82 protein-coding genes, 1 tRNA gene, 4 pseudogenes and 1 riboswitch are annotated in these 99,044 nt (G+C 43.5%); of the genes and pseudogenes, 23 read left to right on the forward strand and 64 right to left on the reverse strand.

Translation table 11 applies throughout. From position 1 onward, the window contains the following. Window positions 1-283: 283 nt before the first annotated feature. Together GM612_RS08325 and GM612_RS12675 are read left to right on the forward strand one after the other, a co-directional pair. Window positions 284-1,311: pseudogene (locus GM612_RS08325) on the forward strand (IS30 family transposase). Between the two features lie 241 nt (window positions 1,312-1,552). Next, window positions 1,553-1,714 carry a hypothetical protein gene (locus GM612_RS12675; protein WP_425500345.1) on the forward strand — a complete coding sequence of 54 codons (162 nt, stop codon included), beginning with the start codon at window positions 1,553-1,555 and terminating at the stop codon, window positions 1,712-1,714. Window positions 1,715-2,642: 928 nt separating this feature from the next. Here GM612_RS12675 and GM612_RS08335 read toward each other — a convergent pair. The 7 genes and pseudogenes from GM612_RS08335 to GM612_RS08365 form a co-directional block, all read right to left on the reverse strand. Then, window positions 2,643-3,737: a glycosyltransferase gene (locus GM612_RS08335; protein ID WP_155431924.1), complete on the reverse strand. Its 1,095-nt coding sequence runs from the start codon at window positions 3,735-3,737 to the stop codon at window positions 2,643-2,645. Between the two features lie 904 nt (window positions 3,738-4,641). Continuing rightward, a pseudogene (locus GM612_RS12680) lies at window positions 4,642-4,758 on the reverse strand (IS3 family transposase); the annotation flags it as partial. A 519-nt stretch (window positions 4,759-5,277) separates the two neighbouring features. Continuing rightward, window positions 5,278-6,159, reverse strand: coding sequence for a glycosyltransferase family 2 protein (locus GM612_RS08345; protein ID WP_246147670.1), 882 nt, complete (start codon window positions 6,157-6,159; stop codon window positions 5,278-5,280). 2,036 nt (window positions 6,160-8,195) lie between these two features. Beyond that, window positions 8,196-8,600 (reverse strand): GIY-YIG nuclease family protein, encoded by a 405-nt coding sequence (locus GM612_RS08350; RefSeq protein WP_155431926.1) that lies wholly within the window; start codon window positions 8,598-8,600, stop codon window positions 8,196-8,198. 54 nt (window positions 8,601-8,654) lie between these two features. Then, entirely contained in the window at window positions 8,655-9,104 is a 450-nt protein-coding gene (locus GM612_RS08355) for a hypothetical protein (protein ID WP_155431927.1), read from the reverse strand. Between the two features lie 36 nt (window positions 9,105-9,140). Continuing rightward, on the reverse strand, window positions 9,141-10,427 hold the full coding sequence (locus tag GM612_RS08360) for a hypothetical protein (RefSeq protein WP_155431928.1): 1,287 nt from the start codon (window positions 10,425-10,427) through the stop codon (window positions 9,141-9,143). Between the two features lie 48 nt (window positions 10,428-10,475). Then, window positions 10,476-10,769, reverse strand: coding sequence for a hypothetical protein (locus GM612_RS08365; protein ID WP_155431929.1), 294 nt, complete (start codon window positions 10,767-10,769; stop codon window positions 10,476-10,478). A 361-nt stretch (window positions 10,770-11,130) separates the two neighbouring features. Between GM612_RS08365 and GM612_RS08370 the strand changes: the two genes are divergently transcribed. Continuing rightward, window positions 11,131-11,619, forward strand: a complete 489-nt coding sequence (locus GM612_RS08370) for a hypothetical protein (protein WP_155431930.1) — start codon at window positions 11,131-11,133, stop codon at window positions 11,617-11,619. Between the two features lie 230 nt (window positions 11,620-11,849). Here GM612_RS08370 and GM612_RS08375 read toward each other — a convergent pair whose 3' ends face one another. The 3 genes from GM612_RS08375 to yeiL all read right to left on the reverse strand — a co-directional run bounded on the left by GM612_RS08375 (window position 11,850) and on the right by yeiL (window position 14,454). Beyond that, window positions 11,850-12,956, reverse strand: a complete 1,107-nt coding sequence (locus GM612_RS08375; protein WP_155431931.1) for an NAD(P)-dependent alcohol dehydrogenase — start codon at window positions 12,954-12,956, stop codon at window positions 11,850-11,852. Between the two features lie 161 nt (window positions 12,957-13,117). After that, window positions 13,118-13,666, reverse strand: a complete 549-nt coding sequence (locus GM612_RS08380) for a TetR/AcrR family transcriptional regulator (protein ID WP_155431932.1) — start codon at window positions 13,664-13,666, stop codon at window positions 13,118-13,120. 113 nt (window positions 13,667-13,779) lie between these two features. Beyond that, a complete protein-coding gene (gene yeiL, locus GM612_RS08385) occupies window positions 13,780-14,454 on the reverse strand; it encodes a transcriptional regulator YeiL (protein WP_155431933.1) in 675 nt (224 codons plus the stop codon). Window positions 14,455-14,561: 107 nt separating this feature from the next. On the opposite strand from yeiL, the gene rihB reads away from it, so the two are divergent. Continuing rightward, window positions 14,562-15,491 (forward strand): ribosylpyrimidine nucleosidase, encoded by a 930-nt coding sequence (gene rihB, locus GM612_RS08390; protein ID WP_155431934.1) that lies wholly within the window; start codon window positions 14,562-14,564, stop codon window positions 15,489-15,491. 29 nt (window positions 15,492-15,520) lie between these two features. Continuing rightward, window positions 15,521-16,753 (forward strand): NupC/NupG family nucleoside CNT transporter, encoded by a 1,233-nt coding sequence (locus GM612_RS08395; RefSeq protein ID WP_155431935.1) that lies wholly within the window; start codon window positions 15,521-15,523, stop codon window positions 16,751-16,753. 104 nt (window positions 16,754-16,857) lie between these two features. Here the strand turns inward: GM612_RS08395 and GM612_RS08400 are convergent, their stop codons facing one another. Genes GM612_RS08400 through GM612_RS08410 form a run of 3 tightly spaced genes read right to left on the reverse strand, consistent with a single transcriptional unit; the run spans window position 16,858 to window position 21,126 of the window. Next, on the reverse strand, window positions 16,858-18,072 hold the full coding sequence (locus tag GM612_RS08400) for an L-lactate MFS transporter (RefSeq protein WP_155431936.1): 1,215 nt from the start codon (window positions 18,070-18,072) through the stop codon (window positions 16,858-16,860). 17 nt (window positions 18,073-18,089) lie between these two features. Further along, window positions 18,090-20,513, reverse strand: coding sequence for a flavocytochrome c (locus GM612_RS08405; protein WP_155431937.1), 2,424 nt, complete (start codon window positions 20,511-20,513; stop codon window positions 18,090-18,092). Window positions 20,514-20,526: 13 nt separating this feature from the next. Next, window positions 20,527-21,126: an NADPH-dependent FMN reductase gene (locus tag GM612_RS08410; protein WP_155431938.1), complete on the reverse strand. Its 600-nt coding sequence runs from the start codon at window positions 21,124-21,126 to the stop codon at window positions 20,527-20,529. 119 nt (window positions 21,127-21,245) lie between these two features. Here GM612_RS08410 and GM612_RS08415 point away from each other — a divergent pair, with 119 nt between their 5' ends. Next, complete coding sequence (locus GM612_RS08415) at window positions 21,246-22,166, forward strand: LysR family transcriptional regulator (protein ID WP_155431939.1); 921 nt, start codon at window positions 21,246-21,248, stop codon at window positions 22,164-22,166. 219 nt (window positions 22,167-22,385) lie between these two features. Further along, entirely contained in the window at window positions 22,386-22,799 is a 414-nt protein-coding gene (locus GM612_RS08420) for a hypothetical protein (protein ID WP_155431940.1), read from the forward strand. A 563-nt stretch (window positions 22,800-23,362) separates the two neighbouring features. Here GM612_RS08420 and GM612_RS08425 read toward each other — a convergent pair. The 11 genes from GM612_RS08425 to GM612_RS08475 all read right to left on the reverse strand — a co-directional run bounded on the left by GM612_RS08425 (window position 23,363) and on the right by GM612_RS08475 (window position 41,031). Further along, window positions 23,363-24,271 (reverse strand): LysR family transcriptional regulator, encoded by a 909-nt coding sequence (locus tag GM612_RS08425; RefSeq protein ID WP_173021254.1) that lies wholly within the window; start codon window positions 24,269-24,271, stop codon window positions 23,363-23,365. An 81-nt stretch (window positions 24,272-24,352) separates the two neighbouring features. Continuing rightward, window positions 24,353-25,579 carry an oxidoreductase gene (locus GM612_RS08430; protein ID WP_155431942.1) on the reverse strand — a complete coding sequence of 409 codons (1,227 nt, stop codon included), beginning with the start codon at window positions 25,577-25,579 and terminating at the stop codon, window positions 24,353-24,355. Window positions 25,580-26,069: 490 nt separating this feature from the next. After that, window positions 26,070-35,120 carry a mucin-binding protein gene (locus GM612_RS08435; RefSeq protein WP_155431999.1) on the reverse strand — a complete coding sequence of 3,017 codons (9,051 nt, stop codon included), beginning with the start codon at window positions 35,118-35,120 and terminating at the stop codon, window positions 26,070-26,072. A 663-nt stretch (window positions 35,121-35,783) separates the two neighbouring features. Continuing rightward, window positions 35,784-36,761: a serine hydrolase gene (locus tag GM612_RS08440; RefSeq protein ID WP_155431943.1), complete on the reverse strand. Its 978-nt coding sequence runs from the start codon at window positions 36,759-36,761 to the stop codon at window positions 35,784-35,786. Continuing rightward, complete coding sequence (locus GM612_RS08445; protein ID WP_155431944.1) at window positions 36,742-37,455, reverse strand: hypothetical protein; 714 nt, start codon at window positions 37,453-37,455, stop codon at window positions 36,742-36,744. The genes GM612_RS08440 and GM612_RS08445 overlap by 20 nt, the downstream gene beginning before the upstream one ends. A 156-nt stretch (window positions 37,456-37,611) precedes the next feature. Next, entirely contained in the window at window positions 37,612-38,034 is a 423-nt protein-coding gene (locus GM612_RS08450) for a transcriptional regulator (RefSeq protein WP_216644514.1), read from the reverse strand. Between the two features lie 72 nt (window positions 38,035-38,106). Further along, window positions 38,107-38,409 (reverse strand): hypothetical protein, encoded by a 303-nt coding sequence (locus GM612_RS12230; RefSeq protein WP_173021255.1) that lies wholly within the window; start codon window positions 38,407-38,409, stop codon window positions 38,107-38,109. 237 nt (window positions 38,410-38,646) lie between these two features. Next, a complete protein-coding gene (locus tag GM612_RS12685) occupies window positions 38,647-38,778 on the reverse strand; it encodes a zinc-ribbon domain-containing protein (RefSeq protein WP_155431946.1) in 132 nt (43 codons plus the stop codon). 623 nt (window positions 38,779-39,401) lie between these two features. Then, on the reverse strand, window positions 39,402-39,761 hold the full coding sequence (locus GM612_RS08465; RefSeq protein ID WP_155431947.1) for a hypothetical protein: 360 nt from the start codon (window positions 39,759-39,761) through the stop codon (window positions 39,402-39,404). Between the two features lie 266 nt (window positions 39,762-40,027). Continuing rightward, window positions 40,028-40,450 (reverse strand): hypothetical protein, encoded by a 423-nt coding sequence (locus tag GM612_RS08470; protein WP_155431948.1) that lies wholly within the window; start codon window positions 40,448-40,450, stop codon window positions 40,028-40,030. A gap of 185 nt (window positions 40,451-40,635) precedes the next feature. Then, complete coding sequence (locus GM612_RS08475) at window positions 40,636-41,031, reverse strand: hypothetical protein (protein WP_155431949.1); 396 nt, start codon at window positions 41,029-41,031, stop codon at window positions 40,636-40,638. A gap of 681 nt (window positions 41,032-41,712) precedes the next feature. On the opposite strand from GM612_RS08475, the gene GM612_RS08480 reads away from it, so the two are divergent. Continuing rightward, window positions 41,713-42,039, forward strand: coding sequence for a hypothetical protein (locus tag GM612_RS08480; protein ID WP_155431950.1), 327 nt, complete (start codon window positions 41,713-41,715; stop codon window positions 42,037-42,039). 63 nt (window positions 42,040-42,102) lie between these two features. Here the strand turns inward: GM612_RS08480 and GM612_RS08485 are convergent. Then, window positions 42,103-43,106 (reverse strand): annotated as a pseudogene (locus GM612_RS08485) (IS30 family transposase). A gap of 206 nt (window positions 43,107-43,312) precedes the next feature. Here GM612_RS08485 and GM612_RS08490 point away from each other — a divergent pair. Beyond that, on the forward strand, window positions 43,313-44,155 hold the full coding sequence (locus GM612_RS08490) for a hypothetical protein (RefSeq protein WP_155431951.1): 843 nt from the start codon (window positions 43,313-43,315) through the stop codon (window positions 44,153-44,155). A 296-nt stretch (window positions 44,156-44,451) separates the two neighbouring features. Further along, window positions 44,452-45,495: an IS30 family transposase gene (locus tag GM612_RS08495; RefSeq protein ID WP_155431952.1), complete on the forward strand. Its 1,044-nt coding sequence runs from the start codon at window positions 44,452-44,454 to the stop codon at window positions 45,493-45,495. Window positions 45,496-45,588: 93 nt separating this feature from the next. On the opposite strand, the gene tnpC is transcribed toward GM612_RS08495, so the two are convergent. From tnpC to GM612_RS08525, 6 genes are all read right to left on the reverse strand, one after another. Further along, entirely contained in the window at window positions 45,589-47,007 is a 1,419-nt protein-coding gene (gene tnpC / locus GM612_RS08500) for an IS66 family transposase (protein ID WP_155431953.1), read from the reverse strand. Window positions 47,008-47,146: 139 nt separating this feature from the next. After that, window positions 47,147-47,509, reverse strand: a complete 363-nt coding sequence (gene tnpB / locus GM612_RS08505) for an IS66 family insertion sequence element accessory protein TnpB (RefSeq protein WP_155431954.1) — start codon at window positions 47,507-47,509, stop codon at window positions 47,147-47,149. Beyond that, window positions 47,499-47,681, reverse strand: a complete 183-nt coding sequence (locus GM612_RS08510) for a hypothetical protein (RefSeq protein WP_155431955.1) — start codon at window positions 47,679-47,681, stop codon at window positions 47,499-47,501. Before GM612_RS08510 ends, tnpB begins: the two co-directional genes overlap by 11 nt. A gap of 391 nt (window positions 47,682-48,072) precedes the next feature. Then, complete coding sequence (locus GM612_RS08515) at window positions 48,073-49,485, reverse strand: hypothetical protein (protein WP_155431956.1); 1,413 nt, start codon at window positions 49,483-49,485, stop codon at window positions 48,073-48,075. A gap of 1,497 nt (window positions 49,486-50,982) precedes the next feature. Further along, a complete protein-coding gene (locus tag GM612_RS08520) occupies window positions 50,983-51,318 on the reverse strand; it encodes a hypothetical protein (protein WP_155431957.1) in 336 nt (111 codons plus the stop codon). 746 nt (window positions 51,319-52,064) lie between these two features. Then, entirely contained in the window at window positions 52,065-53,183 is a 1,119-nt protein-coding gene (locus GM612_RS08525) for a glycoside hydrolase family 3 N-terminal domain-containing protein (RefSeq protein ID WP_155431958.1), read from the reverse strand. Window positions 53,184-53,559: 376 nt separating this feature from the next. Here GM612_RS08525 and GM612_RS08530 point away from each other — a divergent pair, with 376 nt between their 5' ends. From GM612_RS08530 to GM612_RS08540, 3 genes are all read left to right on the forward strand, one after another. Further along, entirely contained in the window at window positions 53,560-54,459 is a 900-nt protein-coding gene (locus tag GM612_RS08530; protein WP_343031862.1) for a LysR family transcriptional regulator, read from the forward strand. A 147-nt stretch (window positions 54,460-54,606) separates the two neighbouring features. Continuing rightward, window positions 54,607-54,789: a hypothetical protein gene (locus GM612_RS08535; RefSeq protein ID WP_155431959.1), complete on the forward strand. Its 183-nt coding sequence runs from the start codon at window positions 54,607-54,609 to the stop codon at window positions 54,787-54,789. Window positions 54,790-54,796: 7 nt separating this feature from the next. Then, complete coding sequence (locus GM612_RS08540; protein ID WP_155431960.1) at window positions 54,797-55,387, forward strand: pentapeptide repeat-containing protein; 591 nt, start codon at window positions 54,797-54,799, stop codon at window positions 55,385-55,387. A 179-nt stretch (window positions 55,388-55,566) separates the two neighbouring features. Here GM612_RS08540 and GM612_RS08545 read toward each other — a convergent pair whose 3' ends face one another. From GM612_RS08545 to GM612_RS08565, 5 genes are all read right to left on the reverse strand, one after another. Beyond that, the gene (locus tag GM612_RS08545) at window positions 55,567-56,025 is read right to left on the reverse strand and encodes a helix-turn-helix domain-containing protein (RefSeq protein ID WP_155431961.1); all 459 of its coding nucleotides are present in this window, start codon (window positions 56,023-56,025) and stop codon (window positions 55,567-55,569) included. Between the two features lie 241 nt (window positions 56,026-56,266). Next, complete coding sequence (locus GM612_RS08550) at window positions 56,267-56,827, reverse strand: hypothetical protein (protein WP_155431962.1); 561 nt, start codon at window positions 56,825-56,827, stop codon at window positions 56,267-56,269. A gap of 186 nt (window positions 56,828-57,013) precedes the next feature. Beyond that, a complete protein-coding gene (locus tag GM612_RS08555) occupies window positions 57,014-57,541 on the reverse strand; it encodes a type II toxin-antitoxin system Phd/YefM family antitoxin (protein ID WP_155431963.1) in 528 nt (175 codons plus the stop codon). Window positions 57,542-58,538: 997 nt separating this feature from the next. Beyond that, entirely contained in the window at window positions 58,539-58,769 is a 231-nt protein-coding gene (locus GM612_RS08560; protein WP_155431964.1) for a DUF2922 domain-containing protein, read from the reverse strand. A 27-nt stretch (window positions 58,770-58,796) separates the two neighbouring features. Next, window positions 58,797-59,003, reverse strand: coding sequence for a DUF1659 domain-containing protein (locus tag GM612_RS08565; RefSeq protein WP_155431965.1), 207 nt, complete (start codon window positions 59,001-59,003; stop codon window positions 58,797-58,799). A 204-nt stretch (window positions 59,004-59,207) separates the two neighbouring features. Between GM612_RS08565 and GM612_RS08570 the strand changes: the two genes are divergently transcribed. Beyond that, window positions 59,208-59,474 (forward strand): hypothetical protein, encoded by a 267-nt coding sequence (locus GM612_RS08570; protein ID WP_155431966.1) that lies wholly within the window; start codon window positions 59,208-59,210, stop codon window positions 59,472-59,474. 1,319 nt (window positions 59,475-60,793) lie between these two features. Here GM612_RS08570 and GM612_RS08575 read toward each other — a convergent pair. Continuing rightward, window positions 60,794-60,970: a hypothetical protein gene (locus GM612_RS08575; RefSeq protein WP_155431967.1), complete on the reverse strand. Its 177-nt coding sequence runs from the start codon at window positions 60,968-60,970 to the stop codon at window positions 60,794-60,796. 234 nt (window positions 60,971-61,204) lie between these two features. Here GM612_RS08575 and GM612_RS08580 point away from each other — a divergent pair, with 234 nt between their 5' ends. Together GM612_RS08580 and GM612_RS08585 are read left to right on the forward strand one after the other, a co-directional pair. Then, complete coding sequence (locus tag GM612_RS08580; RefSeq protein ID WP_155431968.1) at window positions 61,205-61,474, forward strand: hypothetical protein; 270 nt, start codon at window positions 61,205-61,207, stop codon at window positions 61,472-61,474. A 57-nt stretch (window positions 61,475-61,531) separates the two neighbouring features. Continuing rightward, a tRNA-His gene (locus GM612_RS08585) sits at window positions 61,532-61,606 on the forward strand. Between the two features lie 413 nt (window positions 61,607-62,019). On the opposite strand, the gene GM612_RS12485 is transcribed toward GM612_RS08585, so the two are convergent. Beyond that, window positions 62,020-62,127 carry a putative holin-like toxin gene (locus tag GM612_RS12485; RefSeq protein ID WP_343031859.1) on the reverse strand — a complete coding sequence of 36 codons (108 nt, stop codon included), beginning with the start codon at window positions 62,125-62,127 and terminating at the stop codon, window positions 62,020-62,022. Window positions 62,128-62,603: 476 nt separating this feature from the next. Then, the gene (locus GM612_RS08595) at window positions 62,604-64,769 is read right to left on the reverse strand and encodes a YhgE/Pip domain-containing protein (RefSeq protein ID WP_155431969.1); all 2,166 of its coding nucleotides are present in this window, start codon (window positions 64,767-64,769) and stop codon (window positions 62,604-62,606) included. Window positions 64,770-65,323: 554 nt separating this feature from the next. On the opposite strand from GM612_RS08595, the gene GM612_RS08600 reads away from it, so the two are divergent. Together GM612_RS08600 and GM612_RS08605 are read left to right on the forward strand one after the other, a co-directional pair. Beyond that, window positions 65,324-65,998, forward strand: a complete 675-nt coding sequence (locus tag GM612_RS08600) for a D-alanyl-D-alanine carboxypeptidase (RefSeq protein ID WP_155431970.1) — start codon at window positions 65,324-65,326, stop codon at window positions 65,996-65,998. 112 nt (window positions 65,999-66,110) lie between these two features. Continuing rightward, the gene (locus GM612_RS08605) at window positions 66,111-68,249 is read left to right on the forward strand and encodes a YhgE/Pip domain-containing protein (protein WP_155431971.1); all 2,139 of its coding nucleotides are present in this window, start codon (window positions 66,111-66,113) and stop codon (window positions 68,247-68,249) included. 103 nt (window positions 68,250-68,352) lie between these two features. On the opposite strand, the gene GM612_RS08610 is transcribed toward GM612_RS08605, so the two are convergent. The 7 genes from GM612_RS08610 to GM612_RS08640 all read right to left on the reverse strand — a co-directional run bounded on the left by GM612_RS08610 (window position 68,353) and on the right by GM612_RS08640 (window position 76,567). Further along, window positions 68,353-69,129 carry an ABC transporter permease gene (locus GM612_RS08610; RefSeq protein WP_155431972.1) on the reverse strand — a complete coding sequence of 259 codons (777 nt, stop codon included), beginning with the start codon at window positions 69,127-69,129 and terminating at the stop codon, window positions 68,353-68,355. A 14-nt stretch (window positions 69,130-69,143) separates the two neighbouring features. Continuing rightward, a complete protein-coding gene (locus GM612_RS08615; protein WP_155431973.1) occupies window positions 69,144-70,076 on the reverse strand; it encodes an ABC transporter ATP-binding protein in 933 nt (310 codons plus the stop codon). Between the two features lie 1,491 nt (window positions 70,077-71,567). Continuing rightward, window positions 71,568-72,956, reverse strand: coding sequence for a PTS galactitol transporter subunit IIC (locus tag GM612_RS08620; RefSeq protein ID WP_155431974.1), 1,389 nt, complete (start codon window positions 72,954-72,956; stop codon window positions 71,568-71,570). Window positions 72,957-72,992: 36 nt separating this feature from the next. Beyond that, window positions 72,993-73,646 (reverse strand): bifunctional 2-keto-4-hydroxyglutarate aldolase/2-keto-3-deoxy-6-phosphogluconate aldolase, encoded by a 654-nt coding sequence (locus GM612_RS08625; protein WP_155431975.1) that lies wholly within the window; start codon window positions 73,644-73,646, stop codon window positions 72,993-72,995. A 7-nt stretch (window positions 73,647-73,653) separates the two neighbouring features. Beyond that, window positions 73,654-74,619 carry a sugar kinase gene (locus tag GM612_RS08630; RefSeq protein ID WP_155431976.1) on the reverse strand — a complete coding sequence of 322 codons (966 nt, stop codon included), beginning with the start codon at window positions 74,617-74,619 and terminating at the stop codon, window positions 73,654-73,656. Window positions 74,620-74,748: 129 nt separating this feature from the next. Next, entirely contained in the window at window positions 74,749-75,564 is an 816-nt protein-coding gene (kduD, locus tag GM612_RS08635) for a 2-dehydro-3-deoxy-D-gluconate 5-dehydrogenase KduD (protein ID WP_155431977.1), read from the reverse strand. 244 nt (window positions 75,565-75,808) lie between these two features. Next, window positions 75,809-76,567, reverse strand: coding sequence for an IclR family transcriptional regulator (locus GM612_RS08640; protein ID WP_155431978.1), 759 nt, complete (start codon window positions 76,565-76,567; stop codon window positions 75,809-75,811). A gap of 928 nt (window positions 76,568-77,495) precedes the next feature. Here GM612_RS08640 and GM612_RS08645 point away from each other — a divergent pair. Next, window positions 77,496-77,951 carry a GNAT family N-acetyltransferase gene (locus GM612_RS08645; RefSeq protein WP_425500344.1) on the forward strand — a complete coding sequence of 152 codons (456 nt, stop codon included), beginning with the start codon at window positions 77,496-77,498 and terminating at the stop codon, window positions 77,949-77,951. Here the strand turns inward: GM612_RS08645 and GM612_RS08650 are convergent. Beyond that, complete coding sequence (locus GM612_RS08650; protein ID WP_155431979.1) at window positions 77,919-78,800, reverse strand: LysR family transcriptional regulator; 882 nt, start codon at window positions 78,798-78,800, stop codon at window positions 77,919-77,921. The two genes, GM612_RS08645 and GM612_RS08650, sit on opposite strands and share 33 nt — an antisense overlap. 129 nt (window positions 78,801-78,929) lie before the next feature. On the opposite strand from GM612_RS08650, the gene GM612_RS08655 reads away from it, so the two are divergent. Then, window positions 78,930-80,552 (forward strand): malolactic enzyme, encoded by a 1,623-nt coding sequence (locus GM612_RS08655; protein WP_155431980.1) that lies wholly within the window; start codon window positions 78,930-78,932, stop codon window positions 80,550-80,552. 107 nt (window positions 80,553-80,659) lie between these two features. Here the strand turns inward: GM612_RS08655 and GM612_RS08660 are convergent, their stop codons facing one another. The 3 genes from GM612_RS08660 to GM612_RS08670 all read right to left on the reverse strand — a co-directional run bounded on the left by GM612_RS08660 (window position 80,660) and on the right by GM612_RS08670 (window position 84,447). Further along, window positions 80,660-81,469, reverse strand: coding sequence for an HAD family hydrolase (locus tag GM612_RS08660; RefSeq protein WP_155431981.1), 810 nt, complete (start codon window positions 81,467-81,469; stop codon window positions 80,660-80,662). 305 nt (window positions 81,470-81,774) lie between these two features. Next, the gene (locus GM612_RS08665; protein WP_155431982.1) at window positions 81,775-83,139 is read right to left on the reverse strand and encodes an amino acid permease; all 1,365 of its coding nucleotides are present in this window, start codon (window positions 83,137-83,139) and stop codon (window positions 81,775-81,777) included. A 345-nt stretch (window positions 83,140-83,484) separates the two neighbouring features. Beyond that, complete coding sequence (locus GM612_RS08670; protein WP_155431983.1) at window positions 83,485-84,447, reverse strand: 2-hydroxyacid dehydrogenase family protein; 963 nt, start codon at window positions 84,445-84,447, stop codon at window positions 83,485-83,487. 103 nt (window positions 84,448-84,550) lie between these two features. On the opposite strand from GM612_RS08670, the gene GM612_RS08675 reads away from it, so the two are divergent. Beyond that, entirely contained in the window at window positions 84,551-84,952 is a 402-nt protein-coding gene (locus GM612_RS08675; protein WP_155431984.1) for a winged helix-turn-helix transcriptional regulator, read from the forward strand. Window positions 84,953-85,296: 344 nt separating this feature from the next. On the opposite strand, the gene thiE is transcribed toward GM612_RS08675, so the two are convergent. The 7 genes and pseudogenes from thiE to GM612_RS12600 all read right to left on the reverse strand — a co-directional run bounded on the left by thiE (window position 85,297) and on the right by GM612_RS12600 (window position 90,024). Continuing rightward, window positions 85,297-85,935, reverse strand: a complete 639-nt coding sequence (gene thiE, locus GM612_RS08680; RefSeq protein ID WP_155431985.1) for a thiamine phosphate synthase — start codon at window positions 85,933-85,935, stop codon at window positions 85,297-85,299. Beyond that, window positions 85,925-86,752: a bifunctional hydroxymethylpyrimidine kinase/phosphomethylpyrimidine kinase gene (gene thiD, locus GM612_RS08685; RefSeq protein ID WP_155431986.1), complete on the reverse strand. Its 828-nt coding sequence runs from the start codon at window positions 86,750-86,752 to the stop codon at window positions 85,925-85,927. Before thiD ends, thiE begins: the two co-directional genes overlap by 11 nt. Before the next feature lie 18 nt (window positions 86,753-86,770). Further along, window positions 86,771-87,562 (reverse strand): hydroxyethylthiazole kinase, encoded by a 792-nt coding sequence (gene thiM / locus GM612_RS08690; protein WP_155431987.1) that lies wholly within the window; start codon window positions 87,560-87,562, stop codon window positions 86,771-86,773. 99 nt (window positions 87,563-87,661) lie between these two features. Next, window positions 87,662-87,769, reverse strand: a riboswitch (TPP riboswitch). A 250-nt stretch (window positions 87,770-88,019) separates the two neighbouring features. Further along, window positions 88,020-88,345: pseudogene (locus tag GM612_RS08695) on the reverse strand (alcohol dehydrogenase catalytic domain-containing protein); the annotation flags it as partial. Between the two features lie 202 nt (window positions 88,346-88,547). Next, window positions 88,548-89,000, reverse strand: coding sequence for a MarR family winged helix-turn-helix transcriptional regulator (locus GM612_RS08700; protein WP_155431988.1), 453 nt, complete (start codon window positions 88,998-89,000; stop codon window positions 88,548-88,550). A 19-nt stretch (window positions 89,001-89,019) separates the two neighbouring features. Beyond that, a complete protein-coding gene (locus GM612_RS08705) occupies window positions 89,020-89,859 on the reverse strand; it encodes an amidohydrolase family protein (protein ID WP_155431989.1) in 840 nt (279 codons plus the stop codon). A gap of 30 nt (window positions 89,860-89,889) precedes the next feature. After that, window positions 89,890-90,024, reverse strand: a complete 135-nt coding sequence (locus GM612_RS12600; RefSeq protein ID WP_281349250.1) for a hypothetical protein — start codon at window positions 90,022-90,024, stop codon at window positions 89,890-89,892. Between the two features lie 299 nt (window positions 90,025-90,323). Here GM612_RS12600 and GM612_RS08710 point away from each other — a divergent pair, with 299 nt between their 5' ends. Continuing rightward, the gene (locus GM612_RS08710; protein ID WP_155431990.1) at window positions 90,324-91,289 is read left to right on the forward strand and encodes an NADP-dependent oxidoreductase; all 966 of its coding nucleotides are present in this window, start codon (window positions 90,324-90,326) and stop codon (window positions 91,287-91,289) included. Window positions 91,290-91,433: 144 nt separating this feature from the next. Here GM612_RS08710 and GM612_RS08715 read toward each other — a convergent pair whose 3' ends face one another. From GM612_RS08715 to GM612_RS08745, 7 genes are all read right to left on the reverse strand, one after another. Then, window positions 91,434-91,754, reverse strand: a complete 321-nt coding sequence (locus tag GM612_RS08715) for a winged helix-turn-helix transcriptional regulator (RefSeq protein ID WP_155431991.1) — start codon at window positions 91,752-91,754, stop codon at window positions 91,434-91,436. 742 nt (window positions 91,755-92,496) lie between these two features. Beyond that, entirely contained in the window at window positions 92,497-93,345 is an 849-nt protein-coding gene (locus GM612_RS08720) for an aldo/keto reductase (protein WP_155431992.1), read from the reverse strand. 126 nt (window positions 93,346-93,471) lie between these two features. Then, the gene (locus tag GM612_RS08725; protein WP_155431993.1) at window positions 93,472-94,425 is read right to left on the reverse strand and encodes a zinc-binding dehydrogenase; all 954 of its coding nucleotides are present in this window, start codon (window positions 94,423-94,425) and stop codon (window positions 93,472-93,474) included. Between the two features lie 276 nt (window positions 94,426-94,701). Beyond that, a complete protein-coding gene (locus GM612_RS08730; RefSeq protein WP_155431994.1) occupies window positions 94,702-95,448 on the reverse strand; it encodes an SDR family NAD(P)-dependent oxidoreductase in 747 nt (248 codons plus the stop codon). 52 nt (window positions 95,449-95,500) lie between these two features. Beyond that, complete coding sequence (locus GM612_RS08735) at window positions 95,501-96,352, reverse strand: NmrA family NAD(P)-binding protein (RefSeq protein ID WP_155431995.1); 852 nt, start codon at window positions 96,350-96,352, stop codon at window positions 95,501-95,503. 56 nt (window positions 96,353-96,408) lie between these two features. Further along, complete coding sequence (locus GM612_RS08740; protein ID WP_155431996.1) at window positions 96,409-97,155, reverse strand: SDR family NAD(P)-dependent oxidoreductase; 747 nt, start codon at window positions 97,153-97,155, stop codon at window positions 96,409-96,411. Window positions 97,156-97,208: 53 nt separating this feature from the next. Further along, on the reverse strand, window positions 97,209-98,108 hold the full coding sequence (locus tag GM612_RS08745; RefSeq protein WP_155431997.1) for an SDR family oxidoreductase: 900 nt from the start codon (window positions 98,106-98,108) through the stop codon (window positions 97,209-97,211). Window positions 98,109-98,237: 129 nt separating this feature from the next. Between GM612_RS08745 and GM612_RS08750 the strand changes: the two genes are divergently transcribed. Then, the gene (locus GM612_RS08750; protein ID WP_155431998.1) at window positions 98,238-98,873 is read left to right on the forward strand and encodes a TetR/AcrR family transcriptional regulator; all 636 of its coding nucleotides are present in this window, start codon (window positions 98,238-98,240) and stop codon (window positions 98,871-98,873) included. Window positions 98,874-99,044: the final 171 nt, after the last annotated feature.

Consider the following 99,044-nt stretch of genomic DNA (forward strand, 5'->3'; position numbering starts at 1 on the left):
AGTTTAGGTATATAAGATACATGTGAGAAATCGAAGGAATACAAGAAAATAACCCCTACAGAGTACCACTTTTATAAAACATCTATATATTAAAGAACAGTAGCAATTATTTGACGTCGATAATCAGTTAACACATCACCTGGGAGTTCTTCATCAAAGACAGTTTTAGCTTCATCAACAAATTTACCCGGATTTAAAATCGAAGTGCAACACCCATAAGTTACACAAATAGGCCATGGAGACCCATACTTTAACTACCACAGAAAAAGAAAGAGGTAACTCCATGACCCAATCTAATAGTCGCACTGCTTACAATATTACCAACAGCTATCAGCGGAAGAACGCGGTGAAATTCAAGCCTTTAAAAAAAACCGTCATTCAATCCGCTGGATTGCTGCCAGCCTTCACAGAAGTCCTAGCACTATCAGTAGAAAAATTAAGTGCGGTACGGTTCGTCAGCTTAATTTTGATTACTTGCCATACTTTAGTTATGCTGGACAAGCAGTTCACGAAAAACGTCGTTCACGCTGTCATGCTAAGGGATTACTAGGAGTACGCTGGCTGTTCTTTTCGATGTTATGTAAGGCACTAAAACGATGTTTCCGTACCGATAGTGTTGATAGCTTCGTGCATCGTTTCCAACAGATCCATCCTGACAAACCATGTCCTTCAACACCAACTGTCTACCGTTATATTGATTTAGGCTTATTACCGCTGCGAAACTATGATCTACCAATAAAACTACGTCGACGAGTTAGAAGCGGTCGTCAAACCCACGAACGGTTGAATAAAACGATTCTTGGAACTTCCATCGATGAGCGACTAGACGTTGTTAACCAGCGGCTTAGCGTTGGTGATTGGGAAGATGATATAGTGAAGGGCAAACAGGTCGCAAACAAACCGGCCATCATTACGCTCATCGAACGAGTGACGCACTTTGAAATCATGGTCAAAATTCCTGATTACCATGCGGAAACTTGTAAGCAGACCCACCAAGGCATTCTTGACTCTTATGGGTCTGAACACTTCCGCTCGATTGCCTTCGACAACAGTAGTGAGTTTTCATTGCTCAACCAGGTTAAAGGCACGCAACTCGACTTTGCCCATCCTTATTCGCCTCGGGAAAGAGACACTAATGAAAATCAGAATGGTTTACTTCGGGAGTTCATTCCCAAAGGTAAGCCGCTACACGCTTACGATTAAGGTTACATTACTGCAGTTCAAGATGCCCTCAACTGCCGGCTTAGAAACTATTTGAGCGCTGCTGAAGCGCTACAACTCTGCTCACCAATTACGTTTCAATTGCACTAACTTGGTTTCTAATTCTCCATGGTCATATTGGTACTAGGTATTGCACTTGATTTGACAATTCGGGAAAACATCTTAATTCCAGTTAATCTTAAGTTCTTTTAAGGTATTAATTGCTGATCCCAAAATTAAAATTGAAGTGTAACACCCAACAAAATTTTTTAGTACGCAAATAGGCCGCGGAGAACTACACTTTAAATATCAACGAATAAAGAAAGAGGTATCTTCACGACGCAAGTAAATAATAACTGCTGCTCATAACTGCCAGCAACTATCAGAGACTGAAAGGGGTGCTATCCAAGTGGTCCATGAGAATCATTGCGCTATTCGTGAAATTGCCAGCCGACCTCATCAGGATTCTAGAAAGATTAGCCACCAACTTAAGCGGGGACTGTGCGCCATTTAAACCTCAAGTACTTGCTTTATTTTAAGTATCATCCTGATGCAGGACCGGAAAGTCATCTCGAGCACCGGTCACACTGACATTATAAGACCCACTAAAACGGCGTTAGCTATTGTTCATGTGCTGGCCACAGCCCTAAAAAACTTCCGGGTTGATAATGTGAGTAGTCTTGTCCAGCAATTCCGATGAAAACACTCTGATACACCTAGTCCTTCAACATCAACGGTTTATCGTTTCATTGATTCAGACCGGATGTCCTTACATATCACTAACCTCATCATGAACCTTTGCCGCCGGATCAAAGACACTCATAGAACCCATCAACGCCTATCCTCAGAACTTCTACTGATAAGAGTCCAACGATTATTTTGAAACGGACGACCGCCGGGAATTGGAAGGTGATCTCGTAAAAAATAAACGTACTGAGAATCAGCCATCACGACTTTGACGAATCATTTAAGTTGTTACGAGATCATTGTGAAGATTCCCAATTACCAAGCGACTACTTGTCGCGATGCCCCGCAGAACATTATCAAGATCCTTAGCTCAGAAAAATTTCATTCAGTCACGTTTAACATTAGTAATGAGTTCTCGCGGTTAAATCAGATTCAGGGGGCGAAGGACTATTTTGCCCCATCCTTACTTACACTGAGAAGATGTCAGCAACGAGAATCAAGATGATTTAATCTGCGAGCTCAAACCCAAAGGTAAGTCGATACGTACCTATGATGGTCACTATGTTGCCAAAGTGCAATATGCGCTTAATCACTGCCTACGGAGATCTTTGACCTATTTCAGCGCTAGTGAAACTTTTGAATCCTTTTCATCGTTTCAAGTCAGGTTACGTTAAATGTGGCTCCTACATGGTCGGAAATTTCTGGTAAGTGTTGTACTTGAATTGACAATCTGAGATTCAATTTTTCTCAACTGTTTACTTTAAATCTGCAAATTCATCGAAAGAATTGAATATTCTATTAGAATAAGTATTATATCCATAATTTTTGACAGAATCTTGTACACTTTTAGAATCAGGTAAAATATACTTTTTCGTAACTATATTCGTGATAATTTTTGACAATTCTCTGAAATTGCCTGGACGGTATAGCCACCCATTCCTGTTCGAAATAATTTCATTAGGTCCCATTGGACAGTTTGAAGAAATGAGGCTTATGCCACGTGCAGCGGCTTCACATAAGACCATACCAAATCCCTCAAATCTAGATGTCAGTAATAGTGTGTCAGCTTCATTTATATGCGCCCATACATCCGGATAAAACCCTTGAAAATTAATAGATATATTCTTAGGTATCCCTTTTTTTAGATCGTTTAAGCGTTTCTTTGTTTCCGTGCTTACATCACCATACAAATCCAGAATGACCTTATCCGAAACCCTGATCAAGGAAAGGGCTTTAAAAAGTTCAGAAACATTTTTTTGCCCTTCATAATCAATTCTACCAATGTAAATTAATCTGTTCTGAGATCCACTTCTCCGAATCTCTGTAGCCTTGTTCACATCAATAGGGTTAAATATTAGTTTGATTTTTTCTTCAGGAACGCCGTATTCTAAAATTTCATTCTTTATTCCTTGACTGATTGCCCAAAAATAATCCGTACTGTTTAAGTATATTTTTTTAACTTTTTTCTTTTTAAAGGAGTAGTGAAACCACGCTATAGTTATTGTATCGACATGAAATGCTTTTTTTACAAAAAAGGCAAATGACCATATGATAGGATTAGTAGCAACCAAAAAATCAGGTTTCTCTGTTAAAACAAGTTTCGTAAGTAAAAAGGGCAGAAGAAATATATATAACATACTCTGTACCATACGATTATTTGTAAAATAATAAATTTTTTTATTCCAGTGATCCATCCATAAATAATCTTTTGAACCACCAAAACTTACTAACTTCCAATCGAATTTCCGAAGCTTTCGATTCGAGGTTACTGCCTCATAAAAGTTCTGTATGACAGTTTCAGTCCCCCCCTTGCCGGATAAATACGGGACGGCTATGATCACTTTTGGCATATATTACTCCTCCTGCAATGTGGAACGTCTCTAAAAATGAGTCTGTGTTTTATTTTCCTTTTTTATTACGAAAAACTAAATTTTTTAAAAGTATGTTTTTAACCTATAATTTCTCACCTGACTTCTACGTATTTAGGTGTTTAATTGATAGCCGCATATCAAGCAACACTTCCTCTTAATATTCATAAACTCTTTTTGCTGCGTTGAATAGCCACTTAAATCAACGGCAATCATCTCTCTATACAGAATATAAAATAACCATTTACAATAATGGTCCAATAGCTATTTTTTCATAATAAAGATATTAATGGATTTGAGTCAAGGCTTTAGACACAATTTTGTAGAATTTCTACCTAACTAATTGCTCCTTGCCATCTGGGGTAAAATATCCATCTGCACTGATCATTCGCCAGGGATTACAAAAACTCTCAGTGTAACTAAACTAAACCAAATTGGCTTTCTTGTAGTCTTTGTAAGTTTGCTGATAAACTCCCTTCTCTTTGAAACTGGCATGAAATGACGCCACTACCGAATTGTCGTATGGACAGCCACGTTTACTGTAAAGAGTGCCTAACAGCGTGTTGCTTCAACGCCATTTCAAAGGTATCACTTCGGTATTGGCTGCCCAGGTCAGTGTACAGAATCAAGCCGGTCTTGACTGTCCGGGTCTCACAGCTTGATTAAGCACCTTGACAACCAACTCGGTTGTCATATGCCCGCTTAATTTATGTGCGATAATTTTAGTCCATGATGGTTGCAAGATAGTACCAACCATCAGTTTTGATTAGAATATAAGTAATCTCAGCGACTCATTTTTATTAAGTTTGGTAGCTTCAAAGTTTTGCTTTAACAGGTTAGGGTAAATCATTGGGTCAATGAAGTTGTTGTAATCATAGCGCCACTTCTAGACAACTATTGACCGGAGGTCCAAGTGCCGCATTAGCTTTTGAACCAGCTTCAAGCTGGCGTGATAGTCTTCACGCTGAAGTTCCTCATGAACTTTAGGAGCGCCATAAAAGCGCCGATAATCAAAGTAGAGGCGACTGAATTGTGCCTATAAAACTTGGCGTCGCCTAAACTGCTTTGACCTAGCTGGATGTTGTTGCTGATAGTAGATTCCTCCGCACAAATGGAGTATCTGACAGACTTCTTCAACACTACGCGCTGGTACCGTTGCTTTAATGACTGACTGCCAACCTTGATGCTTACTTTTTTGCGAATATGGTTAAAGTTTTATTAAGATATCGTTCTCACTTTCCAGCTTGGCAATCTTCGCCTGCGTTGCTAACAAGTTGGCTTTGGAGGCCTTGGTATTATCATCTTTCTTGTACAGATCATTCCACTTATAAATTGTGGCATTGGCGATCCCATATCCGCTTCTAAGATCAGTGACTAATGTCCGCCTTCATACAGCTGGACGATCATCTTCTTGAATTCGATAGAATATCGCTTTCTCTTGTTCATAAGACACTCACAGTCCTCTCTAGTAGAGATTCTACCAAATCGTGTCTACACTTTATAGTAATAGACTGTCTTAATTTTACAAATAATTTTTTACCATGCCGGACTTATATAATTTCTTTTTACTGATTGTAGAAAGTAATGGCAATTTTGCCAATGCCCAGCCAACCACAGCTACTCCTGGAATCTCGGTCCATAAGTGCTCAACCTTTTCCCTAGAACACTGATAATACTTCACTACAAGTTTTAAATCTTTCCAAAAATCAGATAGATTTTTTTTGTGGAATCTCTTCATAATTCGCAACCGCATATATAATTCTGAATAAGTTACTTTCTTCAAGTTTGCCATTGAATTCTTACCGGTTACATGAACAATACTTGAAATGATATCTATTGTTTTAAAATCACTTGGCTCAAAGTTTGTTACCCAAAACCACCAATCTTCACAATAATTGATTGACTCATCAAATGGAATCAAAGTACCTACCCGTTTAAATATTACAGACTCAATCATAAATGGATTGCGTACAAAAAGCCCATTCACACTCCTTTGATTTACTAAATGCATCGATGTTCGATGTAAATTATCGTTAACCACCTGACTCCTTGAACAAACGGCAGTCACCCCATGAGCTTCTTCCAAAATATCAATACCCGTTTTTATAAAGTCTAAACTACCCTCATCATCCGCATCTAGAAAATAGATATATTTTCCTTTTGCTTTATTTAACCCAACATTTCTTGCCACACTTCTCCCTGGGCTACAATGAAAAAGACTTATTTTTTTATCTTTCTGGGCTATCTTTTTCACTATGTCGGAAGTACCATCCTGGGAGTTATTGATTATCACAATAATTTCATGCTCACAAATTAAGTGCTTTACAGAATTAATTGCTCTAGCAATAGTTTCCTGATTGTTTGCAGCTGGAATTATTACAGATAGCAAAATTTGCTGATTCATTTTAACCAAAGTACTGCCTCCTTAAAACCACAATTAATCTACATTAAAATAAAGAATTATTTCAAATTTACTCGAAAAACATTAGAATCTATTAAAAATATATAATCCATATTCATCTTTTGCAACTACCATATTTGCAAAACACATATTACATATTCCAAAAATTTGTTTTCAAGGTATTTAGCATCACATTATCTCAAAATTAATATTATTCTAATTTTCCTGATATTCTGCGTATTGAGATAGATAATAAATAAACATTTATATGTCTAAAACTTTCGGAATTATTAAGTTTTTTTAGTTAGTCGAAGCTACATATTGAACATCTCTGCACAACGGTTTATAGAAATGAGCTCCTAATAAAAAATTATATTAAAAATATTTGTAATTTTTGCTTTATCAACAATCGTAATGAGAAAATCATCAATCAACGTGTTTGTAAGAAACTACTTTATCCAAAATCATTATTAGGGTAATATGGCATCCTTGATTCCATATTCACCTTAATAATTATAGTCGAGTATCTCGCAGACATCCACTGTTTTCTAACTGCTACACCTTCATAAATGAATTGAACTAAATTAGTAGGTACTACCGACTTTATTGATAACTTCTTCAGAAATATGACGAACTGTTAAATCAAGCGAAACACTTTATCAAAAGGGACCTCATAGGATGTCAAAAGGTTTAAAAGCTTTTTAGAACGGTAAGTTTAACTGATTTTGACACGTTTGAATATTGGTTGTAATGTGTTGATTTTGGGAAAGTATTCCCGAATCGACCCATTCATATTTTCATATTTTCACTTTTTCCTCTTTGCTCAAGCGGATACGAATCTGGTCAGTAGATGGTAATCCCTATCTACTCCCGAATGTTCTCCAACGCGAGAAACTCAACACCATGATTAGGCGTAAAAGAAAAGCAGAACTCTTTTGGGACATTACTGAACCTTCTTAATTAGGCCGCTCTTTCCAGAGTTGATAATTTTTACCGTCTCAGCCGATTAGCGTGTACCCACTAAATCGATCAACAGCTGTTTCAAGAACTGGCCCACCATTCTTTACCATCACAGTATCAATTTTCCAATCACCTATTCGTTTTCTATCATTGATAAAATTTGGCCTTTTGGCTATCAGATTGTAATCAACATTGGGTTGTTCATGGCATCGACTGTGCCTCGTTTGTCTTCTACGACCACGATGACGTATGATTCGACGAATTCCAGAATCATCCTCTGAAGTAAAGGGTTGACCTAAGTTATGGTTTTCAATGTGTCAGTAAATCGTGATGTATCTTTCGCAATCAGTGCCCTCCATATTCAATAGTTTGAAATTTATTCAGGGGACCAATGCTGTTCTGAAATTAGACGTATAATTAAAAGACGTAAGAGTTCATTATGATCTAGAAGTAACGGTCTGTGGCAGCTTTTTCTCTTAGTCTGATGAACCTTTTGGGCTGCACTTAGTGAATATTTATCTTCACCGTGGCTTAGTTCATGCTTGATAGTACTAACACTTCTAGGCAATCGAAAGGCAATTGCTCGTAGCAATAATTTTTAGCCATCAGTTCTAGGAACTTTCACGCTCAGATATAGTAAGATTATGATAGTTTACAATAATGTATTTCTCGTTTTTCTTGGTCGTTAAACATTGTTCCCGGGGCTATTTAATTTAATTAATGATCCACTTAGATTGTAACTGCGTCAAACATTTTAATTAATCAAATAATACACCTATTTTTTGAACTTCAGTCCTTGTAGATTATAAATGGCACACGAATAAAGACATTTTCAATATTATATTTGTTATAGTTCACTAACCCCCATCCACTTTTAATAATATAAATTAAACAGTATTGAATTTTATCTTACGCGGTGCTTCAATACTGTTTATATTTGGAAACTACAAAAGAAAAAAACATATATTTTCTATAATTTTAGTGTATAGTGCGAAATATCTGAACCGGTCTTTGCTTCACCCTTTTCCCCTTATACCCCACTTTCCGCCGATGCATAATCGTCTCCAATTCCTCATGACTCAAAACGGGAAATCCTTATCATCATCAAAAACCTCTGTGAGGAGGACTTCCTTCTTATATTTATCCTTCTTGAACGGCCACTTCTTCGGATCGCCGTTCTCCGATACCAGATAGTCCTTTAGGTCATTCTGAACATCCCATTCAAGCTGCTCGCAGTCATTGACCCAGTCGCTGACGATAAAGCAAGTGATATTGCCCGCATAATCCTGATCATCCTCAAAGTTGATCTCATCCGCCAGGGACGATAACCGTTGCATGAAATCATGCGTGTGGCCGACCTTGACGTACTCAGTATAGGTTTCCTTTCGTGAGCGCTTGAAGAACAGCGCGTACGCATAACTAGCCTTGAAGTTCACTGGTGGGCGCAAATTATTAATCGTTTCGGCATCAATTTTCACGATCATTTTGTTTAACTCCTTTCGTGTGGGTGACGCAATGATGTGACTTGCATTTAATGACTACTTGAGTTTTTTCAGTGTAAACTGCCCACCTTGATAGCCCAAGTAAAGCCGGCCGTGGCTCTTTGTCAGAATGTTATAGCTGCGAAACGGTCCTCGTCCGCCCAAATCCGCTTGGTGGCCTTTGCGGTCGTACTTGATCAGGTGCATGCGATACAATTTATGACTGTATTTCACACCTGGCGCCTTCGGTAAGTACCCCGTATACCGCCAGCTGACGTACTTACTGTGCACCGCGAGCTTAATTGCCGGTATCGCCATGTTCTTTCTGGTATGCCGTTCCTGCCAGGTATACTGCGGTTTTTCATACCAGTAGCCACGGTAAGATTTCGGAATCGTGGCGCTCGCATACGCCCGAGTCTCAGGTCTGTGCGTTGTGAGCTCGTTGAAGCCCACGCCAAGCGTGCCTAACAATAGTGCGGTGCCGAATAAGTGTTGAAATTTTTTCATTGTCCCATCTCCATTTTCATAATTAGTCATCACCGATTAGAACCAGTGGCCAAAGTCTTGATCGTAATGTGCCAACAGCTGGTTGGTTGAAACTGCTAGCCCTGAGAGGTAATCAGCCTGTTTCTGAGCCGTCTTTTCCATACTGCTGTGATAGCGCCGGTTCTCGCGCATAGCCTGCTGGCGATCCTGAGCCGCCTGGTGACTTTGCTGGCGCTCAATGGCGTCTTGAGTCTTCATTTCCTGAGTCTGCTCAGCTAACTTTTGGTTCTGAGTGTCGAGGATGGCATTCTGGTTAGTCAGCGTCGCATTCTGCTCGGCGACGAGCCCCAGCGCTTTTTGCATGGCGGCTTGCTGTTGCTTAGCAGCGGCCACTTCATCGCCGTGCATGGCATTTAACGTCTGAGCGGTTTTCTGCTGAGTCTGCAGCAGGGCTTCATTTTGATCCTTGTCACGCATGGTGTGCATCAGCTCCTGCCACGAATTCGGCCGCTCATAATGAACCGTGGCGATCAGCCGTTGCAGGTGCTCAGCATCACGGTAGTCCGGTGGCAGCTTACTGATGAGTAACTTGATCCCAGCAATCACGCCGCACCCCTGGTGGAAGTTAGCCACCAACTGCTGATAAATCGCGTTCTGGCCGGTCTTGATTTCGGTTTGAAATGCAGTTCGGTTGGCATCGTCTTCTCGTTGAACGTCTGTCAGCTGTGGTTTAAAACTGGCGTACAGCTGCTGATCCTTATCGAGCTTTTGTTGTGCCTGCTTGATCTCACGTTGGTACTTCTCCTTCAGCGGTGTCACGTCTAATGCTTGATAGTGGGCGATCTGTGTCCGTGCATTTGCCAGGTTCGCGGGTTCGGTGGTCTCTTTTGGTATCGACAGTTTGGGGACCTGTCGCTCGGCTCGCTGCCACAGTGCTTCAGTGTCCGGACCCTTTGTGAGCAGCCGGCGATCGCGACGCCAGAGGACGAACAGGTAAATGGTAATGCCAATCATTACCAAAGTTTGAACTGGACCAATTAATGCGGCGAATTCATCCCAGTGGGTGTTCGCCAGTGTTGCCGCCCTGCTGGTGCTATGATAAATGGTCTGGTTGCCCGCCCAAGCGGACAGACCGTTGGCAATCATCTGTAGAATCGTGAACGCGACCAATGCTATCCCGATATATATCCAATTGAGCGCAGTTAAATTATTGCCAAATCGTGGCGTGGCTAGTTTCTTGTAACGCGCTTCCACTTGAGTGTGGCGTTTATCCTGAAAGGTCTTTGTGCGTTGCTGTGCGTGGGCATCCTTCAAGTCCTGATACGTCTGCTCAGCTTGTTGCATGGCGTTTTGCCGATCCCCATCGACCGCGTCGAACTGTTGTTGGCTATGCTACAGCGTTTCCTCGTCCGACCGGATCATCTGCTGATAGTGCTGACCGGTCTGCGTCAATGTCTGCCGGCGCTTATGTATGGCCATCCGTTGAGGTTCGTCTTTGAAGTGGTTGCGTTCGAAATTTGTCAGTGCACTTTGAGCCTTTTCAACGTCATTTTGAACTTCCGGCAGCAGTCCAATGGTGTTGAAATAACTGTCCAACTGCTGACGATCAAACGCTCCCACGTCCAGGTTTTCGGGATCAAAGGTCGTTGAAGCTTCCTTCGCTAAACGATGACTAGAATCATCCATGTTACCCATCTCCGGTTTCTTATGTAATGATTTGAATCTTAGCCTAAATATAGCAGGGTTGCGGGGTAAATTAAATAGTAGGAACGAAATATTTTATTAAAACGTTTGTGATTGTAAGTGTATGTGCTGGCTTGGATATCGTGATGAGGTTGAAGCGCCGATTAATCGGACATTTACGTGGTGATTAAGGTGGCTGGCTAATGTGAGCGAGGATGTATTTTTAAAATACCGACTGACCGATAGTATCAAATGTGTAGACTAAGCTTCTGATATGATTAAGAAATTATCAATCTAAAGGTTCTTTTTACCCGGATTAGATGTATGATAAGGACGTTAAATCATCATTTGGGAGGATTATGCAGTGAATAATATCGTTAAGGGAATCGCTGTCGTGGGTTTATCAGTTGTTGCGTTAGGTACAACCTCGGTGACTGCTAGTGCCAGTTCGGAGTTTAAATCACACCAGCCAGTGCCAAGGTCATTTCGAGGAACTTGGTACAGTAAACGAAGCCTATCAAAGAACAGCGCCGTGAGATTTACGACCCACACGTTTACAACTTGGTCGGACGGCTACAAGTCGATTGGCACAAATAAGATGACTGGGGTGGGTCACCAACACGGGCATACTTATATTGCTGGCCTGTACACTGAACATTCTAAGGGCTCTGCCTGGTATGCGTTTGAAGTTGGGCGTTTCTTCGAAGTCCCCGGTTGGCGATACACCCATGCTCACTTGAGAAAGCATGGTAAAGTGCATCGGTATCCGGCGCTGGAACGGTCATACTCGCATTACTTCGGCAAGCATTCTGGGAAGAATGTTTACTTCTTTAAGGCTGGGGCGTGGAAGTAGTTCTGGGGTTTAGTTCAGCACAAAATAAAGAACCGGGAATGACGAGTTTCTCAAAGCTCTATAGCAACTTTGAGAGCACCCGTCACTCCCGGTTATTTTTTGCACCTCAGTTTAATTAATTGAGACGATAAATGTTCTTTCAATAAATGGTCAATTGCATTATATTTCTGAAGATTGTGCTTGACCAGTCTGGCCGTATTTTATAATCTACGACTTTGCAGTATCCTACACTATTCAGGCATCACCAGAATTGGCTTAACGACTTTCCCATTCTTGGAGTCCTCGAACGCTTGGTTGACCTGATCAAGATCATAGAACTTAACCAGCTTATCGAACGGGAACTGCCCCTGCTTGAACAGGTGAATTAGCTTTGGAATGAAGATCTTTGGTAGTGATGAACCTTGGAGGACGCCTTTAACCGTGTGTTCAAAGGCTAAGAAGTCAAACGCCATATTGAATTCACCTTTAAGAGCACCACCAATGATTGCTACAGTGCCAAAGATACCAACGGAACGTACCGCTTCCTCAGCCAGACCATTTACCCCAGCCGCAACAACGGCATAATCTACCCCACCAGCAGCAATTTTTTGAACCTCAGCGGGAACGTCAGACGTGGACTTACTATTAATCACATTTGTCGCACCAAGCTCCTGTGCCAACTCCAGACGATTATCGAAGACGTCAACGGCAATAATTGGATCACAATGAGCTATCTTAGCTGCCATTATTGCGGCTAAACCAACAGTTCCTGTCCCAAAAACGATGATACCATCACCTGGTTGAGGATCAAGTTCATTCAAGACCGTTCCCGCACCAGTTTGCAGACCGCAGCCCAAAGGTCCTAATAGTTTTAAGTCAACACTATCATCAACCTTGGCAACGTTTCGCGCTTGAACTTTCATGTATGAGCCAAAAGATGACTGCTGGAAAAACGAACTCAGCGGTTTACCATCCATACTGTAACGCATGCCACCGTCAATATCTTTACCGCCAAAAGTCAATTCATTCATCCGCTCACAGGCGTATGGATGACCAAGCACACATTGCTTGCAAGTCCCACAACTAGCATAGGAAACCGTCACGTGATCGCCTGGTTTAAATTCAGATACTGATGCACCCACCTTCTGAACGATACCGGCACCCTCGTGACCGAGAATCATTGGGATAGGAGATTGCCCAGTTGGTCCACCATTTGACTCCAAAATATCCATGCTGCAAATTCCACTCGCGACTGTTTTCACCAGAATCTCATCCGCTTTAAGATGGTCATCTAATTCCACGTCTCGAATAGATAGATTTGCGCCCTGTTTTTCTGCTACAGCTGCTGTGATCTGCATCATAAAACCTCCAGTCATATGTCTTGATTAAAACAAACTTTTTCAACATCAAGATATCATGCTTGGGGGGTTAAGTTTCGTGTCACTTATTGAGTTTGTGTCACATTTAACAAGTAGCCTATTTTTTGCTGAATCTAATTTGGCAAACTCATTTCCATCAGCTATTCAAATAGAAATTGACACCGATTATTAATTGACATGCATAGTTCCACAAGAGAATCAATGTCCTGATAATTCTGATTCTTAATCAAAAAAGCCCGAAGAAAAGAATAGGTCGCTCCTGCATATGAATCAGTGATAATTTCGTCATTTAAATGACTGACATTATTCATTGCCATTATTTTATGGTTCATATAAGAAATATTGCTAATGAAAATACGACCTAGATTGGCCCACTCAATCAATTCAAAGAAACTCCTGTGCTTGGACCAATATGTCAGTAGCATCTTCATCATAACTTCAGGTGTCAGTGTAGTTTGACGGAATTGGGAAATCATTTTTAGCTTAAAGTTATGAATCCTAAGCGAGATAATATCGTCCTTATCTTGATAGTGGCGGTAAAAAGTCTGTCGTGAGATACCAGCTTTCTCAGCCAGTTGTTTAATGGTCAGTGCTTGATAGTCTACTCCCTTGGATTTAAAAGAGAGTAGAGCTTGATAGAGTTTCTCTTCAGTTTGTTGTACACGCACGTTGGGCTTAGTCGTTATCATTATTGATGGTTCCTTTCGAGATTTTGGGTTATTTATATGTTTTATTGCCTCAGTATGCCATTTATTTCACTCATTTCGCAAGTTCAGACAAAGGAAACACAATATAGACAGAGTCACGATTGATTGCCCTCCGCAATTCTCTCCAACTCTTGACGATCCTGGATCAAGTAGCTCCGGTGACCCTGCTTTGAGAGCAGACCAGCATCCATAAATTCACGCAACACGTATAGCAAGTGCCGGTAGGACACCCCGAGAAATTCTGAGACCTCGGTGTGCTTTTCTTTGTACACGCCATTGTGTTCGGTCATTAAAATAAACGCGGCCAGCCGCTCTGATAGAGTCGACGTTTGGTTCTTGGAGGCAACGCGAATGTTGCGGGTATTTTTATGCGCCAAATAGAGGCAAATGTGCTTCAAAAAGATTGGGTCTACTAGTAATTGCTTTTGGATACGGTGAATTGGTAACGCTAGGCATAAACAATCGCCTATTGCCTGGACACTAAACGGATCCCCAGTTGGGTCAATCAGCTCCATCTCACCAATAAAACATGGCGGGGTAAAGAAATCAATCAGCATGGTTTTGCCATTGGCAGTCACATCGTATAATTTCGCCCGACCCTTTATCAAATAGAATAGGTACTGAGGTTGGGACGTACTTTTGATAATAAACGAGTTGGCAGGCATTCGAAAAAGTTTTGTGAGTGGCCTAATGTCAGTTGTAAATAGATCTTCAAAATGGTTTTGGTCGATCAGCCGTTGCTTTTCCGCTAAATTAAAAATTTCCTCCATATTTTCCTCCAACTGTGAGATTTCTCATACTTACTGTATCAAGCACGCCATTATAATTCAACCAGTAAGTAAGGGCTTACACTTTTGAAAATACAGGAGGATTTACAATGACTGCACGAAAAATTATTCTTGATTGCGACCCAGGGCATGATGATGCGATTGCAATGTTAATGGCAAATGCCCACCCGAATATTGATTTACTCGGGATCACCATTGTCGCTGGCAATCAAACATTAGCCAAAACGACTACTAATGCATTAAACGTTGCACAATTGCTTGATATTAACACCAAAATTTATCCCGGTATGCCACAGCCGCTTGTTCGCGAACAAGTGGTCGCAGGTAACGTCCACGGCAAGACCGGTCTTGATGGCCCAACCTTCCCTGCTCTTCACCGGACGGCAGAAAAGAAGAATGGGGTTCAATTTATTATCGACACCCTAATGGCTAGTGATGGTGACGTGACCTTAGTGCCTACTGGTCCACTCACTAACATTGCGACTGCCATGCGTACTGAACCCCTGATCATTCCTAAGATTCAAGAAATTGTCCTGATGGGTGGCGCCTATGGGACGGGCAACTTTACACCTTCTGCTGAATTTAACATTTTTGCCGATCCAGAAGCTGCCCATGTCGTCTTTAAATCGGGTGTACCAATTGTCATGATGGGACTTGATTTAACAAACCAGACCATTTGTACACCGGACATCATTGAGCGCATGGAGGCGATTGGTAATAAGGCTGGCAAGCTATTCGGCGATCTGATGCGCTTCACGCTTAAGACTCAGTTTGAAGAATTTGGCTTAAAGGCTGGACCCATTCACGACGCGACAACCATCGGTTACCTCATCGATCCATCGCTGTTTGAGACCCAGGACATGTTTGTAGAAGTCGATATCAATCGTGGACCATGTTACGGTCGGACGGTATGCGACGAGAATAGCGTTTTAAAACAACAACCTAACGCTAAAGTGGGCAAGGGCATCAATCATGACGGATTCTTTGATTTAGTGGCTGATTGCATTAAGACCTATTAAGCGGCTTTTTAGAAAGGATTTGAAGATCAATGTATGTGGCAATCAATATTTTAGGCCTGTTTGTATTTGTTTTGATCGGTTACCTTTTTTCTAAGAAAAGACGCGATATCAACTGGCGATCAGTCAGCATCATGATTGCAATCAACTTAATTTTAGCCTGGTTCTTCACGAGCTTCAGTGCTGGCCGGGCTGTCGTAAAAGCGGCGGCAGAGGGCTTCAACTGGTTAGTGCAAGTTGCTTATCAAGGAATTGTATTTGCCCTCCCAAACTGGGTAACACCGCAATTTGGCGGTACTGCAAAATCAATGAACTTTGTGACCAGCGCCCTGCTGCCAGTCTTGATGATTGTGCCACTCTTCGACATTCTCACTTATATTGGCGTTTTGCCGTGGATTATTAAGTGGATCGGTCGAGGGTTATCTTATATCACTGGTCAACCACGGTTTGAATCATTCTTCGCCGTTGAGATGATGTTTTTAGGCAATACAGAAGTGCTAGCCATCTCAGGCATTCAATTACGGCAAATGCGAGCTGAACGTAACGTGACTTTAGCCATGATGTCCATGAGTTGCGTCACCGCCTCCATTCTGGGTGCATACACGCAGATGGTTCCAGGCCAGTTCGTGCTCACTGCCGTCCCAATTAATGTGATCAATGCGATTATCGTGACTAACTTGCTCAATCCAGTCAAGGTCTCACCCGAAGAGGATACGATTGCAACGGTTGGTTCAGAAGATACTGACAACAACGGCAAGCGTGAACCCTTCTTCTCTTTTCTGGGAGATTCCATTCTGGGTGCTGGTCGACTGGTCTTGATCATTACGGCTAACGTCATCGCTTTCGTGGCCTTGGCAGCTTTGGCTGACAAGCTCCTAGCGCTCATTTGGAAGCCTTTGTCACTAGAGGGTATTCTAGGCGTGGTCATGTTCCCATTTGCTTGGTTGTTGGGAATGCCGGTTCATCAAGCCTGGATACTATCGCAGGATATGGGTCTTAAACTAGTGACCAACGAATTCGTTGTCATGGGTAAAGTCGCCGGTAGCGTGATCAACAGCTACACACCTCATTTAAGAGCCGTTTTGACCGTCTTTTTAACTTCCTTCGCTAACTTTGGCACCACCGGTATGATTATCGGTGCCTTCAAAGGCTTAGTAGATAAAGCAAAAAATGACTTAATTGCGAAAAACGTCGGATACATGTTGCTCTCTGGCATTTTAGTGTCATTGCTTTCAGCGGGGTTTGTTGGACTGTTTGTTTGGTAGGTTGAATCATTTCTATAATTAAAAAGAGCCTGTACTCTTTGATATCGATGGTAACCATCAATACCAGAAAGTTCAGACTCTCTTTTGTTTCAGTACATTAAACACTAGGCGCGTTTACGCATCATTCGTGGATATACGAAGTTCAATACTAACCCAACGATTGCGATCCCTATCGCCACATAGAACGCTTGAGCGTAACTGCCACCGCTTGAAGCGGCAATGCTGCCAGCCGTCTTAGGTCCAAAGAACGCAGCCAGTGAATAACCAATGAAAACAATACCATAATTGACACCCTGATTCACTGGACCAAAGTTTTCCATGACCATTGGCGGGAAGACGCCCATTACCCCACCGAAGCAGAGCCCTAAAGCAATAATTCCGACTGCGAAACCAGCGACGGAAGACAACGATACCAACGCAATAAAGGCTAAAATAATCACGATAAAGATCACGTATAAGGTATTGGTCCGGCCAATTTTATCCGACACACTGCCCCAGATAATACGACCTAAACAATTACAGAGTGAATAGATGCTGACGTACCCAGCTGCTGCAACGGCACTCAGTTTAAACATTTGCTGACCAATCACCGAAGCGTTTGAAGCAATCATTAAACCGGAGAACGCACCCGTAAAGAGCATCAAGAAGATCACATAAAAAATGGGCGTTTTTAACATTGCAGTCCAGTTCTTATTAGCAACAGTTTCAGTTGGATGACCATCCTCAGTATTCTGCCAGCCTTCTGGTACAAAGTTCTTTGGTGCCGACTTTATACAGAAGCTTGCGATAGCAACGATGATAATATAGGCAATTCCTAAGACCCGGAAAGCATACATAACGTCGTGACTTTCAATTAAGGCGTTGGCAATTGGTGCCGCAATGATGGCTGCACCACCCATACCAGCCGTAATAATTCCTGAAGCTAAGCCTTTCTTATCAGGGAACAATTTTATTGTATTACTCAAACAACCAGAATAAGCTAACCCTTGGCCTAATCCTGCCAGCAGTCCGTATGTGAGATACAGCATTCCTGTGCTGGTGGCTAAACCAGACAGGAAGAAGCCAAGGCCAAACATTAATCCACCAATGGTAATTGACCATTTTGCCCAACCTTTATCGGTGAAATAACCCCCTAAAATCATTGGAATAGGTGCCACCGCTGAGTTAATGGTAAACGCGATCATAATATCTGGCAGACTCCAGCCCTTTGCAGCACTCAATGGCCCTGCTAGAACACTAAATGCATAAATTGCACCCGTACACAGTAATACTAGCGTTGAGGCCGCTAATATGAGCCAACGATTGATTTTAACCGTCATCAGTAAAACCCCCTAAATTATTTAACAGCACTTAACGTGGCAACCTTGCCGGCAATTCGGCCAAAGGTGAAAATGTCAGCCAGTGAATTACCACCGAGCCGATTCCCAGCATGAATTCCCCCAGCAACTTCACCCGCAGCAAAAAGATTTGGAATGATGTTACCATTCTTATCGATCACGTGAGCATCCGTATCAATTTTCAATCCACCCATTGTGTGATGGACTGCTGGTTTCCTTGGTGTGGCATAGAACGGTGCCTTAACCACCTTCAAATCAAACACGTTTTTCCCAAATTCAGGATCAACGCCCTGGTCAACGTATGAATTATACTTAGTAATTGTGTCCTTTAAGACGGCCGGCTCCATTCCAATCTGTTCTGCCAGCCCTTCGATCGTGTCAGAGCGGAATAAAGTGCCTGCTTTGACTTGTGCATCAATTTTTTCTTGGCTCGTATTGTAGGCCGTTTCTTTGATGTTATCGTCGGCAATGAGATAAAAGAGCCCGCCATTCTTTAAAGCAGCTTTTGATAAGACATCGCGTCCTTCATACTCGTTCACGAACCGTTTACCTTGCTGATTGACCATCACAAAGTTAGCTGGTGGCACTTGAAGGCCAGAGAACAGTTCACCTGTCTCAGGGTCAGAAACGGGCATCATTTGAGTGAAGCCCATTCCAACTAAATCAGCATTAACACTCTGACCTAGGCGAATCCCATCTCCAGTGATTGCTGGCGAATTAGAAGTTTTAATATCATCATCGATATGTTCCCAATAGGTGTTGTATTCTTGCAACATCTTTGTATTTGCCCCAAAACCGCCAGAAGCTAAAATCACTGCGTCGGCATGCACGATCACTTTTTGGTTGTTCAGACCGAGACCAATTACGCCACGAATTTCGCCGTCTTCCACAATTAGTTTTTTAACCGGAGTATCAGTCATGATTTGACCATGATTGTCTTCAACAAATTGCTTAAGGGCCGAAATATAGCCGAAGCCTTGGCTCTTCATAGGCTTGTGCCCACGACGCCATTTTGCTCCAACGGGCATGGCAACTTGCGATTTATCAAAGTCGACCCCGATCTTCTCCAACCAATCAACGGATTCAAGCGCATGATCAGTCAACTCTTTGACTAGATCATAGTTGCCGTAGATTGTATTGCCTTTCAAGTCAGTTCGTTTGCCACCCAAGTAGGTTTGAATTCGGTGAAAAATGGTTGAATCAAATAAGTACTCGTTTTGGTCGTTAGTGTTTTCAAGATAGTCTTTAATTTGTTTCTTGAGCGTTCTAAAGTCTGACAGGTACTCTGAGTCGATTGTTGACTCATCGATCTTCAACATATCTTGCAGGGTCGTACGCTCGCCACCAATTGCCTTGAATTGACTCTGCCATTCAGGATCAGCAGCGTTCATTGGGCCACCAGCCCGAACGGTGTTACCCCCTAATGCAGGAAACTTTTCTAATAAGATGACTTTTTTACCTTGCTGAAGAACAGTTGCTGCAGCGCTTAGTCCAGCACCGCCACCACCGACAACAACCACATCGGTCGTATATTCGACGGGTTCTGCCTTAACAACTTGTGAGGCTTTAGGCCGGCGCTTAAGGATCTCTGGATCGCCGCCAGCTAACTTGACTGCCTTAGCAACACCATCAATCACGCCGTTACTAGTCACGGAAGCGCCTGAAACAACATCCACATTCAAGGTTTGTCCATCAACAATTTGTTCAGGGATGCGGGTAAATACAGCGTCGGCGATCCCCTCAGTTTCACCACTGGTGTCAATATCAATATTCTCGATTCGATCATCGCTGAATTCAACGGACATTGGCAGGTCGCCATTATGCCCAACTGCTTTGACTTTGTATGAGCCAGGCGTAACGGTCAGATCTTCAGGTTCGTTCAGCAGTGAAGCGACTTTGGTAAATCGAATGAAAGCTTTGAAACAGCTTTCCAAGAAATCAACAGTACCCTCATCTTTAATTTTGCCATGTTCGTCGAAAGCCTTTTTGACATTGCCCAATAGGAATTCATGTCCAGGCATCACTAGCGCATTCACACCAGGCGCATCAAGTATTTGACGCAGGTGTAATTGGGCTCGAGATGAACCTTGCACGTCATAGGAAGCACCGACGATCATGACTGGTTTTTCATCTAACGGGTGTAACTCATTAGATAACCACTCTATTAGGCTCTTCAATGCTGACGGCAAACTATGATTGTGTTCTGGTGTCGCTATGATGACGCCATCTGCATCAATTATTTTTTGGTTGATCGCTAAAATAGCATCATTATTTTGGTCAGCAGACTCGTTAAACATTGGTAGTCCAGCCGTTTCGACAATCTCGATATCGGCTAAGTCTGCGAACTGGGCTTGCATGTACTTAAGTAACATTCGGTTATAGGATTTAGCAGCAGCACTGCCAACAATTCCAATCAATTTCATTTTAGATTCCTCCCTAGGCACGTTTCCACAGCGGCACTGCTGGTCGAACAACTTCATGCGCTGTCAACAGTCGTTTAACTTCGCTCGTAAAATCAATAAACTCGTTGAAGTCCTGCTCTAGTTCTGCAATTTTTTGTGTATCAACTAGCTCGCCGTTTTCATCAAATGCAGATTGGGAATTCCCCAACAGAAATTCTGCGCTAGGCATCACTCTGGCGCTGATTTCTGGAGAATCTAAGATCTGACGTAGATGATTCTGTGCTCGTGAAGAACCAAGCGTACCGTGGGATGCTCCGGTAATCATAACTGGTTTATTATAAAGTACATGAGATGTATATGAAAGCCATTCTAGCAGGGATTTAAGAGCAGCCGGAACAGAATGATCATACTCTGGGGTGCTAATTAGCACGCCATCGGAGTGTTTGATTCGTTCACTGATCTCCTGTACAGGAGCTGGCGCTACCACGTTAGATGGTTCATCAAAGACTGGCACATCTTTTATTTCACAAAGTTCGATTTCAGCGTCTTGTTTAAAGTGCTTTTGCATATACTTTAACAACTGACGATTAGTAGAGATATCAGCATTTGAGCCGACAATAGCAACAAATTTCATAATAATCTCCTTTTTTATTGGATTTCAAAAATAATCATAAAACGCTTCCATCAATTTGTGAAATACTTGTTAAACTATTGTATAATAGCTAAAAGACTATTATGGAAGGATGACAGATTATGGCCACAACAGATTCGAAAACAATGCTCATCTACCTCGATAAGCTGATTGAATACAGTAACTTTACCAAGGCTGCTAATGCCTTATATATTTCTCAACCTTACCTGACGCAATTAATCCAAAAAGTTGAGGGCAGACTTGGGGTAACGATTATTAATCGGCACTCGGGTAGCTTTCAACTGACTGAAGCAGGACAGATCTACTATGACTACCTGGAGAAGTTAGAGGAAAATGAATTGGAACTGTCTCAAAATTTGAGCCGGTTCACTACCTCCGCAGAAGCGCAAACTATTAAAATCGGCGTTTTAAGTACCCTAGGAACCTCTTTGTTGCCACAATTTTTACCGTCATTTTTCGCTAAGCATCCCGAAACATCCGTACTGATAGATGAAACTGAACCGCACAAAAACGAGAAAAATGTAATCGAAGGCAAAACCGATTTTTATGTCGGCCAGAATCCAGAAAACGTGTCACCAAATCTGATAACTGAGACCGGATCAACTTGGCAGTACTGTGCCATCATTCCTAAGACTTCAAGCTTGTTTGTGCCCAATACTAAGCTGCTTAAATCAGGATCAATTTCGATGAAACGACTGTTACAGGAAAAACTGGTACTGACTGCAAACGGATCAGCCATCCGTCGACAAGTAAATTACCTATTCAAAAAATTCTTGATCACACCGAACATCGTGGTGGAAAGTACTAATATCTTTACAACTGCCCATCTCAGTATGCGCGGAGCGGGCGTTGCAATCGTGCCACAGAAAATTTTAAACGCCAGCACTGACTACAACATATACCCCATTTCCAAAGATCTTATCGACATTCAGTTCTTTATTGCCTTTTCAGAAAATAAGATCCTTACCCGGGCGGATAAGGATCTGTTAAGTACTTTTAAGCGGACTATGAAGACGTTTTGAAGTTTCTTCACCTTTAAAAACAAGTTCTTGAAGTGACTAAGCCCACTAATGCCTTTGGCGAATGGTCTTAGCAGGTAATATGACGTATTAGCCGATTACATGTTAGTTAGATAATAAAGACTTGGAATTGTACAAAAAGGGATAGAATTGATAATAAATCTATTGTAAAATAAGTTTGATAAACAATTTTAGGGTGTTAATCCGTGGGAGGAAAAAACTTTGAAAAAATGGTTGGTACTTGTTGTCAGTCTATTTATTGGGATTTCAACGGGGCTTTTTCTAGGTGGGACTAAGGCTGATGCGATTAGTAGTTATACAACCCCAGTAGCTATGAGGGGTACATGGTATGGCTATGATAAAGAGTATGGCTTCTGGTCCAAGATCCACGTTACAAAACATTCATTTAAGTATTATGGTTCGCCTATACTGAAGGGGCGTCATTTGTGCGTGGTACGAGGTCATTATCATGGTCATACTTTAGTTGCTTTTCAATATCGTGGTCATGCTGCAGCTACCGACAGCTATTACTTCGGTAAGGCCATAGTTAACGGGCACAAACGGACGGCATTAATTATGGACAGGTCTACGGCTATGTTTCACCATCGAGTCAAGAATTATCGCGTAGTGAAATAGCCGAAATGATATTCTTAATTAACATTTTATGAACCCTGATTCAAAATAAAATACCTGAGAAGATCAAACGATTTTCTTAGGTATTTTATGGCATATATAAGGAGAGAACCATGCCTATTAAACTTAAACATTCCACTGTTTTATTAATTCCAACTATCATATTATTTGCATTGCTCCTTATCCCATCAACTGCAAAGGCATACAGCGCATATAGAACCATCCCTACATCACTTAGGGGTTATTACATCTCGAAATCAGCAAGACGAGGTGTTGTAATGTCCAGTCATAAATTAATTATCGCAATTCCAAGGGCTGATAGTACAGCATTCACCGTAGACAGAGTTTATAGAAGTGGACATCATTACAGCATTCATTCACATGTCTATTTTCCAAATAGGATCAACCGAAAATGGCAAATCAGTCACTATGCCAGAAATAAAATTAGATTTGGAAATAAGCACTACACTAAAGTTAGAAAGTTAACTTATTACTACTTTATCAACCATTAGTCGGTGTTACAGTAACTGCAAGCTATAACTGCATTTGCACAAAATCAGTTTTGCTTAAATCCTGACCCCATTTATAAACGCTTCTTGTAAGTCGGTGAATTGCTTACCAGGTAACCAGACTAATCCATACTGAAACTGCTGATCATCCGTTAGACCTAAGCCCGATAAATCATGTTCAATCAGCGCATCCGTTTCAAGACCAGTTTGATATAGACGATTATTAATCTGGGAATCACGGATAATTGACACTGCCTGAAACTTTCGCATTGATTCATAGATCACTCGAAACGAGGTAGACTGAACAATGACATTTAACGCCCCATACTTGGCACTGATGTGATCAGCAAAGTCTTCGATGTAGTCATCGGTAAATAATGCAAAATCCTGTTCACAGATGAGTTCTACTGGAATTGGATCAGGGTGCTTAGCCAGATAATGGTTAGGCGTCATGTAGAGTTTGAATGTTCCCTTGCCAATTTGCTTGAACTGCACGTTTCTCAACCACTGAAAATTACTGCGGTTAATGGCAATCAGCCCAACGTCAAATTCCCCATTCTCAACGTTTTTAACGATCTGTCGATTATTCGCTTCACGTAACGAGGCTTTAAAGGTGGGATGCTGATCTTGAAATTCGAGTAGCCAGTCTAATAGCGACCCTGGCACCTCATTCATCACGCCCATCTGCAAAGGTGGCGTAACCTCATGTTTCTGTTGCTCAGCAACCTGACGGATGAGACCAAGTTGATTTTCGATTTCTTTTGCATGCAAAACCATCTGTTCGCCCGCCTGTGTAATCGTTGTCCCATGGCGCGTACGATTAAATAGTTTTACGTCCAACTCGTTCTCCAAGCTATCCAACGACTGGCTGAGCCCTGCTTGACTAATGTTTAAGTTTTTAGCAGCCTGTGAAATCGTGTTTGTCTTGGATAATTCCACTAAGTATAGCATCTGATCAAGATTCATCATCCCACCTCCTGCACTTTATTGAATAATCTCATTATATACGAAAAGCCACGCGACCATCAGTAGTCTCGTGGCTTTTTGCTATTTAAAAGCTGCTAAATTATACGCCGCAGTTGTCCCGTTCTTCAAAACGGACTTATCAAGTGAACCCTCTTCATGCAGGTAATAGATTGATTCACGTCCTGGTAGATGCGGTTCCATCTTAGGATCTGAGAAGAGATTAATTAGTCCAGGAGTCAAACAAGATTTCTTAACCTGCTCAGGAGAAATTTCGTGAATGATCTCATCTCCACGCCCTTCACGAATCTTCAGACCAAACTGCGGATCAATCAGCGTGGCACGTCCAACGGCAACGAGATCCGTGTATTTTAAAGCATCCTTCGCATCGTCTTCACTCATCACGTTACCCACGATCATCAGCTTAGTTTTTGCAGGCAGTACAGCATCGAACAACTCGGCATAAGTCTTATCGCTACCATCAGGCTTGGCATTGTACTGTGGTAATGACAGGTGAATATAATCAAAGTCAAAGGTCTCAGCAATCTTCTTGATCAACTGGCACGATTCGCGGTAGTCATAGCCAATGTTATCGCCATGAACCTCTTCGGGACTGAGTCGATAGCCGACAATAAAGTCTTTAGGGGCATACTTACGAACAACGCGGAAGACTTCACGGCAAACTTCGATGATAAAGTGCATCCGGCTGTCTAATGTCTGACCGCCCCATTCGTCATCACGACGATTCGACCAGGCAGAGAAGAATTGCTGCAGGAGATAATGATTCGCACCATGAATCTCAACACCATCAAATCCGCAGTCGATGGCACGCTTAGTAGCATCGCCAAAGTCACGAATGATCTCATGAATCTGAGCATCAGTCAGTTCTTCAACATCGTAGTCGAGAAAGCCAAAATCAAAGGATGATGGTGCGTAGACTTTTTCGCCCAGTTTAGCACGATAGTTAGCTTCACGGCCGGAATGTTCCAATTGTAAGATGGCCTTATTACCATCCTTCTTCAAAGCCTGAGCAATTTTAGCAAATCCAGGTTTCTGGTCGTCCTTATACAGACCCAGTTGAAGCCGATCATTTGCCCATGAACGTGAAGGCCCTCCGGCGTGACTAACATAAGTATACTCAACAATCACCATCCCAGCGGATTGTGAACGCGCTGCGTAGTATTTAATTGTGTCATCTGTCACATAGCCATCATCCACGCCACTGTTAGTGAGCATCGGTGATTGCACTAAACGACAATTAATAGTGGCACCATGTCGGAACTTAATGGTATCAGTTAGCTGTTTTTTCATAGTTGATTTCCTCCTTTTGATTATATGTTTAGTATATTGAAGGAATTGTGAATTGTATAACAAGTATGTGTTTGTTGGTTATAAGGTGGGGTTATGTTAGTGGCTTTGATGAGTTAGAAATCAAGTGAAACATTAATTAAAAGTGTCAAATTGGTCGTGCTGACTCATGGTGTCGCTAGACTTAATTTTGGCAGATGATAATTTGTTTCAACTGCGCCCATGAGTACCGATACATGGTCTGCCTATTCAATTTGACTGAATAAGTGTAAACAATCATTCTGTCACCATTAAGTTCAACGCATCAATTTTAAATGCTTTAATTAATCACCTACAAACTGTATTTTCCAACATACGCCACCGTACTAACCTTTAAACCCAAAAAACGGGTATCCCCATTCACTCAGGGATACTCGTTTTTGAATATCACGCTTCCATTAAAAGCGCTTCTGACTCAGTGCGTATCACCGCACTGTTTAACTTCTACAAACTATTAATCGTCATGGCGTTTGCGCCGAGTGCCTGCCAGACCAAACATTGACAGAACCCCAACTAACAGGCCAAGGACGGTACTGCTGTTGTGCGTAGCCTCGGAAGTCTGCGGTAACTGACTCTGGTTGGCCTTGTTAGCAGCCGCTCCAAGCGTTGCGGAGTGATTACCAGCTTGGCTGCCCTCAGCAGTTTCACCAGTGGTTTGAGAACCGCTTGCGTTGCCAAATGCACTTGAGGTGCCAGTAGAATTTGCGCCAGCACCAATTGCTGTGCCGGCACCAAAGCCACTTTGAGTGGTATCGCGCTTCGTCTTCCGACTGGCGTTCTTGGCATTGCTTGAACCATTCTCAATCTTAGCAGCATTGCGCCCAGAATGAGAATTGGTCTTAACTTTCGAACCAGAACCTCGGCCAGTCTTAGAAGTCTTGTTCTGGTTAGTCGCATTATTTGACCCAGAACCATTACCATTTTGGGTAGTACTGTTGCCAGAATTACCACTCGGCTGGTTGCCAGTACTGTTGCCTGAACCATTAGTTGTACCACCCGTCGAATTATCCGTGGTCGATGGGCCATAGTAATCGCTGGCGGTCACTGATACAGCATCTGGAAGCTGAATAAACGTCTTAGAACCGTCTGGATCAACTGTTTCCGTCGTTGCAGGACTAGTGGTTGGGTTAGTTGAACCCGTTGCCTTGGCTGGTTGATGAGTCAAAGTAACGCCATTTGGCTCGTTGTTAGTCACCGTAGTCTTGCCAGTTGTAACTGACTGCCCCTTCGGCACTGTCACAGTCGTTAATGCGCTTTGACCACTTGGCGTCTCAGTCACAGCAACGGTTGGGTTATCCGAATCGGCATCGTTTGGCGTAATGTCAACGTGGGTCACATCACCATCAGGCCAAGTCTTATCAATCGTGACGATCTGACCCTTGTCATTCGTCCCGGTCTTAGTCGTACCGCCATCAGGATCCGTAGTCGTGCTGCCCGCATAAACGTAGGTGACCTGAACGGGTGTCAAAGTGACATCACCCTTGGCGTTCGTCAAATCAGCATTAATGTCACTCGCAGCAACTGCATTGACAGACGATGGGGTGACAGCGTAGTCCGTTTCAGGCGTTGGCCTATAAGCGCTCAAAGCGTCTGGACCAGCAAGTGTCCAATCAGTAAAGCCAAGTAATTGACCGGTTTGGATGTCAAATACAGCGTTTCTGGTATAGGTATTACTCTGGTTGACCAGCGACTGTGTCTGCCCATTCTGACTACCGCCATCAAATACGGCGCTGATGTCACGAGTGACGGTCTTGGTTAAATCACTATTAGTAATCGTTGTATCTGAAGAAGGACTGTTTGGATTCTTAGGATCAATCGGACTACCCTTGGTGATTGGCGTTGTTACAGGCGTGATCTGATCTTTCGTGTAATTAATGGTCAAGTCATCGTTGCCAGCCTTAAAGTTTTGGACAGCCTCATTGTTCAATTTAACGGCAGGAGCATCTTCTGCTGCTGAGTAACCTAAAACTTTTGGCGATGTTACTGCTGTGAAACCATCATCGTTCGAATCATTATCGGTATTTGTGCCCAGTGTCCAGTCAGTGTACCTTTCAACTTCACCGGTCTTCGCATCAACGATAGCATTCCGGGTATACTTTCCTGTTTGTTGAACCGTTGCTGGTTCGGGATCAGCACCCGTGTAGGTGATTGTCCGCGTCAAAGTCTTGTTCAAATCGCTTTCACTGACGCCACTTGGATACTTCGGTCCGGTTGGATCATCGGCGTTGATTGGATCACCAGAATTCTTTGGATCATTTGAGGAAACGGTAACCGTATCATCCTTCGTGTAGGTGACTGTCACATCATCGCTCTTAGCGACGAAATTAGTAATGTCATCCTGCGTTGGTGTCAGTGCTTGGACATCCTTGTCAGCGGTGTAGCCCAGAATCTTCTTTGAATTTACTGCATCGAGGCTGCCACCAGTCAACGTCCAATCACTGAGGCCTTCCAATTCACCAGTCTTGGCGTCAAAGATTGCACTGCGCGTATAAGTTTCAGCCTGATTGACAGTCTTAGGTAACTGATCAGCACTCAAACTATTGTCAGCACTGGTATAGGTGATCGTCCGACTCACAGTTCGGTTCAGATCACTTTCGGTGACTGCGGTCTGGGCTTTAGTCCCAGTCGGATTCTTCGGATCAACTGGACTACCCTGATTAATCGGTGTCGTGACCGTTACTGTGGCATCCTTCGTGTAGGTGACTGTCACATCATCACTCTTAGCGACGAAATTAGTAATGTCATCTTGCGTTGGTGTCAGTGCTTGGACATCCTTGTCGGCGGTGTAGCCCAGAACCTTTGGTGAGCTAACTGCATCTAAGTTGCCACCAGTCAACGTCCAATCGCTGAAGCCTTCCAGTTCACCAGTCTTGGCGTCAAAGATTGCACTGCGGGTATAGGTTGCTGTCTGATTTACAGGCTTAGGTAACTGATCCGCACTCAAACTATTGTCAGCACTGGCATAGGTGATTGCCCGACTCACAGTTTGGTTCAAATCACTATCTGTGACCGCTTTATTGGCTTTAGCACCATCAGGATTCTTCGGGTCAACTGGACTGCCTTGGTTAATCGGTGTCGTGATTGTTACCGTGGCATCCTTCGTGTAGGTGACTGTCACATCATCACTTTTAGCGACGAAATTAGTAATGTCATCTTGCGTTGGTGTCAGTGCTTGGACATCCTTGTTAGCGGTGTAGCCCACAACCTTGGGTGAGCTGACTGCATCTAAGCTGCCACCAGTCAACGTCCAATCACTGAAGCCTTCTAATTCTCCAGTCTTGGTGTCAAAGGTCGCACTGCGGGTATATGTTTCTGTTTGCGTTACAGACTTTTGTTCAGGCTCAACACCTTTATAGGTGATTGTCCGGCTCAAAGTTCGGTTCAAATCACCATCTGTAACCGTGGTCTGGACTTTAGTCCCAGTTGGGTCCTTCGGATCAACTGGACTACCCTGGTTAATCGGTGTCGTGACCGTTATCGTAGCATCCTTCGTGTAGGTGACTGTCACATCATCGCTCTTAGCGACAAAATTAGTAATGTCATCCTGTGTTGGCGTCAGTGCTTCGACATCCGGAGCAGCGGTGTAGCCCAGAATCTTCTTCGAGCTGACTGCATCGAAACTGCCGTTAGTCAGCTTCCAATCACTGAAGCCTTCCAATTCACCAGTCTTGGCGTCAAAGATTGCACTGCGGGTATAGGTTGCTGTCTGATTGACACTCTCTGGTAACTGAGCCGCACTCAAACTATTGTCAGCACTGGTATAGGTGATCGCCCGACTCACAGTTCGGTTCAAATCACTATCGGTGACCGTTTTATTGGCTTTAGCACCATTAGGGTCCTTTGAATCAACTGGACTGCCTTGGTTAATCGGTGTTGTGACCGTGACTGTATCATCCTTTGTGTAGGTGATAGTCACATCTCGATCACCAGTCTTGAAGGCATCAACGTCCTTACTACTCAGAGTAACCGCTGGTGCATCACCACTAGCTGTGTAGCCAGTTACAGATGGTGATGTTTTCGCTGTGAAACCATCATCGTTCGAATCACTGTCGGTATTTGGAACTAGAGTCCAGTCAGTATAGTTTTCAAATTCACCAGTTTTGGCATCGAAAATCGCACTGCGAGTATAGGCTCCCGTCTGGGTTACATCTGCTTGTTCAGGCTCAACACCCGTATAGGTGATTGTCCGACTCAAAGTTCGGTTAAGATCACTATCGGTAACCGCGGTCTGAGCTTTAGTTCCAGTTGGATCCTTCGGGTCAATTGGACTACCAGCAGTAATCGGTGTCGTGATCGTAACTGTATCATCCTTCGTGTAGGTGATAGTCACATTTTGATCGCCCGTCTTGAAGGCATCAACGTCGTCACTACTCAGAGTTACCGCCGGTGCATCGCCACTAGCCGTGTAGCCAGTAACAGATGGTGATGTTTTCGCTGTGAAACCATCATCGTTCGAATCACCGTCAGTATTTGGAGCCAGTGTCCAGTCAGTATAGTTTTCAAATTCACCGGTTTTGGCATCGAAAATCGCACTGCGGGTATAAGTTCCCGTCTGGGTTACCGGTGATTGTTCCGGCTCAACACCGGTATAGGTGATTGTCCGGCTCAAAGTTCGGTTCAAATCACTATCTGTGATCGTTGTATCAGATTTAGCCCCAGTTGGATTCTTCGAATCCACCGGACTGCCTGCAGTGATCGGTGTCGTGACCGTTACCGTGGGATCCTTCGTGTAGTAGATTTCCACATTTACGCTGTTTTCCGTGAAGGCATTGACCTCGTCACTACTCAGCATATTCGCTGGTGCATCGCCGCTGGCCGTGTAGCCTTTAAGTTTTGGTGATTGTACCGCTGTGAAGCCATCATCGGTCGGATCATCGTCGGTATTCGGAAGCAGAGTCCAATCAGTATAGTTTTCCAATTCACCAGTCTTGGCATCAAAGATTGCATCGCGGACATAAGTTCCCGATTGTAGTACCGGTGGTTGTGGAGGCACAGCACCAACATAACCGACCGACCGGCTCAAAGTTCGTTCCATATCAGTAGAGAGCATTGATATGTTAGCTTTAGCACCAGTTGGATTCTTTGGATCAAGCGGGACACCTTTAGCAGTCGGTGTCGTGACCGTTATCGTGGGATCTTTCGTGTAGGTAACCTTCACGTCATCGCTCTTAGCGACAAAATTAGTAATCTCATCCTGTGTTGGCGCCAGTGCTTCGACATCCCGGTCAGCGGTGTAGAACGGAATCTTCTTTGAATTGACTGCATCCAAACTGCCGTCAGTCAGCTTCCAATCACTGAAGCCTTCCAATTCACCAGTCTTGGCATCAAAGATTGCACTGCGGGTATAGATTGCTGTCTGATTGACAGTCTCTGGTAACTGATCAGCACTTAAGCTATTGTCAGCACTGGTATAGGTGATCGTCCGACTTACAGTTCGGTTCAGATCACTATCTGTGACCGCAGTCTGAGCTTTAGCCCCAGTTGGATCCTTCGAATCCACCGGACTGCCAGCAGTGATCGGTGTCGTGACCGTTACCGTATCATCCTTTGTGTAGGTAATAGTCACATCTTGATCGCCCGCCTTAAAGGCATCAACATCGTCACTACTCAGAGTAACCGCTGGTGCATCGCCACTGGCCGTGTAGCCAAGAATAGATGGTGAGGTTACCGCTGTGAAACCATCATCGTTCGAATCATCGTCAGTATTTGGAGCCAGAGTCCAATCAGTATAGCTTTCAACCTCGCCAGTTTTCGCATCAACGGTCGCACTGCGATTGTATGTCGCTGTCTGGTTAATAACCGCAGGTAACTGAGCCGCGGTTAAACTACTATCAGCACTTTTATAAGTGATTGCCCGCGTCAAAACTTTATTCAAGTCATCAGCAGTCACACCACTCGGATATTTTGGCCCCGTAGGATCACTTGGATCAATTGGGTCAGTCGAATTTTTCGGATCAGTGGGGGTCACTGTGACCGTGGGATCAGCCGTATAAGTGACAGCCACGTTGCCATTTGTTGCACTTAACGTAAACGATGGCGTATCAACTGTTGAACTATAATACTGGATCGCATCAGGTGTAATTGTAATTTGATCACCAATATTTGCTGAAATTGCGGTACCGTACGTGCCTTTTTGAGCAGTAGTGGCACCATTTACCGTATAAGTAAATCCAGCACTGCTCGACTCAGGTGCACCCGTTTCTGATACCGTGAACGGCTGAACAGCACTGGCATAAGGAACCTTGACAACGCCGCCGTTTTTCGGAACGACCGGTGTGTCATTGGTTGTGTCAGTGTCGGTATCATTGAACGTTGGTGTGATGTAGCCAGTAACAGTCGGTAACTGGCTAACGTCAATTGGCGAATCGACAGTCCCTGAAATTGAATCCGTTGCGGTGCCAATATCCTCACCAGCTGCATTTACCGGCTGAATCGTATAATTAACTAACTGACCATAAGTTACCGTAATCGTGTTATCGCCATTCGTCGTGTCATCGAAACTGAGCGAAGACTTTGGTGAAATGGCTGTCGATTCGTTCGTCGCCGTCGGAACCGTGATCGTCACCGTTTCACCATCGCTTAAATCAACCTCAGTCCCATAGCTAACACCGTTACTGCCATCAACAGTGTCGCCTGCCGCATTAGTGACCGTATAATCAAAGGTTGCATCTGTAGGGGCATTCTTCGCCTGAACGCTCACCTTACCCGCGATAACTTCATCCGTGCCATAAGGAACGTCAATGACGCCACCGCTTTCAGGAATCGTAATGCTGCTTAGGTCAGTTGGTACTTGATGCCCATCAAGAGTCGCAGGTAAGTTCGAAACATCTGCTGGATCTCCAAACGAACCAGTGAGTGCCTCACCCGCACTATTAGTGGTAATCGGATCACCGATGGCCTTGTTAGTCGTTTTAATAATTGAGCCACTAGCATCTTTAACGATGGTTTGAATGACTGGTTGGAGACTATATGAAAGTGTATCTGCCGAAACTGCATCCGAATAGAAACTAGCTAAATAAGCCAAAGTCTGCGGACTAGCATAGTTCGCTTCATCATGCGGATTACTATCTGTCGTGTCGGTACCGCTATACGTCGTGGTGATCGCATTGCCATCTGAATCTTTAATGGGACTCTTCGACTGAACCTTAGCTAAAACATCGCTCACAAAGTTCGGATCAGAACTGGCAATCGTTGTTCCATCCGCCTTATCAGCCAGAGCTTGGTCGTAAAACGGCTTAATGTAGTGGTAAACATCCCAGATCCCTTGCTGATACGTCTGTTGAATTGTGGAATCTGTCGGAATGGCACTGTTAAATTTCGACACATCAATATCACTTGGTGCGGTACTGCTGTCAACGCCCAAAGCCTTCCAGACTGCTTCCGGATCACTCGGATCTTCAGAGTACATCAATTTGATGGCATCATATTTACCCACCATCGCATAACCATAGGCGGCACTAACGATTGCTTTTGAGTAAGCCAGATAAAGCTGGTTGAACATCGAGAAATTAGGAAATGCAGTTGCGTTACCAGTCAACGTTGTCGCGTTAAATTGCAAATTATCCTGTGCCTGAATTGCACCAACGTACACACCTAGTGCTGTATCACTAGTTTGACCAATTAAATTACCCAATGATCCCATTGTTGAATACATAGCCGCAATATGAGTAATGATCGTCGTTAAGGAATATGAACCATCAAGCGTCATTAAAGCGTGCGTTAACTCGTTTGAATTCGAATTAATGGCATTTAAAACGGTCTGTGTATCTGACGAAGACATTTCCTGCGTGTCAGAGATCGTATCAACGGCTGGCACCACTTTTTGAAGAATATAGTTTTCAGCACCAGGCACAATTTCGCTGATATAAGTCCCAACAATATTATTGATGAATGGTTCAAAAATATTGTCTTTAAAATCTGAATCCATTCCTGCTGGCTGAGTATATGCTGTCATTGCTGAAGCAGTCATACCGACATCGTTAGCTTCATCGCCTGATATAACCGGCACGATATACTTCGTTGAAAATACGTTGCCCTGCTTTTCTAGGACATCATCAATATTAGTATCCTTAGTATCCGCCGATGAACCATATTGAGTCATAGCCGCCTGATCCGCTGTGGTCATATTATCAAGATCCTTGACCAGCGTGTTGACATAGCTATCACTCGAGCCAACAAAATAGTAGTAAAGTTCTGACAAATAATTCATCAGGTCAGCAAAACTAGCTGCTGTGGAAGGCGATCCATTTGCCTCATTAGCATCAGACAAAGCCGAGTCCGATAAGACATTATTTAAACGCATTTCAGACGCGCCGTACTTTGAAACTAAGTCATTATAATAGGTCTGCAACTGGGCGGAAGTTGCATTCGTGACCGTTTTATTTGTCACGGGATCCGTGAAGACGCCTGTCCCAGCAGCCGTCATTAAGGCGAAGTCAGCCATAGTGATAGGTGTGCCGAGGTCCGTTTTCAGTGGTGTTATATTTACGCCAGTATAAGCACCATCATACGTTTGCCAGGCCTCTGCTGACCCGGCTTCAGTAGCGGTGACTTTGATCGATTTTAGTCCGCTATTCGCCAAAGCATTTTTGGCAGACTCCAGCTCGGTGCTAGTAACACCCGAAGGTAAGTCAAATTCCACAGTGCCATCAGCCAGAGTCTTAAACGTTGACCCACTAGGTAACTGCGTCAGTGCTGCAACTAGCTTGTTATTGACTGCCGGGGTGTCAGCGGACTTATCTGCCGTCCCTGATTGCGTATTTGTGACTGCGCTTTCACTTTCACTAGTGCCATTTTGGGTACTCTTACTCTGAGCACTGATCAGCAAATTAGCAGCATCGGATAGTGAACCGTCTTTGGCAAATACCGCTGAACTGGTGCTGTCCGTAGTCTCAGCGGTTTTCGGTGCAGTCGCCTTAGTAGTTGACGCACTGGCAGCCGCGTTCTTTGAAGTCGAAAGACCACTAGTATCTTTCGTTGCGCTTGAGTTAGCGTTAGCTGTAGTATGCTGATCAATATTCGGGGTAGTCGTGTTAGCTGCAGCACTCTGACCCTTGTTTGCAGTGCTAGTAGTGGCTGATGAGTCATTTTCACCAGTATTACTCTGTTTTATATTATCGCTTAAGGCACTGCTGCGATTTGCAGATGAGGTATCAGTATCGGCGGTCGATGTTCCCGTACTTGGTGCACTAGTCGTATCCGTTGAGGCCTCATTTGTATTTCCCGAATCAGCCGCCTTTGTGGTGCCAGACTGCAGTGTGACAGGCTTCTTTTGTAAAGCTTGCCCAGCATCACTAACAACATTGGTGCTATCTGAGTCATTGGCAGACGCCTCTTCAGCGTGTGCCGAGACGTCAGAAAGCATCACACTGGACCCAAAAATCAGCATAGAAATTCCTGCATAAACCCAACTTTTCTTGACCTTATACATTTTAAAATGTGTTTTTCGCTGTCCTTCATCACGTAACAAATGATTATGGGCATTGATAATATGTTTTCTTGCCATCGCAATTCTCCCACTAATGCAGGATAGTACCAGGAGCCACGTGAACCGCCGCTCTCCAAGCGACACTGTGACTGACTATGATTAGATAGTGTGCTTAACCTGCAACCTCATAAAACTGTAAACAGATTAATACCTAAGTCGTCAAAAAAGATGTGATTCCCCCTATTTGAAATTATGTAAAATCGACTGTTGCCAATACGCTTTAAAATACAACTTAATGAACAGAGCCCTACAAGGTGTATACTACACTTATTCAATAGCAAAAACAACACATTATGAGAAATGTCTTAGAAATTTCGTTATGAAATATTATTGGTAATTAAGTCAATGCTTACGTATTCAACTAACGTGAGAAATAGGAAAAGTGAGTTAACTACTTTTAAAGCTCATTGTGACGGTGGTCTGTCTAAAATGGAATTTCTCAGAACCTGTTAATACATGTTTTATACCAGCAGATGGCATTTATCCTACAGATTGTGGAATACTTTCCAAAGTTTGCCTAGATATATGTATGTACTTATGAAACTCTTTTAATTTATGAGTGAATGGCACAAAAAAGACACTTCCCAGAAGTGCCTCAACATCAATGAAATTTTACAAACTTAGAGCCCGATTGAGAAACAATTAGTGAAGTTATTTCGAGCTTAATACCCGTCCGTTCATTTACTCATGACTAAAAACCACCCCAAACAACCGTCTGCCAAGTTGCTGCATCGCTTTAATCTGCCGATTCTGCGCACCATTTTCAGACAAAACGACCGCTACAAAAGCCTGATGCCCCTTTTTAACAATTGCGGCATCGTTTTGAACGCCGTAGTCAGGAAATTCGCCAGTCTTGTTGTAGATAATGGCCTTCTGATTGATCAAAGTGGGAATCTTACTCTGATTCGCATTGTGTCGAAGAAGCTGCAGCATTTGAGCATCATACGGGTTACCCAGAATTTGATGCTGGTACAGTTTACCCAAAACGTGGCCAACGTCAGCCACGGAAGTTAAGTTATCCTTGCCATTCTTTAATGCCTGGTAGTCCAGCATTTTTCGCTGCAGCACTGTTTGGGTGCAGCCAAGCCGCTGGATCTCAGTATTAACGGGCCGCAAACCGCCTAACTGGTCAATCAACACGTTGGTCGCCGTATTATCGCTATTGCGAATCATTAACGTCAGCAACTGATTCACCGAAAGCTGCTTGGTACTTTGGCTTGCCAGCACACCCGTTCCACCGACCCGGTCCTGCTTAGGAATCGTCACCATCTGACTAGCAGATAAACGGCCGAGCTTGATTTGGCGAAATACAGCAATCATGATAAACAACTTGATCACACTCGCTGAACGTTGCTGGCGATTATGCATCACAACTGGTCGTTTGGTTTGTAAGTTCCTCACATAGACCGAAGTTCGGCCAGAAGCTGAGGTCACTGTGCGCTGTTCAATCGTGCGAATCTGCCGTTGTGCATTTGACATTCTCGACGACCTTTTTGGCTTCTTAACCGCCGACTTTGAAGACGACGAACTGGCTGACACTTGACTGGACTGCGTGCGGGCCTTTCTCGTCTGCTTAGCGTGCTTGGTTGCCGCACAGCCGCTCAGTAATATCGCCACAATGATGACAATCCCGGTTAATTTACTGAACCCAGACTTCATTAACCAGATCTCCTTTATAGGACTTGCCATCGGTCAAAACAGCCCCATTATCGTAAGAGGTATAGCCGTAGTAAGTCTCATTTTCGCCGTTGCTCCAGGTGACCACGATCTTGACGTTCGAATTGATCGACTTGGTGTCGTTGGTGCCAGACGTCACATCATATGACAGAATGCCGCTTTGACTGTAAGCAGAAATTGTGGCGACACCGTGAAAGCTCGTGCCATCCGTGTTTTGCTGAACCACCGTGCCATCTGAATCAATGGAGAGATCACTTTGCTGACGGTCCGGATCATAATTGTAAAACGAGTAGTCGCCAACGAACTTCGGGTAACTAGAAAAGCTGTCATTCGTGTTCAGATTGGTGGAGCCGTTATTAGCAGCGGCTTGATTCTGCTTCTTCCCTTGTTTCAGCAGAAAGGCATCGTTACTTTTTTGAATCTGGAAATACTCGGTTTTGAGCGAGCCATACCCTTTCTTACTTAGATCAGTAATCTGGATTCCATTTAAAGCCTTATTCGAAGCTTTGTACTGACCATTTTCATTCAAATCACGCGCCGTCTTGATAACGCCTTCATCTTCTGAAATCTTACTTTGATCCTTATTCGAACTCGAATTAGCGTGAGAACTGCCACAACCTGCTAATCCCAGTGTTGTCATTGCCAAAACACTAACCAATAGTGATACTTTCCTCATGACTATTCCTCCCAGAATATGTAAAGTATAATTCAGTATTATGATAGTCTAATTCTAGGGTTAATTCAATTTGGGGAGGAGGCATAATGGATGGAAAACCTCCTGAAAAATAAAAGACTCAGGAATAAATTATTCACCGAGTCTCGTCTAAAAGGATCATTGAGTGTGGTGTTCAAATGCCTCTCGGCCCTGCGCCGTCAAATTAATTTTTGAGTCTTCATACAGTGACACCGCCATACTAGGGTTGGATTCCAGTGATAATAGTAACTGGTTCTTTTCTGCATCCGGTAACGAACCAGTTTCGTATATAGCAATAGTAGTAGGATCCCATTTCAATAGCGCGGCAAAGTCCCCTTGAGATAATCCGAAAAACTGACGAAGTGCTCTAATTCTCTCTGGTGTAATCATATGATGCCATTCACGATAACTATCAAAAGCGCTGGTAAGCGCCTGATCATCAAGGCCTTCATCAAATATTTGTTCATTTGTCTCCAGATCAAACTTTGCTTTGGCAGAAATTTTAACTTCTTCACCGCGAATTTTGTAGGTTTCGTTAATTGTTTTGACCGTGGTTCCCATTGCTACCACCCTCTTAACCATCATTAATTGAAGTATGAAACGAGGTACCATTACGGGATACTAATTCGACATTTAATATTGATTTTCCACCTTCATATTAAAGTCCTTAACCTCGCTGATATCAAAATTACTCTCAATTGAATCAATATCGACAGGTTCCGAAGAGTTGTCAACAAAAATTATTGGACAATGCTGTGAGTCGGGATAAAAATACCTGTTATCATCCAGCATACTTTGCGGTCCAGTGACGTAGATTGCATACATGTAGTTATCATCCGCCAAGTGTATTTTCGCCAAATAAAACTCGATGAAGTCGTCATCCTGGCCTTCATGCCTCAAGGAGAACGTATACGAATCATCCGTGTCATTATGCATTAAGGTGCACGACGCAGTATTAGGATCTTCCAATTCAGCATTAAGATAATCAATCGAGTAATTCTGACACTTATTAATAATCTTCGTCGCCTGAGAAGGGCCACTTGGAGAGCTAGCTGTGCTCCTGGAATGCGAGCTTGAGAACGCCATCACACCAAGAAAGATCAACACGAGGACAGCAACGCCAATTAGCACATTCCCCTGAGGTTTTTGTTTGGAGCTTCCTGTTCGTTTAGTTCACGCACTCGTCGTTTTAGCTGGCTCGACATCATCTTCCGGCTGCTTTGCCCCACAATTCGTGCAGAATTTGGCGTCCTTGCTAAGGAGCGCACCACAGTTGGTACAAAATTTTCCCTTTTCCGTTTTCATGTCACCATTTCCCCTCACTTTCCATATTGCAAAATCGGATTTCAATATGAAATGCAGTTGGACAAAACGGCTTTTCCTTCATCCTCCAAGATTACCAGAGTGATCAGACCCCTTTATCACCACCTGGATGGATACATCCATTTAGCCTGGTAATGAACTTTGCTTCTAAATGCATAGGTGTCCCAAATATCCCAGCCGGCGCCACCTGAGCTGCATAGCTCCGTGCGCCATCTATGTTTGACGTAGGCTTTTCTGATTCGCCAATACCCAGATACCATTGACGCCCGACCGTGATGAGAAGTGGGTGACGTAAACGCCGTAAATCTGCGACCCTGTATTTCCACCGGCCTACGACCAACAAAATGCCCCTGAGAGTCATGTTCAGTGAGATAACTATACATTATTCCTGGTGCCTTGGTTTCCCTTATCTTTGTGGCTGAAAAGGTGATTTTGGCGTAGCCATCCCCAGGGTGATATTCATACCAACTGCCTCTGACCCAAGATGGAAATGTTGCTGAATTGACTGTTTTAGCCTTTGCTTGAAGACTAAACGCCCCCAAAAACAGCAGGCAAATGCCAATAATCACCACGACAGCACTTCTGATAGTTAACCTTTTCATCATCTAATACCGCGACGAAACATGCCCATTCAAGTAAACATAATAGTCATGTCCCCAGTAAGAACCGGCGCTTCGATGCTTCTGACCATAATAGTCCATCCCACGAACCCAATATACCCAGTGACCATGATGCCGCATGAGATACTTAATGTGACCATGGCTGTAAGTCCCCATCACTGTCCATATGTAATAGCGTCCATGGAAATAGTGCCCATGTTTTCGAGCCACTGCCCGTTCAGCCTGCTTATAACTGTGAATCCGAATCCGTGCCTGCGCAGTTGTTGGTTGTTGAACAGCGGAAATACCGGAAAATCCAAGACCAATCGCCAGCGCACCAACGCCAATATTCTTCCCTAAACTCATGATTCTAAAACCTCCCAAAAATAATTTATAGCTATATAGTTTCCTTTAATAACCATATACCTATATTTTAATGAATAATAAGTTCCACTACAATACTCTTTTGTACTAATTGTGAGTTTATTAACAGCTCGACAAAAAGGCTCTGAGATCAAAGCCCCAGAGTCGCTCAAAATAGCTTAAATTTCAAAATAAATAATTCTTAGCCAAACCGATTTTCACAAGTAAATTAGCCACTAATTCAATCAGGTAAGAACAGTAACAACCCCTTACTCACGATGAAAAATGGCGCTAACCCCTTTAGTACTATGGTGGTTGTGAATATACCGATTATATTCCACCATTTTTAACTTATTTCCCTTACGATAAACCAAGATATCGCCTTTGACTCTTGGATGGTAACTGTTAGCTTTATACACACCCTTGATTCGATAATAATGACGTCCATAGTGTGCGTATCGAAGCGAAGTCATGTTAGTATCGACCAATAAAGAAGCAAAATTAGTAATGTGGTACTTATAAAAGCGATATCCATCTAGTCCACCCTGTCGGTAATGATAAACCCATTGTCCGCGAACACTAGCTGGTGTCCCACGATGCCAAGTTGCAGCATGAGCTGTCCCATTACCAATCAAACCGCCACCGACAAGTCCCGCAGCAACCGCCATTACAGTTAACATTGATTTTTTCATATTGAATTCTCCCAAATTATCCAAATCGTACAATAAAGTGCAAGTCCTAAGAGACGGCATCGATAATCTCCCTAGATGATTACCAGTCAGCATCAATCAGTACTGTTAGACTCCCTTCTAACAAATACACCAAACTTGCACCCGATTATTTACCCTTTTAAGTTTAACGTACAGATAATGGTACATTACCGACGATAAGTTCCTCTCATGCCCCGGTCATCTTTCACATAGATTCTGTGTGCACCATGCCACTTAACTTTATAGTGCCAAGCAATCCCGCCTTGGGGTGCATTCTCATAAACACGACCGGCAATATAGTATTCATGGTGTCCCAGATACTTATACTTACTGTGATACGTAGTCTGTGGATCCGTACCATGTGAAGGTTCCACTGCGATCGTTGACTTTCCAAATTTCAGCCGTGTTGACACGCGGTACGATCGTCCACGCCAACTGGTGTGACGCAGCACCTTAGGCAGACCCTGGTGAACTTTAGATGCGTTTGCTGTCGGATTAGACATGGTCATTGCCCCAAATAGTCCGGCACTTAATCCAATTGTAACCAAGAGTGATTTTTTCATATGCTTTATCCTCCCATACGTTATCAATAATACACCTAATTTGATTCTGTACAAGGCTCAAATCGGTTGGTAATCCCGCATTTTCCTATGTATGATGATGCCCATTAAAATCACAGTTTTGAGAGATACAATATAACAAACATCATCGATTGTATATTTAACAGTAAAAATCTATCTCCATGCCAACATAACGATCTGTATCTAATTAAAAACAATCAACTGTACTTTGCTCATTCCTATTAATTTGGGAAAGAGGCTCTAATTAGAAACAGAATGATTTACCTCGGGAGGTCATTTCTAAAGATAAATCGCTACACACTTACGACCAATGTTACATTACAGCAGTCAAGATGCTGTCAATAACCTACTTGGAAAACCTTTAGATTACTCGATTTTTTTGGATTCCACAACTTTGCTTATCAATTAATTTTCATTGGCACTAGGTCGGTTCAAGCTCTCCGTAGCTCATATTGATAATAGCTATTGTGCATACTTTTTAATTAAATTGGTTAGAAATTATTATAAATATTGTGATGAGTATTAAAAACGAATATCACTTGTTTACTTTTATGTCAACATATATAGACAAACCAATTTCATTTACGTGAAAATATATATTGTAAATCAGCAATAAATGTGTAACAATGTACCTGATCGCAATAACCATGAGGAGGTAAAATTATGTTAAGTTTAATAGACACAGACAACCCAAATTATTCACTTGAAATTCTTTTCTATGAGGTCTTTGATCATCATAAACTTTATTCGCTCGAATCTGATGATGTAATCGGGTTAGATAGCTTCATTAATGCCATAACTACGGGCATAATTGCTTTTGCGGCTAAATATCATGCGTATGAATCAGCACAGAAGTTTCTAACGGGCTATGTAGATCCGTGTATAAGATTTGAATTCAAAAATGTCAATGAGAATGAAAAGAGCCAGATTAAGAAAAAATTACTTAATCAGACCCTAGAATATATCAATGAAGAAATGAAAATTATTTAGACCTCAATTGTCAAATCAAGTGCAACGATGATTCACTATTCTTATAATTTGGTACAGCTACATTTACAGTTCGTACATCAGGTCACTGGGCCGTTGATAATCCAGTAGGCGCCTTGGACGATTGTTGAGGGTGTCCTGAATCTGCTGAATATCAACTACATCATAATTGTCCAGTGATCGTCCCTCAAGATGAACTCACGGATAAGACCGTTGGCATGTTCATTGGTTCCACGTTCTTAAGGTGAGTAGGGATGATCATAGTAAATTTCCGTCCCGCTAATATTGGCTAACTGTGCAAACTCGCTACCGTTATCAAACGTAATCGACTTGAAGTGCTCTGCCCCGTAGTCGGCCAAGATTGTTTCTAAACCATGAAGACAGGTATCGGCGTGAAATTTAGGCAATTTGAGGATGATCTCAAAACGTGTTTTACGCTCAGTCAAAGTCATAAGGGCATGCTCATCTTCAACTTTCTTACCTTTTACCAAATTGCCTTCCCAATGTCCAATCTCAATGCGTTCCTCAATACTGGATGGGCGGTTTTCAATTGAAGGCCCCAGCACTTTCTTATTGAGGCGAGAATGAGCATTGCCTGATTGTTTCACGCGGCGACGAAGCTTCATTGGCAAATCTACATTATTTAGTGCTAATCGCCCGTTATCGATATCTCGATAAACTGTGAGGGTCGATGGACAGAGGCGGTCAGTAAAAGCAGACTTATACCAGTGAACAAAAGTATCGACACTATAAATTCGTGGACGTTGATGCAATGCAGCCACAAGCTGTTTGTAGAAATCTGGACACTGTTCAAGGCGTGCTCTGGGGTGACACAACGCACGATTACGCTCATAGATAGCAGCACCAGTATCAGCAAAATACTTGATTACCAGCCGTCGGTTGGTAATCATCTGATGCGTTGTCCCGCGTTGAAGCTCCCGACTAATAGTCGATTTATTGCGGTTTAAACGTCGAGCTATTTCGGATATCGACATGGCCGGTTGGAGAGACCTGAAAGCCTCAATCTGACCAAGTTCGCTGATCGATAATTGTTTGTAGTGTCTAGGCATGGTATTCTGAATTTAGGTCATGATGGATTCCTACTTTCTTACTTGCGTGGTTGCTTATAAGCAATGGGTCATCATGGCCTTTTGGTCTAGTTAATGAGTGTTGCACTTAGAGTTTAAACTCAGGAAAGTATCTGAGATAGTTCTAATTAAGAGATTCAAGATTGTTAATGTTTTCTCTGGTTTTAAAAAGTTAAGGAAGGTTAAATATGAAGTTTCAAGATGAAGAATACACTCAAAATATGTACTGTTATTTTGCTAGTCATAAATGGCTCCACAAAATAGAATATCGGAATATTTCAATACTAGACAAGCAAACTATAGTGACAAACGACACGTACATCGATGCTTCTGACAAGATTTTCACTTCAATGGATAATGTCATACAGACAATACTCACTTTTGATCTTTACGACCAATTTGTGACAAGTCTTTATGATGATTCGGATGACGAATACTTTAGGAAAAAAAGAAATAAAATGAAGGACTCAACAGATGAGGAAAAGATGCTCAAGTCTTTATATGCTTTAATACTAGATTTGCGAAATAATGTTGTACATAATCGCAAAAGCACATATAAAAACTCTGATAGCATGCAAGTACAATCTAATGAAGATAAAAAAGAATGTTCTTATTGCGTTGAGTATTCAGCATTAAATTGGTTAGATACGTTTATTATAACGATGTTACAATATCCCATTGGTGACCATATTTTGTCGGATATGCACAGACAAATCTATTTAAAAGCTATATATAATATCATCATGCAAAAAGTTTCTAAGGCTTTTAAATTTAAAACTAAGTACTCAATCCTAATTCCCAATAATTTTAGTGAGTCATCCTTTAAATTACGATATTATACTTCAAATTCCAAATGTTCAAAGAAAGGTAACAAATTCTATATAAGCCCGAATAAGAAAGCTGATTGGCCAGTTGACTATGAGATTAATTTACAAAATCAAACATATATAATTCCGAGTGAAATTCTTTCTGAGGATGGAACCATCAGTGCAAATAAAATAGATAGTTGGTCCTTGAAAAATAATTCCTGAATTTAAAATCGAAGTGCAGCACCTGTAAGGTACACAAATAGGCAATGGGGACCTATACTTTAACGGCTCTAAGATATCTGTTGTTGGTAGACAAGTTCTCTTGCCTATTAGCAATAGATATTTTTATTATATATTAGCAGACGCAAAAGGGGGCCTATAATATCTGTTGTTGGTAAGTTTTTCTTGCTCCCGGATTTAAAATTGAAGTGCAACATCTAGTAAAATATTTTAGGTACACAAATAGGCCATGGAGACCTACACTTTAAACATCGACGAATAAAGAAAGAAGCCTCTCCATGACCCAAGTAAATACTACCACCACTCGTACCTACCAACAACTGTCAGAAGCCGAAAGAGGCGCTAATCAAGCGTTTCATGAAGATCATTATTCTATTCGTGAGATTGCTAAACGACTTCATCGAAGCCCTAGTACTATCAGTCGCGAACTCAAGCGTGGCACCGTTCGTCAGCTTAATTCAGATTATTTGCCTTACTACCAATATTACGCTGTTGCTGGTCAAGCTAACTATCTCAAACACCGTGCTAACTCTCATTCTAAAGGACTTTTACAGCGGTGCTGGTTGTTCTTTTCAATGCTCTGTAAAACGCTCAAAACGTATGTCCGCGTTGATAGTGTCGATAGCTTCGTTCACCGGTTTCGGCGTAATCATCCAGACAAGCCATGCCCCTCAACGCCAACCGTTTATCGGTACATCGACATGGGTCTGCTTGATTTGGATAATACTGACTTGCCAGCCAAGCTTCGACGACGTGTTAAAAGCACTCGTAAAGTCCATGCACGCGTGAATAAGAAAAACTTGGGAACTTCCATTGATGAACGCCCGGATTCCATCGATAATCGTCTAACATCTGGTGACTGGGAAGTCGACCTAGTCAAAGGTAAGCGAATCACTAGTGAACCCGCTGTGATGACTTTGACTGAACGTTTGAGTCGCTTTGAAATTATCGTCAAAATTCCAGACTATCACGCTGAAACCTGTCGTGACACTCTTCAAGCGATTCTTAATGAATACGGTACTGAGAAGTTTCACTCGATTACCTTTGACAACGGTAGTGAATTCTCCTTAATGAACCAAGTTGATGGGACACAGATCTACTTCGCCCATCCTTACTCACCTTGGGAACGTGGCAGTAACGAGAATCAAAACGGCTTGATTCGAGAGTTTATACCCAAAGGTAAATCACTGCGTGCTTACAATGAACACTACATCGCTCAAGTTCAAGATGCTCTTAATCACCGTTTACGGAAATCCTTGAACTACCTGAGTGCTAGTGAAGCTTTTGAGTTCTTTTCACCGTTTCAATTAAAACTACGTTAAAAGCAACGTAAGCACACTACAACCGGACGTATTGAAACACAAAACGGACTTCCTCATAATTGAGGTAGTCCGTTTTGTGTTTTATTCGGCTACTCATAAGGGCTCAGGCTCATAATTCCATGGTAAACAAGCCTCCAGTTGTGCTTCTTTTGCGAAAGTTGGCAACTGTGACACAGTTTTTAGTAAATATTCCATGTAATCACGAGGCTTAACGCCGTTCGCTTTGGCACTTTGAATCAACGTCATCCAGATGGCATTGGCCTCAGCACCCTTGGGGTTGGTAGAAAATAACCAGTTCTTGCGCCCAATGACATAGCTTTTCACATTGCGTTCCGAGGCATTATTGGTGAAATCTAATTCACCGAAGTTCAGCACCTGATTCAAGGCCGTCCGCTGGCCAAGCGCGTACGCGATGGCCTTCCTTAAGCGACTGTTGGCGTATAGATCAGTTGATTCACACCAAGCCCAGAATGCTTCGATCAAAGGCTTCAACTTGGATCGGTGAAGTTGAAGCCGTTCGGTGCTAGGTAATCCCTGCCATTGCCGCTCCCAATTAAACATTTCCGTGATCAGCGTTAATCCTTTAGAAGTCTTGAAGTGATGTGGATCAACGTGAGCTTCATCGAAAAATTTACGCCGGACATGTGCCCAACACCCACTTCGAATGACTGAATCCGCTACTCGGTTATAGCCCTGATACCCATCACATTGGAGGACACCAGTAAAGTTACGATATAGTTTTTGGGCTACCGCTCCAGCTCGACTCGCTGAATAATAGTAGAACACCATTTGGTGTTCTACCTGACGAATCGTACGAGCTAACCAGATATATGATTTACTGGTGGCCGCCTTACCAGGCTCGCGTAGAACCTGATAGGGCGTTTCATCACCCTGTAAAAACTGCTGAGCCATCAAGCGTTCATGTAGTAATTGGTAGACCGGCTTGATTATTTCGACACCCTTAATCATCCAGTTAGCCATACATTGATCACTGATATCAATTCCCTGATGCTGCCAATAATTTCTTTGGCGATACAGTGGTACACCTAATTCATACTTGAAATAGGCGATCTCAGTGACCATCGATGGTGACGCTAAACTATGCGCCAGCAGTGATTGGGGTGCATGACCATGATAAAAATGGCTATCACCATCTAACTGTTCACAGTCAACGCATTTGTAGGTGGCCTCATAGATATCTTCTACGTAATGGTGGGCTGGAATACTGATAAGTTGCTGATGTTTAAACTGTTTACCGACTCGCACTAATTCATGCCCATACTCACAATGCTGGTCAGGCTTATCAATCACGACTTCTTTATGTGGTAAGTTGGCAGTATTAACTTCAACACGTTTTCGCCGTGGACGTCTTTCAATAGTACCGACTGACGTCGGGACTTCGCTTTGTTCACCAGTCTGCTCTGGTTTCATGAAAGGATCGTCTTTGAATAGCGAGGTTTGATTAGGATCACCTAGCTTCTCTGACTGATGACCATATAATTTACGGGTCAGGTAAGCTACCGTTCAGACAGCTCCTCAATCTGCTTAAGTAGTTGTTGATTTTGTTTGAGTGCTTGCGCCAAGAGTCCTTCCGTCGTTGCCAAACATACCACCACCGTTCGTTTATGTGTTGATATGATTTTACTACGAGTTAACCAGATTGCCTACTACTTTTTGGTGGCGTAATTTGCTGAATGGAAGATTCCAACGCCCAACCTGAAAGTAATCGGGTTAGTTGTTTGGTATGCAGCCTTTTAACTTCATTTTGATTAGTTGGCCATTGAATCCGACCATTATCAATTCGTTTATACAACAATAAAAAGCCATCACCATCCCAATACAACGCTTTGTAGCGATCCTTGCGGGTCCCACAAAACATGAACAGCGATTTATCGTATGGGTCTAGTTCGTATTGTTCAGTGACAACTCGGGCTAATCCGTCAATGCCACGACGGAGATCGGTTTTGCCACAAACTAGATAGATACCGTTCAGTTTGCGAACGTCAATTAACATCGTTAAACACCGCCTTTAGGAGGGCATCCAGAATATAGCCATTAACGTAGTTGTAAACGACTAACGATTTATTCTCACTCAATCGCATTTGAAAAGCCTTGGTAGGCGTAGTTGGTTTACTCGACTTAGGTTGATCCAGTTTAATTTGAACCACATCTTGAAGTTTAGTCATAAAAAATCACCTCATCATAATTGATAAGATGATCATACTGCTCTGTTAAGTGCATTTATAGACGTTCGGTTGTACTGTGCTTACATACGATCTTGTAGACCATTATCCTAATCAAACTCAGCAGTCTGTTGCTTAATGGGCCAATTTGACGCTCGAGCTAAAAGCTCATGAAAGTTGACGACCTCAACCTCAATTTGAGTATACAAAAAGAAGTATCAAAATTACCGTCGTAATTTTGATACTTCTACTTTAGGATATTTGACGAAGAGCCTTAAAAATTACTTTTCAACACCATTTGACAAAGAGCCAAAAAAAGATTGAATCAACTAAAGATTCAATCTTGAAAAAGTTCTTATTAAACGGAGAACTTTTATTCTATATATTTAACTCATTAAGCAAATGGATTACCTTGGTTAGTGGTACTACCAGTTGAAGTAGATGGTGTAGTTACTTCAACTCTAGTTGCATTGTATTGTGCTTCAAATGGCGTACCAAATGTACCAGCCTTTGCAGATGCTGGAGTCAATACATATTGGTAAGTCTTGGTTGCATCAGTACCATCAGTACCATCACCCTTAAATGTAGGCGACTTAAGTTCTTTATAGTATGAGCTACCGTTTAAGAATGCTAGAGCTTGATCAGCAGTAAATGACTCACCCTCAGTACCCGCAAATAAGGTTGTTTCACCATTAGTAGGTGCAATAACTTTAAATTGAGCAGCACTCTCACTAGGTTCAGTAGTATCAGATACAGCAGTAATAGTCTTGGTATTGGCAATTGAACCATCATAGCTTACATATGCTGTAACCTTTGAAGTCTTCTGTGTGTTCTTAGTAGCATACAGTGTCACAGTAGAACCAGCCTTAACATTACTTAAAGCATTAACGGAATCACCTGGATTAACTGTGTAACCCTTGCCTTTTAATGCAGTTGTTGTAGCATCTTGCAAGCCTTTACTTACACTACCATTTGCGTATACATCACCTGTTACATCGCTACCACTGCCCTTAGCAGAAGTTGTTGTGTAGTTAAAACTTGTAACTACAGAACCAGTTGCGACATCCTTAACATCAACCTTAACTTGAGTGTCGGCGTTCAAAGCACTGTCGTCTTTAACGTTTGAAGCCTTTACCCAAGTACCAACAGCTGGATCAGTAGTACTACCATTTACAGTAGCAACCTTGTACCAGGTGTCACCTTCACGTGAAGTTTGGGTAGTAGCACTGAATGTAAGCTTTTCGTTTGCATATGAACTAGTGCTTGTAACTGCCTTTGAACGACCAACTTTATATTGAGCATAAGCAGGACTAGTATAGAATAAATCGTTCTTAGTTGCTGAAGTTGTGCCAGTCAAAGTAAATGTTGAAGTGTTGTTAGTTTGATCCTTAGTGGTTGCGTATGATGCAACACCACCGTTAAATGCGGTCTTGCTGGTACCACCATAAACCCAGCCGCGGTATGCACCATCAAATGATACAACCTTGTAGTAAACTGAGCCACGGTTAGTAGTAGCAACACGGTATGCACGGAAGTTAGCTGAACCATTCTTAGAAGTGCTTAACTTCTTAGCAGTGGTAGTAGATGCAACAACCTTAGCACCCTTCAAAGTACCGGCCTTAGTATAAACGGCATTGGTACCAGTTAAAGTAACGTTACGGTCTGTAGCGGCCGTGGTCAAAGTAGCATTTGATGTTACTTTGGCATAAGTCTTAGCTGAAGCATTAGTTGTGGCTGCACCGGCAGCGGCAACGAATGAGACGGCAGCTAAGCCTAAATAAAGAGATTTCTTTAAACTTGCTTGCATGTGTAATTCCTCCAAACATATATTTATGTAACTCACCAAGCAATAACAGTATACACAATATTCAACCAGATGTTAAGTAATTTAATGACAAACACCATCAATTAAACATTGCATATCGAGTTCCTCGCTCTATGGTCGAGTATAGCCCACTCAATTTTTCGTTTCAAGAAAACGGCTCCATTTGTTGTTGACTTGCAATAATTTTATCAATTTGAAACAATTCCGTAATATAGTTAAAGCCCTGGTGGCAACATGTTTTAGGCTTCACTAATACCATATAATGCATTATATTCTGTAATATTAAGACGTCATCATATTCATTCGCTTGACGCAGTTAAGCCTGTCTTCTCGATTGTTAAAGACCCTTAATTTTTAGTAATCCCTATCTAAAATTTTTTGATCGAAAAATTGATAATTGAAGTGGAAAGGGGAAAAATAAAAAGCCCACAACCGGAGTCTTTTTAAAATAAAATCACCACAACAACACTTACAAAGAAAACTCGAATGAATCTATACAAACATCTGACCCTAAAAAATTTGAAGAGATTCTTAAAGAAGTAAGTTTTGATAATACTTTTAGTCGTTAATGCCGAAAATATTGGCGATTTTAAGAGTATTGTCAGTCCTGGAATTCCTCGCAATGCGGTTGGCATGCCTACTCTACGGTAGATAGAATAAGCTTGGTCTCAAATATTCCGCGAGCACTCTGTTCATCATCGGATTCTAGCGGACAATTCAATCACTAAAAACATCATCCGCTATATCGTTGACCTACACTGGGTTACTGAACAGATTTCAGGACGACTTAGACAGACAACAATTCAACGTACATTAGTTATTCAGCTATCTATAGTAGCGTGTTATCTACGGCCATAATCTCTGTGTGCCGCTTAAAAGTTGAGTTGCCCATGAGTTAACCCCTATTAGCTACATCACCGTAAAATGTACAAAGTTAAAGGAATTTCTAACGAGCATTGTGTTTACTTTAATGATGTACCAGGCATTTATGAACGACCAATTCGGCAAAAGATCGAAGCTATTACAACCCTTGGAAGGTGGCACGTTACGCGGTGAACATGAACGTCCAACATCATTCAAGCTCGGTGATTAAAGAGCACACTTCCTGTTATCTATAGGATTATCAAGATTGACTGATAACAGTGTTAAAACTCAATGGCCAGACTATTTGGTGTTCAACCAAGTACTCGTGTCGGAACAATTACCCCAAATCGTGGAACAGAATTCTCCTGTTATCATGCACAGGCGCGTGAGTTAGATAATAAGATCTTTTCCTGAGCCCGCATGTGTCTCAATCCCGCATATCAGCCGTCTGATTCACAAGTGTTTTTCGAAGAACACGGGCTTAAATCTACAGAGTGACGAAAAAGTTGCGTCTGTCGCTGAACAGCTTAATAACATACTCCGCAAGCCCTTATGTTGGCAAAAACTATCTGAGGTTTATTTAGATAAAAAAGTTGCACTCGAGTTGACAATTTGTCAGTTAAAAATCACATCTATATTCTTTCCAGAGTTGTCATTTCTTTCGCTCATAGGTGTAATTGTGATCAGCATTTTTTCATTGAATCTATCAGGATCTTCTTTCCCACTTTTTGTTTTTAAATACATCTTTTTTAATTTATTCTGAACATTATGATTGAATTCATCCACTGAAAAACTATATGCAGGATCCCCAGTCTTCTGATGTAGTTCTTGAACTAATTCTTGCATGTGGGTAGATTCTGATTCTACACTGACTCTATTAACCTCCTTTTCAATTTCACGCGGAAGGAAAAAGTCGTTATTAATTATTATTTCATCAACTATTGCTATCATATCATTCCTAGACTTCTGTTCATTAGGCAAAACTATTCACAGCTTTCTTTAAATATTTGTATTGAACCACAACCAATTATACACCATTTTATACTGATTGCCCTAAAAATTAAGAGTTTATGGGTCTAAGCTCTCGATCCAAGTACGACTCACGGGAGAAATCAAACAGATAACTAGCTTTTTAATATGGCTTCAAAAAGTTCAATGACGATTGCTTAGTCAAGAGTTAGATACAGTTCTTGATCCAAAACGTCTTGAAGAATAACTAGCGGGCTTTGGGAATGCTGTTATGAAGAATTTTACTATTCTTGACAAAATGATGCTAGACACGGAAAAGTCTTTATAGGGCTTTACAGTTTTAAATGAGCCTTAAATTTCATACTTTTCTTCTGTATTGGGTTGTTCATAATTCTTGGGGTGCTTATTCTTTGACTTGATTATAGAAATGTACTTTTTAGGCTTTAGCGAACTTAGTTTAAGCCAACATTTTTTTATTTTGAGCTGTTGCACTCAGATTTTAAATTCGGGGAATACTTAATTTTGTTTTTTTAACATAGCTGATAACTAGAATCTGCAATAAATTAAAAAGTGAAGTGCCTCATAATAGTTAGGTTATGTCTAACTAATTATGAGGCACTTCAAAAGGCCAGCTAAATTATCGTTTTGAATGAAGTAACAAGCCTCCCCAAGCAATATCTAAATTTATTGACTAAATAACGAAATACTCTCCAACCAGTTAAAGAACACTACACACGCATCCCCAATTTTTCCTTCATCACCAGAATCCGCCGCACACTAGCATCTACCTGTTTCATTGAGATCTGCTTCTTAGCGATAGCCCGCTTGATTTCTGGAATGCCCTTCTTGTAATCGCTAGTCAGTAGAACGTCATTGCCAGCTTTAAAAGCTAGCACATCTCGGTACACGTGGTGCTTAGTGACGTAGTTGCCTACTGCACCCATTTGCAGGCTATCCGTCACAATCACACCCTTGAACCCAAGTGTATTTCGCAACAAGGACACATCCTTTTTCGACAAAGATGCTGGCCTATATGGATCCACTTTCTTTAGGATAATGTGAGTCACCATGATTGAGTCCACACCAGCATTAATACCTGCTTTAAATGGCAAAAAGTCCTTGGACTTAAAGCTGCTGAGTGAGCGGTTCACCACTGCTGTTCCCGTATGCGTATCAGCGGCAGAACCGTAACCCGGGAAGTGCTTGAGGCTGGCGCCCACTTGGTATCGCTGAATCGCTGGCACCACCTGCTTAATGTAGTTAGCAGTGGCCTTGTAAGACTTGCTGAAGGTTCGCGGATAGATGAAATTACTGCTGTGGGTAGCAACATCCGCCACTGGCGCAAAGTCCCAATTGATTCCTAGATCCCGCATGTTTCTGGCCTGCAGCCGATAGATCTTGAGAACTTCCTTCATTCCGCCGTGTTGATAAGCTTGCCTTGGTGAATAGTAATAACTATGACCGGAAATCGCCTTGTTGGCACTTAAACGCGAAACGGTGCCGCCCTCTTGATCCGTGGAGATGAAAATTGGTACCTTAGCAACCTTTTGATAACCTCGCAGACGCGCTTTGAATGATGATCGGCTACCCACAAAGTTATTGCCCATCAAAATAATGCCACCTAAGTGATACTTTTTGATGTTAGCACGGGTAGCAGCGCTGTCGTTTGAAACCCCCGTCACAAACAACTGACCGATTTTCTCGTTTTCGGTCATGTGCTTAAGCCGGTAATCAATGCGTGACGTGGCGGTCGACTTCGCTTGCACCCGCTGTGTCATGAGGATCCCGGCAGTCAAGACAACCGCCCCTAATGATGCGCCCAGTGTGAATCGTCTCCATTTTCCCATGTAGTGAATCTCCCATCTATATTAAGATTAACTTTATTATATAATATGGGGATTCCATTTAATAATGATTTTATTAGTTTTATGTGTATCAATTTTCGGGTGGCTATATTACTTGAAGACAAAGTGTTTTTGGTGGGCGAAGTTGCTGTGTTAGTTTTTCTGTCACATAATCTGGCACTTTTTAACTATAGTATGAACTCAAAATTTATGACTATCTGTGCTATACTCATCATTAAAATTAATAGATGACAACTTATCCAAGATTAGATGAATTTAGTTCATCTAAAGTAGGGAATAATATATCGGACAGGCTACTTAGCCTGCATTTAACACCCAATCATTCGACACCGCACACTAGCTATAGGAGGTTCTCACCATCATACCCTTTGCATACCAAGTCTTCAGTACCGTCATTCAAGAAGGTACCTTTCAAAAGGCGGCGCTAAAGCTCAACGTGACACCCAGCGCCATCAGCCATTCGATCACTCAGCTTGAAAATGAACTTGGTTTTCCGGTTTTCATCCGCTCACGATCCGGCGCTGAACTAACATCCAATGGCAAAACAATTCTGCCTGTTATTCAAGAAATTTTAAACAGTCAGGCTCGCTTAGAACAAGAGGCAGCTGATATTAATGGCTTAAACGCCGGTTCCATCCGAATTGGGGCCTTTTCATCCGTCTGCATCAACTGGCTGCCACCAATCATTCAATCGTTTCGAAAGCAATATCCAGAAATTGACATTTCGGTCGTTCAGGCTGGCTTAAACGACATTGTTCAAGACGTTAAGACCGGTACACTGGATGTGGGCTTTGTCGTGCTGCCGGTGAACGAAAACCTGCAAGTGGACCAGCTGATCAAAGATGAGATCTACTGCGTGGCACCCAAGGGATTCGTACCCAAGAACAAGAAGTCGGTCACCGAAGACGATATGAAAGACCGCGACTTTATTTTGCAACCGGGCGATTACGACCGTGATACCAAGGCCACCTTGGACTACTACGGCATTCAGCCCAACCTGATCCACTTCTCCATTGATGACCAGTCGATCATCGCCATGGTGGAAGCCGAGCTGGGGCTGGGAATTCTGCCTGAACTCGCCCTCCAGAAATTAAATGGGAATGTGGCCGTCTACCCGTTCGAGCACCCGTTTTACCGGTCAATTGGCTTGGCCACGAATGCTGTCCAAGCCAAAGCCCCCTCGACGCAACGTATGCTGGAACAAATCAAGACGTTTGTGGGTGAGAAGTATCCCGAGGCTTTGTTGGTGCGAAAATAATTAGGAGCTTTGGTCTCGATTTAAAGCGGTGGTGTCTTACTCAGTTTTCTATGCCAGCCACTTTTGTATCCAATTCTTAATTGTTCCCCTATCCCTCACACGGTATAATGAAAACAATCATTCAATCGGTAAAAAGGAGTACTCATTTTGGACTGGACAATCTTTAGATTTCTAATCGTGGTTGGCATTGTTTTTCTGATTGCTACCATTGTGTTTTTCGTTAAAAAAGCTACTCGCTGGGAAATCGGTGTGCTCGGTTTGTGCACCTTTGCCGCGTTTGGCATCGCCGCCTTACAGATTGCCATGCGAATCCTGCAGAAAGTGATGTAGGTACGCTATGACAATTCAAGATCAGACGCTCGCTTTTGACGCTATCGTCGAGGGTGAACAATACGAAAACTGCACTTTTACGCCTTCCAATCAAAAAATTGCGGTCTCAGCGGTGCCGTTTACCAAGTGCCGCTTTGAACAGACCGACTTCACGGGTGGGGAATGGCTGGACTGCCATTTTCAAAATACTAACTTTGCGAATTGCACCTTCGCGCAAAGCATTATGTACCGGGATACCTTTCAGGATTGCAGTTTAATGGGCGCCAACTTCATTGACAACCGCTGGAAGGATAATGCAATTATCAACTGTCAGGCGGAGTACGCTAACTTTAGTAACTCACAAATGACTCACTGCCGAGCAGAAAATACCAGTTTTAAAGAGGCCTATTTTCGGGATATCACCTTCAAACAGGGGTTCGTGATGGCTGATTGCGTGCTCGATGAAACCAGCTTTTTAGGGACTAAACTAAAAGGTTTAAACGTCTCGGATAGTGAGGTGGACTCACTGGAATTATTGCCACAGGATTTGCCAGGACTCGTGATCAGTGCGTATCAGGCACCGGTGCTGGCGGAATTACTTGGGGTTAAAGTTAAATAAAGGCTGAGACAAAATCAATATTGGGAAGTATCGAACCGGTTCCGTTTTCGACTTAAAATGTGCCCCAAGACTTGAACCCTGGTCAAAATCCAAATAGCGTCGTAGATTCCAAACTGGGAATCCACGACGCTATTTACTGTTCTCTGGTGGCAAAACAAATTTTATTGCACTTTCGTTTCCTATTTCACCAACTTAAGTTGAATCAGCGGTGCCTCACCCAGTACATTAAACAATTCCGCCCAGCGTGTCATTGTGATCCGCAGTTTGCCTGATTCTACTTTTGCGATTTGACTTTGGGAGAAATTGGCGGTTTTGTTAGCAACTTGTTGCTGAGTCAGGCCACTTTTGCGACGCGCAATTTTGAACTTCAGCAGCGTTTTATCGTCTGGGCTAAGATTTAACACTTCGGTGATGTCAGTGCCATTGTATGATGCTGCAATTAATTCGGCAGTCTCTTCATCTGTAATCTGATGGCCGAGATGAAGTGCAATAAAGAAAAAATCCCTCGGAAAAATATGAGCGAACATGAAGGCATCGTTTGCAGCACTAATTTGGTGGAATTTATTGGTTCCCATTGGCGTGTTATTAAGCTCTTTTTCAAATTCTCTCAGCTTCATTAGCGCTTCTTTAGTCTGCATATCTTACACCCCTTAAGTTCATCAAGATTTGCCAATCAAACACATAGTCGTCGGGCATGATTGCCGAATCATACCTGTGTATCCATCTAATATTATTCGAATCAAGCATATTATAACATAATATTCTAATTTAGAATTTCTACCTTTCATTCCATTTAGAACTAACTACGCAGGAATTGGCAAAAAAAGCGAAAAAAAGAGACTGCCAAAATTCGGCAGCCTCCTAACGATATCTATTTAACTATGCTTTTGTGATCTTTCCTGTCGCAATTGGTAGTGTCACGTGATTATCATACTTGTCGGTCAAATTACCACCAGTCGTGTCTGGCAGCTTCAGGTCGGCTGGAACACCGTGGACGTAAATGACACGCTTGTCCAGCTCCAAGTCGTCCGTGCCAAAGGTTTCCTTGAACTGCTTCTTCAAGGCTGACAGTGGCACGTCTTTTTCATACTTAAAGTGCCCCTGATCATCTGACACTGGGTAAGAATCGTTAGGAATGTTCATCTCGTGCGGCTGAGCATCAAACGGCACCATGGTCGTCCCCGAAACGGGCTCCGTCTCCGGTAAGTCCACAACGCCATCATGATTGGCATCCTGAGCCATGGTTGCGGGCTCAGCATCCTTGCCTTCTGGAAAACCGTGGAAGTGCTCCCAATGCTGCATGTTCTTTGGCGTGTCAAACATCTCAATGGTGATATGAAGTGTGTCGCCATCTTCAATGAACTCTGCGGTTCCGTGTGCAGCGGTACCGATTGCCTTCTCATTCAATGGTTTGATCTCTGAAACATATTTCTGTGCCATTAATAATCCCTCCATTGCGCCTACTCGCAGTGCCAGACACCGTTTTGTCGGCAGTTAGATTTTACACAACTTACATCCTAAGAATAGGACACAACGGGTGTAATTTCAATGAAAAGTCCCTATTATAAGAAGAAATTTGATAGCAAATACCCTTGAGCTTAATCGACCAGTAAGTCTCCACCGGCATCACTCAAGGTTCAAGTCCGCCATGGTATCATCCATTTTACTTTTATCTAACACCATTCCAACGGCATTTTGATACATATCGAAATCCCGCATCGACACAATGACGTAGGCGCCACGGCCGTGTTCCGTGATGAACACCGGCTGCAGATCAAACACCTGAGACAGAAACGCTTCTGGCTGCCGCAGTGCCTGGACTGGGAAAATCCGCGTCTCCTTTGGTTTGATCAGGTGCTTGTAACGGCTGATCTCCACGTTGATAAAGGTTGGCATTTCGTCAATGGCAGCGATCGGCGTCATGGTGGCCTGGGCTGGCAGTTCATCGCCGTCCAGTACCTTTTCAATCAGCATGACCCCCAGTAATTCGCGCCCCTGTTCAATGACTTCATAGATCGATGTCCCGCGGACCGTGATGTCGAAAACTGGTAAGTACAGTTGGTATTGCGGTTCAGACTCGCCATTATGACGGATCAAACCAGCATACGTCAAAAATTCTGGAATTGGTTCTCTTTCGGGTTCTAATAGATGCATCGTGTTAACCTCACTTTATGATTTGTCTTACAAGGTTAACTACGCAAAGCATCGGGGATTGGTGTCAGTAAGATGTAAAAAAATCTGTGCTATTTTGGTCGCCACTTCAATTCAACTGAATTTGCCAGTAAATGCTTCCCTAATAAAGGCCACAAAAAAAGACCCTCTCCTTAACTTAATAAGAGCGAAGGTCAATTTGGGTAAAGCTGCAACGGGCCCTGAAAGCTGTTGCAGCTCGCCAGACCGAAGAATGTGTCACTTTTTGTGGTCACGCAATCGGTCGCATTCGATGCCGTTCACCTACCATCGCAGGTTCATCGTATGTATCACAAAGGATATACCCATAATACTTACGTGGTGTACAACTCAAATGACGATTGTTTTCTCCAATCGTGACGCCCTATGCTTGATGAATATACGGTTGGGGACTTACACATCATCTGAAATATCGTTATGGGGGAAATATTTCAGATAAAAACAATTGGCCACAACGACGCTATCGTTCTAACCTCCCTTAGTGTAACCCGAAAATTAAATTAACGCTATTAAAGGTTCTCCATTTTCCCAATTTTTTTAAATATGAGACTCAAAATGGAAAATATTGGGACACTTTTGGGGGAGTTGATTGTTGAAAGTGGAAAAAAATTGCGGTAATTCTACGGTATTTAGCTGTGGCAGTTCTTTCTGCTTTCAATCTTAAGGCTTTTATCTAGCTGAAACGTGCGAAAAAACTCAGATTCCGGCCGTATAGCGCCAAAAAGGGAGATTTCCCAAGTTCAGGAAATCCCCCCTTTTCGGCGCTATACTCTGGAATCTACCCGAGTTTTTTCGCACTCTATCGAATTGACCACATACTCAAAGCTATCATGATCAACTCTGGTTTCTTCAGTTGCAGTGCCGCGTAAAAGATCATTGCGGCGATGATTCGTTGTTGCTTCATTAATATCGCCCCCGGACCGTTCATAGTGATGGAAAATAAATTTGGGGGCGGTACGGATTAAGCGACGAAGAGTTCTTGCGTTGACGTGGTTACGTATGCGCCGCTGATCATCTGAGCGTAAAGGCTAACACCTTTGCGGTTGAAGAGGTTCAGGGTAGCAATCGTAGTCATGGCGTCGGCAATCGTCTCGGTGGTTAAACCGGGAACCGCCTTAGGAAAGTTGAAGGTGTGAGTCTTGTCATCTGAACCTTTGAAACGTAATTGCAGTACGGTCTTTTCGTTCTTCATAGTCTAGTTCTCCTTTAGTCGATTGAATTAAACGGTTTGGATCTTGTCGTCAACGGTTGCGATGCTTGCTGATACGAAGACGGTACCAGTCAGTTGTGCAATCACGGCGGCGAATTTGGCAATTTGGTCGTCGGAAGGCTTTTCGATCAAGTTGCTGTAAGTGAAGCGAACCTTCTTATTGTTAGGGTCGAGCATCATTAAAGTTAAGCTGGTCTTGTTCCAAGTGGTATTCATCAAAATCACTCCAGTTTTTAGTTTTGCAAGTGTTGGCCAACGCCTTACACTTATACAAACAATCTGGCGGCTCAAAGTGTAAACCATTTTGGGAATTTTTTTGAAATACAGGAGGAACTTCGGTAGAATAGAGAAGTTCGTGGAAATCAGACACGACTAAATCGAAATAAAAGAGAAAACAAGAAAGATACAGGAGGCAACAAAATGGCGCAACGGCTAGTATATCCAGCAATTTTCGATCCAACGGTGATGATAAATCACGTTGAGATCACGATTCCAGACATCCCGGGTGTCAAGGTAATGGGCAATAATGACGCGGATGCGGCGGATAAGGCGGCAAGAATGGCGGGAGAGACTCTAGCAAAGTTAAACGACGAGTTACCGGTGCCAAGTGCCCCGTGGGAGTTAAAACCAAAGCCAGGTCAGACGGTGAGTTTTATTGTGTTGGATTTGGATGAGTACAAAAAATAGAGTGTGGAGAAAGGCGGTTAAAGAGTGGAGTCTAAGGCAATTTGGGCAGAAAGCCAGGTGGGCTTCCTGGGTTTGTGACCGAATTGCCTTAGATGCAACTCTTTGCCTTTCGGAACACGTTTCGGCTATGTAAAATAGAGTGTGGAGAAAGGCGGTTAGAGAGTGGAGTGTAACGGAGTCTGGGCAGAAAGCCAGGTGGGCTTCCTGGGTTTATGACCAGAATTCGTTACATGCAGGTCTCTGCCTTTCGGAACACGTTTCGGCTGTGTAAAATAGAGTGTGGAGAAAGGCGGTTAAAGAGTGGAGTCTAAGGCAATTTGGGCAGAAAGCCTGGGCTTGGGCTTTGTGACCGAATTGACTTAGATGCAACTCTCTGCCTTTCGGAACACGTTTCGGCTATATAAGAGTAGAGTGTGGAGAAAGGCGGTTTGAGACCGGAGTGTAACGGAGTCTGGGCAGAAAGCCAGGTGGTTTCCCTGGGTTTATGACCAGAATCCGTTACATGCAGGTCTCTGCCTTTCGGAACACGTTTCGGCTATGTAAAATAGAGTGTGGAGAAAGGCGGTTAGAGAGTGGAGTCTAAGGCAATTTGGGCAGAAAGCCTGGGCTTGGGCTTTGTGACCGAATTGCCTTAGATGCAACTCTCTGCCTTTCGGAACACGTTTCGGCTATGTTGCAGTAGCGAGCCATCCCAAAACGACGCAAAAAAAGAGCAAAAAAAACCAACCGCACAGTTAACCCATGCAATTGAGCCTTCTCGCTCAAAGTAAGTCAGTCAGATAATGACATGTAAACTTAAAATCGAAACAGAATAGTTTTAGTCCCTAGGCCGCTAATCATCGCTCAAATTCGAGTGCTGATTGGCGGCCTAGTTTTGTTTAAACCCGTGTAATCCTTCTACTTAGCCCCACCAGCGTAAAAGTAAACAACACTGACTAGTACCAAAATTACAATGACGCCTAAAATAGTCCACAAGACTTTTTTCCATGTCTTCAACTTAATACTCCTCCAATTTATCCAGACATGCTAATCAACTAAATGACCTTTATAGTTGCCCCATACATGCCTAAGACCAAGATTATTACATTACTATAGTGTAAGATGCCTTCAACAAAAGTCTTAGAAAGTTCTTGGACTATCTGAGTTCTGCTGATGCGTGATCATTAATGATTGCTTTTGAGATGTTAACGATCAGGATTGATTGCCAATCTCTTTGTGGTTTAAGCCTACCACGCAAAGCCATTTTAGACACAGCAAACAGTTAACCAAACTCCCCGCCACAAAAAAATAACCGCAGCCTTTCGACCACGGTTATTCCTTTAACTTGCTGCTCGACTTTGATCCACTATCTTCCAGCCATCAAGCAACTTGTCACTATTGACGTACTGTTCCACGACCCATTTAGGACGCTTAGTAATCTGGGTAACCATCTGAAGGCTATCCGTCCGGTGTACAACATGCTCGTCAGGCTTAGTGATTACGTAGCGCTTCGCCACGACCATTGCCCCCTTTGCAAACTCAAGGAAGTTTCACAACTCGATATCGTACTCGTTCACTAACAGGCTTGTTGTAGTGTAACACTTTTTCTGTAATATTTCAGGTAAAAGCGATGCCAGCTATTTGATTTAAATCCAACTGGCTGGCAAACTATTTCTAACTACCAGTATCCAGACACTGCATTTTGCCGTATAATGTAGCTAATTATTATCAATCAGGAAGGGGTTGGCACTATGGACGCCCAAAAGAGTAAAATTGAACGCAACGAAAAGGGTGAACTTTATCTAAAGCTGCCTGCGGAACTGCTCAAATCACTGGAATTAGGCGAAGGTGACGAAGTTGATTTGATTCCGACCGCGCTTGGTGTCGAACTTCGTAAAATGGGTACGGTAACACCGCAGTTCTGGGATCCGTTCTCCGAATCAGTGAACGAATATCAGCGCGCTTTGAAAATGATCCAAGCAGCCGATAATGATAAAAATGATGACGTTAAGAGTAAATAATCAAATTTGGCTTTTCAAGGCCGCCTCATCTATGTTATTATATTAAATGTTGTGATGGCGGTATTGGTGAAGTTTGGTTAACACACCGGATTGTGGTTCCGGCACGCGTGGGTTCGAGTCCCACATACCGCCCTACTAAAAAATGGATCAAAGCATAAGTCAAGAGCGTCGTGGATTCCTGATTTGGAATCTACGACGCTCTTTATTTATGACGAATTTATTTAACTTTCAGTTCTAGAATACTTTCATGCTCAGATATAGTAAGATGATGGTAATTGATAATGGTGTACTCTCTCGTTTTTCTTGGTCGTTAAACGTTCTACCCATTTTGGGTCTATTTTATTCAATTAGTGTCGCACTTAGATTGTAAATTCACCGTTTTTAATAGAGTCACCGAGGGAACATATTCCTTGGCCTAAATCAGATGCTAGTGCTATAATAATAAAAGAAAAGAGGACGTGCGCGAACACGTCCCCATGCAGAACCGTTTAAGACGGTGGCGCTAACTTTACAAAATAACCGTCAGCTCTCCAAAGCTCAGACGATTATTTTTTTTGCCGAAAATTGATTATCAGCTCAACAACTAACCCCAGCAATGCGATAACGAACGTACCGAATGCCAACATTAATTGTATTGCGTCCGAAATGGACACAAGGCTTCTCCTTTCCTCAGAATAATAGGCACTACGGAAACCTCACCATAGTTACCACCTCCAAGAAACAAAGTCGCCACCGTTTTAACTTTTCTACAGCTACTATTAATACCATAAAGCAAAACATAGAGCAGCCATGAATGCCGATATATCGGCATTTATGGCTGTTTTTTGGTGCTACGATATTTAGCGTTGATAGGCTACTTGCCTGCCAACTCTTTTTTCTACACCATTTATATATTAGAAGACATGAACAGGACATCACACTGTCCCATGTTCGCTGTCCGACCAAAGAAAGAGAAACGGAATGAAAGCCAATCATAATTGGTCACTAGTTTTAATCATTGGCACTTGGGCACTTTCAAGTATCTGCTTTGCTGCAAAACAATCCATTGAAAACGGGATAGGTCGCATGGCAGATATAATAGCCTACATCATAATATTCGTCACATAGACAAGATCTGAATTTTAAAACCTTACTGCCCGATTCCTGATTTGCCGAAGTCGGACATGATGCGTCTGGTAAACTTTTGGGTCTTCGCCTTTAGGAAGTACCCCATACCAACCGTCAGCAAAATCATAAAGAACATGATGAACGCATCCGTGAAGACGGTGGTCATGTTGGGGCCACCGACCGCTTCACGAAACCCGCCAACGCTATATGCAAACGGGAAGAACCGGTAAGCAAACCGATAAAACGCTGGGTTCAACTGAACTGGATACAGAGCACCTGATCCAGCCAGCTGCAGCGCAATCAGAAAGATCACCGCCGCCTTCCCTAGGTTGCCAAAGGTCGCGGCCAGCGTGAAGATGATCGTCGTGAACAGCACGGACGTGAGCACCCCAAATAAGAACAGGATGAACATGCTTTCCACTTGAACCCGCAACAGAAATATCGAGCTGAGTAGAATAACCATGGTCTGAACCAACGAAAGCGTCCCGAACGTCAGCATCTTGCCGAAGTATTCCTCGTGAATGCTGATGTTTCGGAAACGGCGATTGCCACGGGGAACCGTCGTGTGCAAGATCATAACCAGCATCGTGCACCCGACCCACACGGAGATCGTCAGGTAAGTCGGCAAAAAGGCGTCCCCAAATGTACTAACTCTGTAGATACTCTCATCCTTGACGTTAAACAGCTTCACCAGCGTGTTCCCCATCGTTTTAGGATTATTTTGCAGCACCGTAATGATGCTAACGATGTCACTATCGCTGGTCAATTTTAACTGATTCGCAATTTTAGAAATGTCACCCTGGTAAGTTCCCAGCTTATCGTTCAGGTCAGCACTGCTTCTAGCAATCAGCTGATTACCCTGGATCGCACCGTTCAGATAATCCTCGTTAATGCCCTTGGCCTGCTTTAACTGGCGCAGGATCGACTGCGATTTCGACGCCGCAGAGACCAAGTTATTGCTGATGCCATCCAGGTGGGATTTGACCGAACCGTTGTACTGGCTCAATGATGAATTCATCGTCCGAGTCAGCCGGTGGGTGTTATTAGCAACGCTGGCAATATCCGCAGAAGTCAACTTACCAGTTGCGTTCAGCGTAGACTTTAACGATCTCAACTGCGACTTTTCTTCATTTAACAGTGAAACCGCGCCACCCAGCGTTGAATTCAAACCGCTCAAAGTTTCCAAGTTCGACTGACCGTTAACACTCTTTAAGAATGAACGCAGTGGCGTAATTTGACCCTTCAACAAGTCGACCTGAGAGATCGCACGGTTCAGTAAATTATTGACAGTACTGCGATTTGTTGACGAAGCCGAGCGATTTAAATTATTCACAATGCTATTCAACCGGTTAGCACCAGCGTTAGCACTGTGCAGATTCGTTTCCAGACTACTGAAAGCTTTATTCACAGAACCCTGCACGCTATGCAGCGACGAAATCGTCGCCGAATTCGACGACTGCAAGACGTCCACGTTCTGTGAGGCAGTCATGACTGGCTTCAGGGCTGTCAAAACGGTCGCCATGTTGGTTGTGGTATGACTGATCTCGCTCAGTGCGCCAGTTGCCAGATCCATTGAATTACTGAGGGTGATGATCCAGTCCTTCAGCTCCAAAATCTGAGCCTGCTTGTTCTTGGCCTTATTCCCCAGTACGTTTAACTTTGAGAAAATGGTGGTGTTGACGGTTTCCAGAAAGTTTGTCTCGACCTGGTTGACCAGCGTCTTGGCAGCCGTTTCGGTAATTTTGCCACCCATCGGACTATCGCGACTATTGGCCTTGTAAACCAGCTTGGCCTTATGCGGATTATCGCCGGCAATGCTGGCTAGGGATTTGGAAAAATTCTTTGGAATAATAATTTCAGCATAGTATTTGCCCGTTTTCACCCGCGCATCGGCCTGACTAGCCGAGGCAAACTGCCAATCTAACTGATGGTCGCTCTTCAATTGTTTGATCACCGTATCGCCGACGTTTAGTTGCTGACCGGCCAGACTCGCGCCGGTATCCTTGTTCACAACGGCCACAGGAATATTTTTAATTTCAGAAGTATCGTACGGATTCCAAATTGCCCGTACGTTGATCAGCGTGTAAAGGCTCGGCAGGATACAAAGCGCAAGCATCATAACGACCACGAGCGGAGACGTAAACATCGCCTTTAAGTCACGCTGAAAAATTAATTTAACGTTCTCCATTTAAACCATCCTTTTGTCAAATACAGTTGTGGTCAAAATGGACCAACTTTAGTACTGTTAAACATTCTAGGTGAGTAACCGCATGATTTCAAGCCTTGACGAAACGATACTGAACATGCCCGCAACTTGGAATTACCTGACATTTTGGTTTTAATTGTACTAAAATGTTGCCTGATTCGCGAGTTTATGCTGATTATTTGTTGATTTTTTTGACATCTCAAGTAATTATTACCGTTAGATGACACGAATTCACGCTTTTTGATGTTATACTGTTTTTGTTGTTTTACCCCATTTTCGAGTGTGCAGGGGAGTATTAGCTGTCATTTTGTAAAGTTAGGGAAAGTTACCGTTTTCCCCGCTCACGCAGTGCTGATAGCCTTTATTTAAACCCAACTGCACGACTGATATAGGCTGCGCGTTTAAAATGGCTTGTGATGACGCGTTTTGCAACCGGTCTGCAGCCCCATTAAACGTGGCATTTCACTACTTTACCTAACACACCGATAATCAAATCTTTACCTATTTATTAACTAACTTGCAAAGGAGTTTTATGAATGAAGAAACGTTTGATTTTAATGATGGCTGTCTTGGCAGGCTTCCTAACTGTATTTAGCATCAGTTCCCCCGCCCTCGCTAAAACTCGCAGTGCTAGAATTGTTTCCAGTCGCAAGCTTTCTAAGACGCCGTATCACGCCGTTAGCGGGTACCTTTACACTAGCGCTCACCTGACCAAGAAAGCGCATAACGCTGATAATTACCCCCGGACCACCTTCTACGCTTACCATTCCGACACCGTTCGAAAGGCCAACGGCAACAAAGCCGTTTACTACTACGTGAAAAATGGCAACGGCAAAGTGAAGGGCTGGATCTGGCGCGGTCATTTAGTTCGAGTCATCAGCCTTCAAAAGCAGCTGTCGCAATTCAACGAGTTGATCGGTCTGATTGATTCTACGACGACTAAGACGCATGACCGAATCGTTTCACTGTTAAAGACGGTCAACAGTGACACTACCATTTCCGACTTGATTTCAGACTTAAACAAACTCAAGAGTACGCTGACCAACAGTTCAGATATCACCAAGTTAAACCAGATCATCAGCCTCTTCCAAAGCGATTTCAATACTGGCATCAGTAACTTGAATAACCTGGCACAGGCCTTGCACGTGGTGAATACCAATCTCAATAACTTTATCAGCAATATTTTGAATCAGCTCACGACCACTGCTTAAGCTGAGGGGTTGCACAAGCGTCATTTTGACTTCGATTGGAGCCGGAATGATGCTTTCGTTTTACCGCTAATTCACGTAGAATAACAGTAATATCCCATCACCGGAGGCCAACATGTTTCATAACATTTTTAACCTGATTAAAAACGATTTTCATAATATTTTTCACCGCCGCAGTATCTGGATCACCCTGTTGGCATTCGCGTTGATTCCCATGTTCTACGCCGTTTTAAACATTCAAGTGTCCTGGAATCCCTATTCACCGGAGAATACTAAACGGCTGAAGATTGCCGTCGTGAACAGCGATGAAGGCGGCTCGATCCAGGGTACGCAGTTTAATGTGGGTGACCGCATTATCAAGCAGCTGCACCATAACCACGCCATCAACTGGGTGATCACCAGCGATTGGACTGCTAATAACGGCCTGGAAAACGGCAAATACTACGCCATGATTGAGATTCCAAATGACTTTTCCAGCAAACTGGCAACGTATACGACTGCTGACCCGCTGAAACCAACCGTTATCTACAAATCAAACGAAAAGTTGAATCCGGCTGCCACCAAGATTATCGGCCAAGCGAAGGATACGTTTACTGATACGATCCGACAGAACTTCATCAAAACGGGTAGTAAAGAAATCCTCCAGGTAGCCAATAAAGCCGGAGCAACACTGGCGACCAAAAAGCCTGAGATCCTGCAAGTTCGCTCGTCACTGGATGACGCCATCAACACGATCAATAAGACCCAGTCAACACTGGCTGGTGTCAACCGCACAAACGTGAAGACCCGTGCTGCCCTACAGCAGGTGAAGGCCAACATTCCCAAAATCTCATCGCAGATCGATGACTTGCAGGGTGTGATCAATAACACCAAAGCACTAAATAACTCCACGCAGCAATTAAATCAATCGCTGAGCTCCAACCTCGCTAACGGAATCAACACGCTGCAGACGCAGGGTACCAGGTTACAAAACACCTTGAATGGGCTGCCTTCCGGAAACGTTTCAGCTACCACGCTGAATAGCACAACTAATACGGCAACCGACCTGCTAAACGATTTGCATGACAACTTGAGTGATACCCTTCGTGTGCTGGATATCATCAATGATTTGATTCCTAATAACCGTACGTCAGCGCTGATCCGGTCAGTCTCGACCGCCAAAAAGAACGTCAACCACCAAAAGGCCCTCGTTAAAAGGTTAAAGGTCACCGGCAGCACTGCTAATCAGCGTTCACTGATCAAGCAACTGCAAGCCGCTGCCAACACGCTAAATACTAGTCTGGATACGGCATACACGAACTTTAACGCCACGACCAGTCCGGCATTGGATAGCCTGAACAACACGCTCAATGACAACCTCAATGGTAACAGCTCCGTCGTTCAGTCTATGAAGTCGGTACTGCCAGAGCTTAAAGCCGTGGCCAATGCAGGAACAATCACCGCTTCGCAAAACAGCGATATCAGTTCTCGTTTAGGCAAAATCAAACAGACTTTAAAGACGTTAGATGGTCAAATGAGCGTGATCAATGGCAAGAACTTGGATAAACTGATTAAACTGCTGGGTACCGATCCAAGCTTGTCCTCGATTTTATCCGCACCCATCAAGCTGCAAACTAAAGAACTTTACCCGATGAAGACCTTTGGCTGGGAAGTAACGCCGTTTTACGTCACGCTGGCGCTTTGGATCGGGATGTTACTGATGTCGACGATTCTAGCCTGGGAATACATTTTGCCAGACGATAAGAATGGTCTGCACCGGCCGAATCATCTGGAGTCCTATTTTGGCAAACTCACGCTCTATCTCACCATGAGCTTCTTTCAAGCGACCTTTGCGTGGATGGGCGTCATGCTACTCGGCGTGCGGCCAGTCCACTGGTTCTTGTTCCTGCTGGCCTTTTATGCGATTTCGTTCACGTTTGCAATCATTATGTTTAACCTAGTCTTCATGCTGGGCAATGCTGGGAAGGTGGTCATCGTCTTATTGATGCTGATCCAGTTGTTCGGGACTGGTGGGATGTATCCGCTGGAAGTGGTACCAAAGGATCTGGCGGCCCTCTCACCCTTCGTTCCGTTCACCTATTGCCTGCAACTGTTCCGGGAAGTCATGACTACGCCTGACTGGGCAGTCATCGGCCACGATCTCTTGTTCCTCTTCTTCTTTATCCTGTTCTTCACGGCAATCATGCCGCTTCGCCGGGTATTTGAAAAAATCATTTATCAAATGGAATCGGATGTTGCGCGGTCAAAGCTTTAACGGGCCTTGAGAATTAAAGAAAATAGCCACAAAAAAGGAGATTTCCGTGCCGGGAATCTCCTTTTGAAGTCTAAACGAGCTTTTGCGCACACTTTTCCAGATTTTACATGTTCCGCCGGCAAAAGACGTTGTAGCCAAGTGATAGAAATATCGCGATGTAGACGACGCTGCCAAGCAGCATTTGCCACGATTGCATGTTCAATAAAGTCTGATAATAACCAGGGCGCGCCATCATGCTGGGATACAGCATCATTGTCAGTGGATTCCACTTTGCCCAGTCCCATTTTTGAATCAGCATCGTCAGCAACTGGGTGACGATAAACGTCCCAAAGTAGCCAATGATCCCAACCGAAACGGCCGCCACAGAATTGCTAAAAACGTTCGCCAGCAGAAATACCAGGCTCAAGATGATCCACAGAGCGACAAAGCTTGCCGCTGAAATCGCCAGTCCGCGCGTAAAGACCGTATCGCCATAACCGGCGTTTTGATGAATACTCAGTGAATGACGGAACAGCAGCGCTCTCAACAGCAGCGTGACACCAGTACTGATCACGTACCAGTAAAGGCTGTACACCAGAATGGCCAGCCACTTGCTGACGAGGATCTGCCCGCGGCTGTAGCGCCGGTAAAGCACTTGTTTCATTGTGCCATACTGGAATTCCATGGTGATGATCGTCGCCGTAGCCGCAATCATGTAGAAGGTAATAAACGGCCTGGCAAAGTACAGTGATTCAAACATGTTAGCCGGGATAAAGGTCGTTGGGTAGATTCGTGATAAAATTGCAAACAGAAATTGAATCCCAATCAGAATGAAACTGCTGACCCAGGTACTCGTTTTACGCGTTAACTTGAATAGTTCTTGTTTCACTAAAGTCCACACTGAATAAGCACCTCCTATTCTGCCCGTTCCATGGCTAATTTTTGCTGAATGCGATTTTGCTTTAAGACTTCTAGTAACGAACTTTCCAGGTTGCCTTCCAAGCGACTGACATCTAAAATATCAATGTTGGCCTGAACTAAAGTCTTCAAAACCCGTGGCATCGTGCTGTCGTCGGTGGCGACCACTTCGATCCGTGGATCAGCCGTCATTTTAAACCGAGCTTTTTTCAGGACGTCGCGCGCCCGCTTGTCGTCATTAGTCATCAGCATGATTGTCTGCTTGCCCTGCGATGCCAGCAAATCATGCATCGTCGTGGTCTCCACGATCCGCCCCTGGTCGATGATCAGCAAGTCCTGCGCCAACCGCTGGAGTTCGCTTAGGATATGCGACGAGATCAGGAAGGTGGCTCCCTGCTGAGTCTCGGAAATGATGAGGTCACGAAGGTCTTTGATCGACTCTGGATCCAGCCCATTCATTGGCTCATCAAGAATAACCAGTTCAGGGAAATTCACAAGTGCCAAAGCGATGCCCAGCTTCTGCTTCATGCCCAGTGAATAGCCCTTGGTCTTTCGTTTAATGTAGCTATCCATATTCAGCTGTGAAATGATCTTTTGAATATGAATCAATTGGTGGTCACCGTCCGCAAAAAGCTGCAGGTGATCCCAACCAGTCAAAAAGGGGTAGATCCCGGGATGCTCAACGAGCGCACCAACTTTTGACAACGCCTCATGCTTCATCGGCGTCACCGTTTGACCATCGACCTTAATCGTTCCCGACTGAAAGTTAAACAGCCCAAGCATCGTTTTCATAATGGTGGACTTGCCGGCACCGTTGGGACCGACTAAGCCCACGATGTGTCCCTTTTCGATATCGAACGAGACATCATGCAAAACGTGCTTGTTGCCGAAACTTTTATTTAAATTTTGCACGGATAATATACTGCTCATGTAAACCTCCATCAAAATTATCATTCATAGATATTTAATCATAATGCTAGGGGGCTAGGCAACCCTCTTGAAGCAATACCATCTGTAACTTAAAAAGCCAATAAGTCTATTTTACTCAAAAAAGCGGCTGATGCCCGTTAAATCAGCTATCGTAACAAAATCCTAAGTGTATTTTCCACCAACACGCCAAAAAATTAAATCATTTAAGTAATTTTAAGCTCCATTTAAGTTCCCGCTTGTATATTAAGCATTGTACCAAACGTACAATATTTCTATTTCCCCAAATAGACTAATATATGCTTTCTCCTCCCTAGAGAGCAGGATGTCGCTTTCCCGGCGGCATCAACCCAATTGTATCAGGTATCCCAAATGCTTGGTACTTTCCTAAACTATTCTTCCTATTCTCCCAAATACGAAGACAAGCGGTTGGCACGCGCAGTCCCCTAACTGGCGTGTCAACGAGAAAACACCGCAGCCATTGGTTGCGGTGTTTTCTTTTGGTCTTATTAGTTTGATGCGGATAAGACCGTTCAGTCGATCTTACGGGCTCATAGGCAGGGAGCGAAAAATAATCAACCTTCTGAAAGCCCTTATTCAAAAGCCCTTTGTATCCAGCAGCTGCGCAATCAAACGTCTATCAGGGATTTTTGACAATCTATTTTTTATATAATTAACATGCCAAGGGTACCAACACAATTAGACAATTTAAAAGTTGAATATGTTTATGGATTCCATTCTAAAGTACCCATCTTCATTATTTTGTAGGCTGCACTTCTTGTCGAATTAAATAACAATGCAACGCTAGCACATGCTAAAATAACCTAAGAAAATCTGCCAAAACAAAAACATTTAATCTTAGCTTGTCATCGTCCTTTTGGAAGAATGTCGCTACGATATTTGTTTCAAGCCTATTAGGAAGGAAAGTTTACGATGTTGAAAATATACTTCAAAGAGCTATTATTCGATCTCGCAATGATGTTTATCTTGGCTATCGTTTTAATTTGCATAAAAGCTATCTATGATTGCGCAGTGAGCGGGCATCTTTACCTAGTGGTATACGGTAAATTGTTCGTGAATAACATGATTGGATGCGCAGTATTCTTTGCTCTGCTTGAATTTATTTCGGTGATTCGGAAAAACCGTAAAAGTAAATGATTATATTTGCTTAGCGTTGAAAGTTAATATTTACTTAAAGGAACATTTAGATTTTGGTAAATTCATTTGCGGGTCTAATCTGTGCTCTCTTAAAGAAAGCACAGTTAATTTCAGCTAGGTTAGTAATCGTAAGCGATTTTTTAAGTTCTCTAGTCATTGATGTTCACTGGAATACCCCACTCGTAGTATATTAGTCGTTGTCAAATTGCTATCAACACAAATATCGTAGCAATATTAAATTCTTAAAAATATCTTCCCCACATGCACCATCTTCAAAATACAGAAAAAAGACCCAACTTCCAAACAAAGTGTTGGATCTTTCTTTTTCAAAAAAATTTATTCCGCTTCACCCTGGCTTACCGTTCCTTCAATAGTTTCTTCTGTGGCATTCTCTTCTTTAATGATTTTCTTACGGTTATACATCATTAATGCTAATGCTACTAATGCTATTAAGACTGGTCCAATAATATTAGCATGAACGGTACCTTCATAGACAATCCAAGCTAATGGGCTAGCTGCAAAATCGATGCTGGCGACAGAAGAAGTCCCGGCGGGAATCAATGAGCCTTGTACAATTTTGACCGCAGATGTAAAGATACCGGCTAGCGAAGTTGCTGAAAGCACTCCTAAAATCATAGTTACAAGTCCTACAATGAATGTTCTTAGTACATTCCCTTTTGTATATGGTAAAACCAGTGGAAAAATGTAAATTAAACCTGAAAGACTAGCTAATGGAAGAAATTCATTGCCTGGGATGATAACAGACAGGAATAAAATTGTGGGAACAAGAAGTAATGAACATACCAATGTCACCGGATGCCCAATTACTAAAGCAGGAGTCATCCCAATGTTAAACGTACGACCTTTGAAACGGCGACTGATTAATTCTTGAGACCGATTGGAAATTGGTTTTAAACCCTCGATAAAGAGACTTGTAATTCTTGGAATCAAAACCATCACGGCACTCAATATAATACTTAATTGAAGCGTCTTAGCAACCGGATAATGAGCAAGGGCACCTAACAATATACCAATAATCACGCCCAGAAAAATTGGATCACCTAAAATTCCAAATTTCTTTTGTAATTTTTCAGCATCAAGATCAACTTTATTAAGACCAGGAATTCTTTCAATTATCCAGTTAATTGCCCAAGCAAATGGAATAAAAGTTACACAGAAAGCTTGTGGAATTGAAATGCCAGCAAGATCTTTACCATAAAATTTTTCGACCATTTTCTGAGAACGATCTGCTCCAACCAATGTTATAACAAACGTTATGATAGCTGCAAAGCCACCCCACCAAAAGCTCTTAGTTGCAATCGAAACAATTGAGCCAATAAAAGCAAAATGCCAATAGTTCCACAAGTCAATGTTAAGTGTCTTTGTTGTTTTAGTCAGCAACATAATTACATTTACAGCTAAGCCTAAAGGAATAATAATAGCACCAACTTCAGTACCAAAGGCCACCGTTGAAGCAGCTGGCCAGCCAATATCTAAAGTGTGTAAATGTAAATGGTAAATCTTAACCATTGAATTAACTGCAGGCCCTAAGTTATCTGCTAATAACTGAGTTATAACACTTAGTCCAACAAAACCTACCCCAACTGATAAACCAGATTTTAACGATTTCCCTAACCCCATCCCCAACAAGAGACCGAAAATCAAGAAAATAATTGGCATCATGACACTAGCCCCTAGGGACATAATATAATTGATAACCGCCATGAGATTTTCCTCCTATTAATTTTAAATAATCATTGTCTAGCCATGCATCTTATTTTGAATATGGTTATATTCATTGATGTATGCTTTGGCGTTTTTTTTGACCCCATCATAATCTCCGTGTTTTGCAGGTTTTGTCAAACCACCACCTGCACCAACAACAACAGCCCCTGCATCAAACCATTCAGCCATATTGTCAGTATTAACGCCACCTGATGGCATTACATTTAAATAAGGGAAGGGACCTTTATATTCCGAAATAGCAACCGAACCAGCCAAAGCCCCAGGAAACATCTTTACAACTTCTGAACCATATTTAAGTGCAGTTTGCGCTTCTGTAGGTGTGTACGTGCCTGGGACGTAAGGTACTTGATACAAATTGCAAAGTAAAGCTACATCTTTGTCAAAAGTTGGGCTGACAATGAATTGTGCCCCAGCAATGATCGCTAACCTTGCAGATGTCTCATCTAAAACCGTACCCGCTCCTACGACAATGTTACTTCCTGTATATTTTTCAACCAGTTTAGCAATAACCATATCTGCGTGGGGCACGCTATAGGTTAGTTCAATACCAGTTATACCCCCCTCGATAACGGCATCTGCAACTTTAACTGCTTCTTCAGCTGACTCTGCTCTTACTACCGCAACGACACCAGTCTGAATAAATTTTTTAAGCAATTCAGCTCTTTTCATATTCTTGTCACCCTTCATATAAGACGTTTTGATTCATAAAATCATTTAACTCCGCGGGTGTAGGGTAACCATCATTATCACCAGGACTCATGACCGCTAAAGCACCTATTGCACAACCACGCTTAACCGCATCATCGAGTGTCTGTCCTTCTAATAACGCGGTAATTAGTCCAACGGCAAACCCATCACCGGCTCCAACAGTATCTACAACCTTATCAGCTCTGTATCCGTTTATAACATGACTTGACTTATTCCTTTGTTTGATATAAGCCCCTTTTGGGCCAATCTTTACAACGACAGCCTGGGTATAATCACTTTGCCGTAAGTAAAAATTAGCAATTGTTTCTGGATCACTTGAACCAACGAGAATTTTTCCTTCTTTTACACCTGGAACAACAATAGACGCCATTTTGGCAAGTTCATTTGTAACTTCAACCATACGTGCTTGAGACTCCCAGAGTGCTGGCCGAAGATTGGGATCAAAAGTAATTAGTTTATTTTCGGATTGAAGTTGCTGGCCAAGCTTTTTTAGAACTAGTAAATCGTTATCGGAGATGGCGGCAAAAATACCTGAAATATGAGAAATTTTAACATCATCAAGATTAATTTCAGCTAAATCTTCAATTTTATAATTAGCTGCTGCAGAATTCTTCCTAAAGTAATAAGTTGCCGGATCACCTTTGCTCACTCGTTGTTTTAAATAGAAACCTGTCCAATATTCTGAAACCTTTTTGACATACTTTATTCCGACATTGGCTTCCTGCATGGATTCTATTAGAAAATTTCCAAAGGGGTCATCTCCAACAGCAGATACATATTCTGAGGAATGCCCCAGACGGCTGACACCAATTGCCACATTTAATTCGGCTCCAGCAGCAAACTTCTTAAATTCTTTTGCATCTATCAAAGATCTGTCCGCTTCCTCTGATGCAAAAACCGTCATCGGTTCACCAATAGTTAAAAATTCACTCATTAATTACAGCCCCCTCCCTTTTAATTTCTACATAAAGTTCCACTATATGAACATTCACACTAGAAGAAGTCCTCATATATAGCACACAATATTCTTAATAGGTCCACGCATAATTGAATTTTTAATTCACTATCTTACTAAATAGCCGCCATCAACAGGTATTACTGCACCGTTTACGTAGTTTGAAGCATTACCTGCTAAATATACGGAAATACCCATTAACTCATAAGGTTCACCCCAGTGCCCTGCAGCAATTCTGCCTAATATTTCATCATTACGAGATTTATCAGCACGAATTGGAGCTGTATTTGCAGTCTTAATGTATCCAGGTGCAATGGCATTAACTTGAACATTGAAAGCAGCCATTTCGCTAGCAAAAGCTTTTGTTAAACCGGCAACTCCATGCTTAGCTGCTGTATAAGAAGGAATAAACTTACCACCTTGGAATGACAGCATTGATCCAATGTTAATGATTTTGCCTGATTTTTGTTTTGCAAATTCTTTAGAAGCCGCTAATGACATGTGATAAACAGCGGATAAATTAATTGCAATAACTTTGTCCCAATCTGAATCTTTTGAATCAAGTAACGGGTTTCGTTTAATCATTCCAGCATTATTTACCAAGATATCAATATGACCAAATAAATCCAAAGCCTTTGAGACTACCTCGTTAGCAACTCCTTCTTTTGTTAAATCGACATCCATGAATTCAACCCTACGTCCACGAGACTCAATCAAGTCGCGCGTTGTATCCCAACCCTCTTGACCAAAAGTTGGAATGAAAATATCAGCTCCTGCTTCAGCCATCGCTACTGAATATCCTTGACCTAGCCCAGTATTCCCACCAGTGATAATGGCAACTTTACCTTTCAAACTGTACCAGTCCATTTTGAATTTATTAAGTGATTCAGCGTTGTGCTTGATTTCTTCTGATGATTGTGCCATTTTTAATAGCTCCTTATTTTCTAAATTTATTTGATTAATTACTTGAAGCTTTTCAACAGGCCCTGTTGTTGTAATTTTTCCGCATACTGCTTAAGTAGCGGACGTTTGTAGTCTTAAAGGATGTATTTAAAAAGTAATACTGTATTTCCATATGAGAAATATCATTTCCTTTTTGACAATATTAATATAAAGCTAGCAAAAAAAAAAAGCAAGTGTAATTTTACACTTGCCGGTAAATTAGTAATTAAAACGCTTCCTCAATCTCATGCTGTGCTTGCTTTGCAAGCTTTAAATATTTTTCTTGATTATTCTTTGTCATTCGATATTTTGGAGCAGTAATACTAAAAGCTCCGAGTAATTGATGATTTTTGGTCAATGAGAAACCTAAACAATAAACATCAGCTTCATTTTCTTCGTTATCAGTTGAATAACCCATCTCTTTAACTTTCTGAACTTCAGTGAATAAAGCATCTGATGAAGTGATTGTATTTGGGGCGATCTTTAATAATTCCGTTTCCTGAATATACTTTCCCAGTTTTTCGACTGGCCATGCTGCTAGTATAGCCTTTCCCATTGAAGATGAATAAAGATTCATTCTACCTCCAATTTTTGATTTTAAACTGATACTCCGATGTTGACTCTCAATTTTATCAAGTAAAACCACTGAATTACCAGAAACAACTCCAAGATTAATTGTCTCGTCGGTGATATCACGTAGGTGGGTAAGAACAGGTCTTGCATACTGTAACAAATCGAAATCACTTGCTGCTTTATCCGCATACGCAATGAAATCAATGCCTAAATAATATTTCTTTTCTTCTCCAACTTTCCTCACTAATCCTAAAACGTCCATAGTATTTAAAATCTTTAAAGCTGTCGATTTACCAATCTTAGTTCCAGCACTAATTTCCTTAAGTTCCGGCGCTTCTTTTGCCGTTAATAAGAAGTCTAAAATATGCTTAGCTTTAATCAATGATGAACCATATAAACGTAATTCTGACATTATATACGCTCCTAACATTTCCATATGAGAAACTCTATATCGTAATAATATCGCATGTGATGCAAAATTAAAAGATTTTTACGTACAGTCTTTTAAACCTGAATCTAACTAGCTAAGTTCAGCTTTTACCTGTAAAATTTATTAACACGAAAAACTACTAAAACAAATATCAATTATTTCCGCTTTGCTGTTCCGAAATCAGTTCGCGATAGCGTGAAACGGTTTGGTAACCGTCTTAACCACTCTGTGAATGCAGCGGAGTGGGCACGTTCAGAACTGTGGTGTCGGTGGCACTTAGATTTCGTTTTGTGAAATCTTAGCGCCACGCGAGACAAGTGAGATCCGGCCGACTGAAAGGAGGGCTAGCTCACTCGCGAGCCACCTCAGGCTGAACGTGCCCACGCAGCGGAATGAAACACCAGCCACCAAGATTACTTGATAGCTCAAAAACTGAATTTCAAAAAAATTACGAATTTAAGCCGCGGTTAAGGCGCAATTAAGTTCCGATTAAGCCGGCACCGGTATATTGATACTTGTACTTAAGGTACAGCAACAGGAAAGGAAGCTTGCTTATGAAAATGATTTTAGCAGTTGTTCCAGCTCTGTTGACGGTGGCCACAGTCGGCCTCGTCAGTTACCGAAAAAGAAAACAACGCATATAGGAGGCCTGCAAAAAATCAATCCCCGATTCACTCCAAACTCTATTCTTCCCTAAATAGATACGCGTAACCCTTGACCCCCCCTAATCAAGAAGTTACAAAAATATTCAGTATTCTCCCAAGTACTGAATCGTACTCAATCCGTAAAACCGATTACTCCCACTTATCGGTCGAACAACCCGCCACTCTTCCCCTCGAGTGACGGGTTTTAATGTGTCTTCATACAATTTAAGTTATACTGAAATCAATCAAACATAGAAGGTGATATTTTGAAGATCCACATTGGCTCAGAGCCTTGGAATCACGCTGCGGCACTCTATATTCGGATGAGCGTTTTCGTTTTAGAACGTGGTATTGCGCTGGCAGACGAATTTGATGATCAAGACGGTGCCGACCGCGTCTATGCGGTTTGCTACGACGTCAACGGTCAACCCGCTGCTACTGGGCGGTTTCAAACCATTGATTCGACAACGATGCGTCCCGGCCGAATCGCCACACTTAAACAGTACCGCGGCCACCACTTAGGCGCGCAGATCATTGCGGGACTGGAAAACTATGGTCGCCAGCACGGTTATACCCAATCACTGATCCACAGCGAACTGACCGCCCAGGGGTTTTACGAACGGCAGGGCTATCACGTGGTTTCAGACGTGTACACCGAAGACGGCGTTCCCTGTGTCAACGTGGCCAAATCACTGGTTGAGACTGGTGCGGATCAGAGTTAGCATTTGCTGCTGCAGCGGATTGAAGACGTGCGAGCGCCGATAAACCAAGCTAGTGATGAATTCCGGCTGGTCAGCATCCGTCAGCGGGACACGCACCACGTCCGGTGTGACCGGGGTTGGAATCGATAAGAAGCCGATGCCGATGTTATTAGCAATCAAATGCAGTAGGCCCTCCAAACTATTGGAACGAAAGGCAATTTTTGGTCGAATGTGATTCGCCCTCGTCAGCTGATTAAAGGCCTGGTTATGGACAAACCCCTGCTTGAACAGTAAAAATGACTCTCCTTTAAGATCCTCAAACCGCACTCCGGTTCGTTGTGCCAACGGGTGATCCTTGCTGACGTAGATGGCAAACGGCTGGCGGTGAAACGGTTCCACAACAAACCGGTCATCCACCAGTGGTTCAATGGTTGCTAACATGGCTAGATCAATATTGCCGGCATTTAACGCCTGCAAGGTCGTCATTGAGCCCTCTTCATACGTGTAAAGTTTCTCTAGTAACCCGGCTTGCTTTAACTTGATGGCAATTTGCGGAAAATATGTATTTTCAATAATGGGCGGTAAGCCCAGGGTCAGCCGTCCACGTTGCTTTTCCCCAAGCTCACGCTGGGCGATTTGATACTCGCTGACAATGGTACGAGCGTGCACCAGCAACTGTTCGCCACTGTCAGTCAGGCTCAGCTCGCCGTGAGCCCGGTGGCGAATCATTAACACGGTACCGAAGTCTTTTTCAAGCCGCTGTAACGCAAACGTGATCGTGGGCTGACTGACGCCAAATGCTGTGGCCACTTTGGAAAAACTTTTTTGGTCCGCTAAGTGAATGAAATAATCTAAGTCTTTAATATTCATCCGTATCCCCCGTTCTTTCAGTGTTTTTATTTCTATTATAAACGTTATTTATATTAGAAGGGACGTTTGACTATCAAATGTCCGGAGAAATATACTACATATGTCAACTTAAGAAAGAGGGACATTCAAATGTCATTAAATATTTTAAATAATCCGTTTAAAAACAAGGGAACTGCATTTACCGAACAGGAACGTCACGAACTGGGTATCGAAGGGTTGCTGCCACCAGCCGTCCAAACCCTTAATGAGCAAGTCGAACAGGCTTTTATGCAGTATCAAAATCGGCCAACTAACCTGTTGAAACGCCAATTTCTGATGGACGTCTTCAACGAAAACCGAGTGCTGTTTTTCAAACTGTTCAGCGAACACGTGGCAGACTTCATGCCGGTCGTGTACGACCCCACGATTGCTGATACCATTGAAAACTATAGTAAGCTATTCGTTGACCCACAGGATGCTGCGTTTCTGTCCATTGACCGCCCTGACGAGATGGAAGCGTCGTTGAAGAACGCAGCTGACGGCCGGGACATTCGCCTAATCGTTGTCACCGATGCTGAGGGAATCCTCGGAATTGGCGACTGGGGCACGGACGGTGTTGACATCGCCGTCGGTAAGCTGATGGTTTACACTGCTGCCGCTGGAATTGATCCCGCCCAAGTGCTGCCCGTGGTTTTGGACGTCGGGACTAATAATCAGCAGTTGCTGGATAGTCCGCTATATCTGGGGAACCGCCATCAGCGTGTGGCTGGCAAGCGCTACGATGATTTCGTGGATCAGTTTGTGACGACTGCAGAGACGTTGTTCCCAGACCTCTACCTGCATTTTGAAGACTTCGGCCGCGACCACGCTGCTAAAATTTTGAACCGTTATCGCGACAAATACACGGTGTTCAACGATGATATTCAAGGCACTGGGATCATTACGTTAGCTGCCGTTTTGGGAGCACTCAACATCTCCAAGCAGTCACTGGCTGATCAACGTTACGTTTGCTTCGGTACAGGAACTGCCGGTGCTGGTATTGCCAAGCGGGTCTACGACGAATACGTCAAACAGGGTATGAGTCCTGAGGAAGCCAAAGACCACTTTTACATGGTCGACAAACAAGGCCTGCTCTTTGATGACGACCCCACTCTAACGCCGGAACAAAAGCCATTTGCCCGTCAGCGCAACGAGTTCGATAACCCAGACAAACTGGATAACCTGGCAGCCGTCGTTGCTGAAGTTCACCCCACAATTTTAGTTGGAACTTCAACTCAGCCGGGAACCTTTACAGAGGCCATCGTCAAGGACATGGCGGCTCACACCGACCGGCCAATCATTTTACCGCTGTCTAACCCCACTAAGTTAGCGGAGGCAAGTGCTGCAGACCTGCTGAAATGGACCGATGGCCGGGCTTTGGTTGCCACAGGGATTCCCGCTAATGATGTGACCTTAAACGGCACCACTTACCAAATCGGTCAAGCTAACAACGCCCTGGTTTATCCCGGTCTCGGATTGGGCGTGATCGCCGCTGATGCGACCACCTTAAACGACGATATGATTTCTGCTGCAGCCCACTCATTAGGTGGGATCGTCGACTCGTCAAAGCCCGGTGCAGCAATTTTGCCACCCGTCATGAAGCTCAGTCAGTTTTCGACGACCATTGCGGAGGCCGTTGCCCAAAGCGCAATTGATCAAGGCTTGACCAAAGCGCCAGTAACGAGCGCTAAGGATGCTGTTAAACAGACTAAGTGGGTACCGGAATACGAATGATTTGAAATCCAAATAAGACGTTGATTGCTTTTCTATTTGTAAAAGCAATCAACGTCTTATTTTTAAAACCTTTTCTGAATCTCTTGCGTAGTTAACTATGAAAGTCCTTAACGAGGCAGCACAAACTTCTCAATGCCGCGGCCAACACCATCGTCGTCATGATCAGCCGTCATGTATTTAGCACCCTTCTTCACCGAGGGCAGTGCGTTTGCCATTACGATCGGCAACCCTACCATTTTGAGCATCGGCAAATCATTAGGGCCATCGCCAAAGGCCGCTGTTTGACTGGGATCAAGGGCTTCTTGCTCCAAAATATAACGGACACCAGCTGACTTTTGGGCTTGCTGATTAGTAATATCAAGAAAAACATTGCTTGATTTTTGGACTGACACCCCTGGCAAATCAGCCTGTAATAGCAGGTCATAGATCCCGTTCATGACGGCTAGGTCGAGAATCGTGAAGGTGATTTTATAGATTGGAACGGGGTTTGACCAGAATGCCGAGGGCTCGATCACAACTGGATCCTGCGGCATGTCGTGGGCAAAATGATGGATGCCATCGTCGATTTGGGTCACAAACCAATGAGTCAGGTCAAACAGACTGATAGCAGTACTTGGAAAGTGGCTAGTAACGAGATCAACGACTTTTTTAACGACTTTTTCGTCAATCGGTTGATCATGAATGACCTTGAACTCACCATTTTCCACGCGGTAGATCACCCCACCATTGAAGCCAACCTGTGGTGTTGTTAATTTCAGCGCTTGAATTGCCGCTAACATTTGTTTCGGTGAACGAGCAGAAACGAGCGTGAACGGAATCCCACTACTGATAATCGTGCTCTGATTGCCTGCTGAAACGACACCTTGATCATTTAGTAGCGTGCCATCCATGTCCGAGAAGATATGTTTGATGGTCATAACGGTTATATTTTCCCTTCTCTTTTTAGTGGTTATTTGATTATATTGCCATGTTTTTGGGTGGGGTGCAAGATTGACGCTTCTTTGGGGCGGGTTTCGACCCGTTTTGAATTCTACATTGCTGAAACGTGTTCCACAAGGCAAAGACCTTCCTCACACTCTGTTTAGTGCCACATAGCCGAAACGTGTTTCACAAGGCAAGGGACTATGTAGAAGCCAACTCTGACATAAATCCAAGCCCGGGATTTTTGCCAGAGTCGTCTTCTACGCCGTCCCTTAACCGCCTTGCTCCACACTCTATCTTCTTAACCGCCTTGCTCCACACTCTTTCCCTTGTAAATCGCCTCATACATGACTACCATCACCAGAAATACCACCAGCGAAATAATCATCGATACCCGCGTCGATGGATTTATCAGCAAGAAGATCAAAATCCCCACAAAGAAAACCAAGCTTACCCAATCCGTCACCGGATAACCTGGCATCCTAAAGGTTTGCGCCCCCGCCGGATTTGCCTTCCTATACTTCACATGACACCACAACAAGACAACCCACACCAACACGAAATTGATCGTCGACACACCAGAAATCAACGTGAACACGCTGGCTGGCATCAAAAAGTTCAAAATGACAATAATAAACAAGACCAACGCCGAAAAGTTCAGCGAGTTTGTCGGAACCCCCGCCTTATTCAGCCTTGCCAGCGACTTTGGTGCGTTACCGCCCCAGCTCAACGCATGCAGAGTTCTGCTCGTACTAAACAAACAGCTATTCGTTGCTGACATCGCCGCCGTTAAGACTACGAAGTTTAAAATTCCCGCCGCACCCGCAATGCCGATTCCCGAGAAAACCTGGACGAACGGACTTACCGTGGTTGTAATCTTATTCCAAGGGTAGACACTCATGATGGCAATCATCGAGCCCACGTAAAATAGACCAATTCGAATCGGTAAACTATTGATTGCTTTGGGTAAATTAGCCACTGGATCATCCGTTTCACCAGCCGTTAACCCAACCATTTCAATACCGACAAAGGCGAAGACAACCATTTGAAACGCCATTAAAAAACCGTAGCCACCGGTGGGAAAAAAGCCCCCGTGACTCACTAAATTACTAAACGAAGCGTGTTGGCCAGCCACTTTAAAATGCAGAATGGCTAACGCGAATCCCACGACGACTAAGATGATGATCGCCGCCACTTTGATCAATGAAAACCACGACTCCATTTCACCAAACGCCCGCACATTCACGCGGTTAGTGAGATAGAGAAAGATCAAGATCACAAACGGTGCCACCCACTGCGGAACCGATGGGAACCAAAACTTAATGTAGATCCCAGTCGCTGTAAGGTCCGCCATGGCTAGACTGATCCAGCAAAACCAGTACATCCAACCGGTCACAAATTCCATGCGGTCACCGAGGTATTCCTTAACAAAGTCCAAAAAAGAGTGCTTCGTTGTATCAGACATCAGTAACTCGCCGATTGCTCGCATCATAAAGAAGCAGAACACACCGACGATCAAGTAGGCCAAAATAATCGAGGGGCCACTGGTATGAATTGCACTACCAGATCCGAGAAACAGACCAGTCCCGATGGCACCACCAATGGCAATCATCTGAATATGTCTGCTCTGTAACGATCGTGATAACTTTTGATTGTTATTTTTCATCCTTCTGCTCCTTTTCGAAAGTCAAAAAAACGCCCCTTAGCACTCACTTCTGAAGTACTAAGGGGCGTCTATAACGCTGTTCCACCCTAAGTTCACAGTGGCTATTCCACTGCCTCTAATCGCTGATAACGGTCGCGCAACCAAATTTGTTTCTGCCATTTCACGTTGCCGGTTCTCAGCCAAGCCCGACTCTCTGTCTCAAGTATACTTGTTCTCATTGTACTTTAATTTTTTAAAAATACAAGTCTCATTCTCAGGGTTTCTTTTAAGATAATAAACAAAAGCGCGTCGCTATGAGGCTCCGGCGACGCGCAAATTAGATTTTGAAAAAATTATCAGAGTAATTTACTTGTTGACCACAAACTTAGCATCCTTGCCCTGATCGACCAACAAAACGTTGCTGGCAACGATGTCTGCCATAGCGTCACGTGCTTCGACCGTGGCGTTACCAACGTGTGGCGTTAACACAACGTTTTTCAGCGTCTTGAAGCCATCGTCAACTTCTGGTTCGTGCTCGTAGACATCCAAAGCAGCACCAGCCACCTCGCCAGCTTTCAAAGCGTCCAGCAGAGCGGCTTCATCAACAATTGGGCCACGGCCGACGTTGATAATGGAGGCAGTGTTCTTCATGGCTTTGAATGCTGCGGCGTCGAACTTATGCACCGTATCAGGGGTCTGCGGCGCATTGATCGAGATATAATCGCTGGTCTTGATCAGTTCATCTAACGAAACATACTTAACTTTCATGGAGCGTTCCTCAGGATCAGAGAGACGGTTTGGCTTGTAGTACTGAACGTTCATGCCCAAGGCGTTAGCTTTGCGGGCAACGTCGCTACCAATATTGCCAAGACCGAAGATCCCCAAAGTCTTACCGGCAATTTCGTGACCTAAGAAGTACAGTGGTGCCCAGCCAGGAAATCCTTCATGGCGCATCTTAGTGTCACCCTCAACAATTCGGTGACTTAATGCTAAAATTAAACCAATGGTCACTTCGGCCACAGCGTTTGTCGAAACAGCTGGCGTGTTAGTTACCGGAATTCCCTTTTCCTTAGCGTAGGCAGTGTCAATGTTGTTGACACCAGCACCGAAGTTTGCAATCAATTTCAGCTTTGGGGCAGCGTCAATGATTTCCTTGTCGACCTTAGTTGAGAGCGGTGTAATCAAAAAATCAATGTCCGAAACGTTTTTGAGCAATTCGTCGTGAGAGATCAAACCCTCACCTTCAAATTGACTAACGTCTAAACCACCGTTTTTCAGTTCTTGCATGGCAACTTCTGGTAACTTAGCTGACAAATAAACTTTACTCATGATCAGATGCCTCCTGTATTTTGTTAACGCTTTCATTATCAACCATATTTAACAAAAGTGCAATCATGCACTTTTTCGTAACCGGTGAAAGGAAGCTATGAAAATGACCGATCTTGTTCGCAAGGAAGTCCTCCAAAAGCTGTCAGACGGGGCTTTTAATTGTCCAAAGGAATTGACACTTTCCATGTTCAGTGGCAAATGGAAAATTAATATGCTGTATCACATGGGCAAGGAAGGTGCCTATTATTTCAACGAATTTCAAAAACTGTTACCGGCTGCTTCCCACAAAGAACTGGCCGAAAAACTGAAGGAGATGGCTGCTGACGGATTAGTTTCCCGTCATGAAGAGACTAACGGCCGTCTACGGGTGGCTTATTCACTGACCCCACTGCGCAAAACGCTACTACCGATCGTCAATGCGATGTATGACTGGGGTGTTAACCGCCTGGCGGAGTTACAGGTGTCAGACGTGAAGTTTGGCTTAGGTGAAGTCAAGCAGCGTTAGGTTTTCAGCGCTAAGGAGTCAGAATTAAGATTATGAACCTTAGGCATTAGTTATGCAGCTCAACTATTTAACCTAATATTCACCCTCAGTTCAAATAAGTGCGAGTGGGGCAAAACTCGGTTAGTTTTCAGTAAGTAAGCCAAAAGCGCCGTGGATTCCTGGTTTTGGAATCTGCGGCGCTCTTGACTCATATGGCCGGGATCTGAACTTTGACACCCGTTTAGACCAAGGACAGTTCCAAGTCTGTGTCACATTTTTAACGACCTCTGTGTTAAAATATCAGTTCGATACTGACCAGCATTAACTTTTATCTCAGCCCTGCTTATTAGCGTTCTTTCCGATTTTTAAGCCTCAAGCATTGCCTTCACCGTTCCAGCAATATCATCACTTTGGGCAATCAGCGAAATCACTGCTGAACCGGCTGCACCAGTGGCAATTACTGCACTCAAGTCGTTAATTGCGATCCCACCAATGCCAACGACCGGCCGCTTTGCCAGACTCACCAGCTGTTTCAGCCCAGCCAGACCAATCACCGGATCAGCATCCGCCTTCGACCCGGTTGCGTGAACCGGACCGCTGCCGTAATAGTCGATGCCGTCAATGGTATTGGCCCGCTCAATCTCGCTAGCTGTGGAGCAGGACAGACCAATCATCATCTGGTCGCCAACTTCGCTAACCACTCTTTGGATCTGTTCGTCAGACTGACCAACGTGAATCCCATCCGCGTTGACTTGTTTAGCGAGTTCCACATCATCATCAACGATAAACGGAATCCCAGCTCCGGCACAACGTCCCCGAAGCGCCATAGCTACGGCAGCGCGGTCGACCATCGAAAGTGTTGAACCACTGCCCTTGTCACGGAATTGAAATGCCGTAATACCAGCTTTAATGGCACTTTCAACGATTGGCTTCAATTGCCCCTTTGGCACGTCTTGTGAGCCGCAGACAAAGTAGGCTTTCAACATTTCAGGTTTAAATTTCATGACGCTGCTCCTCTCCGTACGCCCAGTGGTTTAACGGCCCATGACCGTGACCAACTTGGATCGTATTGCGAATGGCTGCTTCCACAAAGTCTTTAGCGGTACGGATCGCTGATTCCACGTCTGCACCCTTGGCAATTTCAGCCGTCATCGCACTCGATAGAGTATCCCCTGTACCGTGGGTTCGTACGGTATCCACCCGTGGAGCACTGAGCCAGAAGTCCCGGCCGTTTTCCAGCAGCACATAGTCGCGAACCGTTTCAGTATCACCGTGTCCGCCCTTGATCATCACGTTCTTAGCACCGGTTCCACGTAAAACCTTGGCTGCGTTTCGCATGTCATCGTCAGTCTTAATGGTCATGTCGGTTAGGCGTTCAGCTTCCGGCAGGTTGGGCGTGACAACGGTCGCAAGCGGCAGCAAATCGCGCTTGACGACGTCGATCGCGTCATCCGCCAGTAACGGGGCACCACCCTTGGCAATCATCACTGGATCTACAATGAGTGGTCCAAAACTGTATTTCTGCAAATTGGCCACTACAATCTCCACGTGCTCAGCGTCTGCCAGCATCCCAGTCTTGCAGGCTTTGATTGCCAGGTCATCTGCCAGCGAAGCAAACTGCTCATCAATCAGCTTCTTGGGTAACGCCATGAAATCCTGCACGCCCAGCGTATTCTGCGCGGTTACTGCGACAATCACCGCGGTACTGAACACGTGGCGCTCCTGCATGGTCTTCAAGTCGGCCATCACACCGGCACCACCGCCAGAGTCAGTCCCCGCAATCGTTAGCGTTTGTGGAAATGAATTAAGTTCCTCAGCCATAATCAAATGTCACGCCTTTCAGTCAAATTGTGCAATTTTTTCAATGTCGGCAACGGTTACTAAATGCAGTTCGTCCATTAACTGCATGGAAAAGGTACCCGGCCGTTCTTCTTGTAACTGGCCAGCTACGAGTTGACCGGTGGCCGCAAATACCAGGCAGGCAGTCTGAGCCGCTTCGAAATAGTCGTTATCGCTAACAGCGCAAAAAGCGGCGACAATACTACTCAGCATATCGCCCGAGCCCACGTGAAGTTGAAACAGTGGTGAGCCGTTGAAGACCCGCGCCACGTGCTCACCATCCGTGATCACATCGGTAGCACCGCTTAAAATAACCACACAATGGTGCATGTTAGCAGCTGCCTTAGCGATCTCAACCACGTCTTGGTCACCGGAACCGGCATCGATTCCCTTGGCATCCCAGGCAACATTCGCCAGTGCCGCAATTTCACCAGCGTTGCCGCGAATGACATCCACCTGGAACTGATTCATCAACTCGTTGGCCACTTGCTTTCGATAATCAATCGCACCGACCGCCACTGGATCAAGCACCAATGGCTTGTGATGCGTATTGGCCGCTTTACCCATGGCCAAGATATGGTCGACTTGCGGTTTGGTAAAGGCACCAAGATTCAGGGCAACGGCGCTGCTGATTCCCACCATTTCATCCGTTTCGCTGATCTCTTCTGACATAATCGGTGATGCGCCAATGGCATTGATGCCGTTAGCCACATCTTGGACGGTCACAAAGTTAGAAATGTTTAGCACCACCGGATTGGTTTCTCGAATCTTATTCAGTAGATCGATCTTCATATCAATATCCTCCAATTTAGAATTCAAACAACCGCGTTTATTCCAAAAAAGAGTCGAACTAAACGAAACGTTTAGTTCGACTCACTACCAGTCAAGACCAGCCCGAATTGAACACGTTCCTACGCAAGTATGAACTTACAGGTTCAAAGGGATCATGCATGGCATGCACATCTCAGCCCCAGTGATGGGACACCCCTCGTGTTGTTTGCTTTGATTGTAAGCGATTTCGTTTGTGAAAGCAAGCTGTGAAGTCTTGCTCAAGGCTGCTGGGACGTGTACATTCGCCCCAATTATAGGTTTCAATTCATGACGGGAGTCCCCATTCACTTGCGATCACTTTAACTGGTTACACTGTCGTGACAATTAGAGTCGATCATTCAAAATATTTACAAGAATCGAGTATGAAAATTAAAAAAAGTGCCAGAAAAAATCTGACACTCACCTTCGCGTTACTCAAGATCTGTGCATTTGACAGCAAAACATACTCCGCATAGCCACCATCAAAATCACGCCCCATGCCGCCCATGATGCTCACGACTTTTTGACCGACTGGTAACCGGTCTGGTTCAGTTGTCTCAGCAATTTCACCGACGCATTCAATCCCCAAGATGCGTGGAAACTGCACGTCAGGTGATTCGCCATTTCGGGTATAGATTTCAGAACGGTTGATACCAAATCCTTTCACCCGCACTAAAGTCCACCCAGGCTTAACCTTGGGTGTCGGGACATCCTTTAGCTGTAATGCTTCTGTCCACCTGCACGTTCAATAACGATTGCCTTCATCCTCATTACCCCTTTTCAAACGGCTAGTTCACGCCCTCTAGTTGGCAAGGCATGAACCTTTGATGCGTAAAATGCATTATTTTAAACCACCATCATTTAGCCTGGTACTCATGGCACTCCCATTGTCTATCACCATCAACAACAAATCATCGTGGTCGGCACGGTGATGAACACCCGGACCTCACTATTCACAATTTAGCGGCTATTGTTTATCCGTATCACCATGAATCCGGCTGATTGTTTTCAGTGCGTCAACAAAGCCTTCTGGTTGAAAGCTAGGAAACCGTTTCTGGATCGTTTCGCGAATCTGCGCCTCTTCCGGATCCAAAATGGCTCTGATTTGGGGATACAAGTGAGCGCCCTTTGCCGTTAATCGCAACTGCTGAGCACGCTTATCCGTTGGCAAACGCTTACGAACGACTATTCCCCGGTCTACCAGTTGTTTGATTGCCCGGGTGACATTGCTCGGATTAACGAATTCGGTTGCCAATAAGTCTTTTTGCAATAAACCCGGGTTATCATGGATCTTCAAAATGTAATGGTATTGGCTGGCGTTAACACCTAACGTCTCAAGTTGACGATCAAGATGCTGACTGACTTGTCGCCCAGCAATCACCAACCATTTAGCAATTGAATTCCCATCTGTTTCAGCCATTTGATCACCTCCACATCCATTAAAGGTTCAGCAGTTGCACCACTGTGCCGCTGCCGACCTGATCTTTATCCGACTGACTCAGTGATGAATCAGCCAAGAATGTTCCAATTTTAGCCATTGGCTCATACGGATAGTCCGTTGAAAACATCACGTGATCAGCACCGAACTCGGCGACTGCCCAGTTCAATTGATTTTGATCAAACATGCCACTTGGCGAGACGTACAAATTTCGATGAAAGTAATCAGAAATATCGTGCTTAATTGCCGGATGGGTCGGCATGATTGTTTCGTCCAAACGGTGCATGTAAAAGCTATATAGTTCACCCCAGTGACCCATCATGATCTTAAGATTAGGAAATTCATCAAACCGACCAGCCAAGACCATTCGGGTGAATTCCAGTCCGGTCTCAGCGTGCCAGCCAAATCCGGGTAGGCCCAGTGCACCACCAGTTGCAACGGGATATTGATCACTCAAATAATAACGTTGCATCACGACAGGATCAATGACCGAAGGATGAATATAAACCGGAACATTCAGATCCGCAGCCACCTGCCAGAGCGGTTTAAACTTTGGGTCATCCAGCCATTGATTATTAATGCGACCATGAATCATGGTGCCCTTTAGCCCCTTTTTAACGGCTCGTTTCAATTCAGTGACTGCGGCATCAACATCTTCTAAGGGTAGCGCAGCAAAACCGGAAAACCGAGATGGGTGGGCCTGAATAATAGCTACCAATTGATCATTCATCCGTTGAGCCAGCGGGATGGCGACTTTCGGATCGGTATTTTCCAATCCCATATCCGACAGCACCTGCATCTGCATACCATGGGCGTCTAAAAAATTGATGCGCTGTTCCATAGATTCTTGTAACTGCTGATCGACGTCATACTATGCTACCCCGCCTTGAATTGCCTGACCAATCCTTTTTGCTTGTGGATCAGAGTTTGCTGACTGGTGCGGTTGCGGCGCAGCTTGAGCAGCTGAACTAGTAAAGTGTTCCTCCACCCCAATTAATTTTGTCATTGGTTGATAACCTCCTGTTTCACTTGTCTAAACGAGCAATCTATTTGAATTGTCAATAGTCTATCACTATTTAGTTGCGTGCGCAAATATATTTATCTGACGGTCGAATTCTAAAATGATCGATAAAAATATCTGTCTATCAAATATTGATTCAAAATTTATAAGCGCTTTAATCTGCATACTGGTCCATTAGTATTCTCTGGCAAACTAGGTGATAAAAATATCACTACTTTTAATCTCAATAACGTCATTTATAATTAACGTCAGAGAGAAAAATTATATCTACGGAGGCAAATCGAATGAAAGCAATAGGTGTTAATACCGGAACATCACGTCTGAAAGATTTAAAAGTCCTGGATGTTCCAGAAAAGCCCGTCGATAAAAGTGAAGTAAAAGTGGCCGTTTATTCTGCTGGACTCAATCCCCAAGACTATCGGATGGTTGAAGTCCCAGATGCTAAAAAAGCTGATCTTGTTGAGCGGCCGAATCCACTAATCATTAGCTCTGAGTTTTCCGGAATTGTAACGGAAGTTGGTAGTGCAGTGACTAAATTTAAAGTTGGCGATGCCGTGTATGGCCGACCACCACTACCCATTTTTGGCTGTTTAGCTGAATATGTTTTCATTGATCAGAAATTTATAGCTAAAAAGCCTCAACAAATCAATCATAGTCAAGCCGCTATTCTGCCCGTCACATTCCAAACAGCTTACATGGACCTAGTGACAAAAGCTGGTGTCAAGCCTGGTCAAACCGTCCTTGTTTTAGGTGGCGCAGGCGGTGTCGGTTCCTTAGCGGTTCAAATTGCTAAAGATATTGGCGCACGTGTTATTGCAACTGGCCTAACAAAAGATATGGATCGAATTAAGGACCTGGACGTTGACGTGGCAGTTGATTCTCAAAAGGGCGAATTGGCAAAAATATCTGAAAAAGTTGATATTATTTTTGATACTGTCGGTGTAAAAGCCCAAGCAGAAGCAATTCACCTTGTTAAAGATGGTGGTTGCGTTGTCTCTTGCATGGTTGTCAACACCGATCCATCAATTACTGATAATTCAACCATCACCTTTATTCCATTTGAATTTGCGCAGGCCAATGAAGAAGCCTTAGAATTTGCCAATAAAATGGTCGAAAAGGGCGACCTGGATCCCGTGTATACTAATGAAATTTCATTTAACAGTAACGATGTTATTTCGGAAGTCAAGGATGCATTAAATGCGATTTGGAACAACACCAAAAAGGGACGAACCGTAGTTAAAATTAAATAATTAATATCAATTGCAATTAAAAAATGCGTCTCACCCAAAAGCAGGCCTAAAATTCTTGAATTTTTAAGAATTTCAGACCTGCTTTTAAATTACAAAAGTTTTTTCAATTATTTGGGTATTAATTTCGTTAGCCTCTGGCAGAGCTCAGGTATCTAAATGTTGATCTCCCCAGGCCTTCATATGCTTTAAAATTGGGACAAAACTTTCTCCAAATTCAGTTAAAGAATATTCCACTCTTGGTGGTACTTCGGGATAGACTTTTCTTGAGATAAAGCCATCCTCTTCAAGCTCCCTCAACTGTTTAGCCAACACAGATTGTGTAATATCTCCTAATTCACGTTTTAATTCACCAAACCGAGTTGTTTTAACTGTAATTTTCCATAAAATGATAATTTTCCATTTGCCAGCGAGCATTTTTTGCAACTTCACCATTGGCAGACACGGATATTCATCGATAGGTGCCATTTTCACGCCCTCGTTCCTTAAGTTCTAACTTTCCATCCATCAGAAAAATGGTTTGTAAAAATAATCGACAAACCATCAATCTATTTTCAGCTTAAGTTTAGACCTTATTTATAATTGAAAGCAACAGGAAAAGTTACAAGCTATTTCCATATTGCAGGCACAAGTGAACGAAGCAAATTAGCTCAAAAGCGCCATCTAACTGACTCTGGCTCAAATCCAAACCCGGGAATTTTGCGCTTTTTAAGCCACCGTGCCGAAACGTGTTCGGAAAGGCCGAGAGTTGCATCTAACTGACTCTGGCCCAAAATCCAGACCCGGGATTTTTGGCCAGAAGTCTACATAGCCGAAACGTGTTCGGAAAGGCCGAGACCTGCATGTAACTGACTCTGGCCCAAAATCCAAGCCCAGGATTTTTGCGCCCCTTAGGCCACCGTGCCGAAACGTGTTCGGAAAGGCCGAGACCTGCATGTAACTGACTCTGGCCCAAAATCCAAGCCCAGGATTTTCGGCCCGAAGTCTACATAGCCGAAACGTGTTCGGAAAGGCCGAGAGTTGCATCTAACTGACTCTGGCCCAAAATCCAGACCCGGGATTTTTGGCCAGAAGTCTACATAGCCGAAACGTGTTCGGAAAGGCCGAGAGTTGCATCTAACTGACTCTGGCCCAAAATCCAAGCCCAGGATTTTTGGCCAGAGTCAGTTAGACTCCACTCTCAAACCCGCCTTTCCTCACACTCTATTTCTTACCACGTAATATCATCCGAATTCGTCGCCAATCCCGCTTCCCCTCGGAAGCCATCAATCGTCTTCATATCATCCTCGGCAATCTTAAAGTCAAAAATTTCCGTATTGGCCTTAATATACTCCTCATGCACCGACTTTGGCAGCGGCAAGAAGCCGTGCTGCAGATGCCACCTCAGTACCAATTGCGGCACCGACTTACCATACTTATCCGCGATTGCCTTCAGACCTTCAATCTTGAAAATCTTACCCGTTCCCAGCGGACTATACGCCTCCGTCACAATATCATGATTGTTATTATATTCGACGACACTTGGCTGCAAATCTGACGGGTTCAGGAAAATTTGATTGACCATCGGCTTGATCTTCGCCGTTTTCAACAACGCGTCCAAGTGCTTCGGCAGAAAGTTCGAAACGCCAATTGCCTTCGTCAAACCCTCTTCATAGGCCTCTTCCATGGCTTTCCAGGACTCCGCATTCGCTTCTTCCCAGTTATCATGGAACTTCGCCGGACGTGGCCAGTGAATCAGATACAGATCCACGTATTCCAAACCAAGCTTAGAAAGCGACGTCCCAAGCGCCTGCTTCGTATTTTCGTAGCCGTGATCATCATTCCAAAGCTTCGTGGTGACCCACAGATCCTCACGCTTGACGCCCGAATCATGAATTGCACGGCCAACTGACTCTTCGTTGCCGTAAAATGCAGCGGTATCGATATGCCGATACCCAGCGTTCAAAGCGGCTAAAACCGAGTTATAAGCCACGTCGCCATCGGGGGTCTGCCAGGTTCCAAAACCCACGACGGGAATCTTAGTACCGTTGCTGAGTGTATAAGTATCAGTTAATGACATTGGGGAATTCCTCCTTTAGACTCTTTAATACTGCTAAGTTTACCGTTTTTCGAGGAACTCGTGCAAGCATTTAGGTCAGCCAATATTCATCACTAGCTTACTTTAACAGTGCCAACAACCTGTATTTTACGGTAAAACAACCACCTTGCCGAAACTATCGCTGCGGTCTAACGCCGCTTGGGCGTCACCGGTGTGGGCTAAGTCAAAGATCTGGCTCGGTTGAACGTCAATGTGGTGGCTCTCAATCAAGTGCAATAAGTCAGCGATTTTTTCTTTGGTGACGTTGAAACCCGACCCAAAGTTGGTCAGACTGGCACCCATTGGCAAAACGAACGGATCAAAGTCCTTGATGACCCACTCATTACCGAGGCCACCAGTTAAGCATAGGTAACCACCCGGATTAAGGTGCTTGAAAGAATCCTTGATGGTCTTAGTTCCGACTAGCTCTAGAACCGCGTCAAAATGGTCATCGGTTTGCAGCTCAGAATTAGTATCCAGCACTGGTTCATCGCAGCCAACCTTCTTTAACAGATCAAACTTAGCCTTTGAACGTGTACTGCCCGCGACCTTGATTCCAGGCTTGATTGCCTTGGCCAGTTGAGTAGCCGCAACACCAACACCGCTGGTAGCTGCCCGAATGAGCACCGAATCAGCGTCTTGAATATGCATGTTATGCAGTGAACCATAAGCTGTGTAGTAGGTTTCCGGCACCGCAGCCAGTTCCGGCCACGACAAGTTGGTGGCCACAGGATAGATCTGCGCATTTGGCAACAGGGCGTATTCCGCGTAGCCGCCATCAAATGCACGACCCATGCCGCCCATGATACTAACCACTTTTTGACCCACTGGCAAATGATCAGGGTCGGAGGTGTCGGCAATCACACCAACGCATTCGATACCTAAAATTCGCGGAAACGTAACGGTTGGTGACTCTCCATTTCGGGTAAAGATCTCCGACCGGTTAATACCGAAGCCCTTCACCTTAACCAGCGTCCAGCCAGGCTTAACTTTAGGGGTGGGTACCTCTTTGAGTTCCAACGCCTCCGGTCCACCCGCGTGTTCGATCACGATTGCTTTCATTTTGACGACTTCCCTTCTAAATTAATGACTAAAAGCACAAAAGCCTACCAGAATTGGTAGACTTTAAATGTCATATTTTTTGTATGCATGCGTGTATCATTTACAAAGCTAAATCAGCATCAGATTAGTGATGTTTGGTGCATCACTCATCGTTAAACATATCATTTAAGCCACCACTTTAAGTATAGTCCCAAGGGCAGTCGAATTCGAATCTCTGCATTTCAAATTTAATCAACTTGATCCTACACTTGTTCAGCAGTCACTCAACTGAATTAATTACCACGGTACGATACCACCATCTTGAGTGAAGGTCCCGTTCAGATCGTTCTTTGGATCCAGAGCAATCTCGATGGTCCGGTGAGCGCCACTTTCAACCGGCTTGGCACCGTTCTTCTCGAATTCTGCCTTATTAACCAGATCAGTGGCGGTCATGCCAGGATCAACGGAGTTAGCGGTGATACTAGTCCCCTTAAATTCCTTGCTGTAGGCAACTGTAATGGCATTCACAGCGGTCTTCGAAGCTTGGTAAGCGTAGGAAGTGATGTGTGAAAACATTGACGTCGGATCAGTTTGCGAGGTCAACGAACCCATTTCACTGGAAACGTTGATGATCTTACCAAATGGCGCCTTCTTTAACAACGGAATTGCGGCGTGCGTCATCGCAGAAGTACCGAAGAAGTTCGTTTCAAATACCTTGCGAAGGTCTTCCTCACTAGTTTCTGCAGGTAAGCCGCCCTCTGGTCCTGGGATGCCGGCGTTATTGATCAAAATGTTCAAGTAACCGTATTTATCCTCAACGGTCTTAAGGGCTTCTTTGATGGAGTCGCGGTCCGTAATATCACAGTGGACTAACGTGACATCCAAGCCTTGGTCCTGTAATTTCTTTGCTGACTTTTGACCTAGATCCATGTCGTAAGCACCCATGAAAACGTGTTGACCATGTTGGCTTAAAGTCTGAGCCTCAACGAAGCCCATGCCCCGTTCTGCACCAGTAATTAAAGTTACTACTTCATTTTCACTCATTGTTTTTTGCTCCCTATATATTTATTTATTGTAGTAGGCAATTTTGACCAAGCTACTTCTGCATTTCACGTTTAATATAGCCTTCAAGACCCGTTGGTTTGCGGCCTAACAGGGTTTCCAAGACCAGCGGATTCCCATCCAAGCCCCAGTCGGAATATGAGTCTGACAAGTGCTTGAAGGCTGCCCTCATATACAAGTCCGTGACGTGGATCTTGCTGAGAAAGTCATCCAGATCCACGTGAACGGCTTTAGCGTGTTCACCGGTAATTTGGTTATAGATGGCGACCACTTCATCTGGTGTGTAGGCTTTCTTGGTGCCTACCAGTTCGAAGGTACCCTTATTGTATTTGTCAGGATCCTTTGCGACCTTCGCAACGACTTCGCCCACATCCTGGTCATCCACGTAGCAAAGCTTGCCCGTTGAGGTATAGAAGTATTCAAAAGTTCCAGTCTCGTGCACCTGTTTAGGCAAGAAGTTATGCGTGTAGTGCATCGGCTGCAAGATCGTGTATGGCAGCTGCTTCTTCATACCCGTGTAGACCAAGTGTTCTTCGACGTCACGCTTAGCAACGTGTTGCAGCAGACTAGTCAAGATCGAATGGGTCACGGAGATAAAGATGAACTGGGAGACGTGGTTGGTCACACTGAAATCAACCAGTTGTTTACCAATCAAGCTCTCTTCAGCAGAGAACAGCGGTGGAATATAAACGATCTGGTCGCTTTCTTTGGTCAGCTTGTCGATCAGTTCAATATTGGTTAAATCACCGACGAAAGCCTGTTTGATACCCGGCAGATCCTTTACAGCTGGATTGATATCGGTAGCTCCGACTTCAAACCCAGCGTCCACTAACACTTTGACAATAGCGCTACCGGCATGTCCGGCAGCTGAGGTAACAGTAATCATAATTTTTCAAAGCTCCTTTGAAAAGCAAATTTTGACCAAATGCAGTTCAACATCGATTACCAAGGCACGATGCCGGCATCTTCAGTGAAGGTTCCGTTGGCATCGTTCTTTGGATCCAAGGCCAGTTCAATGATTCGGTGAGCACCGCTTTCAACGGTTTTAGCACCGTTCTTCTCAAACTCTTCCTTATTGACCAAGTCGGTGGCGGTCATCCCTGGGTTAACGGAATTAGCGGTGATATTAGTTCCCTTGAATTCCTTACTGTAAGCGACTGTCATGGCGTTCAAAGCGGTCTTAGAAGCCTGGTATGGATAAGCAATAATGTGTGAGAACATTGAGCTTTGATCCAGAGCCAATCCCAAGGAACCCATATCACTGGTGACGGTGATGATCTTGCCAAATGGCGCTTTCTTCAATAGTGGTACTGCAGCGTGCGTCATGGCTGAAGTGCCAAAGAAATTCGTTTCGAAGACCCGTCGCAGGTCTTTTTCATCCGTTTCTGAAGGTAGCCCGCCTTCTGGCCCAGAGATCCCAGCGTTATTAATTAAAATATTTAAGTAACCATACTTATCATCAATCGTCTTAATAGTTGCGTTAATTTGATCACGGTCAGTAATGTCGCAGGCAACTAACGTGACGTCTAAGCCTTGATCTTGCAGTTCTTTAGCCGATTTTTGACCTAAATCCATATCGTAAGCACCCATGAAAACGTGTTGACCGTGTTCACTCAACGTTTTGGCTTCAACCAAGCCCATGCCTCTTTCAGCACCTGTGATCAGCGTCACAATCTCGTTTTGACTCATAGTGATTTTCTCCTTTAGCACTTTAGTAATTTATTCACAATTGTCAGCAAAAATTATTCTGTGTCAGCGACCTTAACAGCCGGTTCAATGCCAGCCGCCTTTAACTGACGGGCACACCAGTTTTCAACGCTTCGAGGTTTGTGGTCCAACAGCTCAATCAGCTGTTTATTGTTACCAGCCCAACCCCATTTATTGTAGGAATTATGCAAAGCGTAGAACGTTTCCGTGGCAAAACTATCACTGCCAGCAAAGTAATCTGGCCAATACTCAACTAACTTATCTTCTGGCACTGAGATCGGTGTGATTTCCTTGCCGGAGACCTTGCTCATGACAGCAGCGACTTCACGAGGTGTCATGGTTTCGTTGCTGCAAGTGTAGATAGCGTATTTATAACCGTCCTCGGTCAGAACCTTAGCTGCACAGTCAGCAACATCCAGTGGATCGACCCAGGAAACGACGGTATCGATATCGCACATGCTTGGATACTGCCCCATATCATAAAACAGTTTCATAAAGATGTTTTGATGGTACGTTGAAGGCCGTAGAACAGTCCAATCCAGGCCACTTTCAAAGTCACGGTACAGCAGGTACTTTTCGTCCTCCGCTTTCATCCGGTGTTGCAGCAAGGTACTCATATTAGGATACATGCAGGATAGATAAACGAACTTCTGGACCTTGGCGTCGATGGCGGCATCAATTGCAATTTTACCCATCTTTGCTTCTTGGTAGGTAAACTGCGGTGGAATATAGAGCACTTGGTCAACGTTTTTCATGGCCTCCGCCACAAATTTAGCATCGCGACTGTCACCCACCAACACTTCTTTAACACCCTGTTTTTCAAAATTCTTAATCTCTGGATTCATATCAATGGCTCTGATATCGAATCCCTTCTTGGCAAGGTAAGGTACGATTTGACGGCCAACTTTCCCATAAGCACACGTAACTAGTAACATTTTCACAAGGCCTCCTTTTGACCAATAGTGTAAGCGCTTTTTATCAACTCGTCAAGTATTACTTTATGAGTTTCTTTTTATTTGTTTTTGTGTATACTGTAACTAGTGGATTATGAGGAGTGAAAAAAATTGACGACGGAAAAAATCTCGCAACGACAAGATCAATACGATCGAGGTCGCCATTTATTTTTAGAAACAGCCAAAAAACTGTTTAAGTCAGAGGGTTTCGACCGGACCAAAATCAGCGATATCGTGAAGGCGAGCGGTAAAAACGTGAGCACGCTATATCACTACTTTCCAAACGGTAAAACAGACCTCTTTAAAGCGTTGCTGCTAACTGATATTAAAGCCGAGTTTGATAAACTGGAAAAAATGATGATGCCTGATACTGATCAACCTGTTGTCGAGGCGTTACATGCGGTTTATCACCAATTTGTGCACATTTTCTATACCAACTGGTACCTGATGTCGATCATGTTTTACTATAAGAGTGAATTTTCCGAGGAAATGTCACCGATCACAAGAGCTGGAACCGATCATATTCGTTCTCTATTAGCTGAATATTTAAAGCAAAAAGTCGCTCAAAAAGAGCTTTACATCCCCGACTGTGACGTTGCTGCCAAGCTTTTCTTTGCGCCAGGAATGGAAGCGATGGTGGTCAATTTTTCTGAACCCGAAAAAGACGTCTACGATACCAGCCAAATTGACGCGTTAATTGCCACTTGGCAGCGTGATACGATCTTTTTTGACCAGCCCAAGTCGTGATTTAGAGTCTTGCTAAACGTTGTGGGGGAGTAACAAAAGTTAATATTGGTAAGTAGCTAACTGATTTCTTAACGCTAAGGTAGTTCACCCTGTTACTCAACCTCTAGACTTTACATGGTCTAAACGTGCGTCAAAAGCCATGCAAGTAAAGAGCGCCGTAGATTCCAAAAT

The organism is Secundilactobacillus folii (assembly GCF_009720675.1).
GTDB lineage: Bacteria > Bacillota > Bacilli > Lactobacillales > Lactobacillaceae > Secundilactobacillus > Secundilactobacillus folii.

Bases quoted from the DNA above. Each gene is read 5' to 3' on its own strand.
- GM612_RS08540 (WP_155431960.1), top strand. From the start codon at position 54,797: ATGACAATTCAAGATCAGACGCTCGCTTTTGACGCTATCGTCGAGGGT.
- GM612_RS08740 (WP_155431996.1), bottom strand. From the start codon at position 97,155: ATGAGTCAAAACGAGATTGTGACGCTGATCACAGGTGCTGAAAGAGGC.
- GM612_RS08475 (WP_155431949.1), bottom strand. From the start codon at position 41,031: ATGAAAAAATCACTCTTGGTTACAATTGGATTAAGTGCCGGACTATTT.
- GM612_RS08570 (WP_155431966.1), top strand. From the start codon at position 59,208: ATGGCGCAACGGCTAGTATATCCAGCAATTTTCGATCCAACGGTGATG.
- GM612_RS08720 (WP_155431992.1), bottom strand. From the start codon at position 93,345: ATGTCATTAACTGATACTTATACACTCAGCAACGGTACTAAGATTCCC.
- GM612_RS08430 (WP_155431942.1), bottom strand. From the start codon at position 25,579: ATGAAAAAACAGCTAACTGATACCATTAAGTTCCGACATGGTGCCACT.
- GM612_RS08595 (WP_155431969.1), bottom strand. From the start codon at position 64,769: ATGGAGAACGTTAAATTAATTTTTCAGCGTGACTTAAAGGCGATGTTT.
- GM612_RS08700 (WP_155431988.1), bottom strand. From the start codon at position 89,000: ATGGCTGAAACAGATGGGAATTCAATTGCTAAATGGTTGGTGATTGCT.
- kduD (WP_155431977.1), bottom strand. From the start codon at position 75,564: ATGGCACAATCATCAGAAGAAATCAAGCACAACGCTGAATCACTTAAT.
- GM612_RS08335 (WP_155431924.1), bottom strand. From the start codon at position 3,737: ATGCCAAAAGTGATCATAGCCGTCCCGTATTTATCCGGCAAGGGGGGG.
- GM612_RS08470 (WP_155431948.1), bottom strand. From the start codon at position 40,450: ATGAAAAAATCAATGTTAACTGTAATGGCGGTTGCTGCGGGACTTGTC.
- GM612_RS08580 (WP_155431968.1), top strand. From the start codon at position 61,205: ATGGACGCCCAAAAGAGTAAAATTGAACGCAACGAAAAGGGTGAACTT.
- GM612_RS08365 (WP_155431929.1), bottom strand. From the start codon at position 10,769: ATGGATGATTCTAGTCATCGTTTAGCGAAGGAAGCTTCAACGACCTTT.
- GM612_RS08650 (WP_155431979.1), bottom strand. From the start codon at position 78,800: ATGAATATTAAAGACTTAGATTATTTCATTCACTTAGCGGACCAAAAA.
- GM612_RS08440 (WP_155431943.1), bottom strand. From the start codon at position 36,761: ATGAAGTCTGGGTTCAGTAAATTAACCGGGATTGTCATCATTGTGGCG.
- GM612_RS08465 (WP_155431947.1), bottom strand. From the start codon at position 39,761: ATGAGTTTAGGGAAGAATATTGGCGTTGGTGCGCTGGCGATTGGTCTT.
- GM612_RS08735 (WP_155431995.1), bottom strand. From the start codon at position 96,352: ATGATTACTGTTACCTCAGCTGCCGGACATGCCGGTAGCGCTATTGTC.
- GM612_RS08600 (WP_155431970.1), top strand. From the start codon at position 65,324: ATGAAGAAACGTTTGATTTTAATGATGGCTGTCTTGGCAGGCTTCCTA.
- GM612_RS12685 (WP_155431946.1), bottom strand. From the start codon at position 38,778: ATGAAAACGGAAAAGGGAAAATTTTGTACCAACTGTGGTGCGCTCCTT.
- GM612_RS08615 (WP_155431973.1), bottom strand. From the start codon at position 70,076: ATGAGCAGTATATTATCCGTGCAAAATTTAAATAAAAGTTTCGGCAAC.
- GM612_RS08675 (WP_155431984.1), top strand. From the start codon at position 84,551: ATGACCGATCTTGTTCGCAAGGAAGTCCTCCAAAAGCTGTCAGACGGG.
- GM612_RS08625 (WP_155431975.1), bottom strand. From the start codon at position 73,646: ATGAAAAGAGCTGAATTGCTTAAAAAATTTATTCAGACTGGTGTCGTT.
- GM612_RS08425 (WP_173021254.1), bottom strand. From the start codon at position 24,271: ATGAATCTTGATCAGATGCTATACTTAGTGGAATTATCCAAGACAAAC.
- GM612_RS08630 (WP_155431976.1), bottom strand. From the start codon at position 74,619: ATGAGTGAATTTTTAACTATTGGTGAACCGATGACGGTTTTTGCATCA.
- GM612_RS08435 (WP_155431999.1), bottom strand. From the start codon at position 35,120: ATGGCAAGAAAACATATTATCAATGCCCATAATCATTTGTTACGTGAT.
- thiE (WP_155431985.1), bottom strand. From the start codon at position 85,935: ATGAAATTTAAACCTGAAATGTTGAAAGCCTACTTTGTCTGCGGCTCA.
- GM612_RS08640 (WP_155431978.1), bottom strand. From the start codon at position 76,567: ATGTCAGAATTACGTTTATATGGTTCATCATTGATTAAAGCTAAGCAT.
- thiD (WP_155431986.1), bottom strand. From the start codon at position 86,752: ATGGCTGAGGAACTTAATTCATTTCCACAAACGCTAACGATTGCGGGG.
- GM612_RS12600 (WP_281349250.1), bottom strand. From the start codon at position 90,024: ATGACAAAATTAATTGGGGTGGAGGAACACTTTACTAGTTCAGCTGCT.
- GM612_RS08655 (WP_155431980.1), top strand. From the start codon at position 78,930: ATGTCATTAAATATTTTAAATAATCCGTTTAAAAACAAGGGAACTGCA.
- GM612_RS08495 (WP_155431952.1), top strand. From the start codon at position 44,452: ATGACCCAAGTAAATACTACCACCACTCGTACCTACCAACAACTGTCA.
- GM612_RS08350 (WP_155431926.1), bottom strand. From the start codon at position 8,600: ATGATCGTGAAAATTGATGCCGAAACGATTAATAATTTGCGCCCACCA.
- GM612_RS08545 (WP_155431961.1), bottom strand. From the start codon at position 56,025: ATGCAGACTAAAGAAGCGCTAATGAAGCTGAGAGAATTTGAAAAAGAG.
- GM612_RS08410 (WP_155431938.1), bottom strand. From the start codon at position 21,126: ATGAAATTTGTTGCTATTGTCGGCTCAAATGCTGATATCTCTACTAAT.
- GM612_RS08395 (WP_155431935.1), top strand. From the start codon at position 15,521: ATGTATGTGGCAATCAATATTTTAGGCCTGTTTGTATTTGTTTTGATC.
- GM612_RS08620 (WP_155431974.1), bottom strand. From the start codon at position 72,956: ATGGCGGTTATCAATTATATTATGTCCCTAGGGGCTAGTGTCATGATG.
- GM612_RS08665 (WP_155431982.1), bottom strand. From the start codon at position 83,139: ATGAAAAATAACAATCAAAAGTTATCACGATCGTTACAGAGCAGACAT.
- GM612_RS08445 (WP_155431944.1), bottom strand. From the start codon at position 37,455: ATGAGGAAAGTATCACTATTGGTTAGTGTTTTGGCAATGACAACACTG.
- GM612_RS08565 (WP_155431965.1), bottom strand. From the start codon at position 59,003: ATGAATACCACTTGGAACAAGACCAGCTTAACTTTAATGATGCTCGAC.
- GM612_RS08705 (WP_155431989.1), bottom strand. From the start codon at position 89,859: ATGGAACAGCGCATCAATTTTTTAGACGCCCATGGTATGCAGATGCAG.
- GM612_RS08490 (WP_155431951.1), top strand. From the start codon at position 43,313: ATGAAGTTTCAAGATGAAGAATACACTCAAAATATGTACTGTTATTTT.
- GM612_RS08345 (WP_246147670.1), bottom strand. From the start codon at position 6,159: ATGAATCAGCAAATTTTGCTATCTGTAATAATTCCAGCTGCAAACAAT.
- GM612_RS08405 (WP_155431937.1), bottom strand. From the start codon at position 20,513: ATGAAATTGATTGGAATTGTTGGCAGTGCTGCTGCTAAATCCTATAAC.
- GM612_RS08510 (WP_155431955.1), bottom strand. From the start codon at position 47,681: ATGACTAAACTTCAAGATGTGGTTCAAATTAAACTGGATCAACCTAAG.
- tnpB (WP_155431954.1), bottom strand. From the start codon at position 47,509: ATGTTAATTGACGTTCGCAAACTGAACGGTATCTATCTAGTTTGTGGC.
- GM612_RS08375 (WP_155431931.1), bottom strand. From the start codon at position 12,956: ATGCAGATCACAGCAGCTGTAGCAGAAAAACAGGGCGCAAATCTATCT.
- GM612_RS08660 (WP_155431981.1), bottom strand. From the start codon at position 81,469: ATGACCATCAAACATATCTTCTCGGACATGGATGGCACGCTACTAAAT.
- GM612_RS08670 (WP_155431983.1), bottom strand. From the start codon at position 84,447: ATGAGTAAAGTTTATTTGTCAGCTAAGTTACCAGAAGTTGCCATGCAA.
- GM612_RS08355 (WP_155431927.1), bottom strand. From the start codon at position 9,104: ATGAAAAAATTTCAACACTTATTCGGCACCGCACTATTGTTAGGCACG.
- GM612_RS08480 (WP_155431950.1), top strand. From the start codon at position 41,713: ATGTTAAGTTTAATAGACACAGACAACCCAAATTATTCACTTGAAATT.
- GM612_RS08605 (WP_155431971.1), top strand. From the start codon at position 66,111: ATGTTTCATAACATTTTTAACCTGATTAAAAACGATTTTCATAATATT.
- GM612_RS08715 (WP_155431991.1), bottom strand. From the start codon at position 91,754: ATGGCACCTATCGATGAATATCCGTGTCTGCCAATGGTGAAGTTGCAA.
- GM612_RS08730 (WP_155431994.1), bottom strand. From the start codon at position 95,448: ATGAGTGAAAATGAAGTAGTAACTTTAATTACTGGTGCAGAACGGGGC.
- GM612_RS12230 (WP_173021255.1), bottom strand. From the start codon at position 38,409: ATGCATAATGACACGGATGATTCGTATACGTTCTCCTTGAGGCATGAA.
- GM612_RS08550 (WP_155431962.1), bottom strand. From the start codon at position 56,827: ATGGCACAGAAATATGTTTCAGAGATCAAACCATTGAATGAGAAGGCA.
- GM612_RS08520 (WP_155431957.1), bottom strand. From the start codon at position 51,318: ATGATAGCAATAGTTGATGAAATAATAATTAATAACGACTTTTTCCTT.
- GM612_RS08525 (WP_155431958.1), bottom strand. From the start codon at position 53,183: ATGGGAAAATGGAGACGATTCACACTGGGCGCATCATTAGGGGCGGTT.
- GM612_RS08360 (WP_155431928.1), bottom strand. From the start codon at position 10,427: ATGCAACAAGCTGAGCAGACGTATCAGGACTTGAAGGATGCCCACGCA.
- GM612_RS08745 (WP_155431997.1), bottom strand. From the start codon at position 98,108: ATGTTACTAGTTACGTGTGCTTATGGGAAAGTTGGCCGTCAAATCGTA.
- GM612_RS08415 (WP_155431939.1), top strand. From the start codon at position 21,246: ATGGCCACAACAGATTCGAAAACAATGCTCATCTACCTCGATAAGCTG.
- GM612_RS08555 (WP_155431963.1), bottom strand. From the start codon at position 57,541: ATGCATCTATTAGAACCCGAAAGAGAACCAATTCCAGAATTTTTGACG.
- yeiL (WP_155431933.1), bottom strand. From the start codon at position 14,454: ATGGAGGAAATTTTTAATTTAGCGGAAAAGCAACGGCTGATCGACCAA.
- GM612_RS08710 (WP_155431990.1), top strand. From the start codon at position 90,324: ATGAAAGCAATAGGTGTTAATACCGGAACATCACGTCTGAAAGATTTA.
- GM612_RS08725 (WP_155431993.1), bottom strand. From the start codon at position 94,425: ATGAAAGCAATCGTGATCGAACACGCGGGTGGACCGGAGGCGTTGGAA.
- GM612_RS08380 (WP_155431932.1), bottom strand. From the start codon at position 13,666: ATGATAACGACTAAGCCCAACGTGCGTGTACAACAAACTGAAGAGAAA.
- GM612_RS08400 (WP_155431936.1), bottom strand. From the start codon at position 18,072: ATGACGGTTAAAATCAATCGTTGGCTCATATTAGCGGCCTCAACGCTA.
- rihB (WP_155431934.1), top strand. From the start codon at position 14,562: ATGACTGCACGAAAAATTATTCTTGATTGCGACCCAGGGCATGATGAT.
- GM612_RS08515 (WP_155431956.1), bottom strand. From the start codon at position 49,485: ATGCAAGCAAGTTTAAAGAAATCTCTTTATTTAGGCTTAGCTGCCGTC.
- GM612_RS08560 (WP_155431964.1), bottom strand. From the start codon at position 58,769: ATGAAGAACGAAAAGACCGTACTGCAATTACGTTTCAAAGGTTCAGAT.
- thiM (WP_155431987.1), bottom strand. From the start codon at position 87,562: ATGAAGATCGATCTACTGAATAAGATTCGAGAAACCAATCCGGTGGTG.
- GM612_RS08450 (WP_216644514.1), bottom strand. From the start codon at position 38,034: ATGGGAACCACGGTCAAAACAATTAACGAAACCTACAAAATTCGCGGT.